The sequence below is a fragment of the Paraburkholderia sp. XV genome (genome assembly GCF_020177535.1).
In the GTDB taxonomy this organism is placed as follows: Bacteria; Pseudomonadota; Gammaproteobacteria; order Burkholderiales; family Burkholderiaceae; genus Paraburkholderia; species Paraburkholderia caribensis.
Map to the genome: position 1 here is coordinate 57,672 of NZ_JAGUUD010000009.1, position 81,375 is coordinate 139,046.

The 81,375-nt window shown below is 62.3% G+C and carries 112 protein-coding genes and 1 tRNA gene (1 of these 113 cut by a window edge); 73 read left to right on the plus strand and 40 right to left on the minus strand.

The annotated features are described in order from the left end of the window. Positions 1-491, plus strand: partial view of a TetR/AcrR family transcriptional regulator gene (locus KFO72_RS07355; RefSeq protein ID WP_225031751.1) — the 3' portion only. Its footprint begins 277 nt before the window's first position; 491 of the gene's 768 nt are visible here — the last part of the coding sequence; its start codon lies off the left edge, out of view; the stop codon is at positions 489-491. Between the two features lie 102 nt (positions 492-593). After that, a complete protein-coding gene (locus tag KFO72_RS07360; RefSeq protein WP_225031752.1) occupies positions 594-1,724 on the plus strand; it encodes an enoyl-CoA hydratase/isomerase family protein in 1,131 nt (376 codons plus the stop codon). Positions 1,725-1,751: 27 nt separating this feature from the next. Here the strand turns inward: KFO72_RS07360 and KFO72_RS07365 are convergent, their stop codons facing one another. Next, on the minus strand, positions 1,752-2,171 hold the full coding sequence (locus KFO72_RS07365) for a hypothetical protein (protein ID WP_054930342.1): 420 nt from the start codon (positions 2,169-2,171) through the stop codon (positions 1,752-1,754). Between the two features lie 604 nt (positions 2,172-2,775). Between KFO72_RS07365 and ssuD the strand changes: the two genes are divergently transcribed. From ssuD to KFO72_RS07385, 4 genes are read left to right on the plus strand one after another with little or no spacing between them, the layout of a single operon-like run. After that, positions 2,776-3,939: an FMNH2-dependent alkanesulfonate monooxygenase gene (gene ssuD, locus KFO72_RS07370; protein WP_054930343.1), complete on the plus strand. Its 1,164-nt coding sequence runs from the start codon at positions 2,776-2,778 to the stop codon at positions 3,937-3,939. 57 nt (positions 3,940-3,996) lie between these two features. Next, on the plus strand, positions 3,997-4,827 hold the full coding sequence (gene ssuC / locus KFO72_RS07375) for an aliphatic sulfonate ABC transporter permease SsuC (RefSeq protein WP_107202773.1): 831 nt from the start codon (positions 3,997-3,999) through the stop codon (positions 4,825-4,827). Beyond that, entirely contained in the window at positions 4,824-5,735 is a 912-nt protein-coding gene (locus KFO72_RS07380; protein ID WP_225031753.1) for an ATP-binding cassette domain-containing protein, read from the plus strand. The genes ssuC and KFO72_RS07380 overlap by 4 nt, the downstream gene beginning before the upstream one ends. A gap of 45 nt (positions 5,736-5,780) precedes the next feature. After that, positions 5,781-5,996 carry a TOBE domain-containing protein gene (locus KFO72_RS07385; protein WP_012401038.1) on the plus strand — a complete coding sequence of 72 codons (216 nt, stop codon included), beginning with the start codon at positions 5,781-5,783 and terminating at the stop codon, positions 5,994-5,996. A gap of 76 nt (positions 5,997-6,072) precedes the next feature. On the opposite strand, the gene KFO72_RS07390 is transcribed toward KFO72_RS07385, so the two are convergent. After that, on the minus strand, positions 6,073-6,348 hold the full coding sequence (locus tag KFO72_RS07390; protein ID WP_060600505.1) for a hypothetical protein: 276 nt from the start codon (positions 6,346-6,348) through the stop codon (positions 6,073-6,075). A gap of 196 nt (positions 6,349-6,544) precedes the next feature. On the opposite strand from KFO72_RS07390, the gene KFO72_RS07395 reads away from it, so the two are divergent. Both KFO72_RS07395 and KFO72_RS07400 read left to right on the plus strand, forming a co-directional pair. Beyond that, positions 6,545-6,745: a hypothetical protein gene (locus KFO72_RS07395; protein WP_054930346.1), complete on the plus strand. Its 201-nt coding sequence runs from the start codon at positions 6,545-6,547 to the stop codon at positions 6,743-6,745. Positions 6,746-6,793: 48 nt separating this feature from the next. Then, positions 6,794-7,045, plus strand: a complete 252-nt coding sequence (locus KFO72_RS07400; RefSeq protein ID WP_225031754.1) for a hypothetical protein — start codon at positions 6,794-6,796, stop codon at positions 7,043-7,045. A 334-nt stretch (positions 7,046-7,379) separates the two neighbouring features. Here KFO72_RS07400 and KFO72_RS07405 read toward each other — a convergent pair whose 3' ends face one another. Then, complete coding sequence (locus KFO72_RS07405) at positions 7,380-7,646, minus strand: hypothetical protein (protein ID WP_007588017.1); 267 nt, start codon at positions 7,644-7,646, stop codon at positions 7,380-7,382. A 341-nt stretch (positions 7,647-7,987) separates the two neighbouring features. Here KFO72_RS07405 and dusA point away from each other — a divergent pair, with 341 nt between their 5' ends. From dusA to KFO72_RS07420, 3 genes are all read left to right on the plus strand, one after another. After that, the gene (gene dusA, locus KFO72_RS07410) at positions 7,988-8,989 is read left to right on the plus strand and encodes a tRNA dihydrouridine(20/20a) synthase DusA (protein ID WP_225031755.1); all 1,002 of its coding nucleotides are present in this window, start codon (positions 7,988-7,990) and stop codon (positions 8,987-8,989) included. A 92-nt stretch (positions 8,990-9,081) separates the two neighbouring features. After that, positions 9,082-9,157, plus strand: a tRNA-His gene (locus KFO72_RS07415). A gap of 121 nt (positions 9,158-9,278) precedes the next feature. Next, positions 9,279-10,085, plus strand: coding sequence for a hypothetical protein (locus tag KFO72_RS07420; RefSeq protein ID WP_225031756.1), 807 nt, complete (start codon positions 9,279-9,281; stop codon positions 10,083-10,085). 9 nt (positions 10,086-10,094) lie between these two features. Here the strand turns inward: KFO72_RS07420 and KFO72_RS07425 are convergent, their stop codons facing one another. The 4 genes from KFO72_RS07425 to KFO72_RS07440 are packed head-to-tail and all read right to left on the minus strand — an operon-like array spanning position 10,095 to position 12,562. Further along, entirely contained in the window at positions 10,095-11,312 is a 1,218-nt protein-coding gene (locus KFO72_RS07425; RefSeq protein WP_225031757.1) for a tyrosine-type recombinase/integrase, read from the minus strand. Beyond that, complete coding sequence (locus tag KFO72_RS07430; protein ID WP_225031758.1) at positions 11,281-11,508, minus strand: DUF4224 domain-containing protein; 228 nt, start codon at positions 11,506-11,508, stop codon at positions 11,281-11,283. Before KFO72_RS07430 ends, KFO72_RS07425 begins: the two co-directional genes overlap by 32 nt. After that, positions 11,505-12,092 (minus strand): hypothetical protein, encoded by a 588-nt coding sequence (locus KFO72_RS07435; protein ID WP_225031759.1) that lies wholly within the window; start codon positions 12,090-12,092, stop codon positions 11,505-11,507. Before KFO72_RS07435 ends, KFO72_RS07430 begins: the two co-directional genes overlap by 4 nt. Continuing rightward, positions 12,089-12,562: an ASCH domain-containing protein gene (locus KFO72_RS07440; RefSeq protein WP_225031760.1), complete on the minus strand. Its 474-nt coding sequence runs from the start codon at positions 12,560-12,562 to the stop codon at positions 12,089-12,091. The genes KFO72_RS07435 and KFO72_RS07440 overlap by 4 nt, the downstream gene beginning before the upstream one ends. 37 nt (positions 12,563-12,599) lie before the next feature. Here KFO72_RS07440 and KFO72_RS07445 point away from each other — a divergent pair, with 37 nt between their 5' ends. Next, the gene (locus KFO72_RS07445) at positions 12,600-13,067 is read left to right on the plus strand and encodes a hypothetical protein (RefSeq protein ID WP_225031761.1); all 468 of its coding nucleotides are present in this window, start codon (positions 12,600-12,602) and stop codon (positions 13,065-13,067) included. Here KFO72_RS07445 and KFO72_RS07450 read toward each other — a convergent pair. The 15 genes from KFO72_RS07450 to KFO72_RS07520 all read right to left on the minus strand — a co-directional run bounded on the left by KFO72_RS07450 (position 13,064) and on the right by KFO72_RS07520 (position 21,085). After that, a complete protein-coding gene (locus KFO72_RS07450) occupies positions 13,064-13,240 on the minus strand; it encodes a Lar family restriction alleviation protein (protein ID WP_225031762.1) in 177 nt (58 codons plus the stop codon). The genes KFO72_RS07445 and KFO72_RS07450 overlap by 4 nt on opposite strands. Before the next feature lie 100 nt (positions 13,241-13,340). Next, positions 13,341-14,081: a hypothetical protein gene (locus KFO72_RS07455; RefSeq protein ID WP_225031763.1), complete on the minus strand. Its 741-nt coding sequence runs from the start codon at positions 14,079-14,081 to the stop codon at positions 13,341-13,343. A 195-nt stretch (positions 14,082-14,276) separates the two neighbouring features. Beyond that, entirely contained in the window at positions 14,277-14,714 is a 438-nt protein-coding gene (locus KFO72_RS07460; protein ID WP_225031764.1) for a hypothetical protein, read from the minus strand. A gap of 19 nt (positions 14,715-14,733) precedes the next feature. Further along, positions 14,734-15,105: a hypothetical protein gene (locus tag KFO72_RS07465; protein WP_225031765.1), complete on the minus strand. Its 372-nt coding sequence runs from the start codon at positions 15,103-15,105 to the stop codon at positions 14,734-14,736. Further along, positions 15,102-15,314, minus strand: coding sequence for a hypothetical protein (locus tag KFO72_RS07470; RefSeq protein ID WP_225031766.1), 213 nt, complete (start codon positions 15,312-15,314; stop codon positions 15,102-15,104). Before KFO72_RS07470 ends, KFO72_RS07465 begins: the two co-directional genes overlap by 4 nt. 60 nt (positions 15,315-15,374) lie before the next feature. Continuing rightward, positions 15,375-15,587, minus strand: a complete 213-nt coding sequence (locus tag KFO72_RS07475; RefSeq protein WP_225031767.1) for a hypothetical protein — start codon at positions 15,585-15,587, stop codon at positions 15,375-15,377. Beyond that, the gene (locus KFO72_RS07480; RefSeq protein WP_225031768.1) at positions 15,587-16,120 is read right to left on the minus strand and encodes a hypothetical protein; all 534 of its coding nucleotides are present in this window, start codon (positions 16,118-16,120) and stop codon (positions 15,587-15,589) included. The genes KFO72_RS07475 and KFO72_RS07480 overlap by 1 nt, the downstream gene beginning before the upstream one ends. A gap of 66 nt (positions 16,121-16,186) precedes the next feature. Continuing rightward, the gene (locus tag KFO72_RS07485; RefSeq protein WP_225031769.1) at positions 16,187-16,624 is read right to left on the minus strand and encodes a hypothetical protein; all 438 of its coding nucleotides are present in this window, start codon (positions 16,622-16,624) and stop codon (positions 16,187-16,189) included. A gap of 58 nt (positions 16,625-16,682) precedes the next feature. Then, on the minus strand, positions 16,683-16,940 hold the full coding sequence (locus KFO72_RS07490) for a hypothetical protein (RefSeq protein ID WP_225031770.1): 258 nt from the start codon (positions 16,938-16,940) through the stop codon (positions 16,683-16,685). Continuing rightward, on the minus strand, positions 16,937-18,694 hold the full coding sequence (locus KFO72_RS07495) for a ParB/RepB/Spo0J family partition protein (protein WP_318248430.1): 1,758 nt from the start codon (positions 18,692-18,694) through the stop codon (positions 16,937-16,939). Before KFO72_RS07495 ends, KFO72_RS07490 begins: the two co-directional genes overlap by 4 nt. 13 nt (positions 18,695-18,707) lie before the next feature. Continuing rightward, complete coding sequence (locus tag KFO72_RS07500; protein ID WP_225031772.1) at positions 18,708-19,142, minus strand: hypothetical protein; 435 nt, start codon at positions 19,140-19,142, stop codon at positions 18,708-18,710. A gap of 150 nt (positions 19,143-19,292) precedes the next feature. Beyond that, positions 19,293-19,661: a hypothetical protein gene (locus KFO72_RS07505; protein WP_225031773.1), complete on the minus strand. Its 369-nt coding sequence runs from the start codon at positions 19,659-19,661 to the stop codon at positions 19,293-19,295. 90 nt (positions 19,662-19,751) lie between these two features. Continuing rightward, the gene (locus tag KFO72_RS07510) at positions 19,752-20,411 is read right to left on the minus strand and encodes a hypothetical protein (protein ID WP_225031774.1); all 660 of its coding nucleotides are present in this window, start codon (positions 20,409-20,411) and stop codon (positions 19,752-19,754) included. 184 nt (positions 20,412-20,595) lie between these two features. Continuing rightward, positions 20,596-20,868 carry a hypothetical protein gene (locus tag KFO72_RS07515; RefSeq protein ID WP_225031775.1) on the minus strand — a complete coding sequence of 91 codons (273 nt, stop codon included), beginning with the start codon at positions 20,866-20,868 and terminating at the stop codon, positions 20,596-20,598. 7 nt (positions 20,869-20,875) lie between these two features. Beyond that, on the minus strand, positions 20,876-21,085 hold the full coding sequence (locus tag KFO72_RS07520) for a hypothetical protein (RefSeq protein ID WP_225031776.1): 210 nt from the start codon (positions 21,083-21,085) through the stop codon (positions 20,876-20,878). 193 nt (positions 21,086-21,278) lie between these two features. Here KFO72_RS07520 and KFO72_RS07525 point away from each other — a divergent pair, with 193 nt between their 5' ends. Then, positions 21,279-21,755 (plus strand): hypothetical protein, encoded by a 477-nt coding sequence (locus tag KFO72_RS07525; protein WP_225031777.1) that lies wholly within the window; start codon positions 21,279-21,281, stop codon positions 21,753-21,755. A gap of 273 nt (positions 21,756-22,028) precedes the next feature. On the opposite strand, the gene KFO72_RS07530 is transcribed toward KFO72_RS07525, so the two are convergent. The 5 genes from KFO72_RS07530 to KFO72_RS07550 all read right to left on the minus strand — a co-directional run bounded on the left by KFO72_RS07530 (position 22,029) and on the right by KFO72_RS07550 (position 24,470). Then, complete coding sequence (locus KFO72_RS07530) at positions 22,029-22,484, minus strand: hypothetical protein (RefSeq protein ID WP_225031778.1); 456 nt, start codon at positions 22,482-22,484, stop codon at positions 22,029-22,031. Further along, the gene (locus KFO72_RS07535) at positions 22,481-22,894 is read right to left on the minus strand and encodes a helix-turn-helix domain-containing protein (RefSeq protein WP_225031779.1); all 414 of its coding nucleotides are present in this window, start codon (positions 22,892-22,894) and stop codon (positions 22,481-22,483) included. The genes KFO72_RS07530 and KFO72_RS07535 overlap by 4 nt, the downstream gene beginning before the upstream one ends. Before the next feature lie 55 nt (positions 22,895-22,949). Further along, complete coding sequence (locus KFO72_RS07540; protein ID WP_225031780.1) at positions 22,950-23,402, minus strand: hypothetical protein; 453 nt, start codon at positions 23,400-23,402, stop codon at positions 22,950-22,952. Positions 23,403-23,488: 86 nt separating this feature from the next. After that, entirely contained in the window at positions 23,489-23,728 is a 240-nt protein-coding gene (locus KFO72_RS07545) for a hypothetical protein (RefSeq protein ID WP_225031781.1), read from the minus strand. Further along, positions 23,703-24,470 carry a helix-turn-helix domain-containing protein gene (locus KFO72_RS07550; RefSeq protein ID WP_225031782.1) on the minus strand — a complete coding sequence of 256 codons (768 nt, stop codon included), beginning with the start codon at positions 24,468-24,470 and terminating at the stop codon, positions 23,703-23,705. Before KFO72_RS07550 ends, KFO72_RS07545 begins: the two co-directional genes overlap by 26 nt. Before the next feature lie 31 nt (positions 24,471-24,501). On the opposite strand from KFO72_RS07550, the gene KFO72_RS07555 reads away from it, so the two are divergent. Continuing rightward, positions 24,502-24,765 (plus strand): helix-turn-helix domain-containing protein, encoded by a 264-nt coding sequence (locus tag KFO72_RS07555; protein ID WP_225031783.1) that lies wholly within the window; start codon positions 24,502-24,504, stop codon positions 24,763-24,765. Positions 24,766-25,388: 623 nt separating this feature from the next. On the opposite strand, the gene KFO72_RS07560 is transcribed toward KFO72_RS07555, so the two are convergent. Then, complete coding sequence (locus tag KFO72_RS07560; protein ID WP_225031784.1) at positions 25,389-25,772, minus strand: hypothetical protein; 384 nt, start codon at positions 25,770-25,772, stop codon at positions 25,389-25,391. A gap of 153 nt (positions 25,773-25,925) precedes the next feature. On the opposite strand from KFO72_RS07560, the gene KFO72_RS07565 reads away from it, so the two are divergent. Both KFO72_RS07565 and KFO72_RS07570 read left to right on the plus strand, forming a co-directional pair. Next, positions 25,926-26,147 carry a hypothetical protein gene (locus KFO72_RS07565; protein WP_225031785.1) on the plus strand — a complete coding sequence of 74 codons (222 nt, stop codon included), beginning with the start codon at positions 25,926-25,928 and terminating at the stop codon, positions 26,145-26,147. Beyond that, a complete protein-coding gene (locus KFO72_RS07570; RefSeq protein WP_225031786.1) occupies positions 26,147-26,347 on the plus strand; it encodes a hypothetical protein in 201 nt (66 codons plus the stop codon). Before KFO72_RS07565 ends, KFO72_RS07570 begins: the two co-directional genes overlap by 1 nt. A 115-nt stretch (positions 26,348-26,462) precedes the next feature. On the opposite strand, the gene KFO72_RS07575 is transcribed toward KFO72_RS07570, so the two are convergent. Continuing rightward, the gene (locus tag KFO72_RS07575) at positions 26,463-26,993 is read right to left on the minus strand and encodes a DUF4145 domain-containing protein (protein WP_225031787.1); all 531 of its coding nucleotides are present in this window, start codon (positions 26,991-26,993) and stop codon (positions 26,463-26,465) included. Positions 26,994-27,039: 46 nt separating this feature from the next. Here KFO72_RS07575 and KFO72_RS07580 point away from each other — a divergent pair, with 46 nt between their 5' ends. The 12 genes from KFO72_RS07580 (at position 27,040) to KFO72_RS07635 (ending at position 33,428) form a co-directional block, all read left to right on the plus strand. Then, positions 27,040-27,279: a hypothetical protein gene (locus KFO72_RS07580; RefSeq protein WP_225031788.1), complete on the plus strand. Its 240-nt coding sequence runs from the start codon at positions 27,040-27,042 to the stop codon at positions 27,277-27,279. Beyond that, positions 27,279-27,548, plus strand: a complete 270-nt coding sequence (locus KFO72_RS07585) for a MarR family transcriptional regulator (RefSeq protein ID WP_225031789.1) — start codon at positions 27,279-27,281, stop codon at positions 27,546-27,548. The genes KFO72_RS07580 and KFO72_RS07585 overlap by 1 nt, the downstream gene beginning before the upstream one ends. Next, the gene (locus tag KFO72_RS07590) at positions 27,535-28,077 is read left to right on the plus strand and encodes an MmcB family DNA repair protein (protein WP_225031790.1); all 543 of its coding nucleotides are present in this window, start codon (positions 27,535-27,537) and stop codon (positions 28,075-28,077) included. Before KFO72_RS07585 ends, KFO72_RS07590 begins: the two co-directional genes overlap by 14 nt. Then, on the plus strand, positions 28,074-29,264 hold the full coding sequence (locus KFO72_RS07595; RefSeq protein ID WP_225031791.1) for a hypothetical protein: 1,191 nt from the start codon (positions 28,074-28,076) through the stop codon (positions 29,262-29,264). Before KFO72_RS07590 ends, KFO72_RS07595 begins: the two co-directional genes overlap by 4 nt. Positions 29,265-29,522: 258 nt before the next feature. Further along, complete coding sequence (locus tag KFO72_RS07600; RefSeq protein ID WP_225031792.1) at positions 29,523-29,771, plus strand: hypothetical protein; 249 nt, start codon at positions 29,523-29,525, stop codon at positions 29,769-29,771. 32 nt (positions 29,772-29,803) lie between these two features. Continuing rightward, complete coding sequence (locus KFO72_RS07605) at positions 29,804-30,286, plus strand: hypothetical protein (RefSeq protein ID WP_225031793.1); 483 nt, start codon at positions 29,804-29,806, stop codon at positions 30,284-30,286. Positions 30,287-30,311: 25 nt separating this feature from the next. Further along, positions 30,312-30,761, plus strand: coding sequence for a hypothetical protein (locus KFO72_RS07610; protein ID WP_225031794.1), 450 nt, complete (start codon positions 30,312-30,314; stop codon positions 30,759-30,761). A gap of 14 nt (positions 30,762-30,775) precedes the next feature. Continuing rightward, positions 30,776-31,129: a hypothetical protein gene (locus tag KFO72_RS07615; protein ID WP_225031795.1), complete on the plus strand. Its 354-nt coding sequence runs from the start codon at positions 30,776-30,778 to the stop codon at positions 31,127-31,129. Then, positions 31,123-31,572 carry a hypothetical protein gene (locus tag KFO72_RS07620; RefSeq protein WP_225031796.1) on the plus strand — a complete coding sequence of 150 codons (450 nt, stop codon included), beginning with the start codon at positions 31,123-31,125 and terminating at the stop codon, positions 31,570-31,572. The genes KFO72_RS07615 and KFO72_RS07620 overlap by 7 nt, the downstream gene beginning before the upstream one ends. A 58-nt stretch (positions 31,573-31,630) precedes the next feature. Then, positions 31,631-32,164 (plus strand): hypothetical protein, encoded by a 534-nt coding sequence (locus KFO72_RS07625; RefSeq protein ID WP_225031797.1) that lies wholly within the window; start codon positions 31,631-31,633, stop codon positions 32,162-32,164. Positions 32,165-32,347: 183 nt separating this feature from the next. Beyond that, entirely contained in the window at positions 32,348-33,052 is a 705-nt protein-coding gene (locus KFO72_RS07630) for a hypothetical protein (RefSeq protein WP_224099630.1), read from the plus strand. Between the two features lie 19 nt (positions 33,053-33,071). Beyond that, positions 33,072-33,428: a hypothetical protein gene (locus tag KFO72_RS07635; RefSeq protein ID WP_225031798.1), complete on the plus strand. Its 357-nt coding sequence runs from the start codon at positions 33,072-33,074 to the stop codon at positions 33,426-33,428. Between the two features lie 105 nt (positions 33,429-33,533). Here KFO72_RS07635 and KFO72_RS07640 read toward each other — a convergent pair whose 3' ends face one another. After that, positions 33,534-33,728, minus strand: coding sequence for a hypothetical protein (locus tag KFO72_RS07640; protein WP_225031799.1), 195 nt, complete (start codon positions 33,726-33,728; stop codon positions 33,534-33,536). Positions 33,729-33,795: 67 nt separating this feature from the next. On the opposite strand from KFO72_RS07640, the gene KFO72_RS07645 reads away from it, so the two are divergent. The 26 genes from KFO72_RS07645 to KFO72_RS07770 all read left to right on the plus strand — a co-directional run bounded on the left by KFO72_RS07645 (position 33,796) and on the right by KFO72_RS07770 (position 58,046). Then, positions 33,796-34,047, plus strand: coding sequence for a hypothetical protein (locus KFO72_RS07645; protein WP_225031800.1), 252 nt, complete (start codon positions 33,796-33,798; stop codon positions 34,045-34,047). A 22-nt stretch (positions 34,048-34,069) separates the two neighbouring features. Next, positions 34,070-34,759, plus strand: a complete 690-nt coding sequence (locus KFO72_RS07650; RefSeq protein WP_225031801.1) for a hypothetical protein — start codon at positions 34,070-34,072, stop codon at positions 34,757-34,759. 313 nt (positions 34,760-35,072) lie between these two features. Further along, positions 35,073-35,660, plus strand: a complete 588-nt coding sequence (locus KFO72_RS07655) for a hypothetical protein (RefSeq protein WP_225031802.1) — start codon at positions 35,073-35,075, stop codon at positions 35,658-35,660. A 91-nt stretch (positions 35,661-35,751) separates the two neighbouring features. Then, the gene (locus KFO72_RS07660) at positions 35,752-37,746 is read left to right on the plus strand and encodes a terminase gpA endonuclease subunit (RefSeq protein ID WP_225031803.1); all 1,995 of its coding nucleotides are present in this window, start codon (positions 35,752-35,754) and stop codon (positions 37,744-37,746) included. Positions 37,747-37,751: 5 nt separating this feature from the next. Beyond that, entirely contained in the window at positions 37,752-38,021 is a 270-nt protein-coding gene (gene gpW, locus KFO72_RS07665) for a gpW family head-tail joining protein (protein ID WP_180719673.1), read from the plus strand. Continuing rightward, positions 38,021-39,673, plus strand: a complete 1,653-nt coding sequence (locus tag KFO72_RS07670) for a phage portal protein (protein ID WP_225031804.1) — start codon at positions 38,021-38,023, stop codon at positions 39,671-39,673. Before gpW ends, KFO72_RS07670 begins: the two co-directional genes overlap by 1 nt. After that, entirely contained in the window at positions 39,670-40,554 is an 885-nt protein-coding gene (locus KFO72_RS07675) for a S49 family peptidase (protein ID WP_225031805.1), read from the plus strand. Before KFO72_RS07670 ends, KFO72_RS07675 begins: the two co-directional genes overlap by 4 nt. A gap of 26 nt (positions 40,555-40,580) precedes the next feature. Beyond that, complete coding sequence (locus tag KFO72_RS07680) at positions 40,581-41,234, plus strand: hypothetical protein (RefSeq protein WP_225031806.1); 654 nt, start codon at positions 40,581-40,583, stop codon at positions 41,232-41,234. A 42-nt stretch (positions 41,235-41,276) separates the two neighbouring features. Beyond that, positions 41,277-41,933 (plus strand): head decoration protein, encoded by a 657-nt coding sequence (locus KFO72_RS07685; protein ID WP_225031807.1) that lies wholly within the window; start codon positions 41,277-41,279, stop codon positions 41,931-41,933. 73 nt (positions 41,934-42,006) lie between these two features. Then, on the plus strand, positions 42,007-43,044 hold the full coding sequence (locus KFO72_RS07690; RefSeq protein ID WP_225031808.1) for a major capsid protein: 1,038 nt from the start codon (positions 42,007-42,009) through the stop codon (positions 43,042-43,044). A gap of 4 nt (positions 43,045-43,048) precedes the next feature. Then, complete coding sequence (locus KFO72_RS07695) at positions 43,049-43,399, plus strand: hypothetical protein (protein WP_225031809.1); 351 nt, start codon at positions 43,049-43,051, stop codon at positions 43,397-43,399. Beyond that, positions 43,392-44,000, plus strand: coding sequence for a hypothetical protein (locus KFO72_RS07700; protein ID WP_225031810.1), 609 nt, complete (start codon positions 43,392-43,394; stop codon positions 43,998-44,000). The genes KFO72_RS07695 and KFO72_RS07700 overlap by 8 nt, the downstream gene beginning before the upstream one ends. A gap of 9 nt (positions 44,001-44,009) precedes the next feature. Continuing rightward, complete coding sequence (locus KFO72_RS07705) at positions 44,010-44,264, plus strand: DUF2635 domain-containing protein (RefSeq protein WP_225031811.1); 255 nt, start codon at positions 44,010-44,012, stop codon at positions 44,262-44,264. Between the two features lie 2 nt (positions 44,265-44,266). Further along, positions 44,267-45,763 carry a phage tail sheath subtilisin-like domain-containing protein gene (locus KFO72_RS07710; protein ID WP_225031812.1) on the plus strand — a complete coding sequence of 499 codons (1,497 nt, stop codon included), beginning with the start codon at positions 44,267-44,269 and terminating at the stop codon, positions 45,761-45,763. 667 nt (positions 45,764-46,430) lie between these two features. Continuing rightward, positions 46,431-46,799 carry a phage tail tube protein gene (locus KFO72_RS07715; protein WP_180719663.1) on the plus strand — a complete coding sequence of 123 codons (369 nt, stop codon included), beginning with the start codon at positions 46,431-46,433 and terminating at the stop codon, positions 46,797-46,799. 15 nt (positions 46,800-46,814) lie between these two features. Continuing rightward, entirely contained in the window at positions 46,815-47,357 is a 543-nt protein-coding gene (locus KFO72_RS07720) for a phage tail assembly protein (protein ID WP_224030326.1), read from the plus strand. A 2-nt stretch (positions 47,358-47,359) separates the two neighbouring features. Next, the gene (locus KFO72_RS07725) at positions 47,360-47,533 is read left to right on the plus strand and encodes a hypothetical protein (RefSeq protein WP_224030327.1); all 174 of its coding nucleotides are present in this window, start codon (positions 47,360-47,362) and stop codon (positions 47,531-47,533) included. After that, entirely contained in the window at positions 47,526-49,253 is a 1,728-nt protein-coding gene (locus KFO72_RS07730) for a phage tail tip lysozyme (RefSeq protein ID WP_225031813.1), read from the plus strand. Before KFO72_RS07725 ends, KFO72_RS07730 begins: the two co-directional genes overlap by 8 nt. 23 nt (positions 49,254-49,276) lie before the next feature. Beyond that, positions 49,277-50,674 (plus strand): DNA circularization protein, encoded by a 1,398-nt coding sequence (locus tag KFO72_RS07735; protein ID WP_225031814.1) that lies wholly within the window; start codon positions 49,277-49,279, stop codon positions 50,672-50,674. 2 nt (positions 50,675-50,676) lie between these two features. Further along, positions 50,677-51,753 carry a phage baseplate assembly protein gene (locus tag KFO72_RS07740; RefSeq protein WP_225031815.1) on the plus strand — a complete coding sequence of 359 codons (1,077 nt, stop codon included), beginning with the start codon at positions 50,677-50,679 and terminating at the stop codon, positions 51,751-51,753. Next, complete coding sequence (locus KFO72_RS07745) at positions 51,750-52,310, plus strand: phage baseplate assembly protein (RefSeq protein ID WP_225031816.1); 561 nt, start codon at positions 51,750-51,752, stop codon at positions 52,308-52,310. The genes KFO72_RS07740 and KFO72_RS07745 overlap by 4 nt, the downstream gene beginning before the upstream one ends. A 3-nt stretch (positions 52,311-52,313) precedes the next feature. Continuing rightward, the gene (locus tag KFO72_RS07750) at positions 52,314-52,763 is read left to right on the plus strand and encodes a phage GP46 family protein (RefSeq protein WP_224099650.1); all 450 of its coding nucleotides are present in this window, start codon (positions 52,314-52,316) and stop codon (positions 52,761-52,763) included. A gap of 46 nt (positions 52,764-52,809) precedes the next feature. Then, complete coding sequence (locus KFO72_RS07755) at positions 52,810-53,928, plus strand: baseplate J/gp47 family protein (RefSeq protein WP_225031817.1); 1,119 nt, start codon at positions 52,810-52,812, stop codon at positions 53,926-53,928. Positions 53,929-53,931: 3 nt separating this feature from the next. Further along, a complete protein-coding gene (locus tag KFO72_RS07760) occupies positions 53,932-54,528 on the plus strand; it encodes a YmfQ family protein (protein ID WP_225031818.1) in 597 nt (198 codons plus the stop codon). 8 nt (positions 54,529-54,536) lie between these two features. Continuing rightward, positions 54,537-55,727: a hypothetical protein gene (locus KFO72_RS07765; RefSeq protein ID WP_225031819.1), complete on the plus strand. Its 1,191-nt coding sequence runs from the start codon at positions 54,537-54,539 to the stop codon at positions 55,725-55,727. Positions 55,728-55,985: 258 nt separating this feature from the next. Then, entirely contained in the window at positions 55,986-58,046 is a 2,061-nt protein-coding gene (locus KFO72_RS07770; RefSeq protein WP_225031820.1) for a hypothetical protein, read from the plus strand. A gap of 42 nt (positions 58,047-58,088) precedes the next feature. On the opposite strand, the gene KFO72_RS07775 is transcribed toward KFO72_RS07770, so the two are convergent. Both KFO72_RS07775 and KFO72_RS07780 read right to left on the minus strand, forming a co-directional pair. Continuing rightward, positions 58,089-58,781: a hypothetical protein gene (locus tag KFO72_RS07775; protein ID WP_225031821.1), complete on the minus strand. Its 693-nt coding sequence runs from the start codon at positions 58,779-58,781 to the stop codon at positions 58,089-58,091. Positions 58,782-58,783: 2 nt separating this feature from the next. Beyond that, the gene (locus KFO72_RS07780) at positions 58,784-59,083 is read right to left on the minus strand and encodes an XRE family transcriptional regulator (protein WP_225031822.1); all 300 of its coding nucleotides are present in this window, start codon (positions 59,081-59,083) and stop codon (positions 58,784-58,786) included. A 186-nt stretch (positions 59,084-59,269) separates the two neighbouring features. Between KFO72_RS07780 and KFO72_RS07785 the strand changes: the two genes are divergently transcribed. The 7 genes from KFO72_RS07785 to KFO72_RS42245 are packed head-to-tail and all read left to right on the plus strand — an operon-like array spanning position 59,270 to position 62,845. Then, positions 59,270-59,707, plus strand: coding sequence for a hypothetical protein (locus KFO72_RS07785; RefSeq protein ID WP_225031823.1), 438 nt, complete (start codon positions 59,270-59,272; stop codon positions 59,705-59,707). A 56-nt stretch (positions 59,708-59,763) separates the two neighbouring features. Continuing rightward, positions 59,764-60,270, plus strand: a complete 507-nt coding sequence (locus KFO72_RS07790; RefSeq protein WP_225031824.1) for a hypothetical protein — start codon at positions 59,764-59,766, stop codon at positions 60,268-60,270. A gap of 48 nt (positions 60,271-60,318) precedes the next feature. Continuing rightward, a complete protein-coding gene (locus KFO72_RS07795; RefSeq protein WP_225031825.1) occupies positions 60,319-60,870 on the plus strand; it encodes a glycoside hydrolase family 19 protein in 552 nt (183 codons plus the stop codon). Positions 60,871-60,914: 44 nt separating this feature from the next. Continuing rightward, positions 60,915-61,232, plus strand: coding sequence for a hypothetical protein (locus KFO72_RS07800; protein WP_225031826.1), 318 nt, complete (start codon positions 60,915-60,917; stop codon positions 61,230-61,232). Next, positions 61,229-61,561: a hypothetical protein gene (locus tag KFO72_RS07805; RefSeq protein WP_225031827.1), complete on the plus strand. Its 333-nt coding sequence runs from the start codon at positions 61,229-61,231 to the stop codon at positions 61,559-61,561. Before KFO72_RS07800 ends, KFO72_RS07805 begins: the two co-directional genes overlap by 4 nt. Positions 61,562-61,619: 58 nt before the next feature. Further along, complete coding sequence (locus tag KFO72_RS07810; RefSeq protein ID WP_225031828.1) at positions 61,620-62,045, plus strand: hypothetical protein; 426 nt, start codon at positions 61,620-61,622, stop codon at positions 62,043-62,045. After that, positions 62,042-62,845: a patatin-like phospholipase family protein gene (locus KFO72_RS42245; protein WP_318248431.1), complete on the plus strand. Its 804-nt coding sequence runs from the start codon at positions 62,042-62,044 to the stop codon at positions 62,843-62,845. Before KFO72_RS07810 ends, KFO72_RS42245 begins: the two co-directional genes overlap by 4 nt. Here the strand turns inward: KFO72_RS42245 and KFO72_RS07820 are convergent. The 3 genes from KFO72_RS07820 to KFO72_RS07830 form a co-directional block, all read right to left on the minus strand. Next, positions 62,842-63,120 carry a hypothetical protein gene (locus KFO72_RS07820; RefSeq protein WP_224099663.1) on the minus strand — a complete coding sequence of 93 codons (279 nt, stop codon included), beginning with the start codon at positions 63,118-63,120 and terminating at the stop codon, positions 62,842-62,844. The two genes, KFO72_RS42245 and KFO72_RS07820, sit on opposite strands and share 4 nt — an antisense overlap. 340 nt (positions 63,121-63,460) lie before the next feature. Further along, positions 63,461-63,673, minus strand: coding sequence for a DUF3820 family protein (locus KFO72_RS07825; protein WP_007588014.1), 213 nt, complete (start codon positions 63,671-63,673; stop codon positions 63,461-63,463). A 30-nt stretch (positions 63,674-63,703) separates the two neighbouring features. Next, the gene (locus tag KFO72_RS07830; protein WP_225031829.1) at positions 63,704-65,143 is read right to left on the minus strand and encodes an MFS transporter; all 1,440 of its coding nucleotides are present in this window, start codon (positions 65,141-65,143) and stop codon (positions 63,704-63,706) included. Positions 65,144-65,309: 166 nt separating this feature from the next. On the opposite strand from KFO72_RS07830, the gene KFO72_RS07835 reads away from it, so the two are divergent. The 3 genes from KFO72_RS07835 (at position 65,310) to KFO72_RS07845 (ending at position 68,355) form a co-directional block, all read left to right on the plus strand. Next, entirely contained in the window at positions 65,310-66,362 is a 1,053-nt protein-coding gene (locus KFO72_RS07835; RefSeq protein WP_054930363.1) for an NADP(H)-dependent aldo-keto reductase, read from the plus strand. 264 nt (positions 66,363-66,626) lie between these two features. Continuing rightward, positions 66,627-67,685: a permease gene (locus KFO72_RS07840; RefSeq protein ID WP_225031830.1), complete on the plus strand. Its 1,059-nt coding sequence runs from the start codon at positions 66,627-66,629 to the stop codon at positions 67,683-67,685. 247 nt (positions 67,686-67,932) lie between these two features. Beyond that, positions 67,933-68,355 carry a hypothetical protein gene (locus tag KFO72_RS07845; RefSeq protein WP_054930351.1) on the plus strand — a complete coding sequence of 141 codons (423 nt, stop codon included), beginning with the start codon at positions 67,933-67,935 and terminating at the stop codon, positions 68,353-68,355. 54 nt (positions 68,356-68,409) lie between these two features. On the opposite strand, the gene KFO72_RS07850 is transcribed toward KFO72_RS07845, so the two are convergent. After that, positions 68,410-69,246, minus strand: a complete 837-nt coding sequence (locus KFO72_RS07850) for an ABC transporter permease (RefSeq protein WP_060600658.1) — start codon at positions 69,244-69,246, stop codon at positions 68,410-68,412. 44 nt (positions 69,247-69,290) lie between these two features. Continuing rightward, on the minus strand, positions 69,291-70,205 hold the full coding sequence (gene nodI, locus KFO72_RS07855) for a nodulation factor ABC transporter ATP-binding protein NodI (RefSeq protein ID WP_060600659.1): 915 nt from the start codon (positions 70,203-70,205) through the stop codon (positions 69,291-69,293). Between the two features lie 253 nt (positions 70,206-70,458). On the opposite strand from nodI, the gene KFO72_RS07860 reads away from it, so the two are divergent. After that, positions 70,459-70,923, plus strand: coding sequence for a universal stress protein (locus KFO72_RS07860; RefSeq protein WP_036004912.1), 465 nt, complete (start codon positions 70,459-70,461; stop codon positions 70,921-70,923). A 38-nt stretch (positions 70,924-70,961) separates the two neighbouring features. Here the strand turns inward: KFO72_RS07860 and KFO72_RS07865 are convergent, their stop codons facing one another. From KFO72_RS07865 to lexA, 3 genes are all read right to left on the minus strand, one after another. Beyond that, complete coding sequence (locus KFO72_RS07865) at positions 70,962-71,591, minus strand: DUF2939 domain-containing protein (RefSeq protein ID WP_225031831.1); 630 nt, start codon at positions 71,589-71,591, stop codon at positions 70,962-70,964. 118 nt (positions 71,592-71,709) lie between these two features. Then, positions 71,710-72,054 (minus strand): hypothetical protein, encoded by a 345-nt coding sequence (locus KFO72_RS07870; RefSeq protein WP_054930355.1) that lies wholly within the window; start codon positions 72,052-72,054, stop codon positions 71,710-71,712. A 27-nt stretch (positions 72,055-72,081) separates the two neighbouring features. Continuing rightward, positions 72,082-72,732 carry a transcriptional repressor LexA gene (lexA, locus tag KFO72_RS07875; protein WP_007587989.1) on the minus strand — a complete coding sequence of 217 codons (651 nt, stop codon included), beginning with the start codon at positions 72,730-72,732 and terminating at the stop codon, positions 72,082-72,084. 345 nt (positions 72,733-73,077) lie between these two features. Here lexA and KFO72_RS07880 point away from each other — a divergent pair, with 345 nt between their 5' ends. The 8 genes from KFO72_RS07880 to KFO72_RS07915 all read left to right on the plus strand — a co-directional run bounded on the left by KFO72_RS07880 (position 73,078) and on the right by KFO72_RS07915 (position 81,214). Then, on the plus strand, positions 73,078-74,136 hold the full coding sequence (locus KFO72_RS07880) for a sulfate ABC transporter substrate-binding protein (protein WP_062915418.1): 1,059 nt from the start codon (positions 73,078-73,080) through the stop codon (positions 74,134-74,136). Positions 74,137-74,241: 105 nt separating this feature from the next. Continuing rightward, positions 74,242-75,138: a sulfate ABC transporter permease subunit CysT gene (gene cysT, locus KFO72_RS07885; protein ID WP_060600668.1), complete on the plus strand. Its 897-nt coding sequence runs from the start codon at positions 74,242-74,244 to the stop codon at positions 75,136-75,138. Then, positions 75,135-76,103 (plus strand): sulfate ABC transporter permease subunit CysW, encoded by a 969-nt coding sequence (gene cysW, locus KFO72_RS07890; protein WP_054930358.1) that lies wholly within the window; start codon positions 75,135-75,137, stop codon positions 76,101-76,103. The genes cysT and cysW overlap by 4 nt, the downstream gene beginning before the upstream one ends. A gap of 15 nt (positions 76,104-76,118) precedes the next feature. Continuing rightward, positions 76,119-77,177, plus strand: coding sequence for a sulfate/molybdate ABC transporter ATP-binding protein (locus KFO72_RS07895; RefSeq protein WP_225031832.1), 1,059 nt, complete (start codon positions 76,119-76,121; stop codon positions 77,175-77,177). A gap of 76 nt (positions 77,178-77,253) precedes the next feature. Next, positions 77,254-78,180 carry a CysB family HTH-type transcriptional regulator gene (locus KFO72_RS07900; RefSeq protein WP_054930359.1) on the plus strand — a complete coding sequence of 309 codons (927 nt, stop codon included), beginning with the start codon at positions 77,254-77,256 and terminating at the stop codon, positions 78,178-78,180. A gap of 88 nt (positions 78,181-78,268) precedes the next feature. Further along, positions 78,269-79,330: an asparaginase gene (locus KFO72_RS07905; protein ID WP_225031833.1), complete on the plus strand. Its 1,062-nt coding sequence runs from the start codon at positions 78,269-78,271 to the stop codon at positions 79,328-79,330. A gap of 313 nt (positions 79,331-79,643) precedes the next feature. Then, on the plus strand, positions 79,644-80,906 hold the full coding sequence (locus tag KFO72_RS07910; RefSeq protein WP_176052708.1) for a PQQ-dependent sugar dehydrogenase: 1,263 nt from the start codon (positions 79,644-79,646) through the stop codon (positions 80,904-80,906). After that, a complete protein-coding gene (locus KFO72_RS07915) occupies positions 80,903-81,214 on the plus strand; it encodes a c-type cytochrome (protein ID WP_060600674.1) in 312 nt (103 codons plus the stop codon). Before KFO72_RS07910 ends, KFO72_RS07915 begins: the two co-directional genes overlap by 4 nt. The last annotated feature ends 161 nt before the right edge of the window (positions 81,215-81,375 follow it).

An 81,375-nucleotide genomic window follows, 5' to 3' on the forward strand; every position in this document is an offset into this window, starting at 1 on the left:
GCCGGGCATATGTCGCGTTCGGTGTCGCGCATCCCGAAACGTACCGGCTGATCTTCATGGAAGACCCGTCGTACACGGGCGCGGCGCTCGGCGGCGATGCGGGTGCGGATGAGGGCGACAGCGCGGACCCCGCAGACCACGCTGACGACAAGGCGTTTCGCCTGATAATCGAATCGATCGATGCGCTCAAGGCAGACGGCCGTCTGCCGGACGCGCCCGAGGCGCCCGACAGCCAGGTGTGCGCCGAGGCGTTCTGGGCGACGATGCACGGCATCGTTGCCTTGCATCTGACCTGCCCTGTGTTTCCGCGCGCGCCGCTCGATGCCGTGGTGAACGCAGCGCTCGTGGCATGGTTCGGAGCGGGCAACGCGCAAACAGCGGCACACAAGGACGAAGCGTCAGGCGAGGGCGCAACGCCTGCGCAGGCGCAGCAGGCCGACAAGCCGTCGAAGTCGCACCGTGCCGCGTCAACGAAAGCGAAAAGCGCATAAGGCTTGACGGGTGCATCCACGCCCGCTGGTTTCACTGAAGAAGTCCGGTCCGCGTGCTACCGTTTGCGTCGCATGCTCATTCAACCGCTTTACGCCCACACCATGCCGATACCCGAATCGTCCCGCGCCACCGACGAGTTGATGACGTATGTCGCCAATCGCATTGGCTTCATCGAACTGAACCGGCCGAAGGCGCTCAACGCGCTGTCGCTGGACATGATGCGCGCGATGCATGCGGCGCTCGACCAGTGGCGCGACGATCCCGACGTGCTGGCCGTCGTCGTGCGCAGCATGAGCGAGCGCGCGTTCTGCGCGGGCGGCGATATCCGCTATCTCTATGAGTCGTTTCGCCGTGGCGACGGCGATGCCGTGGACACGTTCTTCATCGACGAATACCGGCTCGACCACGCCATCTTCACGTACACGAAGCCGTATATCGCGTTCATGAACGGCATCGTGATGGGCGGCGGCATGGGTATTTCGCAAGGCGCGCATCGCACGGGCGGTTTGCGCGTCGTGACGTCGACGACGCGCATGGCGATGCCGGAAACGCGCATCGGCCTGTTTCCCGATGTCGGCGCGGGTTGGTTTCTCGCGCGCACGCCGGGCGCGGTCGGCCGCTATCTTGCCGTGACGGGCGAGACGATCGGCCCGGCCGACGCCCTTTACGCAGGTCTCGCCGACGCGTGGCTGCCCGACCAGGCGATTCCCGCGTTGATCGACCGCCTGAAAACGCAGTCGTTCGAACTGGGCGCCGACGTCGTCGCGGCCGTGCTGCACGAAACGCAATCGCACAAGATCGTGCCGACGCCCGACACGTCGCCGCTCGCCGACGCGCGCACGTCGATCGACCGGCACTTCGCGTTGCCCGATATCGTGCAGATCATCCAGTCGCTCGATCGCGAAGGCGATTGCAACTACGCCGACTGGGCCGAGCAGACGGGCGCGGTGCTGCGCGAGCGTTCGCCGCTGTCGATGGCCGTTGCGCTGGAAGTGGTGACGCGCGCCGAAGGCACGATGGCCGAATGCCTGCGCCGCGATCTGGACTTGACGCGCTCGTCGTTCGAACGCGGCGACGCGCCGGAGGGCATCCGTGCGCGCATCATCGATAAAGACAACAAGCCGCAGTGGCGCTTTGCGCGTATCGAGGACGTGACGCGCGCGGACGTCGAAAAGATGTTCGACAGCCCGTGGCCCGCGAACGAGCATCCGCTGCGCGACCTGCAGGGCTGAAGCACACAAAAGAACGGGCGGGCGGCCTCAGTCCTCGCGCGTCATGAAGGCGCGCATGAATACGAGCGCGCCCCAGCCCCACATCGCGTTCGACGCGAAGCCGAGCGCGAGGCGCGGCAACATGTTGCCCGTCGGCCAGATGCCGCGCAGGGGATCGACGACGAACACGCCCGCCGCCGTCAGCACGATGCCGCCGAACACGAAGGCCTGAACCCACGGCGCGGGCCGCTCGGGCGATACGCGCAACAGCCACGCCATCAGCACGCCCCACACGGAACTCCAGATCGCGTTGGCGATGAACTCCGGCAGCCCGACAGGCACGAACGGCGCGGTCGAGAACCCTGTCGGGTCGATGAGGCCGGCGGCGTGCAGGAGCGCGAGCGTCGACTCATGAAAGAACAGCGACGCCAGAAAGCCGGACACGAACGGCAGGATGATTTTTTGCATGCTTGACAGCGACAGTCGCCGGGCGTCATTGACTTTGCGCAACGCCCGCGCAGGTTGATCGGAACGAGCGCCATTATATGGGTTGTGCGGCGCGGATCAGGTGCGCTGGCGGACGGTGCGCGTGCGCGACGTATGCTGCAGCGTCAGGTAAAGCACGAAAGTGGAAAACCTAAGCTCAAAAAAATCGTTCAAAAGAAACAGCGCCGTCCATAGACTGTTTTCCCATGCAGGCGGCGCAGCGTGTATGAAGCACGCATGAAGCGTGTGCGATAAGCACTTGCGGGGCGCGCCGCTTCCCGACACGCAGCGCGCACCTTGGATGCCGCGCGCCGCGTGCGCCGATTACATCGATTCACTTGAGAGAACCCGTCGCGATGTCCCATCCGATGCCCATCCGCGCTTGCCCGGCTGCGCCGTCCGTGGCGCGCGGTCCCGGCCTGCCGGGCAGGCCGCCTCGCTGTCGCCGCTGACGCGATCTTCTTCAACCATCCGTTTCCGATGCGCTGCGCGTGCGCGGCAGGACGTGTCACGCCTTACGCAGGCGCCCGCACGCAACGCATCCCGTCATCCCCAAGACATCAGACGAACAAGGCAGGAACTGCAGATGAATGTTTTCTGGTTCATTCCGACTCACGGCGACAGCCGCTATCTCGGCACCTCGCAAGGCGCGCGTGCAGCCGACTATGACTACTTCCGGCAGATCGCCGTCGCCGCCGACACGCTCGGCTACGAGGGCGTGCTGCTGCCGACGGGCCGCTCGTGCGAAGACGCATGGGTCGTCGCCTCGAGCCTGATTCCCGCCACGAAGCGCCTGAAGTTTCTCGTCGCGATTCGTCCGGGGATCTCGTCGCCGGGACTGTCGGCGCGCATGGCGTCGACCTTCGACCGCCTGTCGGGCGGACGTCTGCTGATCAACGTCGTGACGGGCGGCGACGCGGCCGAACTCGAAGGCGACGGGCTGTTCGTCGATCACGACACGCGCTACGAAATCACCGACGAGTTCCTGCGTATCTGGCGCGGCCTGCTGTCGAGCGCGCATCAGGGCGAGAGCTTCGATTTCGTCGGCAAGCATCTGACCTCGAAGGGCGGCAAGGTGCTGTATCCGCCCGTGCAGGACCCGCATCCGCCGCTGTGGTTCGGCGGCTCGTCGCCGGCGGCGCATGAGATGGCGGGCGAGCACATCGACACGTATCTGACGTGGGGCGAGCCGCCCGAGGCGGTGGCGAAGAAGATCGCCGACATCCGCGCGCGCGCCGCACAGCACGGCCGCCAGATCAGGTTCGGGATTCGCCTGCATGTGATCGTGCGCGAGACGGAAGACGAAGCGTGGGCAGCCGCCGACAAGCTCATCAGCAAGCTCGACGACGAAACGGTCGCACGCGCGCAGGCGTCGTTCTCGAAGATGGATTCCGAAGGCCAGCGGCGCATGGCCGCGCTGCACGGCGGCAAGCGCGGCACGCGCGAGGACCTGGAGGTGTATCCGAACCTGTGGGCGGGCGTCGGGCTCGTGCGCGGCGGCGCGGGCACGGCGCTCGTCGGCAGCCCGGAGCAGGTTGCGGCGCGCATGCAGGAATACGCGGACCTCGGCATCGAGACGTTCATTCTGTCCGGCTATCCGCACCTCGAGGAATCGTACCGCTTCGCAGAACTCGTGTTCCCGCTGCTGCCGGGGCGGCAGCGCTCGAGCGTGAGCGGGAACCTTCCGCTGTCGGGGCCGTTCGGCGAAATCGTCGGCAACAACTATGCGCCGAAGGCGTCGCAAAGCTGATTCGTTGTCCAGAGGCGATGCGCAACGACGCATCGTTCAGCAAAGGAGTGCTCGTTTATGTCGACTGTTTCCGGCAACCGTGCTGCGAGTGTCAGTTTCGCGCGCCTGAATCTCGGGCCGCTCGCACTTAGAGTCGCGCCGTGGATCGTGCCGCTCGTCATTCTGCTCGCGTGGGAAATCGCCGCGCGCAGCGGCGTGCTGTCCACGCGCGTGCTGCCCGAGCCGCTCGCCGTCGTGAAGGCGGCGTGGTCGTTGATCCAATCGGGTGAAATGTGGGCGGACGTGAAGGTCAGCACGTGGCGCGCGGTGTCGGGGTTCGCGATCGGCGGCGGCATTGGTTTCGTGCTCGGGCTCGCGACGGGACTGTTCCGGCCCGTCGATATCGCGCTCGACACGACCGTGCAGATGATCCGCAACATCCCCGCGCTCGCGATGATTCCGCTCGTGATCCTCTGGTTCGGTATCGAGGAAGAGGCGAAGGTGTTTCTGGTGTCGCTGGGCGTGTTCTTTCCGATCTACGTGAACACGTATCACGGCATCCGTTCCGTCGACGCCAATCTGATCGAAATGGCGCGCAGCTACGGCGTGAAGGGTTTTGCGCTGTATCGCGACGTGATCCTGCCAGGCGCGTTGCCGTCGATCCTCGTCGGCGTGCGTTTCGCGTTCGGACTGATGTGGGTCACGCTGATCGTCGCGGAGACGATCTCCGCGCAATCGGGCATCGGCTACATGACGATGAACGCTCGCGAGTTTCTGCAAACGGATGTGGTGGTGGTCGGGATTCTGCTGTATGCGGCGCTCGGCAAGCTCGCCGACATGCTCGCGAAAGGGCTCGAGCGCGTGTCCCTGCGCTGGCATCCCGCCTATCAACGAGGAAACAAAGCATGAGTGCAAGCACCTTGTCCGCATCGTTTGGCGGCATTGCGGGCGCGGATCTCGAAGCCGAGCTGCGGCAACTGGGCACGCATGAGCTTGCGTCGACGCAAGCTCCCGCGCTGCGCGAGATCGCGCGTGAAAAGCAGGATATTTCGGTCGAGTTGCGCGGCGTCGGCAAGCGCTACGGCGAGCGCGCGGTGCTCGCGGATTTCGATCTGGCGATCGAGCGCGGCAGCTTCGTGTCGATCGTCGGGCGCAGCGGCTGCGGAAAGTCGACGCTGCTGCGGCTGATCGCGGGTCTCGAAGCGCCGACCTCGGGCACGCTCGACAAGCACGCCGACGGCTCGCAGCCCTTCGACACGCGGATCATGTTTCAGGACGCGCGTCTGCTGCCGTGGAAGACCGTGCTGCAGAACGTGATGCTGGGCCTTGGGCGCGCATCGCGGGACAAAGCCCGCGCGGTGCTCGACGAAGTCGGCCTGCTCGAACGCGCCAACGACTGGCCCGCGCAGTTGTCGGGCGGCCAGCGGCAGCGCGTCGCGCTGGCGCGCGCGCTCGTGCATCGGCCGCAATTGCTGTTGCTCGACGAGCCGCTCGGCGCGCTCGACGCGTTGACGCGCATCGAAATGCACGCGCTGATCGAGCGCCTGTGGCGCGAGCACCGTTTCACCGCGCTGCTCGTCACGCACGACGTGCAGGAAGCCGTTGCGCTCGCCGATCGCATTTTGCTGATCGAGGAGGGCAGGATCGCGCTCGATCAGCCCGTGCCGCTCGCGCGGCCGCGCGAACGGGCGACAGCGGCGTTCGCGCAGATCGAGGAGCGCGTGTTGCAGCGTGTGATGAAGACACGCGCAACCGGCGAACCCGCGCCTCAGGAAGGCCGCACCGTGCATGCACGCGATATCCGCTGGGCAGTTTGAACGCTGGCTGGATACCTTTTCATCGACCCACCGGAGCTATCCGATATGAGCATTTCCGCGATTAACGTACGCAACCAGTTCAAAGGCAAAGTGAAGGAAATCATCCGCGGACCCGTCGTGTCCGAAGTCGACGTCGATACGCCGTTCGGCATCGTCACGTCGGTCATCACGACGCGCTCGATCGACGAACTCGAACTGAAGGTCGGCGCGGAAGTGGTCGCGCTCGTCAAGTCGACGGAGGTCTCGATTGCGCGCCTGTGACGCGTGCGTGTGCTTTTGCCTTTGACGTGCGGCGGTTGTGGTAGCCGCCGCGCGTCGCCGGTTCACGCGCCGCCTGCTATTTCGCGTTGGTCGCGCTGGCGGGCGGATGAACCGACATGTCGTCGTCGGGCGGCTTGCGTGGCTTCTTGACGGGCATGTTGTCGGGATTGGTCGCGCTCGCCGCGCCCGAGGCCGCCGCGGGCGGCGGTTTCACCATCGGCGTGCCGCCTGGCTGCGGCGCCACGGTCTGGCCCCACGCCACCTGCGCGACACCCGCCGATGCCGCCAGCACGGCGGCGCTTCCTATCGACGCCCATGCATGACGTCTGAATTTCACCATCGTCGCAATCATCGGATTCTCCCTGCGGTTTTTTTCATTGTCGCTAGGCGCGTGCCAGCCCCTGCGGGCCGTGCGTTTCCGCGCTGACAGGCGGGTGCGCGGGCGCATCGCGCCCCGGCAATGGCGGCTGGAAGTGCTAGCATGAATTCAGCATCGACTGGCGCGTTGCCGTACAGGGGACGCGCCGCCAACGAACGCGGAGGCTGCGATGACGAAGTCCTTGAGTGCGGATGCAATCGATACCTTGCGACAACTGAACGACATCGGAACGGGGGAGGCGCCGCCTGCCGTCCAGCCCGTCGTCGAAAAAGAGTTGCTGGGCGCGGGTCTGGTGGCGAAATCGGGGAAGGGGGCGGGCGTCGAAATCACGTGCGACGGCAGGAAATACCTGTCCGGCGATTGTGATTAACCCGTTGGGAGACCCTGGCGAGCAAAGCTGAAACGGGAGGGGCGCGCGATGGAGCCGAAAGGCGTCGACATGGGCGACTACCAGGAGCGCTACAAGGAGTTCGAGATGGAAGTCTGCGTCGAGCAGGTGCTGACGGGCGTCAAGGCGCACTTCCGCATACTGAAGGACGACGCGGTGATGCTGGACTGGCGGCTGTTGCCGATCGACGGCTTCTGGCCGACCGAGCACGCGGCGGCCGAAGCGGGCTTTCGGGCGGCGCGCGAAGCCATCGATATTGAACTGCTCGCGGCGGGCGGATAGCCGTATTGCGCGGCGAAAAAAACAAAGCCGGATGCTCTGAGAAGAACATCCGGCTGAACTACACCTGCAACAACAGACTGCGTGGTACTGCCAGGGTACGGCAACTTCCAACTGCTGGTACTTCCAGATACTGCTACTTCGCCATCAACGGTACGGCTTTACTACGGTCAAGCTTTGATTGCGGCACTGCTACATCTGGACTGCAACTTCACGATTACCTGCTGCCACTTCTACGACGACTGCAACTGCAAGTACTGCGTGCTACCAGTGCTGCTCGATACTGCTGGGTACTGCCTGCTACGAAACTGCTGTCTGCTTGCGATCCGGTTTCGGCTTAGTGGCCGAAGAACACCGAACCCGGGCCCGTCACGGGCTCATGCTTGCCAGCTTGCGACGAACCGTTTTGCACGCCGCCGTAGGCGTTTGCGTTGGCTTGCTGCGCTTCAGCTGCGAGCGTTTCCGCGTTCTGGCCTTGTTGCGATGCCGGAGCGCCAACCGTCGGGTTGTAGTGCGGAGCCGGGCCGTAGCCGCTTGCGAAAGCGGGAGCAGCCAGGGTAGCGGAAGCGGCGATCAGAACTGCGGCGATAAGCTTGGTCTTCATGATGAACTCTCCGTAATGTTTTGATTCAGTAAGACGTTGCGGTCCTTGCTTTGCAGCGGTCTGTTCGCAACGTCGATGGAAGGCAGTGTATACCCCTACTATCGATTTTTTGTGCCGATAATTTGAAATTACTATTCTGAGATTAGAAACAATGCTGGGAGGCAGGCTGGGCGGGGTTTTGCCGCGTATGCACCCTTATAAACGGAGCGCCAAGGCTTGAAAAACCTTATGTAAATCATGGGCTTCCGGGGTTGTTGCGGCGCAAAACGAGGGGTTCGGGGCGCGCTTGCGGTAAAATTGCGGGCTGAATTCACGTTGTTTTCTTTCTGGTCCACCGCCTCATGTCTTCGAAGCCTGTTCCCAGTCCCCGCCGCGTATCCGTGGCGCCCATGATGGATTGGACTGATCGCCACTGCCGCTCGTTTCACCGCACGCTGTCGCGGCACACCTGGTTGTATACGGAGATGGTGACGACGGGTGCGCTGATTCATGGCGACGTCGAACGCCACCTCGCGTTTACCACCGACGAAGCTCCCGTCGCGTTGCAACTCGGCGGCAGCGAGCCGGACGATCTGGCGCGCTCGGCGAAACTCGGCGAGCAGTGGGGCTACGACGAGATCAATCTGAATTGCGGCTGCCCGTCCGAGCGTGTGCAGCGCGGCGCATTCGGTGCGTGTCTGATGAAGGAGCCGCAACTCGTCGCCGATTGCGTGAAAGCGATGCGCGACGCGGTGTCGGTGCCCGTGACGGTCAAGCACCGGATCGGTGTCGACGACGTCGAGGACTACGCTTTCGTGCGCGACTTCGTCGGCACGATCGCCGAGGCCGGTTGCGAGGTCTTCATCGTGCACGCGCGCAATGCGATCCTCAAAGGCCTCAGCCCAAAAGAGAACCGCGAGATTCCGCCGCTCAAGTACGACTACGCATACCGGCTGAAGCGCGACTTTCCGCAGCTCGAGATCATCATCAACGGCGGGATCAAGACGCTCGACGAAGTCGAAGCCCACTTGCAGCACGTCGATGGCGTGATGCTGGGCCGCGAGGCGTATCACAACCCCTATGTGCTCGCCGATGTCGACGCGCGTTTCTACGGCTCGACGGATGCCGCGCCGACCCGCGAAGAAGCGGAAGCGAAGCTGATCGAATACTGCCGCGCTGAACTCGCGCGCGGCACCTATCCGGGCGCGATCGTGCGTCATGCGCTGGGGCTGTATCGCGGCGTGGCGGGTGCGCGCGGATGGCGGCGTGTGCTGTCGGACAGCAAGAAGCTCCAGGCACGCGATCTCGCGATTTTCGACGAAGCGCGACAGCATTTGCGCGAGCCCAGCGAAATCTTTGAATAAAGGGCTTTGCAAATACGGTTCGTGTTTGTATAATCTCGCTTCTTCGTTGCTGAGCACCGCTCTGCGGCAGGCAGTGAAGGTGTAGTGCAGTGGTGGCTGTAGCTCAGTTGGTAGAGTCCAGGATTGTGATTCCTGTCGTCGTGGGTTCGAGTCCCATCAGCCACCCCAAAGAATTCAGCAGTATCAAGCATTTGAACAATGAAGGCCGTTCCGGAATATGAAATTCGGAACGGCTTTTTCATTTTCGGAACGGGGATCTCCGATGGGCGGCAAGCGGACGAGACGCGCGGTGGAAAAAACCATTCGAATGGCGTCGACGGCTCGTCAATCTCCAGTGGCGCATGTAGATCCAAAAGCGGCGGCCGCTGGTCTGGGGACGACTCTCCTTTTTCGACCGTCGGCCGACTCTGAAGAAGTTCGCCGCGAGCTGCGAGTTGTTGAGTCAATGGAGAGCGCCACAACGCTCTACAAGTACCTCGCGAGGCGACATGCGGAAGGGTTGATCACCGAAGGATCGACACGCGTAGGAACGTTATTCGATTTCAGGCGCGAGGAATTAGGGCGGGGCGTCGCCGATCCCGACGAGGGCAAGTTGCGGGTCGATCGATCCATCGTAGGCGAACTGAAGATTGATCGCGGAACTCCAAGCGCGGAGATGATGCGTTTCTTCGGCGTCGACGTCGTTGGCAGCGCATCGATCGAGAACATTCATTTTCGTCGGGAAATCGAACATCCCGACGTCTTTGTCTGGTGCTGCTCAACAGTGCATTCAAAAGAGACAATGTCGTCTCTTGAAGGGGCAGATACTTGCGTCGAGATTCGGAACGCGGGCGCTTTCTTCGATGAACTCACGGCAGCGCTAAACGCAGTCCGTCCTGTTGAGTTCTTGGGATTTCGAGAAGTGACGTATGTGCCGCGTGATCAGACGTGGGAGTCGTACTCTCCGTTAATGTCGGCTGCATTCGTGAAGGAACCGGCCGCTTATGGGGCTCAAAATGAAGTTAGGGCGGTCTGGCGTGCCCTTGATGAAAATCGCTTGGAGCCGGCGTTTCCGCAAAGTCGTCGGCTCGCCGAGTTCTGCAGCATAAAGGACTGACGTCTCGGCTCATTCGGTTGCCTTTGCGACCTTGACCTTGCGCCTGTCGTAGTGACGATGCGTCGTGCTCGGGTTCGCGTGCGCGGCGAAATCGTACGCGTCGTCGTCGCGATTCGAGAGCTTCGCGGTGATCGCCGTCGGCCGGATATCGGAGAGCGCGAAGTACTCCGGGTGGTCGGTGAGCATGAGCTCCATGCCACCGCGAATCGGTCGGTTGATGCGATTGGCGATTCGCTGCGCGGCCTCGCGCATCTTCTTCGCCTCGAACTCGGTCGCGATGTCCGGATCGAACGCGCCGATATAGGCGTACATCGCGTCCTGCCATACCGATGACCAGCCGCTCTTCGAATAGGGCTGGCCAGTGCGGTTAGGGAAGAGAAAGAGGCTGGCAACCTTGCGATCGCGCTTGGCGCGCTCGACGACAACGCGCAGACGCAACGACCATTCGCGCAACTTCACGACGACGTTCTCGCCTTTCTTGCGCTTGGCATTCACCACGCGCACGCCGGCGTCGACGAGGCCAGACATGTGGAACGGGCGGATCTCGGCGGCACGGAAGCCGGTGAGATAGCAGAACATCGCCGCGAGCCCCATCGTCCGATATGACTGCTCCTGCTTGAGCGCCCACAGATAGAAGCGCACGACCTGACCGCGCTCGATTGCGCGCACATCCTTTTCGGTTTTGTTCTGCATCATCCCGACGAACGGGTTCGCCTTCACGAGACCCCATCGGATCGCGTAATTGCAGATCGTCGTCATGAGCGCCATATCCTTGTTGGCGCCGGCCGGCGCGCCAGCCTTCGCGCGCTGGTCGAGATATTGATAGCCGTGGATTGTCTCGAGACTGAGCGGTGCCATACGGCCGAAGAAGCGCGTGAGGCGCTCATACTGACCTTTGCGGACCTGCTTGCCTTCGCGCGACTGATCGCGGTAATGCATCGGGTCGACCTCATCGCGAAAGCGCTCGATCATCTCGGCCACGGATCCGGAGATGATCTGCCCGGCCTGAATGTCGAGCGCCTGGCGCTTTGCAGTGCGCTCGGCGACCGCGATCATGTGGCGATCGCCGAGCGGCGCCGTGGCCAGTGTCTGGCTGCGGCCGTCCGGGAACTTGTACCAATACGAGATGCGGCGAGCCCCCGTGCGCTTATACAGTCGGTCGACGCCGGTGGTTTCGTTCTTTGCGGTGCGTTGCTCAGTTGAACGCTTGGAGGTTTGGCGATGCATCGTAGCGTGATGTCTTCTTGTCAGTTGATACGCCGAGCTTCATGTCGCGATAAGCGCGCGCGACCTTCGGCAGGCCGTTGCGGTCGACGACGTAGCGCCAATGGTTCTGATCGAGCCACTTGATCATGGCGGCGCGCTGGTTCGGTCTGCAGTCGACGAGTTCGGCCAGTTCTGTCGAGGTGAGATAGTCGCTCATCGGTTCAGCTCCTTTTCGGCGGCCGCCAAGGCAAGGTTGAGTTCGGTCATGACGTCATGCGAGCCGCCTTTGTCCGGATGCGCGACGCTCGCGCGGCGCCGAAAGGCGAGCCGCACTTCGACGAGGCTCGTTTCATGCGGAGACAACCCGAGCACCTCCCGCCACGGGCGTACCGCGCCCGGAGCCGGGAGAGCCGCGAAGCCCGTAAAAGCGGCCGCCATCATATCGCCAGTGCCCCAGCGCGCGATGCCACGTAGCGCGTCGATCGTTTTGACGATCGCCAGCATGTTGTGCTCGACCTTGTCCCAGCGGTCGCACGCGAAACACATCTGCTTGCCGTCGTATGTGAAATAGACGGCGACGCCTTCGTCATCGGGCTTGCGAAAGTTCGCGTAGGGCAGGCCGTCCTGTCGCAATGGGACATTCGTCGAAACTACGAGGTTGCGGCCGCCGAGCCTGCGAACCTCTGCGACGACCGCGTCGCGCGCAACGGCAAATGTGGTGCTGAACTTCGCGCGCGATCGCCGATACGATTCAGTTCGCTTGCGACCAGTCGGCCATTGAAGCGGATAGGCCGTCGTCATGCGATCGCTCCGAGTTCGTGCATCTGGCGCAACTGCGCGGCGACGTCGGGCGGCACATCGAAGAACTGAAGGGCGCCTTTGCATTCGACGAACGGAACGGGGCGCGCGTCGACGAGACGGAATCCGTAGGCGCCGTCGACATGCCACTTCGAGATGCGATCCGCTGGCGCAATGCACGCCGTAATCGTGACGGCTCCGACGATGCCGCCCCGCTGCAACTGCTCAAATGGCGGCAGCTCGATCGTCGGGCCCCCGCGCGACCAAAGCGGATCCTGAGCGCCTTCGTATTCGGCACGGGTCATACTCTTCGACGCATGCACCAGCACGCGGCCGCGGAATTTCGTCGGCCAGGTGCGGTTCTCGATGTCTTTGATCTCGCCGGACGCGATTGCGGCGGCGCGCGCGGCACCGACGAGATCAGGACGCACGATCAGCCACGCCCATGGTTGGCGAACAGATAGTGCTTTCATGCTAGGATTCCTCCCCTTGCAAATTGGCGTCCGTGATATGTCGAGCTACTTTCATTTGTGTTCCGTCCAGTTGTCCCCCGGAAGCGTCATTGAACCTGGCAACTGGGGGCGCATCATCGAGCTGTATCCGCAAGATGCCAATGTGCATAACGCGTGGCGCGTCGCTGCTGAGCAGGTCTTCGAAATGACGCGCCTGCAACTGGCACCAAACGCCCCCAGTAGGTTGACGAGCGCCTTTGCATTTTTCTCGCAGGCGGATGCCGAGCAGCAACGAGCCCAAATGGGCTGGATCAATATGTTGTATGAGGTCGAGCTCGTGGATCCGAACGCCGCGCAACACATTGGCGTATTCGCCCTACTGACTGCCACATATGCGCTCGACAACACGCGCTTTCTTCCGAAAGCACGAACCTTGGCGGTCCAATACTGGACAGGCTCAACTCCGGCTGGTACTAAAGAGCTCGTAACAGCTTCGCCTCTGCGGGTTGTCAAACGCATCAATTAACAACCTCCCAGGAATTCGTCGTGCGTACGGCCGTCGAGATGCATAAGTGCGCCTTGCATGCCTTGGCACTTCCAATCAGCGCAGCTCGCGCCGTAGTGGCGACCCAGATGTTTCAGTTCCGGCTCGCCGCCGCAAAACGGGCATGGCAGCAGGTTCTGGCTGTTCTCGCTCATCGCTGCCCCTTCGCTTTGAGCACTTTTCCTATCGATATACCGATCGCGAGCGCGAAGACCATGTAGACGGCACCAATCAATGCGCCGAGGGTGATCGTGTTCACTGGTCCTCCTTGTCGCTGGCTGTGGCGCTAGCCGCGCGGAGCAATCGCTCACTGCAAGATTGATCGGCCATCCAGTCTTTGTCGCCGCACTTCTCGCAACGCTCGCCGTCCTCGTCCCATTTGTGCGATACAGGGTGTGGACATCCGGAACCGTCGCGTTCCCGCTCGTCCAGCGCTCCTATGGCTACCGATTCGCTGGCAAAGTGTTTCAAAAACTCATCGACGATGATCTTGGTTTTGTCGTCACCGGCCATCGCGCCGAATTGCTCCTGATGCGTTTGGATGTAATTCCACGCGGGCTCAAGCGTCTTTGTCATGCCATCAAATACCCACTTTGGAACCGTCTCCCGCTCGCTTGGAGCATCGACGGTCGGAGCGGCGGCGAGTGCGGCTTTCACGTACGCAGCAAGTTGAAGCGCTGCGACGTAGCTCTGGCCGTCCACACTCGTGCCGCGCTGTCGAATCCATGCATCGACGAACGGCTTCACTTCGTCGAGACCTTTGATGTCCCGTACATGCACGCTCGGCACCGTGCTCGACGTCTCGCTCTCCACAGGGTTATCCACTTTTTCTGTGGATAACTTTTCGGCCGCTTGGAATACGTCCCATGCGAGGACGGTGCCATATTCAGCATAGCCGTCGCCTTCCGTGCTTAGCACGTCATCGATGTAATCTGGCGCGACGACCTGACGCAAGATCTGCTCGAAGCGTTCGCGTTGACTGTTCATATCGGTCACGATCGTTTCTTCCTAGGTGTCCATATCCAATGAAACTGACGCCCGAGAACTGGAGCATCTGGCGGCAGCACGATGCAGTGGAGATGACGTAGGCGGTTGTCGCGCATTCGTACCTCGAGGATTCGATACCGACGCCCGCGCACCGTCACAATCTCGTCGTCCATCGCCGGTATTGGGAGGCTCGGATGCCAGCCATCAACCCGCAGACGAACTGGATCCCACGCCTTCTTCACGATTCAAATCGTCGAGGGTCTGCGGATCGAAGAGCTGCAGCACGAATTCGCGCAGCACGAACTTCTCTTCATCGGACGGCTCGCGTGATACGTTGTTGTCGCCGACGATCTCGAATTGTTCGATAAAGGCGATCGCGCGTTTTTCATCCATCATTGCTGGCGGCTGCGGCCCGTAGGGACCGTGCAGCGTTAGGCTGGGAAGAAAGCGCGAGGGATCGAGTTCTGTATCGACTTTCAGGCAGAAGACACGACCGCCCTGCGACACAAGGGCCACCATCAGCCGCGCTTGTTTCGTATCGCCGCCGATATAGAAACCTTCGTTGTTCAGCATCGCGCGGACTTGCGGCTGCACGAGGTCAATCTCTTCAGGCTGTCCGATGAGAATAGGGTTGCGGGCCATTATTTCGATTTCCTGAGCTTTACTTGACGGAGATGTCCGACACGATCACGGACGGCTTAAAGATGACCTTGTAGTGATATGTGCTGACGTCTGCGGCATCAATCTGCTCCGCGAAGTACGTCACATTGTCCGAAAGGCCAAGGAAGTGCTTTTTGTAGCTGTTCGGACCTGTCTTGCATGTGATCGATACTTCGCGCGACCTGTCGTTATTGCCGATGCTGCAAAGGCCCTCGACGCTAAGAATGTATTCGCCTGTGATGCCGTTGTAGAAAACGACCCGACGTTCGATCTGGAAGTTGTCCGCGGCCTTCGATAGGTTGCTCGATGCGACGTCAGCGTCATTGCACCCGGCGAGTGCGGCAATCGCGATCAGCAAGAGAAGTCTGTTCACGAGTTCTTCCCCGTGTCGACAGCGATCTCCGGGACATAGTTGATGCCGTCGATCGGGTGATAGTTATTCGAGTGCTTCTGGCCATCGAGGCGGATGCGCAGGTATTGACCGTCGGCGCCGGTGATGACACCCGGTTTGCCGTAGGCTTCGACGCGCTGTCCGCGCTTAACGTCGACGCCGTAATAGCTCTTGATGTAATCGAAGCTCATCTGATGATCCTTAAAAAAGTCCGGGCCGAAGCCCGGACAAACCACGCCGCGCTCCGAGGGTTAGCGCGTCGTACTACCCAGTTGTGCGGCTCCGCGCGCAATGACCGTCTTGCCGACAGTGAGCGTCACGAGTTCACCGCGATCGCACGCGAGCATTTCGACGAACGCGCTGCACAGTCCGTGCGCTGCGTTGTCGGTGGGCCGGTGCGATGTTGCATAGGTGCGCGCGCGTTCGAGGAACTGCGCCCGGCGGCGCGCGGCTTCGTTTCGCATCACTTGCCCGCGATGCGGTAGTTCGCCGGCTGCGTATCGGTACGCGACTCGAGCTCGGCGGGTTTCAACGAACAATCGAAACCGGCGGCGCGATATGCGTCATAGACTTCCTTGCTGACCTGACAGCGGATCAGCACGGCAGCCTTCTGCAGATTCGTCTTCACGATCTGGTCTTCTGTGACAGTCGATTGGCGAACTGTCTCTGCGGCCGCGACTTCGAGCTTGCAGTCCTGCAGGCTGTGCGACGCGCCCCCGACGAGCGAGACGCCGGCGATCGCGCCGCCGAACTGGACCGTCTGGCCGCAGTTCATCTGGGAGAAAGAAGAGGCATAGGCACCCAGCACCGGCGCGCTAACGTTGCGAACGGTCTCCGTCGTATGTTCCGGCGTCTGAGAGAACTGGATAGTGCCTTGCGCGGTGGATGTGGCCGCAGACTGCTGAGTAGCGGTCGCAGTAGTACTCGTTTGCGCATGTGCGTGGCCAGCAATACCGAGTGCTAGAATCAACAGCACGACGGTGGATTTCGTGTTCATCGTGGTCACCCCCTAAGGTGTGGTTGCTCGGGCCTTCGGTATTTCCGGTACCGAAGGCCTTCTTCGTTAGTGGCCGTACGAATAGCTGCCGGCGAGGTTCGTGTAACCGTATGCGCTCACGTCCGTGCCGACGCCCGACTTGCTCGAGCCATAGCCATCGCCGGACGTGTAGCCGCCGGCATTCGCGTTCGACGTGCTGCCCGTATAGCTGCCGGACGCCGAGACGCCACCGCCGATACCCGAGAACCCGTACGACGCGACGCCGGCGCCGATGACAGTGCCGCCGATCGCATAGCCGCCGCCAGCCGAGTTGCTCCACTGCGACGAATAGCCATTGCCGTTCTGTCCGGCCGAGGCCTGGGAGCCGCCCGACGTGCTCGACGACGAGCCGAAGCCGCCGCTGAACGACGAGGATTGATTGTTCGAATAGCCGCCCGCGAACGCGGCCGGTGCCGCGGCGAGTGCGAGAGCTGCTGCAACTGCGAGGGTGATGCGCTTCTTCATGGTCTGCCCCAAAGGTTGGTTGATTGCGCGGTGGTCCGGCCGCGCCCGGTGCTGCAATTCAAATTTCCCTGCTGCGATACATCTCGACTTCTTTCTCCAGCTCGCGCACGCGTGCCTGCGATGCCATCAACAACATCGCGGCGCCGGGCGACGTGCGCGGCGTCGACGGAGCCGGCGACTTCACACATGCGGCGGCAAACCGCTCGAGCGCGTCGATGGAGCCCGTCACGCTGTGGTAGTGCTGCGTTCCGATCGTGCCGTCGAGAACGACAGTCAGACCGGCGTCGCGCGCGAGTTTGATGAGCTGCTCGTTCATGGCCGGTTGTCAGTCGGGAAGGGCCACGCGACGCCCGGGTTAGCCTTGTTGAACTGTTCCGCCGGCGAGGCGCTCTTCGCTGTTTTCTTGACACCAGCGCTCTTCTTCGCCGCCGGCACTTTCTTTGCGGCGGGAACCTTCTTCACCGCGAATCGCTTCTTGGCGTCTGCCTTCGCTGGCGGTTTCGGTGCGCTGGCGGGTGTCTTCTTCGCGGGCGTGGGCGTCGGCCGCTTCGGCTTCATGTCGCCCTCGATCTGCTTGCGTACGGCGCCGGGGTCGATGCCGCGGACGCGCGCCGTCGCTTCGAGCAGCTCGGGTTTTGCAGTCGAATAGTTGTCGGCCACCGATTCGCCAATCAGCGCGATGTCCATCACCAGACGGCCCAGCGCCTCCGAGTCGTTCTGCTCAAACTCGTCGACCTTCTTTGCGAAATCAGCTTCGCTGATCGCCTTCGAGCCCCAGTCGTACAGTTTCGCGAGACGGCGCTGGTTCTCGTTCCAGAGACGCCGATAGAACGTAACGGCGACGATCTTCAAATCAAAATCGTCGAGCCCAGTGCCCTCGTGTTTCGCGCGCACCCGTCGGAAAAGCTCGCCGCGATATGCATCGGCCGCTTTCTTCTTAGCGTTCTCCGCGGATTGCGACGGATTGGATGCGCCGGTGCTGCGCGCCTGGATGCCCTTATCGGCCAGCGCCTTCTTCAGGTCTGACTTCTGCATGACGTCGATCATTTCGCCGCCGTGCGGACTCTCAAGCAGTGCGGCCGACTTCACACCCTTAGCGCCGATGATCTGACGGTAGGTGCGTTGCTTCGGATCGTCGTAGCAGCGCTCGTCGAGCTTGACCCAGCCACCGACCAACGCACCGTGCTGATACGGTTGCGTGACTTTCGCGTCTTTGCCCGCGATGACCTTGCGTCCAGTTGCCTCAGCTTCGACGCGTTTCTGCGCGGCTGCAGCGTCGCGCTTCTTCGCATAGCACGCCGGATCGGTGCAAACGTCTTTGCTCTTCACGTCGCCGAACAGATCGGACTGATTGCCGGTGCGCTTCGGGCACGGACCGCATGCGCCAGCTGCGGGCACCAGTTGCTCGTCAGCCGTTTTGAACGGTGCCTGATCGAGCCGGAGCATGTAATTGGTCTGGACATGGTCCGAGGCCTCACGCAGCGACATGGGTTCGCCTGTCCAACGCGACGCCGTGATCTCTTTTGCGGCTTTGTCCTGCAGATCTGTCGGCATGCGCGCGATGACGAGCGCGGTTTTCGCGTTCAGTTTCCCGTCGAAGAAGAGCTTGCGCGTCGACGCATTGAGCGCGCACAGCTTCAGCCGCTGCGCGACGTATGTCTTCGTCTGGCTGACCTCGTCGGAGATCTGCTCGAGCGTGTGGCCGCGATCCGACAGTACCTTGTAGCCGTCGGCTTCTTCGAGCGGATGCAGGTCCTTGCGCTGCAGGTTCTCGACGATCTGGATGTGCAGCACCTCGTCGTCCGATAGATCGCGCACGAGCACTGGCACATCCTTCAAGCCTGCAGCAGTGGCGGCGCGATGACGGCGCTCGCCGGCGACGAGTTCGAAGAGTCCCGGCTCGTCCGGCCACGGGCGCACGAGCATCGGCTGAAGTAGGCCATGCTTGCGCACGCTCGCGATCATCTCGGCTTGCTCTGCTTCGGAGAAGCGCTTGCGCGGATTGGTCGGCGACGGTCGGATTGAGTCGAGCGGCATGAAGTCGACGGATGCGTCTTGTGTTGTTTGCACGGTCGTTGGCCTCTTAATGTTTCGTGACGCCATGTGCCGAGGCCTCCGATGCCAGAACGTCGCGCAGGATCCCAGCCAGCGCACGATCAGTGAAAGTTGCCGCGGCCTGCCGCCGCGCGGCGGCGCGTTGCCGGGCGATCGAGAGCGCGATGTGCCACTCGTCAATCTCGCGCGGACGCATGAGGTAGAGTGGGATCCAGTTGCCGACGCCATACACTTCGTCATAGCGACGAAGCAACGTCTTGCGCGCGAACTCAACTGCCTCCGCGACGAGAGCCACGTCACACGCAGTGAACGTGTGCTCGACGCCCATCGCGTAGAGGAAATGCGGCGCGGTGTGCTCATCGAATACGACAGGCTTGATGAGCTGGCCGTCCTCGCCGAGTGCGACAAAAACGCGTTGGACGTCGGTGGCGCGCGAGTCGTCGAAGATAAAGATTGATTTCATGGTCGTGATCCCTTCACGGTTCGCGCCATACGCCGACGCTGGGCGGCGCGCAGATGCGCGCGAATGAGTCGATGTGCTTCGCGCAGTTCGATGCTTCGGTCGTGGAGTGAGGCGAGGATCTGCCACGGCGTCGGCACCGGCGCGGAGCGCCTAATACGCCTGTTCGTCTTCAAGGAATGAGGACTGTGAGCTATTCGTTCCGATGGCGCGGCTACCGACTGGAAGGTTCTCGATCGCTCGACGGACAGACCATTCGTCGATCGGCTGGACGCGGATTTGGCTTCCGACGAGTCGCGCAGCGTCCTCGTCGACAAAATTGACGGCGTAGATCGCGCCTTGGCCGAAAAGCTTAGTGAAGGCCTGCGTGGCAGCTATCGATCCGACTGCTTCAAACGCTGGCACGTCGACGCGCACGAAGGAGCAACCGCCGATCGTCTGTTCAGTGACACGCCCTGCGATGCGTTGGTGGCCGAACAGTTCGATGATTGCCCACTGATCGAATTTTTCTGAGGTCGTCATTTCAAGTCCTTGAAAAAGCGGGGCGCTGAACAAGCCGCCCACCAAAGCTCGCTACACGGGGATAGGCAGCGAGAGACCACCGAGAAACCATTAAGGAAGTGCGGCGTGCCGCGGGAAATGACGCGTGGCGCGTGCAACTGCCGTATCGAGTTCCATCACCGCGGCATTGCCTTGGAGATGCGCGAGTTCATACAGTCGCGGCAGACCGGACTGGACCGACTCCATCACCTCTTCGCGTGTGGCGGCGCGTCCCTCCGCATACCAGAAGGTCTGCTCGGGCTCGCCGATCTCGAACAGCACGCCGCCGGGCGCCTTGAACGGCTTATACGAACGGGTGACCCACACCAGCGCGACGCCCGGGTTACGCGAGAGGCCGAGGCCTGCCGGATCGACGCGGTCTTCGGGAAGGCCGCTTTCGCGCCGAACAGCTTTCGGACGCGCGAGGAACGGGCAGGCCGATGCCGCGAACTTCGCGCAGTCGGTGTGCGACGGCGGCTCGCTCGAAGTACGGTTGACGGCGCACATCGGGCCAATGACGAATGCCATGTACTTACCGAGCGGCTCGCCGCAAAGCCAGCAGCAATGCCGGTTGTGGCAGATCGCCAACTTCTTCTGGTCAGCGACACGGAAGTCAGGCTTACCGTCAATCCACGCGACGAAGTACGGCACTGGATAGCCGCGCTCGTCGAGCGGCAGAGCGCGCATACGCGCAGGGAGTTCGGGAAGGCCTTCGCGCAGCTGCTGGCTCATCGGTAATCCATCACGGAGAACGCGCCGCGACCACGCCTCCGTAAGAGCCCGGTCATCGTTCGCGGGGGCGGGGAGATTGAAATCGAACGCAGCGTCGAAACGCTTCGAGACCGTGGTCGCTGTCCAGGCGATTGCGCCAGACGATGCGAGTGCGAGGCCGATATAACCAAGCGCGTCCATGGCTTCAGTCCTCGTCGGTGTCATTGGCGGCGCGGCGCTTGATGTCGACGACGTCGTCGTCGAAACCCAGCGTCGTCTGGATCACTGCGGCGCGCGGCGCGATCGGGCGACCGGCGCGGCGCTGCGGGCGGCCGACGATCTGTGCGCGAACTGCGGCCTGCACGGCGGCGCGCACAGCGGGATTGAGCAGCGCTTCATCGGGCGATCCCTCGACGCCGAGCGTGCGGCACGCTGGCGCGAGAAGATCGTCTGGAAGGCGGGTAGGAGTCGGGCGCATCGCCGTCTCACATGCAGCGCGCAGACTTCACGCACGCAACGTCCTGCGAGCTGGCGGCCATCTCGGCCTCATAGGCCGAATAGCCATGCCAGAGCAGGTACACGAAGAACACGCCGAGGAGCGCGAGAACGTTGCGCGCAAAACGGAGCGCCGATTTCACGGTGCGAACGCCACGCCTCGGCCGGATCGCAGGTTCGGATTGACGGATGTCGCTCATCTCAAACCTCACCAATGCCGCGAAAGGGGGTGGTGGCGTCCTCGAATAGAATGGGGGCCGCGAACCAACCCATCCCAACCACAACGAGGAGCCACCGTGAACTTGCACAGGGAACACGCAAACGTGCCGCCAAGGCGAAACCCACCACCCCAGCCGGCACCGCCGTCACCGCAACGAATATCGGGAGATCACGATGAATCAGAGCTACGAGCGCACAAAGTACGAAGCAAAGCTGGACGTTAGTTATGGCCAGTGCTGGAACGCGTTGAACGAACGGTTCTTCGGTCGCATCGACTGGATATTCGGCGCGATCACGTTGCTCGGCGGTAGCGCGATCGTGTACACCGTAACCGCTGACCACAAGGTCGCAGCCGCGTGGGTTGCCGGCGTCGTGGCAGCGGGCGCTATTCTTGAACGCACAATCGGTGCGACCGAGAAGAAGCTGGAGCATCGGGCAATGAAAGCCAGATTCGCCGACCTGAAGGCTCGAAGCGATTCGATGAGTCTCGACGAACTCGACGCCGAACTCGTTCGCCTGCAGGCCGAGGGCCCGTCGGGCATGAAGGGACTTGACGACGTCGCTTACAACGCGAACGTCAGAACTGCCGGCCGCGAGGACTGGGTAGCTCCGTTGAATTTGTGGAGCAAATTTCTTCGCGCGATGGCATGAATTGAGGTCGCCGTAAAGACGCGCGCTCCGCACTGCGGTTGCGCGCGTTCTACTTTTTGCGCCGCAGGCAACAGCGCGCAGGCCGCGCTGGCTTGGCATTGTTTGCTGTTGCTGGGACATCGTTCGCTCCTGTGTTGCGATCTGTTGGAGCGAAGCATAGAACCTGTGGTTCTTATTGTAAAGAACCTAAGGTAACTTTTTTTGTAACCGAGGTTCTGATGGGCGAAAAAAAGCCCGCGCAAGGCGGGCTTTTCGGTAGGCGGGAATGCCCGATTACGTCTGGGGCGGAACTGCCGATTGCACAGTCTGCGGCGTTATGTACAGTCTGCCGGCGGGCAACTGTTCTCCGTCTACGATTGCATGTGCCTTGATGACGTGTGCATTTGCAATAAGGTACGGACTGAGTACCAGCGTCATTGAAGAGGAGTAGCGAGTCACTGGATCGGGTCCTTCAGCGCGAATCTTCACGTTCTGAAGGGTCATTTCCAATTGCTCTTTGGGGATCTCGCCATAAGCGATCACGTTGCCATCTACCGTCAGGGAAAAGCCGAGCGACGTGAAGGGCTTCTCGGTTGGAGTCATGCAACCCAGCACGCAGCACAGCTTCGATAAGACAAACGGCGCGACTGGAACGAACAATTCGCCCGAATATATGCCCATTACTGACAACTTGTTTCCAAGCTCTGGGCGAACGTCATCGCAAAAATGACTGTAGGCTACACGCGTCATTTGTTCTCCACGATAACCGTGTCGTTTCGTGCGGAAGTTGGCGGGCTCAGAAGGGTATCAGCCTCCAGAGGCAGAACCAGCTCCGCTAGCTGATCGATTGAGGTGTTCAGTGCCAAGGCCATCTTGCGTGCCGTAACCAGTTGAATGCCGAGCTTCCTGGCCTCGATCTTCGCAATGTGCGGCTGGGTCATTCCGGTTTTGGAGGCCAGGTCACTTTGGGACAAACCCTTCGCCATTCTCAGTTCCGCCAAGGATGAAGGAGGCCGTCCCCCGGCAATCTCGGCGGCGAGCGCCGCGCGAGCGGTCCTTTTTCGCTCGCGATAAGCCGGGTCGGCTGCCTCCCTTGCCGCGGACTCGGCACTGCGCCGGCGCGGGCGTTGCTGCGGCGCGACCTCGCTGGCGGCGCTCACAGTCACCACTTGGCGCGTCGCAGGGATGCCCCCGGACTGCACTACGGTGATGCCTTCAGTGATATTTGGGGAGCCCGAGCCTGTCATACTCGTCGCGGATCCGCTGTGAAATTGGGTGATCAAATTCATATCCATAATATGTGTCGTCTCCCTCGAACTCTGCGCCTTCCGGACGCTTGCGGACAACGGCCAGAAGATGGATCTCTTCTTTGGTGCCGTCATATGCATAGAGGATCCTGAACTGCCCCAAAGCTCTCAACGGTCTCAATCGGTACACGAAATAGCCGGCGTCGCGGAAGCATCCAACGAGCTGGCAGTTGAAGATGGGATCAGGATAGTTCTGCTCCTCGCGATCGCGCGTCAGCTTCCACACCGCTTCTTCGCTTTCATCGACCTGATCAAGAAATGCATCAATCTTGTCGGCCGTAAGGGTAGAACCCTCGCGGGCAGAAATTACTTCCAGATCAGCTCGCAGATACGCGCCGTTGACAAGTTCTGGGGCCGCCACTATATCACGCAGTATATAAATTCGGTTATCGGAAACTCAAGGGCGAACTTGAGTCCTCCGTTCGCCTGCGCTTGTTGGCCGCACGCTTAGTGCGAACCTAAATATCCATCGAGCATGCCTACCGACATTTCGAGGCACCACCCCAGCACCGCCAGCCGATGAAGTTCGGCCACCCGTATAGCTGTCGGGACAATGTTTCCGCCGCGTGTGATCGCAAAGCGCACGTCAGTGACTACTTCAGCATCCGATTGCTTTTCCTGGTAAGCGCGGGCTGCCTTATAGCTGGCCAGGTCTACGACATCAGGTTCCGTGTTTTCGTGGGTCATGTGGTTTGCCGTCCTCGGAGTGCGCTGCCGATCGGACGTCGGCTCGCGTGCGCCTGGCGAAGTCAGCCGCGGATGTTGACCCAGACGGGATATCGCCAGAATCTGAGTTTTGAGCATCCGCAGAATTAACATTTCCTTGATCAGAAGGCGCTTTCTGCTCCTGACCTACGGTTTGGGAACTCAACATCAAGAGTATTGCGGCTCGGATCGCAGGATCCATCTTGCCTCGCGCTGCCATCACTGCCGCGCCAAGGAGAGTTGCATCATCGGCAGTTAGGCGAGCGGCTCGCGTTTGCTCGTCAACTGCCGACAGGATCTTCGCGAACGCAAAGTCTCGCGGCGACTGGTTGCGCGGCGGCGCGTCCACGTGTCCCTCGGGAATCGGCGTAATTGTTCCGCCTACTACATATGTCTCGTAGTGCAGCCCAGTGTGGGGATTGAAAAGCGATGAGCGCTTGTCGCCGGTACCTTTGGCCAGCCACTCGAAATTGACGCGAAGCCAATCGGCCATCGCTTCCATCCGAATCTGCTCGGGCATTGCTTCGCCTTCGAGCCACTTCCTCGCGCCCTTCTGCGAAACCTGCATCTGATCGGCGAGCGCCTGCTGCCGACCGCGTCCCTTAGCCGGAAATTTGATGTCGTCGAGCGCCTCGTTCAGGCGTGCCGCGAAAGCCTGTCGTCTTTCTTCAATAACCATAGGTTCTATTGTCCACGCCGGCGGCTCAGAAATCAGTTCTTGCATTTTGGTAACCGTAGGTTCTAAAATTCCCGCCATGAACCTCATCGAACAAGCGATCCAGCACGCCGGCGGAGTCACTGCCTTTACCAAGGCTTTGAATGAGCTGATTGAGCGACCGGTTACGTACCAGGCCGTAAAGAAGTGGGCGGCGCGCGGTCGCCTGCCGAGGACGGAATGGACCGGCGAGTCTCATTACGCATCCGCGATCGAGCGTGTGACCGGCGGCCAGGTGTCGCGAGAGAGCTTGCTGAACCCCGTCGCCGCGCCGGCTGCCGTGCAACACGAGGAGGGCGTTTGAAATGCGCCAGTTCAAATCGAAGTTTGCGCGTCGCGGCGGCCGACTGACCCGGAGCACGAAGACCTTCCCTGGCAGCGACTGGAGGGAAGCGCTTAACCAACGGGCGAGAGAGATCAACGCGTTCCGTCGCGCTTCACTCCCGCTTCCCAATTTCGAAACGGGTATGCGCGGGCCGGCACTCAAGAAAGGCGAGGTTATCCGGCTGGAGCGTCCGGTGGAGTTGACGTGGCCCCCGGGGACTCGACTATCGTCCAGTCCGCCAATGACGCAGGAAAGACAACAGGCGGCAACGAATCCCATAGGTCCCATCCGGTCCGTTGCAAGAGCACTGCATCGGCGACTGCTCCGGCTGATTCCCAGCGTTTGGGGACCACGGTGAGCCGCTTGACGATCCTTCCATTCGACGCAAGTTCCGGCGTTTCGAAGATGAGCAACCAATCTTCTGGTCGACGTATGTCCGGTCGTATCGTCAGCGTCCCGAATGGCGAACGGTACACATACACGTACAACGCGCTGTCGGTCATGAGGGTTCCTTTTAGTGAGGAAACGGTACGTGTAGGAGCCACCCATTCTAAACGGGGTGTGAATCCCCACCCGCACGAGGAGGGCGTCCGAGATGAGAGTCAGTTCGGCATTTGAGGCTCTTGCCCCTGTGACAAGAATGCGGCGAGTGCTTGGAGAAGCGACGGCAGTGAGTTTTGCGGCACCTGAACCGGAAAGCGTCCCAAGGCAAGCAGATCGAACACGAGTACCGGATCCCCAGTCAGCGCTTCTTGCTGAATGGTTATCGACTTCGGGTGTACGACAGATAACGGTGCGGGCTGTGCCGGGGGCGCCGGTGATTCCTTGCTTTGCAACGCGATGATTTCTTCCTGGATCTTTCGCGTCGCGATCATGAAGTCCGGCATTGGTAGCCGGAAGCTGCGGTCGGCTCCATCGTCCGTGCGAGCTTCGATCTCGACGGCGTCGTTCGCGAAGTTGCAGCTCAGAAGTCTGATGGTTTCCATGAGGGTTCCTTTCTGTGAAGAAGCGGTGCGTGTGGGAGCCACCGATTCTAAACGGGCTGTGAACCCTCACCAATTTCATGCGTGCGCTCGAATGGGCGCCGCGTAACGCTTTTTCGGTTTTCATTTTTAACCCATCTAGCCATGGAGGTCGTAATGCGACGCCGCGTGCAGTACCGAAATGAAGTTAAGACCCGCCTGCCGGACCGCGTGTATTGCGGCCTGCAGGCATTCAAGCGCCTGCAGGGTATCGAGAGCGATTCCGCGGCGCTGTGTCGTCTCGCCGAGCTGCAGCTGTTCGGCACGGTTGGGAATTTGCCTGTGAACCTGATGGACGTCAGTGCCGAAACGGCCCGCGGCGGGATGGTGTTGGCCTGATGAGCGAAGACAAGGCCAGCGTGCTGGTTACGCTGCCAGCGCCCGAAGCGGCGGAACTGGCGGTGAGGGCGGCGAGGGAAGGGGTCTCGACACCAGTCTTGCTGGGCTATCACGTGCTGCGAAGCGCATACGGCGCATTGCATCCGTTAGTCCACGAATTCGAATCGCGGCCCAAGCCGGGACGCGGTGGGAGCGATTAGGCAGTGCTCGTCTGTTCAACCAGGTCTCCGCACAAGTGCATTGGCGAGTGCCAGTTCACTTATGCGGGGGTTGGGTCTTGCGTGAGTGCGTGTACGAAGGCGATGAGCCGCCAAATCATTCTGCAGCGCGTGGAGGCAGCATTCCGGGGAGTGTGAATTGATACATCAGAAACAGCTTAGTGAAGATGGCGAGGTTATCGATCTCGTCATCTTCTACCACGGGCGTTTCGTGACTGGCCTCATTGCCGAGTGTGCGAACTCGATGTGCAAAATCTTTCATGTTGCTTGTCAGGCGGCCCGTCTCGGCGAGTTTCTCTATGCGCGCATAGAGCGTCCCTTTCAGATCCGGGTCGACCTCGCGAAGGCCGGCTTCGAGAGCTCTCCTGTAGGCGTTTCCTGCTGGACCGCGAAAGCCTGCTATGCGCAACTGCTCGGCCTCTGTAAAGGCGCGGGCCGCTGCAGCCGGCAAGTGATCGGGAACGTCTGGCGCAGGAGGCTTTGGGAACCAGCCGCTGATTGCGATTTGAGGGTTGCTGTCGATAGCAATCTGAAGTGTCTCTAGCGCAACGCTCACCGCTGGATAGATAACGAATGCGGATCCCGTCACTCCTCGTTTGCACGCGTTGCAAATGCCGAAGATCTCCACGGCGTTCGTTCCGTTGTTCACTTTTCCGGAATGAAGGTGAGTAGCGATGACAGAGAACGATGTGTTGTCACGCAAGCAGTGCGGACATTTGATAGCGAAGGTTGCCATGGATAAGAGAGCTGAACTCAGTCGCATTGACAAGGAAATAGGCGTCGCCCTCGCGATGCCTGCCGCCGACACCACTCGTCGGCTCGCGGAACTATACCGTATCGCCGAACCGAAGGAGCCGTTCGTAATTGCGCTTATCGGCCGCCTTGTCGCGACGGTTCATGGGGGCAATCCCTGATGTCTTTCCATCTTTCCAATCTGACGTGGGACATCGAGCTGCGCGCGATGCCGAAGATCGTGCTGCTGTGCCTGTCGCACCTGAGCCTGCAGAGTACGTGCGAATGCGAAGTCACGGTGCGCCGGCTGTCGTTCATGTGCGGCATGTCGCCTAGCGCCGTGCGCACGCACGTCGAAGCGCTCGTGAGCCGAGGCTTCGTCGACGAGATCGGCGCCGACGGCCGGACGTTTTACCGCGTGAAAGTGGCGGCGCGCGATGAGCAGCAATGACATCCAGCCCGCGCGGCCGATTAATGCTGGTCTCGTCGAGGCCGCGATCCGCCGACACGTCGATCATCGCGCGAACGTCCTGATCCCCGAGGCGACCGTTCGCAGCACGACCGGTGCCGAGTATCGGGCGGATTTCATCATGGTTTCAAAAGCAAGCTTTGCGACTGAGCTCGAGGTGAAGATCTCGATCGGCGACTGGCGCAAGGATCTGTCGAAACCGAAGTGGGTGAGCATGCCCGACTGGATCACTCGCTTCATCTATGTCGTGCCCGAGCAGCTCGGCATGCCCGCTTGGGTGCCAGCGCAGGCTGGCATCTGGCATGTGAAGGCCGCACGCATCGACCATTTCAGCACGCAGCCTGACGGTTACGAGATTGTGGTCGCGCGCGCACCGCACGTTCTCGGCCGTCAGAAGGTTTCCGAGGCGGTTGTCGCTCGCTGGCACCGCAATCTCTACTACCGCTACTGGGAACAGCGCATCGATGCGCAGCGCCGTATCCCTCGTCATATCCGCGAAGGTGTCGCATGAGAGCCGCAGACGTATTGCGCGAGTTGGGACGCCCGATCGCCTATTACCCGTATCTCTCCCGCTATCTCGGCGGCGTCAATGCCGCTGTGCTGTTCTGCCAGATCTTCTATTGGCAGGACAAGACCACGAGCGAACTCGGCGTGCACAAGACGTCGGCCGAGCTGGAGAACGAGACAGGCCTGTCCTATGAGGAACAGCGGTCAGCGCGCGCCGCGCTGCGCGATTCAGGCGTGCTGATCGAGACCGAGAAGCGCATCGAGCACAAGATCTATTTCCGCATCGACGAGGACGCGCTCGAGCAAATCCTCGCCGCTGGGCCCGCAGCTAAAAAGCCTCGCAAAGCGCGCGCGCCGAAGTCCAAAAAGCCCGCTCCACCGCTTGGTAAAAGTCCACTTCCCGAAATGGGAAAAGTCCATTCCGGGGAATTGGAAAAGTCCAGTTCGGGAAATGGGGAAAGTCCACCTCGCGAAGTGGACAAAGACCAGCCCCCCAACTTGGAAAACCCTTCTCCGCCGACCGGGCAAAACCTTGTTCGCGGAGCGGGCGAAGTCCAGGTCGTTAACGTTGGGGTGACTACTGCAGAGACTACAGCAGCAGCAACGCGCGCGAGCGACGCTGTGGATAACTCTGCTGCCGCTGCTGCTGATTCGAAAAACGAAAAGCCGGACACCGAACTCCAGCTCGCTGGCTTGCTGATCGAACTGGAGCGCGCTCGGGGCAAAGAGCTGACGATCGATCGGAGCCGCGATCGCGTCCACGTGCTGCGCTGGGTCGCCGACGGCTTGACGCTCGAGCAGCTGCGCGAGGCGCACGCATCTGCGGTGGCGGCGCGCAAGCGCGATACCGATGACCGCCCGACATACGTCGGCTTCGTGGCCACGTTCGTCGACGCGCTGCTCGCCGCCGAAAACGCGCCGCCGGGCAGTACGGCTGGCGCTGATCCCGCCGAATGGCACCTCACGCCCGAGGGCGTCGATGCACGCGCCGCCGAGCTCAGCGTGCGGCCGCGCAAGGCCGAAGAGGATTGGCGCTACTACCGCGTGCTCGTCGTCAAGGCTTCGAAAGACCGCCGCGCCGCCGAATTCGTCCTGGCCGACGCCACGCGTTTCAACGCCCTCGACCTCTACCAATTCGCTCGCCGGGCGTTCGGCGATGCGCTTATGCCGATTGACGACTATGCGTCCTGAGTTCGAACCCAGCGCGCCGCCGCGCACGTGCGTGACCAGCCGCCATGGAGGCCTGAACCCGCCGGCGAATCTACCCATGGCGTGCCGCCACCCGATTTCGCCGCTCGATCCGATCAACGGCTGGGTGAGCACATGCGCATCCATGCGCAGCCTCGCGGGCTCGTGCGGACCGCATGCCGACCTGTGGGAAGCGCGACCGGTGCCCGAGCGCACGTCGTTCTTGCGATCGCTCTGGACGGTTCTCACCGGGAGGCTGTTTTGAAGACCGCGATCAACGCCGACGGCACGTCGTTCATTGGCAATGGCTCGCTGACGCAGAAGCTGGCGCGTTGCCGCTTCTGCGGCTCCGCCGCTGGCGACGTCCGTGACGATCAGATCGAGTTTGATTCGTGGGTGGCAAGCATTGATTGCAGCTCGTGCGACGCCACGCTGACGATTCAATACTGCCTGCCGTCCTCCGAAGAGGCGATCGCGCACGTTGTCGCTATCTGGAACGGTGGTCTATGAGCAAGGGAGCCGTTCGCCTTCCGCAAAGTGCCGTGCGCGGCGGCATGGTCGGTACCGCACGCATCGTTAGCGAGATAGCTGGTGCGGCGGCGCGCATGCAGTCGACCGCGCTCGTTCCGCTCGACCCTTCGATATCACGGATGGTGGGCGGCGCGCTGACGCCTGTCGAGCGCATGCAGCAGCTCGGCCGAGGCGCGCGCGGCAAGCAGAACAAGACCGAAACCGCGTACGAGACGGAAGTACTCAAGCCGCAGCTGCACGCCGGCGAGATCCTTTGGTACCGCTTTGAGGCAATCAAGCTGCGCCTCGCGGACAACACGTTCATCACCATCGATTTTCCCGTCATCACGGCAGCTGGCCAGCTCGAATTCCGAGAGGTGAAAGGCCGCTGGACAGACGACGCGCGCGCAAAGACGAAGGTCGCGGCCGCGCAATACCCGTTTCGATTTCTCGCCATTCAACGTGACGGCCGCCATGGCTGGCGCGTGGAAGACCTCACCAGTCGCAGTTGGTGATAACCATCGACCCCGGAGCATCCCCATGAGCTACTCGATTAGTTTCACCGTACCCACGAAAGCGGAAGCGAAGGCGCGCGTCGCCTCCGAAATGGACGCGATCGTCGCATCGCAGCCGCTCCACCGCATTGACCGCGATCCGGTTGTCGCAATCGCCGGATCTTTCATCGACCTGCTTCGCGACGACGATTCGAAAGACGTTCAGGTCATCCTTTCCGGCTACCTGTCATACGACGGCCATTCGTTCGACGACGTGAAACCGAATCTGAACACGTTGTCCGTGAGCGCGGTCGCATACAGCGTTCCGCGCGCCGCTATCGCAACCGATGCCGACGTCGGCGATGCCGCCGAAGCCGAAGATCGTGCAGCTGAGGATCGCGCGGCCGACGCTGAAGCGCTCGACGACGATACGTCCGACGAGGATCGCAAGGCTGATCCGGACGACGGCGACGCTGTGCGCGCAACGGAAGGCTGACAGCGGAGCCACGCATGCGCATGACGTTCATCATCCCGGCCGCGTTCACTGTATACGACGTGCCACAGCGCGACAGGCCGCCTTGCGTGCTCGAGCTGGAGGTGATCGAGCTCGTGCGCATGCGAAGTAATCCCGGCTGGAAGTTCCGCAACTCGCTGCGCCGCGGCGTGCGCACGACCTATCTCGCGTACGTGCGCCTGCCCGGTTGGATCACTGCGCCGGAGAGCTGGCCACGGCTCGATAGTGGCGAGGTTCAGCTTGGCGTGCCATTGCACTTCAATCAGCGAGTGCCGATTCCGGAATTCCCGCCGAACAGTGATCGCATCCGCGTCGATGACGTAGTGCAACTGCGGGGCGAACCGTGCTGACACGCAAGAAACCGCTGCAGCGCACAGAGTTCAGGCGCAAGCCGCATTCGCCGTTCAGCAGCCTTACGCCGCGCAAGCAATGGCTGCGCAACAGCGAGATCAAGCGCCGCACGCGCAAAAAGCGCGAATGGCACGACGCGAAGATGCGCGATGCCTGCCGCGACCAGATCTGCTATCTGCGCGTCCCATTGCTTTGTCCGCTGCGCGATCCGGAGGAAACGATCGTGCCCGCGCACAGCAACGAGAGCGAGCACGGGAAGGGCGGCGCGCGTAAGGCAGATGACAGATACACGGTGCCTGCGTGCTTCTGGTGCCACGCGTGGCTCGATCAGGGTGATGCGCCGCGTGCGCTCAAGTTTTCGACATGGCGGCGCGGTTACCGCGAGTGGTCGCGCGTGCGCGATGGCGTCGTAGATGAATCAGTGGAGGAAATCGATGGATAAGCGGCGTGTCGATGCCGCTCAGGCGCCTGACTGGACGCCCGAGGAGGATGCGACGCTCGTGCGCATGTGGAAGGAGGGCAAGACGGCTAAGCAGATCCTGAAGGAGTTGCCCGGCCGCACGGAGCCCGCGCTCCGGAAGCGCCGCCCGCGCCTCGGTTTGGCGCGCCGCCGAAATATCGGGTCTGGCGTTCCGGTGCGTGTATCCGAAGTACTGATCTGGAAAGCGCTGAGACACCGCCGCGGCACGCGTAGCGAAGTGGCGGCGCGCGCGGGCGTCGGTCGTACGGCCATGTCCAACTTCATCAAAGAGAATCGCGCGCGCATCCACATTGTCGACTGGAAGCGCTCCGCGGACGGACCATATGTCGAAGTATTTGCCGCAGGCGCTGGCCAGGATGCCCCAAGGCCTGCAGCGATGTCGCGATCCGAAATTTACGCCCGCTATTGGGAACGATTGAAACGCGAGCGGCCTGCTGACGCCGCATTCCGCGTGAGTCGGGACAACATGCGGCGGCTGGAGCGCGAAGGCAAGTTGATCCGGCGCGATCCCGCTGCGGAAGCGCTATTCGGATCGGCGGCGCGCGCCGCATGACGGCAGAACTTGAGCAATGGGAATTCGGCAACCCGGCCGACGTGCTCGAGGAGAAAAGAGGTGAGCGGTGCGTTGGGTGCGATCACGCGGTATTGCGCAGAGATCCACTCGGCGCGCCGAAGCGGGTATGCAGGAAGGGCCACAAATACGGGAAGCGCTGTGCGCAATACAAGGAAACCAGCAATGACAGAAACGGTTGAAACACTATTCCGCACGCCGCAGGATGCACTGATATTCGCGTTCAACTATTCGATGCAACGCGCGGACCGCACGCTCGTCGATCGAATGGCGGCGCCAGCGGCGCGCACGGGCAAGGGGCTGAGCGGCAACGACGGCGCCGGTCAGGCGGGCATGATCAGGCGTGAGCTCGAGCAGCTCTCCGATATCGAGCGCGCCGTGCTGGTCGCACGCTTTGCACCGCGGTCGTGGCCGTGCGCGTGCGGCCGCGCATGCTGTTCCGGATACACGCCCAATCCGGAGTATCAGGAAGCGATCAGTCTGCTTACCCATGCGGCCATGAGCGTTCTCGCCGGCCGGATCGTGCATTACCAGCTTCGCCGTGGGCTGGTGGAGAAGGCGGCCGGCATGAAGGTTGAGATCAAGGCTCTCGCACTGAAATGCGAAGTGTCCGAGAAAACCGCAGAAGCGCATTGGCAGATCATAAAACTTTGGTTTCAGGGACGGTCGAAACCGAAAGTCAGACCGTCGAAGCGCAGGCGAGCCGCAGCTGGGGACGCCACGGCCGATGTCGTAGACGAGGCGCATCTGCACGATGAGGCAATCGAACTGCCTGAGGTGGCGAGTTCTGTGGATGGCCTTGAGTCCAAGGCCCGGAAACGTGCAGATGATATGCTTTCCACGCTGCCGTTCGTGGGATCAGCATACTAATCCAGCCAAGGACGTTGCCATGCAAGAAGTGATTAAGTGCCACGTAAGGGGGAATGAAGAGGTCTGGAGCGTCTTGCTGCTTGACGGTGATCGCGTAGTTGCGAGCGCCGCCGGGTTTCCGGACGCTGCGCGCGCCCGCGACGCGGCAGAGTACTTGCGATCCGGCGTGATGGCGGACTGGAAACTATCGAACCTTTATCAACCAGAGGACATCGAGGCCGCTATCGAGCCGCTAAAGGCGTCGGACGAAGAGTTGATGGACGACGATCCCACCGTCCAAGATGTCGCGCGCGTTCGAATCGGCGCGATCTTCGACGCAGCATGGCAGTCGATGCTTCGACGGCTTTACGCCATCCGATTTGACGGAAGCTCTTGACGATTTCCGTTTTCGACCGTAAATTACGCGTCAATCTGACACTGTGAATAAGTGTCCCCAAAGCCCCGAGTCGCTATCACGACCGGGGCTTTTTCATTGCTAACCCTACCTGAGATCTGGGTTCTTGATCTTCTCGACGATCTCATTAATAAGCGTCGAAAGATACACGGCGTCGTCCTTGGCGCCTTGCTCTGGAGTTCCGAGCGAGCCGTTTAGTTTGATTGCGCCGCTTTGCAGCCCGGCTTTGACGATTTCAACTGCGGCGTTTGAAGCGTCGCCCCGCGTATAGCTTGTTGGCATCTTTCTCTCCATGTGGTTAGAGAGAATCATCCTAGCAGAACGACGCTGACCTTTTGTTTGGTGCGCAATGAACAGACCGAAGTCCAAGGGCGCCGCGCCCAAGCTGGCGCGCCCGCGCCTCGGCGAGAGCGTTGTCGTGCGGGCGCCGTTCTTCGCGCAGCCGACAGTTGCGCTCGTGATCGGTCTGTACGAGGAAGACACGACCGACATCGCGGTGCAGGCCTTCCCCATTGGCCGCGACTCGCTGCAGATCCCGGCCATTCCGTATTTCGACAGCGAGCCGCCGTCGGACGTCCGTTCTGCAGCGTGGGCGGCTTGATTGCCTCCTGAATGTTCTCACCATGTCATCGCCGTTCACGATATCTGTCGCATCGAACGTGGCGGCTGTTGCACGGGGACTGTCGGACATTGAGCGTAAGCAACTGCCGTTCGCGATAGCACAGACGATCACGGCGGTCGCGCGCCTCGCGGCGAAGGCAGAGAAAGACGCAATGCCGAAGATCTTTGATCGGCCAACGCCGTTCACGGTCAACTCGGTCGCGGTGAAGGGTGCGACGAAGTCCAACCCTGAGGCCGTCGTCTACATCAAGGACATCGCGGCAGCCTACCTTGCGCCGTATGAGTTCGGCGGCACACACAAGCTCATCGGCTCTGGCAAGACGTGGCTGAATCCGAAGGATCTGACGCTGCTGAACAAGTACGGCAACTTGTCGACGACAACGCTCAACAGGCTAAAGGGCAGGCCAGACATCTTCGTTGGGACGATCAAGACGCGCAGCGGTGAAAGCATCGGCGGCGTATGGCAACGGCCCGCGCCCACGAAGGTGGTGCGTACGCCAGGTGGGAAGACGAAGGCACTGCGCGGCCAGAATCAGAGTGGACATTTGAAGCTGCTGATCAGGTTCGGTGATGCCAAGCCTGTCAGGCAGCACCTTGAGTTCGGTAGCCGTGCACAGGCGGTCGTGCAGCGCGCGTTCGCTGTCGAGTTCGGCAAGGCATTGGCGAGGGCTGTGGCGACACGGCGCCGGTGAGGCTAGCGGCGACGTGGACCGCCCGGAGAGCCCCGCCCAGCAAGGCTTCGCGCGATCTGCTTATTTTTTGAGCAGGGGGGAGGGGCGCGCACCAAGGTGGGGCGGGTCCTTCCACCGCCCTACCGGTACGCGGGCACTGCGCGCGCCCGTTTCTCCCGTTCTGTTGAGTAAAAAAATCCCGTTACACGTTACACCTATGGCGGCATCAAACGCAGCGCAAAGCCACGCGGCGTCTGGGAAGCGTGGTGTAACGGACGGTGGCGGCAAAACTCGGGGGAAGACGAAAACCGTTACACCGGCGGGCAGCGACGGAATGATCGGCAAGGCCGCGCTTTGCGAGGCGCTCGGCTGGACGCGGCCGAAGCTTGACCGTCGGCTCGAGAGCGATGCGAACTTCCCGATCGCGCAGCGCGGCACCCGTGCCGGCGGCTGGGCGTTCGATCTCGCCGCGGTCCGCGCCTATCTGGAAAGCGGATCGCGCGCGCCGTCGCCGGCACCGACGGCGGCCGCCGATGTTCACTTCGATCAGCGCAGCGATCCGAAGGCCTCGGGTAATCCGTACCCGGGCGCGAAGTACTCGGTCGTTCCGCCGGCGGGTGTCGAGCCCGTCGTTCACGCCGGTGAACAGAGCGCGCGGCAACGGCGCGACGCGGTGCAGGCTGAGATCCTTGAGGACAAGCTGCGGCGCGATCGCGGGGAACTGGTGCAGGCCGAGGTGATGCGCCAAGTGATCACGAAGATGCTCGTGCACCTCGGCAAGGGTCTTGACCGGCTCGCCGACCAGGTGGTCGACAAGCTCGGTCTCCCGCAGGAAAACGCCGACGACATCCGGGATCTGACCGACGACCTGCGTGCGACGATGGTCGACGAGCTGAATGTGCTGTTAGGTCCCGATGCTTGAGCATGCTTACGCCGACGCGTACCAGATCGGTCGCGAAGCTCTAGCGGCATTCATACCGCCGAAGCGCGAGACAGTGGCGCAGTACGCGGCGATGAATCGAAGGCTGTCCAATCAGGGCGGTGGTTTCGTTGGCCGCTGGCACCACGAGAAAGCGCCGTATCTCGTCGCGCCGATGGAGACGCTCACACGGCTCGACTATCTGACGACGGTGGTGGTCGGGCCCGGACAGTCGGGAAAAACGGAGATTGCTCAAAACTGGCTGCTGAAGTCGGTTGCCAATGACCCTGGCGACATGCTCTGGTACATGCAAACGGATCCGGGCCTCGAGGCGTTCGTCAAGAGCCGGATCAACACGCAGATCAGAAGCCACGCCGAGATGGCGATGAAACTCGGATCGAAGCCGGTTGACGATTCGCTTCACTTCAAGATGTTCGACGCGATGCGCGTTGAGTTTCTTTCGGCGAACGACAACAACCTGATCAACAAGTCGGCACCGCGAATCGTGGCCGACGAGGTCGACGCATATCCAGAGTCGCTCGGCGACATCAAGGCCGTGCTCGACGTGCGGCGCCAGACCTTTGGACGGCAGTCCATGCTGCTCGCGATGAGTCACCCGGACCGCGCTCGAGGGATGGTTCCGGAACGTGACTGGACCGCCGGCATCATGGCGCTGTACGGCGATAGCGATCGGCGCGTGTGGTACTGGCCGTGCCCGCACTGCGGTGCGTGGTCGAGTCCGGTCCCGATCGCAGCTCGATACATGACGCTGCACTATCAGGACGACTGGAGCCTCGACGAGATCCAGGAGAAGGCGCGGCTGGTCTGCCCCGTGAATGGCTGTCTGATCGAGGACCGCGAGCGGCGCGCCATGAACCTCGCTGCGTACCGCTCGCCATTCGGCGGGTGGGTCGGCGATGGGCAGGAGATCTCGCAGGACGGCATCGTGACCGGCGAGCTCGCGGCGCGCGACAGTGCCGGGTTCTGGATCGTCGGCGCCATGTCGCCGTTCATCCTGGGCGGCATCGGTGGCCTCGCACGTGCGAAAGCGAAAGCCGAGCGCGAGTATGAGGTCGACGGCGATGACAAGACTCTTCGTCAGGTCGTCGCGAAGCAGTGGGGCTTTCTGTATTCGCCCAAGCGGGGCACGGGATCGATCGACGCGAACGTGCTTGCCGAGCGCGCCGAGGCGGCGCTCAAGCTCGCGGAGATCCCCGAGGGCGTTCGGTTCCTCACTGCGGGTGTCGACGCGAACGGCGGGCGCTTCGAATGGCTGGTGCGAGGCTGGGGCGTCGACGGCGAAAGCTGGGTGATCGAGAAGGGGCGCCTGCTCGGCGATCCGGCGACGAACGCCGACGACTGGGACCAGCTGCTCGAGATCATCACACGCACGTATCCGCTGGCCGACGGCACGCGGCGCCGTATGCCGATTCGCGCGTTCGGTTTCGATAGCGGCGGCGAAGCGGGCGTGACGCAGCAGGCGTATTCCGCATGGCGACGCTGGCGAAAGATGGACGGCGTTGTCCGCCTTATCGGCAGGATCGCAGGGCGCGACGCGTGGACCGTACTTCCCACGAAGGGCGCCAGTGCGTTGCTTGCGCAGCGGCTTGTCGTGACGTATCCGGACACCGCGCGCAAATCAAACCGCGCGGCCGCCGGCGGCACCGTCCCCGTTGCGCAGTTCAACCCGAACAGCTTCAAGGATGATCTGTCGGGGCAGCTCCAGTCGGCCGAGGTCGGCGAGTGGTACGTGCATTTTCCATATGCGCTGCGCTCTCCCGAAGAACCTCACGTCTGGTTCGAGCAGCTGACCGCCGAGACGCGCGCGAAGAACGGGCGATGGGAGAAGGCCATCAAGAGCCGCCGGAACGAGGCGCTCGATCTGATGGTGCTCACGCACGTGATGGCGCATCTCCACGGCCTGTCGCAGATCGACTGGAACAAGCCGCCGTCGTGGGCGGCACCGTGGGACACGAACACATCCCTGATCGCGGGATCGGCCACACCGGCGCCGAGCGCGCCGCAATCGACGTCGGGCTCCGGCACCGCGCAGCAGAAGTCGAAATCCGCTGTTCACCGTTTTCGCTAAATCCTATGGCCACTACAGATCTCAGCTCGCCGTACTACGGCATGAGCGATGCGCAGCTGCAGGCCGCGCTCGCGCAGGCGCAGCAGGCCCTGATCGATCTGCGCACGGGTGAGAAGGCCGTCACGGTGTCGTACGCGCAGGGCGACGGTTCGAGGAGCGTGACGTTTCAGCAGACAAGCATGGCCAACCTGCGCATGTTGATCGCCGAGCTCCAACAGGCGCTCAACCCGGGCGTCTGTATCAATCGCCGCCGCTACATCACGCCGGTGTTCTGATGGGTAAAGACATCACGCTCGTCGACGTGCGCGGTAATCCCATTCGTCGTGCGCGCGGCGAGTATCCGAACGGTATGCCTCTCGGCAGCCAGATTGGCGCCGCGTATTTCCCGTACCAGGCCGCGGAATGGCAGACGCAGGAGATGGGCGCGTGGCTGCCGTGGATCCGTTCGCCCGATGCGGAGATCACGCAATTCCGCGATCGGATGGTCGCGCGCTCGCGCGATCAGGTTCGCAACGACGGGCGGTCGAGCGGTGGTATCACCAGGATACTCGACAACGCGATCGGCGCTTCGCTGCGGCTGTCCGCAGCGCCCGACTATCGCGCGCTGCGTCTGATCAGCGGGGCGAACTTCGATATCCAGTGGGCGAAGGAATTCGCGAGCGCTGCCGAGGCGCGCTGGCGCCTGTTCTCGAACGACCTTGGCCGTTACAACGACGTGTCGCGGCAGCTCACCGTCTCGCAGCAGCTGCGTCTTGCGCTGCGTCACAAGCTGATCGACGGCGAAGATCTGATCGTCAACTACTGGAAGCCCGAGCGCGTCGGCCGCGGCGCCGCACATTACGCGACGTGCTATCTCGTCGTGGACCCGGACCGCCTGTCGAACCCCATGCAAATGGTCGATACGAGGCACTTGCGCGGAGGCGTCGAGGTCGACGATGACGGCGTGCCGATCGCGTATCACATTCGCCGCGCGCACCAGAACGACTGGTACAACGCCGTCGAGAGCATGGAGTGGGAGCGTGTCGAGCGCGAAGATGACGACGGCTGGCGGCGCGTGATTCACGACTATGACCGCGATCGCGCTGGCCAGAACCGTGGTATTGGCGTGTTCATTCCGGTGCTGGCGCACGCGAAGATGCTCGCGCGCTACTACGGGATCGAGCTGCAGGCCGCAGCGCTCGCTGCGTCGATCGGCACGTATGTCACGAGCCCATACGATCCGGCCGAAGTGCAGGATGCGCTCGGGGGCGATCAGGAACTCAAGTTCTATCAGAGCCTGCGAAAGGAGTGGAACGATGAGCGCCCGGCCATGTTCAACGGTGTGCGTGTGCCGGCTCTCGCGCCGGGCGAAGAAATCAAGGCACTGACGTCCGATCACCCGCACAACGGCTTTACGGAGTTCGTGCACGAGATGCAGGGCTGCGTCGCCTCGGCGCTCGGCGTACCGATCGAGCAGGTCACGCAGGACTGGTCGAGAAGCAATTACTCGAACATGCGCGGCTCGATGCTCGAGGGCTGGAAGACGCTGATCCGCCGTCGGCTGGATTTTTCGGCCGGCACCGCGACGCCCATGTATGCAGTGTGGCTGCGCGAATCGATGGAGAACGACGAGCTGCCGCTGCCGAAGGGCGCGCCCGACTTCATTGAGGCAGCGACAGCCTACGCGGCGTGCTCGTGGCTCGGGCCCGCGCGTGGCTGGGTTGATCCCGTCAAGGAACCGCAGGGGTCCATTCTCAAGATGGATGCCGCACTCACCACGCTCAAGCAGGAAGCGGCCGAGCAGGGCCTGGACTGGGAAGAAGTCATCGATCAGCGGCAGATCGAGATCCAGGCATTCAGGGAGCGTGGCATGTCCCTGCCCGAATGGGGCGGCGCCGAACTCGCCTCGCGTACCGATGAACCTCCCGAAGAGCCAAAGGCAGCATGATCAACTATCCCCACCTGGCCACGCGGCTTTTCAATGTGCCTATCGCGATCCTGCCGCATAAGGCGGAAGTTGTGATGGCCGCGCTCGCGGACCGCTTCGGCATCTCGCATCTCTTTCGCGACGACGGCACGACGCTCGAGCTGGCGAACGGTGGCGCGCGCATGTTTCTCGATGCCGAGGACGATAGCGAAGAAGCGCAGTACAAGCCCTACGACGTCGCGCAGGGCGTCGCACGCATTCCGATCGAGGGCACCCTTGTGCACAAGCTCGGCATGCTGGAGCCATATTCCGGCATGACCGGCTATGACGGGATTCGAGCGCTGCTCAGCATGGCGCTCGGCGATCCGGATGTGCGCGCGATCATGCTCGATATCGACTCGCCGGGCGGCGAAGTGTCGGGATGCTTCGATCTGGTCGATGCGATCTACGAGGCACGCGGCCGCAAGCCAATCTGGGCAGTCCTCACTGAGAGCGCCTATTCGGCCGCCTACGCGATCGCGAGCGCCGCCGACAGGATCATCGTCCCGCGCACGGGCGGCACCGGCAGCGTGGGTGTGATCTGCATGCATGTCGACATGTCGCAGGCACTTTCGAAAGCCGGCATCGACGTCACGCTTATTCACTACGGCGCGAAAAAAGCCGACGGAAACGAGTTCAATCCACTGTCGAAAGAGGCGCTGGCGCGCTTCCAATCCGACGTCGACAAGATGGGCGAGATCTTCGTCAAGACCGTCGCCCGTAATCGCGATCTCAAAACGGCCGTCGTGCGCGACACGGAGGCCGGCACCTTTCTCGGCGCCGCCGGCGTCGAAATCGGCTTCGCCGATGCCGTCATGGCACCCGACGAAGCCTTCGCTTCCCTGCTCGACGAGCTGGGCTGACTCATCCCACCATCAGGGTAAATCCAATGAGCAATACGTTACGCAACCTCATGTCACGAGGTGGGTTGAGCTTCGCCCATCTCGGCCGCGGCTCTCGTGCATCAGACGAGAACGACAATTCGAACGACGACAGCGGCAAGGGCAAGAAAGGCAAGCGCGCGTCCGACGAGGACGATGGCCAGAATCGCGAGAATGGCGACGCCCGCGGAAGCCGCGCCGAAGGTGATGGTGACGGCGACGGCGATGGCGATGGCGACGGCGATGAAGACGGCGACCAGAACAACGGCAGCGGCAACGGCAAGAAGAGCAAGCGTGCGGCTGACGATGATAACAACAGCGATCCGGACGCCGAAGACGACGACGACGAGGAAGAGATGCGCGGAAACAGCGCGGCAGCTCGCGCGCGTCGTCGTGAACGCGCGCGCTGTGCCGCGATCTTCGCGAGCAAGGGCGCCGGTCGCAACCCGGTTCTGGCGTGCAAGCTCGCTTTCACGACGTCCATGACGCGCAGTGAGGCGATTGAGGTTCTCGATGGCTCGCCGGCACCGGAAGGCAGTCGGGGACGTCGCCAGAATCCGAACCTCGGAATCGACGGCGATCGCAGCGCGAGCAGCGAGCAGTCGATCGCGGCGAGCTGGGACGTCGCGTTCCAGAAAGCTGGCGCGAAGCGCCGCCGCTAAGCGCAGGCACCGTAGTCCAATCCCTCACTCTGGAATCCGATCATGGCTCAGACTCCTTTGCTCGAAAACCGGCACGATGGTGGCTTCATCGTGTCCGAAGCGCGCGGCCACCGCTCGCGCGACCCGATGACGTTCAGCGGTGCGGTGAAACACCTTCCCGGCGAGGTCGTCGCGAAGAAGGCGGGCGGCACTGCGGCGGCCGCGGCGAAGGCCGGCAACACCGGTAACGGTGCATTCACCCTCGATGCCACGACGCCGGTACTGCCCAACGCGCAGGCAGGCATCTACGTCGTGCGCTGCACGGCGGCCGCGGCGAACAGCGGCACGTTCCGCGTGTTCGATCCGACGGGCGACGTCATTGGCGACGTCGTCGTCGGGCAGACATTTTCCGATGGCATCAAGTTCGCGATCGCCGACGGCGCAACGGATTTCGTTGTCGGCGACGAGTTCGACGTCACGGTGTCACTCCTCTCCGCGTCGCTGGTGCCGCTGAATCCGACGGCCACCGACGGCACGCAGATCGCAGCTGGTATCGGGTTCGGCACCTACGATGCGACGTTGGCGGACGTGCCGGGTCTCGCGGTGGTCCGCGACGCCGAAGTGAACGGTGGCGAACTGATCTGGCCGGCGGGTATCACGACGGCACAGCTGAATGCCGCAAAGGGGCAACTCGCCGCGCTCGGGATCATCACCCGCTGACACCTGTCTCCGCAGATCTTCCTCGTTTGTCCCGTGGCCGCGTTCGCGGCCATTATTATTTTTGGAGCCGATAATGGCCAGTTTGGACGTTTTCCATCAGGATGCCTTCTCGACCATCCAGCTCACCGCTGCGGTCGACAAATATCCGTATCAGCCGCAGGGGCTCGGCGATCTCGATATCTTCGATGACGAGCCGATCCGTAATACGACGCTCGCTGTCGAACAGCGTCAGGGCCAGCTGATCCTCATTCCGACGTCGCCGCGCGGCGCCGAAGGCACGCAGCGTGTTACCGAACAGCGTCAGGCACGGTACTTCCGGGTGCCGCGTCTCATGCACAGCGACACGATCTACGCGAACGAAATCCAGGACATCCGCGCGTTCGGTACCGAATCCGAACTCATGCAGGTGCAGGCGGAAGTCGCGCGACGACTCAGCGGCCCCACGGGCATCCTGAAAAACATCGAGTACACGTGGGAATTTCACCGCGTGGGCGCAGTGCAAGGGCTGCTTCTCGATGCGTCGGGATCTGTGATCTACAACTTCTTCGACGAGTTCGGCATCACGCCCGCGGCGGAAGTACCTTTCGATCTCACTGCACAGGAGGCGAACAGCATCCGCCCGATCTGCAATGCCATCCGGCGCGCGATGATGCGCAAGGCACAGGGCGCATGGTTGCCGACGACGCGTGTGTATGCGATGTGCGGCGATGCGTTCTACGACGATTTCGTCAACCACGTCGACGTCATCCGCACGTACATCAACTGGTCGGCGGCCGCAGATCTTCGCGATGACAGCCAGGGCGCCGCGTTCGACACGTTCAAGTTCGCGGGCATCTACTGGATGAACTACCGCGGTTCGGACGACAACACGACGATCAAGATTCCGGACGACAAGGTCAAGTTCTTCCCGGTCGGCGCTCCCGGTGTCTTCCAGCGCGCGCTTGCTCCGGGCGAATCGTTCGAATGGGTCAACACGCCTGGCAAGCCGATGTACGTCATTCCCATCCCCGACCGCGATCGCAATTCGTTCTGGAAGATGGAAGGCTATTCCTACCCGCTGCATATCTGCACGCGGCCGGAAATGCTCCAGACCGGCCGCGCCGGCGCATAAGCCAATGCCGTTCGATTGGCGAGCCGCCACCGACAAGGTGAACGGCGTCGCGATGAAGGTGTTCGGTGAGCGCGAACGGGTGCTGTATATGCCCGTTTCTGGCACCGAGCCCTACGAGATCGACGGCATCTTCGACGAAGCCTTCCTCGAGCTCTCAATCGTCGACGGCGCACAGGTTGCGACGGTTCAGCCGCGTCTGGGGATCCAGCAATCGCAGTTCGCTTCGGCGCCGGCGCAGGACGACCAGCTGCAGATCATCCGCACAGGCCTCGTCTATGTCGTGCGCGAAGCGCGGCTCGATGGATGGGGCGGTGGCGGTCTCATGCTCAATCTGGTGAGTAACGTCAATGGCTGATCCCACCGGACGCGCTGCGATGCGGCAGTTGGTCGTGGCCGCATTGCAGGCAGCAGCTGCCGCTCCAACGATCCAGTCACCGGGGGACTGGAGCGTGCCACCGTCGAAGCTGCCCGCGATCCTCGTGCGAAATGGTGCCGAGCGTAAGGCGTCGTTAGGGACGAACGGGCAGACGCAGTTCAACACGGACTTCGTCATCGAGATCCGGGGGATCGTTTCCGGGTCGACTGCGGAGGTAGCGCAGGACGCCCTCGATACGCTCGGCGCGACCATCGAGGACATCCTGCTGCGCGACGTCGGCATTCGAGGCGAGACGCAGGACTTCCCGGCCATCGATACAACGACGGAATACAGCTCGGACGGTCGCGTGCATTTCGCGGCCGTCAGTATCGCGTTGCACTTCCAGATCTATGAGGCCTTCGAGCCCGATGTGAATAACACACTCGAGCGCATGCAGCTCACCGTCGACCTCGCGAGCCCGTTTGACCCGAACGGGACGTATCCCGATCCGCCATTCCCCGACGCAATTCCACCGGCACCTCGTTCCACGGGGCCCGACGGGCGTGCAGAGGGTGTCATCGACCTCGATTTTTCTGATTAGGAGTGACGCATGTTCGTCAAACCCGCAGCGGGTATGAAGATCCGCGACCCGGATATGAAGGACTTCCTGCCCGACGAGGGGCGCGACGTGCCGGACGATCACCTCTATTGGGTGAAGCGTTTGAGCGACAAGGATGTCGAGCTCGCCGAGCGGCCCGAGCCGAAGGAAGCTTCGCCGCAAACCGAGGTCGAAGTGCGTGATCAGGATCACGCCGAAACCAATGCCGTTGACGATACGTCGACTCATCGTGAAGGGAGCGTCTGATCATGACGGTACCGTTCAAGAACATTCCGGCCGGTGACCAGATCCGGGTTCCGCTTTTCTACGCGGAAGTCGACAACAGTCAGGCCAATAGCGCCACCCAGACACAGCGCGCGCTCATCATCGGTCAGATCACGTCGGCCGGCGCCGCAACGCCCAACATTCCCGTAATTTCCCAAGGCGCCGCGGACGCGAAATCGGCGGGCGGTCAGGGGTCGATGCTCGCGCTTATGACCGCCGCTTATCGCAATAGCGATAGCTTTGGTGAAGTCTGGTATCTGCCGCTCGCCGACGATCCGAGCGCCGTCGCCGCGGCGGGTTCGATCAACTTCACTGCGGGCGCAACCGCAGCCGGCGTTCTGTTTCTGTACCTGGCCGGACAACTTGTCACGCAAAACGTGACTTCGTCGCTAACGGCGGCGCAACTTGCGACCGCACTCACGGCGACGGTTAACGCGAACACCGATTTGCCTGTGACGGCTGCCGTCGACGGCACCACCACCTCGAAGGTGAACTTCACGGCGAAGAACAAGGGGCTCGCCGGCAACGACATCGACATTCGCGTCAATTACCGCGGCGCAGCCAACGGAGAGGTTACGCCGACGGGGCTGGCGTTCACGATCACGGCGATGACTGGCGGGTCCGTGAACCCGTCATTGACCACCGCGCTGGCGAATCTCGCCGATGCACCGTTCGACTTCATCGTGATGCCGTACACGGACGCGACGTCACTCGATGCGCTGAAGTCTTTCCTCAACGATACGAACGGCCGCTGGAGCTGGTCGAAGCAGATCTACGGGCACTTCTTCGCAGCCTACCGCGGCACCGTAGGCGCGCTCACGACGTTCGGCGTCACACGGAACGACCAGCATGGGACGGTGATGGGTTTCAACGACTCGCCGACCCCCGCATGGTTGCTGGCAGCGGATTACAGCGGCGCGGTTGCGGCAGCGCTCCGGGCGGATCCCGGTCTGCCGCTGCAGACGGTTGCATTGTCGAGTTTCCTGCCGCCGCCGGTCGCGTCGCGCTTCGCGCTCACGGACCGCAACACGTTGCTGTTCGACGGCATCTCCACGTTCACGGTCGCCGACGATGGCACGGTCGCGGTTGAGAACCTGATCACGACCTACCAGAAGAACCCGTTTGGCCAGCCGGACAACAGCTACCTGCAGGTCGAGACCCTGTTCCTGCTGATGTATGTTCTCCGACGCCTGAAGGGCGTCGTCACGTCGAAATACGGCCGGAAGAAGCTGGCAGCGAATGGCACGCGCTTCGCGCCCGGCGCAAACATCGTGACGCCGAACACCATCCGCGCTGATCAGATCGCCGAATACAAGGCGATGGAGTTCGAGGGCTACGTCCAGAACAGCGACGCGTTTGCGGCCGGCCTCATTGTCGAAATCGATTCGCAGAATCCGAGCCGCGTCAACGAGCTGTGGGACGGCACGCTGATCGGCGGCCTGCGGATCTTCGCGCTGCTCGCTCAGTTCAGGCTCAACTGAGATGTTGTTGAAGCGATGTCCGACGTGTAAGGCCGAAAAGCCTTGCACGCCGGATTTTTTCAGTCGCAACCGTCGAACTCACGATGGCTTCGCTGCATATTGCAAGAGCTGTGCGTCTGCGCGTTACCGTGAGTTCTATGAAAAGAATCGCGCGGCGTTGATCGAGCGATCGACAGAGCAGTCGCGTAGGCGACGTCTGGAACGGCCTGAATACGACCGAAATTGGTCGCGAGAATACAAGCGCCGGATCCTGTCGGACCCCGTTGCTTATGCGGCCCACCTGGAACGGAATACCCGATGGCGTGAAGCCAATCCCGATAGGGTCGCTCTCTTCAAGCATTCGCAAAAACCATATCGGGCGGCGCGCACCGCGGCGCGTTATGCCCGGAGGCGTCTTGCTACGCCGAAATGGGTGGATTTATCTGCGATCCGATCGATATACGAGGAAGCAGCGCGGATAACGCGTGAGACGGGCATTCCCCACGAGGTTGATCACATAGTCCCGCTCATGGGACGGATGGTATGTGGACTACATGTCCCATGGAACCTCCGCATCATCACTGGCAAAGCAAATCGAAAGAAGTCCAATAGATTTGCCGAAGAGCACACGCATCTAGGTTCAACCGACATATCGCCGATTACCGGCGATTTTTTTTGCGAGTTCTAAATGTCGAACACGAAAAATCGCATTGCCGGCACAGCGTACCTGTCGGTCGATGGCGTGTCGTACCCGGTAGCTGGCGATTTCGAATACGACCCGAGCGAGCGCGCTCGCGAATCGCTGACCGGGCAGGACACCGTCCACGGCTTCAGCGAAAAGCCGAAGGTCGGCTCTATCAAAGCCACGTTGCGCGATATGGGCGGCCTGTCGCTCAAGCAGATCAACCAGATGGACGACGTGACGGTCACCGTTGAGCTGGCGAACGGCAAAACCGTCATCGGCCGCAACATGTGGACCGTCAATCCTCAGGGGGCGAAGGCGGAAGACGCCACGTTCCCCGTGGAATGGGAAGGTCCGGACGTGTCGGAGAACTGATCCGTGCAAGAAACCATGACCCTTACGTTTCGCCGTCCGATTACCGTCGGGAAGGGCGAAAACGCAAAGACGTACACCGAGCTGCAGCTGCGTGAGCCTCTCGCCGGAGATTATGAGCAGGCCGAGAAATCGGGCGGCAAATATGGGTTCGTCGTTGCGCTGGTCGCTATCGTCAGCGGCGTGCCCATCGATGTCGTCGACGAGCTTTTCTCCAGCGAGATCGACGAAGCGGAGGACTTCTTTAGCGGCTTCGCCGATGAAGCGGTCCTCATGCCGGATGTTCGCAGCCCGGATGAGTTCTCGCTCGAGCTGCAGGCGCCCGTGAAGCTAACGGACGACGCGACCGCGCTCAATGCGACGAAGCTCGATCTGTGCGAGCCGACGAACCTGCAGCGCCGCAAGGCACGGCAGGCCGGCGGTCCGTTCGCGTCGTCGATCGAACTGATTTCGATCGTCGCGCGCGTGCCGCGCAAAACGGTCCGCGCGCTGAGCGCACGCGATTTTCACTCGGCCACCGGCTACTTCAACGGTTTTCAGATTCGCCGGCGGCCCGACTGAGCATGCTGGTCGCCGGCGCGAACGCTCTCCCCGACGGCTGGGAACAGATGCTCGCTGACGCCGCGCACTTCTGGGACATCGCGCCGGCGTCACTCTGGAATGCCACATGGAGTGACGTCGAGTGGCACCTGATCGAAGCGAAGCGAATCCTTTCCGCAAAGCCCAAGCATGGCTAACAAGATCCAGTTCGTCATCACCGCGGTTGACCGCGCGACGTCGACTGTGCGCAAGGTCAAGGGTTCGATAGCGAGCACCTTCGCGCCGGTCACGGCCTTGGGCAAGTCGCTGGCCTCGCTGAGCCGGGAAACGGGATTGAGCCGTCTGGTGCGCGGCCTCACATCGGCGACGCGCGCGGCCGGCGGGCTACTCGCCAAGATCACGATGATTGCGACGCCGCTCGGTTTGTTGGGCGGACTCGGATCGATCGCGGGTCTGGCGTCGATCGTGACGAGCTGGGGGCGTGCGGGACAGGAGATCGACCGGACGTCGACGTTGCTCGGCATCAACACGCAGCAGCTGCAGCAATATCGCGGCGTCGCTCGCCTGGCAGGCCTCTCGACCGACAGCATGGACGCATCGCTGCAGGCGCTTGGCGACACCATGCAGGGCGCCGTGAATGGCCGAGCGCCGGAGACACTGGCGCTGATGAGCGCGTGGCAGATCGGACTGCACCGTACTGCCGACGGCGCCGTCGACGTTTCTCGCGCGATGCTGGACGTGTCCCGCGCGATCCGTTCGAACCTGAGCGCTGGCGGCAACATCCAGTCGGCGCGTCAGATCGCACAGGCGTTCGGCGTGGAGTCGCTGTTGCCTCTGCTGATCAAAGGGCCGAGCGCGATTCAGGACCTGGTGCGGCAATTCGACAATCTGCACGCGACCATGGACCCGAGTGCGATCCGGCAGGCCGAGGAGTATGCGCAGAATATTGCGAAGCTCGAGCTGTCGGTCGTCTCGTTGAAGGACGCACTGGGCAATGCGCTTATTCCGGTGTTGCAGCCGGCAATCGAGCTGATGAGCCAGTGGCTCGCCGTGCCGGAGAACAAGCAGAAGCTTATCGACGGCGTCGCGGGTGCGGTGCGGTTCCTGTCCGATGAGATCAAGAGCTTCGATTGGGAGAAGGCGAAGCGCGGCGCGAGCGATTTCTTCGATCTGGTATCGCGTTCATACGAGATCCTGATGCACGTCGCGCACCTAGGATCACGCGTAAGCACGGGCTTCGAGCGGTTCGGCAATGCGTGGCGCGGTAACGGTCTCAGCACGAACGACGAGCTGGCCGCCGGCGTCAATGGCAACACGACGACTGCAATCGAGTATTTCCAGTCGCGCGGCTGGTCGCGATCCCAGGCGATCGGCATCGTGGCGAACCTGCAGCGCGAGAGTCAGGTTGATCCCACAGCGGTCGGCGATAACGGTCAGGCATACGGGATCGCGCAGTGGCACAAGGATCGGCAAGACGCATTTCAGAAATGGGCGGGTAACTGGATCGGAAACTCGACGCTCGAGCAGCAGCTCGGTTTCGTCGACTACGAACTGCGCAACGGCAACGAGCGTGCAGCAGGATCCGCGCTGGCCGGCGCATCGACGCCTGAACAGGCTGCCGACATTGTCTCCCGGCTCTACGAGCGGCCTGCCGCCGCCGATAGTGAGGCGGCGGCGCGTTCGCAGTTCGCCAATCAGCTTTCCGGCCTATACGGCGGGAGCCCGGCTGTCGCTTCCGCCAATCAGCCTACTGGAGACTCGACGCAGGCGTCTCTGGGCCCGGGCGAGCAGCTCGTGAAGGTCGATATCAACCTGCAGGGCGCACCGCGAGGCACGCGCACGTCCGTCAGTTCATCCAGGAACGTAGATACGAACGTGCGCACCGGTAAAACAATGGATCTCGGAGCTGCTCTATGAATGTAGGCGGCGGCTCGGGTGCCGTGCTCGGCACGACATCCGGCATTACCAATCTCGCGAGCTCACTTGCCGCGCGGCTCGGCGGGACGATGGGATCGTACTTCGACCGGTTGCGCCCGGCGTCTTTTCGCGGGATGCCGTTTGTCTCGCTCTCGGCGGAAGGCTCATTTGGTCGACGGAATGTGCTGCACCAGTATCCAAAGCGCGATACGCCATGGGCAGAAGACATGGGGCGCGCTGCGCGGCGATTCCAGGTGCTGGGGTTTCTCGTCGGCGATGACGTCGTCGATCAGCGCGAGGTCCTGATCAAACTGGTTGAGACGGAGGACTCGGGGGAGCTGATTCACCCGACGTATGGCCGGCGATCGGTCAACGTGATGGACTTCCGCGTCATTGAGCGCTGGGACAAGGGCCGGTACTTTGAGCTGCAGTTTGATTTCGTCGAGAGCGGCAATCGTGTATTTCCGACCGCCGCAAACGGAACGACCAGCCTCATTGCATCCGCTGCAGCTGCACTCGGGCTGTCCGCGGCCGCCGACTTCGCTGCTCGCGCATTAGGCACGCTCGCCTATGGCGCGTCGGTCGTCAACATGGCAGTCGGAACGGCTCTTAGCTGGTACACGACCGCGAAGAATCTGGTGGGCGATGCGCGAAACCTCGTTCATCTCGTGTTTAACCTCCCGGGCGCTTTCGGTCGTTTCGCCGGTAGTGCGACCGTGCCTACGTTCAGCAAGTATCCCGGCTCGTCGGCATCCACGGTCACGACGGTCGATCAGGCCATCGTTCAAGCGGTTCAATCGCGCACCGCAGTGTCGACGGCGTCAGATGTGCTGGCAACAGCTGCGGCCGGCCTCGATGCGAGCTCGACCGACGCATATGCGAACGCCGCTCAGGGCGTAGCCAGTTCGCTGCTGGGGGCCGCACCGAGTCCCGCCGATGGCATGCGGCTTCTGACGTCATTGGCCGACTTCTATCCGGACGCTCCGACGACGTCGTCGACGATCGGCGGCGCGATGGCAACGATGCAATCTGCGTCCGGAGATCTGTTCCGTCGCGCGGCGATCGCATCGGTCGCGATCGCCGCGTCGAAGTATCAACCGACTTCCTCGGATGACGCCGCAGCTGTTCGCGAAGCCGTTACGACGCTGATTGATGCGGAGATCGAGGTGGCCGGCAATCAGGGCGAGGATTCGACTTACGGCGCATTGCGCACGCTGCGTGCCGCTGTCGTGCAGGATCTGAATAAACGGGGCGCAGGCCTGGCATCGATCGCCACATTCAATTTCAAGGCCAATCTTCCCGCGCTCGTGATCGCGCAACGTCTCTATCGCGATGCCAGCCGCGCAGACGAGCTCGTAGCTCAAGCCAACCCGGCACATCCCGCCTTCATGCCTCAGACATTCAAGGCGCTTTCTTCCTGACGATGACAGACGATCTGACTTTGATGCTCGACGGGTCCAACGTCTCGGGCTGGGAGCGTATTCGCGTGACGCGTGGCATCGAGCGGCTGCCGAGCGAATTCGAGATCGAGATGACGGACCTGTTCCCGGGCCAGCTCGACTCGATCAGCGCAATACCCGGGCAGAAGTGTCAGGTGGCGCTCGGCGAGGATGTCGTGATCACCGGATATGTGGATCGCGTCATTCCGGGTGTCGCGCCAGAGCGTCACTACATCAGGGTGATCGGCCGAGGCAAATGCCAGGATCTTGTCGACTGCAGCGCAGTATGGCCGGGCGGTCAGATCAGTGGCTCAAATGCGCTGCAGATCGCGCAGAAGCTTGCGAAGAGCTACGGCATCACCGCAACGAGCGACGGCAACGATGGACCTAGCATCCCGCAGATCAACCTGATGATCGGCGAATCGGCGTTCGAGGTCATCGAGCGTGTTTCGCGATATGCGGGGCTGCTCGCGTATGACTTGCCCGACGGCAATCTGAGACTCGCCCGCGCGGGCGTCGAAGCGCATACATCGGGTTTCGTCTATGGCGAGAACGTTGAGGAAGCGGAATTCGAGTGGGGCGCCGACCTGCGTTATTCGGCGATCGATGTGTACCTCCTCACGATGCAGACGATGGGGGACGCGGGCGTGAATCTGGTGCCCGTCGCAACGGCCACCGACGCGACAGTCGATCGATTTCGCAACTTGTATGTCGTCTCCGAGCAGGTTCAGGCCGGCCGCAACATTGCGCAGGAGCGGGCGAACTGGGAGGCGGCACGCAGGGCGGGCCGATCGCAGGCTGTTCGAGTGCTGACTGACAGCTGGCGAGACGGCAGCGGGGCGCTTTGGACGCCCAACACGCTCGTTCCGGTCACGATACCGCCGCTCAAGATTCCGGAAGAGACCTTCATGTTGATTTCCGAAGTCACCTACACGCTCGACGAAGAGGGCGGCACCCACGCGTCCCTTCTGCTGATGCCGCCGGCGGCATTCACGCCCGAGCCGACCATCTTGCAGCCGCTCTCACCCGACGTCGTGCGCGGCGCACCCAACGCACCATGAGCGACTATCTGACGCGCACGGCACGGCGGGTATTGAACGGGTTGGCACGCGGCATCGTGCAGCTGGTCGCTGATGCGGGCGACGTGCAACGGATGCAGGTCAAGTTCGGCCCGCTCGAGACCATCGATAACATTCCGCGCTGCGCGGAATACGGTTTCGTCTCGAACCCTCCCGACGGATCGGATGCCGTCGTGATCTTCGGCGGCGGCGATCGCTCGAACGGCGTGGTGATCGGGACGGGAAACGCCACCTATCGGATGAAGCAGCTCGCGAGCGGCGAGGTAGCGATTCACGATAGTCGTGGGCAGTCCGTCTATCTGACGGAGTCAGGCATCAAGATCGACGGCGGGGGTAACCCGGTCCTGTTCACGAACCTGACGAAGCTGCGGGTCGAGGCGCCCATCGAGAGCACGGGAGACATCACCGACAACGTCGACACGACAGGACGCAGCATGGAAGCCGATCGTGCGATCTATGACGGCCACACGCACGATGTCGTGAACATCCAGACCGGCGGAAGCACGCGCACGTCTAACGCCCCGAATCAGCCGGAGTAACCGATGCCCGACATCACGATCGTTTGGGACGTCGACAACAGCCGGGGCGACTGGCAGCTCGTTGGGCCCGCGCTCACCACTGGCAACGATCTCGACAACGGCATTCTTATCAGCCTGTTCACCGATCGCACGGCGAACCCCGATGACCCGATCCCGGATGGGACAAATGATCCACGGGGATGGTGGGGTGACCTCGGCGAGGATGTGCCGATCGGATCTCGCCTATGGCTTCTCAGCCGCGCAAAGCAGACGCAGGAAACGCTCAATAACGCGGTCGACTACGCGCGCGAAGCGCTCGAATGGATGATCGACGACGGCGTGGCTGCGCGCATCGACGTGCTTGCGCAATGGGTCCGATCTTCGTTCCTCGGGCTGCAGGTCATTCTCTATAAACAGGACGGCACCACCGTGGCCTCGAAGAGCTACGCGTGGGCCTGGAACCAGATCTCCTGATATGCCATACGCACGCAAGACACTCGCGCAGATCCGGTCTGACGCGATGGCCGATATCGCGGCCGCGCTCGAGGGATCGGACCCGCTACTGCGCTTCGCAGCATTGAAGATCATTGGCGTCGTGCTCGCGGGCATGACGAATGAGGAGTACGGGTATCTCGACTGGATCGCGAAGCAGACGAACCCATTCACGGCCGAGGGCGAGTACCTGCAGGCATGGGGCGCTTTGAAGAAGGTCTATCAGAAGGACGCGAGTGCAGCGCAACTGTCGGCCACGTTCCAGGGAGCCAACGGCAAGCCGCTCAGTGCCGGTACGGCGATCGTTCGTGGTGATGGAGCGACGTATACCGTCCTGGCGACCCAGACAGTATCCGGTGGATCGGTAACCGTCACGATCGTCGCCGACGTTGCCGGCGCAGCTGGTAATGCCGATGCGGGAACCGTCGTATCGCTTGATGTGGCTGTTGATGGAATCCAGTCTACGGGTTCCGTCTCAGGTACTGTGGCGTCGGGCGCAGACATCGAGGATCAGGAAGAGTTTCGCGATCGCGTGCTCGAGGCGTATCAGCAAACGCCGCAGGGCGGCGCAGCGCCGGACTATGTTCAATGGGCGCTCGCCGTTGCGGGGGTCACACGCGCCTGGTGCGCGCCGAACGGATTCGGCGCTGGCACCGTGGTCGTGTATGTGATGCTTGATGACGCGCAGGCGGCGCATGGAGGATTCCCTCAAGGCACGAATGGCGTGTCACAAAATGACAAGGGGCCCGGCGGCCTTCCGAGAGCCACAGTTGCAACAGGCGATCAACTGGTTGTTGCCGACGCGATCGTATCGAAGGAGCCCGCGACAGCGCTCGTTTGGATCTGTGCGCCGATACAGAATGTGCTTTCGTTCGTACTTTCTGGCACCTCGAGCTGGTCGACGGCGACGAGAAATGCGGTCGAGGCAGCAATTGCGGACGTGTTCTTCCGGAATGGTGACCCGCGCGGCGGCACGATTGATCGGTCGGACATCGAGATCGCAATAGGTTCTGTCGCTGGCACGTCGGGATTTGTGATCACTTCTGTAACGGGTGTAATTAGCGGCGTCACCACGCCATACCCAGGGAATATCACAGGCAGCTTCGGTTCTCTCCCGGTTCTTGGCGGCGTCACATTCAACGCGTAATCCATGCTCGCACCGAATCTCACTGCAGCGGACTTCCTGTCTGCATTGCAGGCGCTTATGCCGCGCGGCCGCGTCTGGCCGCGCGACGGAGACGCCGTTCAGACGAAGACTCTGGCGGGCTGTGCGCCGACGTTCGCGCGTCTGACAGTCCGTTCCAACCAGCTGCTGGTCGACGGGTTCCCCGCATCGGCATATGAACTTCTGCCGGAGTGGGAGGCATCTCTTGGCCTTCCTGATCCATGTGCAGGCGCTGCACCGACGATCCGGCAACGTCAGCAGCAGGTTGATGCGCGATTCGCGAATAGCGGTGGTCAGTCGATCGAATACTTCATCGATTTTGCCGCTGCGCTCGGTTACACGATCACGGTCGTGCAATACACGCAGGCTCGCGCCGGCCTGCTTAGGGCTGGAGATCCAGTCAATGGGTACGACTGGAACTTTGCCTGGAAGATAACGGCGCCCCTCAATACTGTCGTGCGAGCAGTAGCAGGGGCGATGGCCGCCGGCGACCCACTTGCCGCGTGGGGAAACAACGTTCTCGAATGCGAAATCAACGCCGTCAAACCGGCGCACACCATTCCCATTTTCGCTTATGCATAAGAGGTCATATGTATCGCATTGATGACGCAACTGCAGCAGCAACACTGCCGCCGCCAGAAGCAGCTGGTACCGAGGGATATTTCACAGAGGGCAACCCCGCGACCGGCACGCCAGCGACCAACGTGCGCGGTTCCTGGCTGAACATGCTTCAGGAGGAGTTGCGTGCAATCGTCGTTGCCGGCGGCCAGACGCCCAGCAAGACAACTTATAATCAGGTGCTCCAGGCGATCCTGACGCTGATAGGGCAACCGACGACAAACCGGGTGTCGGGAGTCGTCGGACAGGCGAGGAACCTCGCAATGTCGGTTGCGGCCGCTTCAACTACGGCGACGCTCACGGCCGATGAGATCATTGTCGAGTCGGCGCTCGGCGGTTACCGATACTGCATTCCGAGCTTCAGCAAGACCATCAATCTGGCGACGACCGGCGCGGGTGGGATGGATACCGGATCCGCCCCCGTGTCGGGCTATGTCGCTCTCTATGCGATCTACAATCCGCAAGCTGCTGTTTTCACGGGTTCGATCAGCGGAACGACGCTGACGGTATCGAGTGTCGCGTCGGGCGTGCTCGCCGTCGGGCAATATGTGCAAGGCGCGGCACCAGGCACGACCATTACAGCGCTCGGAACTGGAACGGGCGGAGCGGGTACCTACACCGTTTCTATCTCGCAGACGCTCGCCGCGAGCGGGCTCTCTGCAGGCTCAGCAGCTCTGCTCGCAGCGAACGCGACGAGCGCCGCTGCGCCAAACGTATATGGCGGTGCGAACATGCCCGCCGGATATACGGCTTCGGCGCTCGTTTCGGTCTGGCCTACTAATGCTAGCTCTCAGTTCGTGACGGGACTCCAGAAGGAGCGCCACATCGGAATCAATGGGCTGAGCACCGCGTTCACAACGTCGACGGTAGCAGCGACGCCGACGTCGTTTTCGTTGGCAGGAAAGGTGCCTCGTAATGCCACAAAAATCTACGGTTCCATTGGGTGTGCATCGACGGCCGCAGCGAGTGGTATGGTCCTCCAAGTGATGTCCGATGCGAACGCCAGTGACTTGCAGCAAATAACGGGGTCGATAAACAACAACGTTACCTCTTACATCAATTTCGCGCTGTTGGTGAGTACGCTGCAGACCTTGTTCTATCAGGCGTCGAATGGCGCGGGTACGCCGACATATTCGGTCGTTGTTTCAGGCTACGACTTTTAACGGACTTTGACATGAGCCAGATTTACGTTCAATTTTCGGATAACTCAGAGGCAGAAATCATCTCTTATTTCACTTGCCCTCAGGACCCGGTGGTGTGGCCAAATCAAGGGACCGTGGATGCCAATGACACGCGATGGATCACATATTGCGCCTCGTTGCCCGCGCTGATTCGAAACACCATCCAGCCATCAGAAAGCTAACCTGAGCGGGCTATTTCCTGCTGCTACAATCTGGTCTCAAAAAAGCGGAGATAGATGGATGTTCAACGAGCGGCAGGGAGCGCTAGAGTCGACAAAACGGGGCTCTGTTGCGGCAGAGGTCTGGGTGTTGGGTGCGTTCATGCTGATCGGCGGATTCATTTCTGTTCGCCTCGGCAAGGACATGAACTGGGACCTGCTCAACTATCATCTCTACGACGGTTGGGCGCTTTTCAACAGACCGTGGGGCATTGATCTATTTCCAGCCGGGCTACAAACGTTCTTTAACCCGTTGCTGGATGGGTTGTTCTATCTAACCCAAAAGCACTTGCCTGATGGCGTTACAGTATTTTTCATGGGGTTTCCGATTGGCATATCGGCATATTTCTCATGGAAGATTTTCCCGTTGCTCATCGGGAACATGCAAACGGGTTCGCCGATCATCCTAGTGAGAATCGGCGCAGTCGTGTTAGCTCTGACCGGAGCGGCTGGGTTGTCGCAGGCCGGTACGACAACGAACGAATGGGCAACGTTCGCTCTTCTGCTTGGCGCCATGTGGATGATGCTCACAGCGTTTCGCCGAGAGTTGGTGTGCGCATTTTTCCTCGCCGGCGTTCTAATAGGGGCAGCTGCCGCGTTGAAGTTGACAGCGGCCATTCCAGCCGTCGCATTCTCGGCGTCCTTTGTATGGCTACTGCGCTATGACGATCGTAAGTTCGTCAGCCGCGTGTCGTTCTTTGTCTTCGGTGCTGTGCTCTCGTTTGCAATACTTGCTGGTCCGTGGATGTGGTCTCTTTACAAGAACTTCCACAATCCAATTTTCCCATTCTTCAATTTTGCATTCCACTCTCCACTGTTAGACGATGCGTCGATGCGCGACGAACGCTTCCTGCCAAAGTCAGCAGTGGAAGTATTGACCTTTCCATTTGTCTCGGCGTTCTATAAAACGAACGTTCACAACGACATCGCCGTCAGAGATCCCCGGCTGTTTATCGGCGTAGTGATATTGATCGCGTGGATTGTGGCATGCGTTCTTCGCATCAGAAAAGGATTCGATAGTGGCAACGATTGCCGAGTGAGAATGTTTCTGGCGAGTGCGTTCGTACTTACCTATGTGATGTGGATTGTGCTGTTTGGTATCTATCGATATGTCATCGTTCTGGAGTTTTTAGCCATATGCATGGCGTACGTGACCGTCGCATCAAAGCTGTATTCCGGAAAGATTCGGGACGCGTCGGTCATATCCGCAGTTGTTTGCGTTGCCGGTTTTGCTCTGACAGTTCCAGGGCCATTTGCTCGTGCTGAAATCGTCAACGGGCCGTATTTCGCGGAACGTATTCCTGCGTTACCGAAAAATTCGGTTGTAGTGAACCTCACGACGGATGCGGTCGGATACCTTATCCCACAGTGGGAAGGTCATCCGCCCGTCATTTCACCAAACTCAAGCCTGACGGTTCCGGGAATCAACGGTCCGGTGCAAAGGCTGATGACGGAAGCGGTTCTGAAGCATGATGGACCGGTGTTTTTGATTATTAGGTCGTCGGTTCTCGACAACCCGGCAAAGTACCTTTTGCAGCAGTATCAACTCGGTGTCGATAGACCGAGTTGCCATGATCTGGATGGATATGGAGACGGTCTATTGCTGTGCAAATCTAAACCTGACCGCTACGAAAATAGCGTGGGGTTTGATGTACGTACGGGCGGCCAGACGGGTGACCTGATCGGAGCATACGAGCCGGTCGAAGTCGGCGCGGGAGGTACATGGACAGACTACGTCGCAATGATCTCGTTCTCCAAGAATGCTTCGACATCAGATCGCGATCTTGTAATTCAGGGACAACTGCCTCTCGATCTGTACAAAAAGATGTATGGCAAGATCGCCGGGAAGAACCTCACCGTCTCAGTGAACGGGAAAATCGTGCATAGCACTGCCGTTGAGTCCTCTGAGCGCTTCAATTATCGGATTTCCGCATCGGAGATAGCGGATGCATCGAAAGGATTTCCGATGATCGGCATCGAGGTGCATACACCATTTGCGGCAGTGCCAGCCGAGGTCGGCGCAGGTCCGGACATTCGCCGATTGGGCATGCGTATCCTCCGCATCTCATTTGAACGCCAGTAGAAGACCATTTTGCCCCCGTCAGAGAGGACGGGGCCGCAATCGTCAGAACTTCACCTTCAGTTCCAGCGTGGTCACGTCGTTCCAGAGCGGAGGAACATTACGGTTGCGCGAGTTCAGGCCCGTGAAGTAGTGGCGCGCGGCCACGCTTACGCGTCCATAGCCGATCGATACTCCGACTACGGGTGCGACGGACCAATACGCGTCCGACAGGTGGAAGTTCTTCGGCGGCACCCCTCCCACCTGCCATCCCGCCACATCCTCAGACCATGAGTCGCGGTGGATATATGCGCCGGCCTCGGCGGCGAGCCGGACGCCATAGAGCCAGTAATAGGCTTCTGCGGTCAGTGCGGCCCCTTGTGACCGTCCCTCTCCGGTGAAGAAGGCGGTGGGGACGCCAGTCTTGTTGTTGTATGCGTGAGACTTCGGGTCGTAGTTCTCATCCTGTGGCGTGCACGAGCACGACGCAGCGAAACGCCCAAGGTTGACGTAGTCGAGATGCCAGTCGACGCCCCACGCGCCGCGCGTGAGCAGCGGTCCGGTGATCCCCAGCGAGAAAGTGGGCGGTTTGGCCGTGACATGCGAGCCACCTGGAATTCCAGCCTGTTGCCAGCGACCGTCGGGCGTATCAGCTTTGGATAGGCCGATGCCGGCCTGGACGTGGATGCCGAAAGGATGTGCGACGTAGTCGTCAATAACGTCGGCACGCGCAGTCGCTGCCGCGCAGCCAAGCGACATTGCTACGGCTGCGGCTCTCCATCGGGATCCGGGGAACCTGACGCCGAGTCGAGATCTATCGTCGCGCCGATCTGGCGCATCTTTTCGAGCACGCGCTGGATATCCGCTTCGTTGAGGGTAAGCCGTGCCGCGCCAAGGAACAGAGATGCCGGCGTGATGCCCTGCGGATTGCTCTCGTTGACCAGATCGCGCCATCGACGGCTGCTCGATAGTCCGAGCAGCTGCGCCATCTGGGCACCTGTAAAGCCGAGTTCTTCCTTGAGCTGCTTGAGCTGCTGAACCGTCGGCGGTTGATAGAGCATGTCTGGATCGTCCGGCGCGCGCGTACACGCGAAAGCTGAGTTTCATGATGGGATTCCTTTCGGAGTGACGCCGCGCGGGATGCGCTTCATCTGGTTGCGAGATTAGGCGGATTCCGCCTAATCGTCAAGAGCAAAACGACACAGGCCGCCATTGAGCGGCCATTTTTCTTTGGGGGCATTCAGTCGATGGCGACTACCGAGGATTTCTCGCTGGTGAAGCTGCTGTCCGGCATATCGGCATCGCTCGTCGTCTGTTCTTCGATTCTGTCGGCTGGCTACATGCGCATGCGCAAGCAGCTGTCCGACCTGAAGAAAGACGAATCAAGCAACCAGCTCGACATCCGGCGCGACGAGATCGAGGCAAAGAGTCTGGAGAGCCTGGACCGGGCGTCGAAGGAATGGGAGTCCCAGTATCACAAGGCGATCGCGCGCGAAACCCGATATCGAAGGCTGCTCGCCGTCTCCGAGGCGCGATATCGAAAGATGGTGCAGCAGGCGGCCGAAGATCGGCTGCAGGACCGTTTGAAGATCGAGGCGCTCGTCGCCAGCCTCGCGGAGAAAGACCGCTTTATCGCGCAGCTGCAATCGCAACTCGGAGGCCGTCGACCGGCGGACACCCAATGACGAAAGGCGAACACATAAAGGCAGTCTGGCACCGCGTCGATCTGTACATCATCAACGTGCTCGTCGTGCTGCTCGCTGGCGCCGTCGGCGCGGCGATCATGAACTGGATGAATTCCGGCGAGCGCACGTTGCTCGTTGCGCGGTTCCCCGTCGTGCGCGCGGAAGAGCGGGCGGCGTGCACGCGTGAATTCTCGTCGCAGATCAACGGCCTCAAGTCGACGCTGGCGGCGCGGGAAGAGATGGACAAACGCACGGCCGCCGACGTCGCCGACATGAAAACGCTTATGCAGACGACGAACGAGCTGGCGGCATACACGCTTCGCTTCCTGGGCGATCGCGCGCGAGTGAACGATCAACGTACGGCCGCGATGCTCAAGCAGACGAAGGAAGCCGCCGCGGCCGCCGCCGCCGCGCAAAAGACCACGGCGACGGTCGAGCAGAAGGTCACCGACGTCGCAGTGAAGACCGACGAGGCGGCCAGCACCGTGCAGGCCGTGAGCAAGAAACTGGACACCGCTGTACGTCCGGCGCTGCCGGCGAAACCCTGGGCCGGCGCCCGCTGAATCCGGCGCCATTCTGGCGCCTTGGAGCAATCCCTCATGACACCAGAAATGCTCGCCGCGGCGCTGCAGATTTCGCTCGCCCGTGCGAACCAATGGGCCGACCCGCTTAGTGCGGCGATGGCCCTCTATGACATCGATTCCCCACTGCGTCAGGCTGCCTTTCTAGCCGAATGCGGCCACGAGTGCGGGCGCTTCGTCTGGCTGCGCGAGATATGGGGGCCGACGGCCAAGCAGCGCCTGTACGAACCATTCACGCCGAAGTCGAAGGCCTTAGGCAATACACAGCCCGGAGACGGGTTCCGGTACCGCGGCGGCGGCCTGATCCAGATCACAGGCCGATACAACTATCGCGTGACCGGACAGAAGATCGGCGTCGACCTCGAGGGCAACCCGGACCTGATCGCCGAGCCGTCGACGGCGGCGCTCGCGGCCGCGCAATTCTGGAGCGACCGGAACTTCAACGCGTATGCCGATGCCGGCGCATTCCTGACGCTCTCGCGCGCGATCAACCTCGGCAATCCGAACAGCACGGCGCAGCCGGAAGGCATGGACGACCGCGACCTTCTTTACACGAGCTGCAAGCAGGCGCTCGCCACTTGATCCAAACCGCCGCATTCACGCGGCTTTATACCAGGAGATTGACCTTGAACTCATCGCTGTGGGCGAAGTTTCTCGCCGCTGTTTTGCTGTTTGCCATGTGGCTGGCGCTCGTGATCATGAAGATGGTGCCGGCCGAGCCGCTCGTCTTTGCGATCAGTCAGGCGCTCGTTGGCCTGGGCGTCTACCACGCATCCACCGGCGGCTTCTCTTCCAAAACGACGGTAACCCCGTTGATCGAAGGGACGCAGCTGGCAACGATCGCCACCGCGTCGAAAGACAAGGAACCACAGGTGACTGTGTCCGTGTCGCCGCCGGCGGCACCGACACCGGCACCGGCCCCCGCTGCGACGACGCTGCAATGATCCGGGCCATCTGTATCGCCGTCGCTGCCGTGAGCCTGTCGGGCTGCGCGTCGCTCTGGTATGCGGGCGTCGCCCGCTACGAGGTCGAGCCAATTGCCGACGCGTCCGGACATCCGAGCGGCTGCTGTGCCCTGCGCGTGTGGAACGGCAAACAGATGGCCACCGTCGACGCGACCTTCACCCGCACCCCAACCGGGGACTTCTCAATCTCGCTCCGGGAAACCGACGTCGAAGCATTCCAGGGGCAGGCAACCGCCGCAGCTGCGGCATCAGACGTCGCCGCGGCCGCCGCCAGCGCGGCCGTGACGGCAATCAAAACCCTCAAGTAAGAGAAACCACATGAAACGACTACCTATGCTGCTTGCGGCAGGCCTCGCCGCGTCCGTCATGCTGCTCGCCGGTTGCGCGGCCACGGCCCCCACGCTTTCCTTCCAGCAGGCGACGGCGCTCGTCTGCGCCGACGCCAACACGGCCGTCCAGATCATGACGGATGACGGCGTGTTCACCGGCGGCGCGCTGAACACACTCAACAACGACTTCAAACCCGCGCTTGCCAAGGTCTGCGCGGCGGGCGTCACGGTCACCAAGCCAAATCTGCAGGCGCTCGTCGACGTGGGCTTCCCGCTGCTTAAAACGCTGGTGGCTGCCTCGAACCTGCAGCAGCAGATGAAGAACAGCGCGAACGCAGCTATCGACGTGGCGACGCTTGCGGTCAATACCGCGATTGCATTGCAGCCGGCGACGTCGACCACAACGCCGGCGCCGGATCCAGCGTCGGCACCGGCGGCCGCAAGCGCGGTGATCGCATCATGAGCAAACCGATCCGCGTTGCATTGAGTGGATCGGGCTTTCGCCTCGGCGCGCACCTCGGCGCGCTGCAGGCGATCGTCGACGCCGGCTATGAAATCGTCGAGCTCGCAGGCACCTCGGGCGGATCGATTGTCGCAGCGATGTATGCCGGCGGCATGCGCCTCGACGACATGCGCCAGCTCTGCATGCGCATGGACTGGTCGCCGATGATGCGCTTCTCGCCGTGGGCGGTGCTGCGCCACCAGGCGCTCTGCACGGGGAAGGCCCTCGAGGCGTTCCTGAAAGACGGAAGCGGAGGCAAGACGTTCGCGGACCTGCAGCTGGACCTGAAGATCGTTGCGGCGGATCTGCTGACGGAAAAGGAGTTCCAGTTTTCACGTCGGACGACGCCGAGAGTGCCGATCGCGGTGGCGGCGCGCGCGAGCGCCTCGATTCCGATCGTCTTTCCGCCGGTGGACGTCGCCGGCGCGCTGCTCGTCGATGGTGGCACCGCCGACAACGTGCCGGTGAGTGATCTGACGGTCGACGAGGTGCCGCGGCTGGGTATTTATCTCGTATCAGACGACACCGCGCTCAAACCGGGTAGATATGGCCTGAGCACCCTCGCGCCGCGGATCATTGACCTGATGCTGGCGGCCAACGAGACCGCGCACGTCGATCTGGACCAACGGAGCGGGGCGACGATCGTGCGTGTGCCGACCGGTTACGCGAGCTCGTTCGACCGCAACATGCCGTACGCCACGCGCCAGAGGCTGTACGAAGACGGCTACAGGAACACGCAGCTCGCGCTCTCCTCGATCTAACCCTTCGGCAGGCTTCCGCCCATCGCACCAAGCCTGATTTTCTCCGCGAGCATCGCGTCGATGACGGCCTGCAGCTGTGCCTTCAGGTCGCCGTCCCGCTTGTTCCACATTGCCAGCTGGGCGTCCAATGCGTCGGCGTGAGCCTGCCGGATGATGGCGCGGGCGCGATGCACTTCCAGGATCAAACGGCGCACGTCGGGGTCTTGGTGTCGACGCCACAGCTCCCGCAGCTCGCTGTCGCTGACGGTCGGAAAGTCGGTCGGGGTAAGGCGCATAAGTCGTCGAAAACACTGTACGTTTATACAGTATAGTGGATGCGTTTCCCGGCCCCGAATTTCGGAACGGGTCTCTTGAAACCCGCATGAAATCGTGGGGCGATCTGTTATATTTGTTCCGACGACCGGTTAGCCATGTCCAACAATGGCGGGGCGGCGAGCGAAATCGACGGCTGGATTGTGATTCCTGTCGTCGTGGGTTCGAGTCCCATCAGCCACCCCAGAGAATTCAGAAACGGCATTGCGAGAAATCGCAATGCCGTTTTTGTTTTGGCGACGCGCGGCATGCGACGCGCGGTCGTTCAAAAGAGAACGCACGCGCATCAGATCAATCGCAGACTCACCCCTTCCGCAAAGGCTTCAGCAACTCCTTCAAGCCGTTGTGATCGATTTCGTGCATCAACGCGAGCAGCCTGCCAATCTCGCCAGGCGGAAATCCTTCGCGCGCAAACCAGTTCAGATAATGTCCCGGCAGATCCGCGATTACGCGCCCCTTGTATTTGCCGTAAGGCATCGTACGCGTCACGAGCAATTCAAACTGTTCGACATTCATCTCAAGTCCACCTGTTCAGCGCCGCGCATCTCACACCCGTTTCCGCCGATGATGTCCGCTCACATGCGCGCCCGCATCGCGTTCGAGCCCGAACACATCGACGATCGCTACCAGTCCGACAACGGCCACCAGCAGAAACGCAATGCTGAAATCAGCCGGCGTCACCGACTGCGCTTCATGTCCATGCAGCCACGCAGCCACCCGCAGTGCGATCGCGCCGAGCGCGACGCCCATGCCCATCGTCATTTGCGACAGTGTGCTCGACAACGTCGACGCGCCGCTCATCTGCGGCTTCGGCACATCGGCGAACGCGAGCGTATTGACGGCTGTGAATTGCAGCGAGCGCGACAGGCCGCTCGCAAACAGCACGATAGCCATCGGCACGAGCGGCGTCGAAGCCGTCAGCAGACTCATCGCCGCAATGCTGATTGCCGCGAGCGCGCCATTTACGAGCAATACCGGACGAAAACCGAAGCGCCGCATCACCGGCGTCGTGACAAGTTTCATCGACAGGTTGCCGGCGAACACGATGAGCGTCAGCAGTCCCGAATGGAACGCGTTCATGCCGAAGCCGAGTTGAAACATCAGCGGCAGAAGAAACGGCACGGCGCTGATCGACACGCGAAACAGCGAGCCGCCGCCCATCGCGACCGCGAACGTCTTCACGCGAAACGCCGACAGATCGACCACAGGATGCGCGCTGCGGCGCAGATGGAAGAGGGCGCCGATGCCCGCGGCGAGGCCTGCCGCGAGAAACGCGAGCGCTTCGCGCCACGGCGCGTCCGAACGGCCGAGCAGTTCCATCGCATACATGATGGCCGTGCCCGCGACGCCGCACAACGCGAAGCCGATGCCGTCGAACGGACGCTTCTGCGACTCGCCTTCCGGGGCAATGAAGCGCCACGCGAGCACGATGCCGAGCAGCCCGAGCGGCACATTCAGATAGAAGATCCAGCGCCACGACGAGTAGGTCGTGATGAAGCCGCCGAGCGGCGGCCCGATCACGGGCGCGACGAGCCCGGGCCACGTGATGATGGAGATCGCGCGCATCAGGCCGTCCTTGGGCGTCGCGCGCAGGACGGCGAGCCGCCCGACGGGCACCATCATCGCGCCGCCGATGCCCTGCACGATACGCGCCGCCGTGAACTCGACGAGGCCGTTCGTCATCCCGCATGCGACCGACGATGCCGTGAACACCGCGAGCGCCGCTGTGAACACGTTGCGTACGCCGAAGCGGTCGGCGGCCCAGCCGCTGATCGGGATGAAGACGGCGAGCGTCAGCAGATACGACGTGATGCCGATGGAGAGATCGACGGCATGCACGTTGAACGACTGCGCCATCTGCGGCAGCGCGGTCGCGATGATCGTGCCGTCGAGGTTCTCCATGAAAAACGCCGCGGCCACGAGCGTCACGATCAGTGACTGCCGTCCGTTCGACGGGACGGATGACGTGGACGGCGTATCTGACATCGAGATGATTCTCCGAACGTTGTAAGCGCATCGAAACCGGCCATATGCCCGACCCTGTGCCGACGCGGCCAGCCGCTATTCTAGCCACGCACGCAGTTTGCGCGGACATGGTAATTTCGCCTTTTCCCGATTGATCACCCGCAAGAACACGAACAGGAACCAGGCGATGGAATACCGCAGACTCGGCGATACGGATGTGAAGGTCAGCCTGATCGGTCTCGGCACGATGACGTGGGGCGAGCAGAACACGGAGCGCGACGCGCACGAGCAGATCGACTACGCGCTCGATCAGGGCGTCACGCTGATCGACGCCGCCGAGATGTACCCGGTGCCGCCGCGTCCGGAAACACAAGGCTTGACGGAGCGCTACATCGGCACGTGGATCGCGCAGCATCGCGGCATGCGTGACAAGATCGTGCTCGCGACGAAGATCGCGGGCCCGGCGCGTCAGCCGCACAACCCGCGTCACATTCGCGGCGAGGGCAACCAGTACGACCGCAAGAATCTCACCGAGGCGCTGCACGACAGTCTCAAGCGCCTGCAAACCGACCACGTCGATCTGTACCAGCTGCACTGGCCCGACCGCAGCACGATGACGTTCGGCCGCCCAGCGTATCCGTGGATCGACGATGCCTACACGGTCCCCATCGAAGAGACGCTCGGCGTGCTCGCGGAGTTCGTGAAGGAAGGGAAAGTGCGTCATATCGGCGTGTCGAACGAGACGCCCTGGGGTGTCGCGCAATTTCTGCGTGCGTCGGAGAAGCTCGGCTTGCCGCGCATCGTGTCGATCCAGAATCCGTACAGCCTGCTGAACCGCACGTTCGAAGCGGGGCTGTCGGAGTTCTCGCATCGCGAGCATGTCGGGCTGCTCGCGTATTCGCCGCTCGCGTTCGGCTGGCTATCGGGCAAATACGAAGGCGGCGCGCGTCCGGCGGGCGCGCGCATCACGCTGTTCGAGCGCTTCCAGCGCTACAGCAAGCCGCAAGCCGTGCGGGCAACGACGCGTTACGTCGAGCTGGCGAAGCGCCACGGCCTGTCGCCCGCGCAGTTCGCGCTCGCGTTCGTCAACAGCCGGCCGTTCCTGACGAGCAACCTGATCGGCGCGACCTCGCTGGATCAGCTGAAAGAGAACATCGCGAGCGCCAATGTGAAGCTGCCGCCGGAAGCGCTGGCCGAAATCGACGCGCTGCACGAATTGCAGCCGAACCCCGCGCCCTGAGCGGCTCGCCGCGCGCCGCGACGCAAGGGTAGCGGTGCGCAGGCGGCAAATGCACGAACGTACCTGATGCCGCGCTCGACAGCATGCGGGCGCGGATATTAGCCGCCCGTCACGCGGCTTTCGCCCCCACTTTTTGCGATCCCGTTCGATCCGTGTACAGTGACCGGTGCCGCGTGCCGAGGCGCAAGCCGGACGGTACGCGAACCCGCGCATGCCGTACAAGCTGCAACGTAGTCAACAACACAACGACCGACCCCCACGACGATGAACGCCACGCGTCCCACCTCTTCGTCCGCTGCCCCGACCTGGCCGATTTTCGTGCTGCTCGCCATCGCAGGACTTTTCTATGTCAAATGGTTTCCGTATTACAACCGCGCCTTCACGGCGGCGTCGACGCATTCGATCGGCGCGTCGATCCTGATGGGCAAGGCGGCGAGTCCGCCCGCGCCGTCGTGGAACGCGGCGCTGGCCTACGCGCTCGCGTACGGCAAGGCGATCTGGCAGGCGATGGTGCTCGGCCTGCTGCTCGGCTCGGCCGTGCAGGCGCTGCTGCCCGCGCACTGGGTCGCGCGGCTGCTCGGCAAGACGGGCTTCGGCAGCGTCGCGGCGGGTGGCCTGCTCGCGGTGCCGGGCATGATGTGCACGTGCTGCGCGGCGCCCGTCGTGGCGGGACTGCGTGCGCGTCAGGCCTCGCCGGGCGGCGCGATCGCGTTCTGGCTCGGCAACTCGGTCCTCAATCCGGCGACGCTCGTGTTCATGGGCTTCGTGCTTGGTTGGCACTGGGCCGGGCTGCGGCTCGTGCTCGGCATCGCGATGGTGTTCGGCCTCGGCTATCTGGCGAACCGGCTCGTGACACCGACGGAAGCGCAAGCGGCCGACGCGCGCCTCGTCGAACTGATCGGCGAGCAGCGTGACGGCAATCCGTTCGCGCGCTGGCTGTCGATCTTCGCGCGCATGGCCGTGCGTCTCGTGCCGGAATACATCGTGCTGGTGCTGCTGCTCGGGGCGGCGCGCGCGTGGCTCTTTCCGCAAGTCGGGCCGGAGATCGGCAACGACATCGTATGGATCGTCGCGCTGGCCGTCGCGGGCATGCTGTTCGTGATTCCGACGGCAGGCGAGGTACCCATCGTTCAGGCGATGCTGTCGCTCGGCATGGGCGTCGGCCCCGCGGGCGCGCTGCTGATGACGCTGCCGCCCATCAGCGTGCCGTCGCTGGCGATGCTCGCGCGCTCGTTCCGGCCGCGCGTGCTGACCGTCGTCGCTGTCGGCGTGGTCGCGTTCGGCGTGCTGGCGGGCCTGCTCGCCGTGGCGCTCGGCTTCTGAGCAAGCGCGCATAATCAAAACGCGGCGTCGCGGCGGCGAATCTCGTCCTACACTGGGAGGCAAGCGCGCGGTTGCGTCTGTCGCCCGGTTGCGCGGCGTTGCCTTGTTGCATTGCAAGACGCAGGCGGACGGACGCAAATGCTACGATGGCGCCCGTTCATGCTGCCAACGCGGCGCAAGACAGGACGAATCATTCAGCTGCACAAAACGGCGTGCAAGCGCCAACCAGTTAAATTCAGGACATCGCATGGCCCAACAAAAGACCAATCCGAAACTCGAGCAGGCGCTGACGCGCGGGGATCTCGCCATCCGTCAGGCCAATTCGGCGCGCGCAACGGCCGTGCTGCGTGCGTTGGGCAAGATGATCGTCGACGCATCGGCGACGATCGGCGTCGAAGCGCATACGTCGATTCCCGATGGCGACCGCATTTACGATCCCGTCGACGGCATGTGGCCGCAGGCGCTGCTCGTTTCGCTCGATGGCCCCGTCGAGGAAGCCGACCCGGAAGAGTTGCGCACGATCCGTTTGCGCTCCGACGATCCGGGCACGATGTTCCGCGTCGAATGGCATCGCGCGGATGGCAAGATCGGCCGCCAGGAAGGCGGGCCGTTCGCGACAGTCGAGTTCATCTCGGACGTCGACGTGCCGTGGTCGGACGACGAAGAGTGATCTGATTCGATTATCGTGGGGGCGCCGCCGCGCAGGAAGCTGCGCGCGGCGCCCTCAGCGCATCATGCGGCGGCGGAACAGCACCGCCGACAGACAGAACGGCACCACCACATACGCGGCCAGCACGGCCACGTGCAGCGCCGCGTCGTTCATCGGACGGTCCAACAGCGCCGGACGGATCAGGTCCACCGTGTGCGCCAGCGGCAGCAATTGCGCGGCGAACTGCGCAGCGGGCGGCAATTGCGACAGCGGAAAGAATACGCCCGAGAGCAGCAGCATCGGCGTGAGCACCAGCGTCTGATAGAACATGAAGAAATCGTACGAGGGCGCGAGCGCCGTCACGATCATCGCCGTGCTCGCAAACGCAAGGCCCGCCAGCACGATGACGGGCAGCGCGATGAGCATCGACGGAAAGCTCGCATAGCCGAGTGCGCCCGCCACGATCATGATGGCGGCGCCCGACAGCACGGCCTTGCTGCCTGCCCACACGACTTCGCCGAGGACGATGTCGCCGAGTGTGAGCGGCGTGTGCATGATGGCCTCCCAGGTGCGCTGCACGTGCATCCGCGAAAAGCCCGAATACATCGACTCGAAGCTCGCCGACATCATCACGCTCGACGCCACCGTGCCCGCCGCGAGGAACGAGATATACGAGACGCCGTCGACATGTCCGACCATCAGCCCGAGGCCGAAGCCGAGCCCGAACAGATAGATCATCGGATCGGCGAGATTGCCGAACATCGACGCGAGCGCGAGTTTGCGCCATACCAGATAGTTGCGCCGCCAGACGGCAATCCAGTTGACGGCGTTCGCGGGCAACGCGGCGAAGCGCTTGCCGAAGCGCCCGTGTGACGCGGCGTGCTCGGGGGTGTCGTAGGTGCGTAAGTCCATGTGTGCTGTGCGCCCGGTATCGTTGGCGAATGTGTGCGTGCCCGTCAGTCCTGCATTTCGCGGCCGGTCAGGCGAAGGAATACGTCTTCGAGATTCGCCGGCCGGTGCAGGTAGCGCAGCCCCGCGCGCTGCTTCAAGCGCGCGTGAACCGGTTGCGGGTCGTCGACATAACAGAAGAGCGTCTCGCCGCTGATCTCGGTGCGTACCGACAGCGGCGCCAGTTCGTCGCGCAGCCTGACGGGATCGGGGCCGTACACTTCGATCACGTCGCAGCCTATTTCCGAAGCGATCAATTCATTCGGCGCGCCTTCCGCGATCTTGCGTCCTTCCTCGATCACGCACAGCCGGTGACACAGACGTTCGGCTTCTTCCATGAAGTGCGTGGTCAGCAGAATCGTCTTGCCCCGCGCGAGCAGCGAGCGCAGGCGCTCCCAGATCAGATGGCGCGCCTGTGGATCGAGGCCGGTGGTCGGCTCGTCCATGATGAGCACGTCGGGGTCGTTGATGAGCGCGCGAGCGAGCGTGAGCCGCCGCTTCATTCCGCCCGACAACTCGCCCACGCGCGCATCAGCCTTGCTTTCGAGGCGCGCGAATTCGAGCAGCGTGGGCACCATTGCGCGGCACTGCGCGGCGGACAGGCCGAAGTAGCGGCCGAACACCAGCAGGTTTTCGCGGACCGTGAAATCGGGATCGAGATTGTCGAACTGCGGCACGACGCCGACGCGCGCCCGCGCAAAGCGCGAGCGCAATGGAATCGGTTCGCCGCACAGCCGGATGCTGCCTGCATCGGGTGCCGCAATGCCGAGCAGCATGCGCAGCGTCGTGGTCTTGCCCGCGCCATTGGGACCGAGCAGTCCGAAGCATTCGCCCGGGCGCACATGGAACGACAAGCCGTCGACGACAGTTTTCTCGCCGTAGCGCTTTTCGACCTGATGAAATTCGATTGCAGCTTCAGACATACGAAGAAGGATGCTCCCTGAATAGGTGCCTGTCGGGTGCAAAGCGGAGGCGGCTGCCTATTCTAGGGCATCGTGCGCACCGCGTTTGGCGCATGAATGCGCATCGCTGGCGATTGCATGCACGATCTTGCACCGCGTCATGGCTGAGTGCGCGGCCCACCGCACTTAGCGTTTTCCATCCCTTGCATGTCGAATTGCGGCGCACCATGATTCAGATGAGACCGCGATAGTCGCGGGCAAGGGGGGAAGCGAAATGGCGAGCTACAACAAGATTCTGCTTTGCTATGACGGCTCGCGTGAAGGCCGCAAGGCATTGCGTTGCGGCGCGAATCTGGCGCTCGATCTGGGCGCGGAGACGCATTTGCTGTCGGTGGTCGACATGCGTTCGAGCATCGCGCAAAGCGCAGGCCTGCTGACGGACGTCGCATGCGGCAGCTTCGAAAAAACCGCGCGTGAAATCCTGCAGGAGGGTGTCGACTGGCTCACGGAACGTGGCGTGAAGGCGACGGGGCATTTCGCGTTCGGGCATCCCATCGACGAAATTGCGTCGCTAGCGAACGAGTTGCACGCCGATCTCGTGGTGGTCGGGCATCGCTGCCGCACGGGACTGTCGCGCTGGTGGATGGGCGCGGGTAATACGCCGCTGCTGGACCGCGTGTCGTGCAGCATTCTGGTCGCGTGTTCGTCGGCGGCTGAAGAGGAGCAGGCGGCTGCCTGACACAGCCGCCTGATGGCGAGCAGCGATGTGATGGCGCGTCAGCCGTTCAGATCGACGGCTGACAGCTTCCACGTGAACAGTCCCTGGCGACGGAAGATCGCCGCATAGCGCGTGTCGCCGACACCGTGCTGATAGCTCACGACGAATTCGTTGACGCCGCGATATCCCGCCGTGGTTTGCGGCGGCTGCGGCGGCGTCTTGCTGTTGGCGTTAGCCTGGCCCGATGCGGGCGGCGGGGTTTGCGGCGGGTTGTCTGTCTGCGCGGCCGGCGGCGGAGGCGGGCGCTCGCCCGGTTCGCCGCGCGGCGGCATACCGTTGAGCAACGCGGCGACACCGTCCGGCGTCGCATAGGCATCGACAAGCGGACCAATCAATGCAACACCGATCATCGCGCCAATCGCCGCGAGCGGATTGCCGTTGTGCTGCACGTCGAGCCGCCGCGTCAGCAACCCTGTGACCTGTAGCTTGAGACTGTCGCGTAGCGCCGGGTAGTCGACGTACGCGTTGACCGTTTCGACATCGCGGGAATCGGCGGCGCGTTTGAGCCGGTCGAGCGCGATATACGGCGATGCGTACGCATAACCCAGCGCAGCCACGACGACGATCGCGATCAACGCGATCAGAATTGGCCGACCCACGCGGCCTTGCATCCGTACCAGACCTGCCATTGTGCGGAACGCTCCGTTTTCAGTATCGATCAGGTGTGGACCCGATCGGCACCGAAACGATCCCGCGAGTTTGCAAGCAAGCGTTTCACCGCTTCGATATCAGACGCAAGCGGCGCGCTCACGCGGCCTGCTGGGTCAGTTGATCGCCTTGCTCGGCAATGGCGCGATCGATCATGTTGCAGACAGCGTCTACGGTGCCGACCATGATGAGCCGCGACGGCCCGTGGTAGACCCGGACGGGTGCGCGCCGTGCCGGTTCCGCATTGAGGCCCGAGTTCAGCGACACGCGAGCGAACGCCGGTTGCGCGGACGGCAACGACTGAGGTTCGTCATCGAACAGCGATGCCGTGCGGCCCGCGACATTCGACGCAAGCGCCGTCAGCGAACCACAAGGGACAAGCTCGCGCAGATGGCGCAGACGACCGAACTGGCGAAAGGGCAGCAAGCGGGCAAGGCGTTCCATGAGTCTCTCCAGACAGTGTTCAGCTAATTAGAATTCCGTCGGCCGGATCAACCCGACCGCGATGCCTTCCAGCGCGAACTCCGCGCTGCCGGCCTGAACAAAAATGTTTTCGTAATCGGGGTTCTCGGCGATCAGCTCGATGCCGTTGGGCCGGCGCTTCAGGCGCTTCACGGTCACGTCGTCACCCAGCCGCGCGATGATGATCTGGCCGTCTTTTGCTTCGCTCTTTTTCTGCACGGCGAGCAGGTCGCCGTCGAAGATGCCCGCGTCGCGCATCGACAGCCCGCGCACCTTCAGCAGGTAGTCGGGCTTGCTCGAGAACAGCGACGGGTCGCACGTGTAAGTCTGCGAGATGTGTTCTTGCGCGAGGATCGGGCTACCGGCTGCCACGCGGCCCACGAGCGGCAGCGACAACTGCATGATGCTCGCGTGCGGCAGCGTGAACTGGTGCGGGGAATCGTCCTGGCCCGCGAGCAGGCGGATACCGCGCGACGCGCCCGCCGCCAGTTCGATCACGCCCTTGCGCGCCAGCGCTCTCAGGTGTTCTTCCGCCGAGTTCGCCGAGCTGAAGCCGAGTTCGGCGGCGATCTCGGCCCGCGTGGGCGGGAAGCCCGTGCGCTCGATGGCGCGGCGGATCAGTTCGAAAACCTGTTGCTGACGTGCGGTGAGTTTGGTCATGGCGCCACTGTATGGATAGACAGGTGACTGTATTTTTATACAGTATCCGGCGCATTTCAAGCTTTACTTTAAGTTCGTCGCTGCGGGTGTCGTGTGAACGTCGAAAGACGGCGCTGAAGCGGCGCAATGGACGTGCTCGCGGAGGCAAACCATTCCTTTACCACTATTGCGTATTAAAAAATGAAGAAACATTATTTTTAATGATGAAGCCGCCTGGATAGACTGGCCTCCATTGATGCAGCAGCAACGCCCGCGCAGCGGCAGAGGCGCTTGCCGCTTGCGCAGCAGCGAATCGCGGCAATCAGCGGAAAACAGGCAGTCACACCAACAAGACGGAGAAGGTCGATGGGCATTCGGATCACGGGGTTGGCAGGAGCACGGAAGTCAACGCGCGGCAGCGCGAAGCGGTTGGTCGCAGCGCTCGCACTGGGCGCCGCGTCGGCGGTCGGGATGATCGCGCAGGCGCACGCGGACACGACGCTGCTGAACGTTTCCTACGATCCGACCCGCGAGCTCTATCAGGACGTCAATCAGGCGTTCGGCAAGGAATGGAAGGCGAAGACGGGTGAATCGGTTACCTTCAAGCAGTCGCATGGCGGCTCCGGCGCGCAGGCGCGTTCGGTGCTGGATGGCCTGCAGGCCGACGTCGTGACGCTCGCGCTCGCTTACGACATCGACGCACTCGCCAACAAGGGCCTCGTCAACAAGGATTGGCAGAAGCGCCTGCCCGACAACGCGTCGCCGTACACGTCGACGATCGTGTTCCTCGTGCGCAAGGGCAACCCGAAGCACATCAAGGATTGGGACGATCTGGTGAAGCCGGGCGTGTCGATCGTGACGCCGAACCCGAAGACGTCGGGCGGCGCGCGCTGGAACTATCTGGCGGCATGGGCGTACGCGGCGCATCTGCCGGGCGGCAACGACCAGAAGGCCAAGGAATTCGTGTCGAAGCTCTATAAGAACGCGGGCGTGCTCGACTCCGGCGCGCGTGGCGCGACCACGAGCTTCGTGCAGCGCGGCATCGGCGACGTGCTGATCGCATGGGAAAACGAGGCGTTCCTGTCGGTGAAGGAATTCGGCACCGACAAGTTCGAGATCGTCGTGCCGTCGGCGAGCATTCTGGCCGAGCCGCCCGTCGCCGTGGTGGACAAGGTGGTCGACAAGCACGGCTCGCGCAAGCTCGCCGACGCGTATCTGAACTTCCTGTACAGCGAGGAAGGTCAGGAGATCGCCGCGAAGAACTTCTACCGTCCGCGTTCGAACAAGGTACCGGCAGCGCTGACCGAGAAGTTTCCGAAGCTGAAGCTGTACACGGTCGACGATTCGTTCGGCGGCTGGACGAATGCGCAGAAGACGCACTTTGCCGATGGCGGCGTGTTCGATTCGATCTATCAGCCGCAGTGAAACCACACAGCGGCCATGTTTGAACAAAGGCGCGCCTTCGGGCGCGCTTTCGGCAATGGTGCGACGGCACGCGTTGCAACGCATAACACCTGAAAGAGCTTTCGCATGACGACGTTGACCTTTCGCAAGCCGAGCGCGATACCGGGCTTCGGCCTGACGCTCGGCATCACGCTGGCGTATCTGAGCCTCGTGGTGCTGATCCCGCTCGCGGCCACTTTTCTCAAGACGGCCACGCTCGACTGGAGCCAGTTCGTGCGCGCCGTCACGTCGCCACGGGTGCTCGCGTCGTACCGGCTGACGTTCTTCTCGGCGCTCGGCGGCGCGCTGATCAACGCGGTGTTCGGCTTTCTGGTCGCCTGGGTGCTGGTGCGCTACAAGTTTCCGTTCAAGCGCCTCGTCGACGCGGTCGTCGATCTGCCGTTTGCGCTGCCTACCTCGGTGGCCGGCATCTCGCTCGCGGCGATCTATTCCGGCAATGGCTGGGTCGGCCAGTTTCTCGAACCGCTCGGCATCAAGATCGCGTTCACGCCGGCGGGCGTGCTGGTTGCGCTGACCTTCATCGGCTTGCCGTTCGTCGTGCGGACCGTGCAGCCCGTGCTCGAAGAGTTCGAGCGCGAGCAGGAAGAGGCGGCTGCGTGCCTGGGCGCGTCGCGCTGGCTGACGTTCCGGCGCGTCGTGTTTCCCAGCGTGTTTCCCGCGCTGCTGACGGGTTTTGCGTTGGCGTTCGCGCGCGCCCTGGGCGAATACGGCTCGGTGATCTTCATCGCGGGCAACGTGCCGATGAAGTCGGAGATCACGTCGCTGCTCATCATCACCAAGCTCGAACAATACGATTACGCGGGTGCGACGGCGCTGGCTGTCGTGATGCTGGTGGTGTCGTTCCTGATGCTGCTGCTGATCAACACGCTGCAGTGGTATCTGCAGCGGCGCACGACGCGCGGCCGCACGGCGCCTGCCGTGCCCGCGGTGTCGTCGGCTGCGCTGACGGGAGGTGCGCAATGAGCCAGGATACCGTCGTGCTTTCCGGCTCGGGCGCAGGCAACGCCAACGCCGTGCGCCGCCCCGACCCGGTGACCGAACCGCGCGCCGTGCGCTGGATACTGACGGGCATCGCGCTGCTGTTTCTCGCGCTGTTCCTCGCGCTGCCGCTCGTTGCCGTGTTTTATCAGGCGCTCAGCAAGGGCGTGGCGTTCTACTTCGAGTCGCTCGCCGATCCCGACGCCGTTTCCGCGATCAAGCTGACGCTGCTGACGGCCGCGATCGCGGTGCCGCTGAATCTCGTGTTCGGTCTTGCCGCATCGTGGTGTATCGCCAAGTTCGAGTTCCGCGGCAAGGCGCTGCTGACAACATTGATCGACTTGCCGTTCTCGGTGTCGCCCGTGATCTCGGGTCTGATCTACGTGCTGATGTTCGGCGCGCAGGGCTGGTTCGGACCGTGGCTCGCCGATCACAACGTGCAGATCATCTTCGCGGTGCCGGGCATCGTGCTCGCGACGATCTTCGTCACGTTCCCGTTCGTCGCACGCGAGCTGATTCCGCTGATGCAGGCGCAAGGTAACGACGAGGAAGAAGCCGCGCACGTGCTCGGCGCGTCGGGCTGGCAGATTTTCCGGCGCGTCACGCTGCCGAACGTCAAATGGGGTCTGCTGTATGGCGTGATTCTGTGCAACGCGCGGGCGATGGGCGAGTTCGGCGCGGTGTCGGTGGTGTCGGGCCACATCCGGGGACAGACGGACACGATGCCGCTGCACGTCGAGATTCTCTACAACGAATATAACTTTTCGGCGGCCTTCGCCGTGGCGTCGGTGCTCGCGTTGCTCGCGCTCGTCACGCTCGGCCTGAAGCTGCTCGCCGAGCGCCACATGTCGGCGGAACTGGCGAGCGCGCGCGACGTGCCTGCGCATGCCGGTCCCGTCAGCAAGCCGTCCACGCAGTCGACCAATACCGCCGCACAATCGGTCCAGTAAGGAGAGTTGTCAAAGATGGGCATCACCGTACGCAATCTGCAAAAGCGCTTTGGCGACTTCACCGCGCTCGACAACGTCTCGCTCGATTTTCCGCCGGGCGAGCTCGTCGCGCTGCTTGGACCCTCGGGCTGTGGCAAGACCACCTTGCTGCGCGTGATCGCGGGCCTCGAATACGCGGACGCCGGCCAGGTCGTGCTGCAAGGCCAGGATGTCGCGGAAGTGGGCGCGCGCGAGCGCAACGTCGGCTTCGTGTTCCAGCATTACGCGCTGTTCCGTCACATGACGGTGTTCGAGAACGTTGCGTTCGGCTTGCGCGTGAAGCCGCGTAAAGAGCGCCCGTCCGAAGCGGTGATCCGCGAGAAGGTGCACGAACTGCTGAAGCTCGTGCAGCTCGACTGGCTCGCGCAACGCTATCCGTCGGAACTGTCGGGCGGCCAGCGGCAGCGTATCGCGCTGGCGCGCGCATTGGCCGTCGAGCCCAAAGTGCTGCTGCTCGACGAGCCGTTCGGCGCGCTGGACGCGAAGGTGCGCAAGGAACTGCGCAGCTGGCTGCGCCGCCTGCACGACGACCTGCATATTTCGACGATCTTCGTCACGCATGACCAGGAAGAAGCGCTCGAAGTCGCGGACCGCATCGTCGTGCTGAATCACGGGCACGTCGAGCAGGTGGGCAGCCCGCAGGACGTCTACGATCATCCGCAGACCTCGTTCGTCTACGAGTTTCTCGGCGCGGCGAACCGGCTGCATGGCAGCGTCGACCGCAAGGGTTTTGTCGTCGATGGCGCCGCGCAGCCGATCGCGATCGAAGCGAACTTCCAGGGCCCGGCGTTCGCCTATGTGCGCCCGCACGATCTCGTGCTGTACCCGCAGGCGTCGGGGCATCGCGACGGCATCGTCGTCGGCGTGCGGCGCGTGGTGCCGCTCGGCGGCTCGGTGCGTGTCGAGCTGGAAGGGCGCGCGGGTCACGTGCTCGAAGCGGAACTGGATCGCGAGGCATGGCGTGAGTTGCAGCTCGCCGTCGGTGACGGCGTGACGGCCGTGCCGCGCGCGTTGCGTGTCTTCCCTGCGCATTGAAAGGCGCGCCAGGCAGCGTCGTTTCAAACCAGGCATTGAACAACAAACCTACTCTGGCCGAACCGGAGACATCGATATGAATTTCCAGCAGTTGCGCTTCGTGCGCGAAGCCGTGCGGCAGAACATGAACCTGACGGAAGTCGCGAACGTGCTGTACACGTCGCAGTCGGGCGTCTCGAAGCAGATCAAGGATCTCGAGGACGAACTGGGCGTCGACATTTTCATCCGGCGCGGCAAGCGCCTGACGGGGCTGACGGAGCCGGGCAAGGCCGTGCATCAGCTGATCGAGCGGATGCTGCTCGACGCGGAGAACCTGCGCCGCGTCGCGCGCCAGTATGCGGATCAGGACAACGGCCACCTCGTCGTCGCGACGACGCACACGCAGGCGCGGTACGCACTGCCGAAGGTGGTGCGCCAGTTCACCTCGGTGTATCCGAAGGTGCATCTCGCGCTGCGCCAGGGCAACCCGCAGCAGATCGCGCAGATGATCATCAACGGCGAGGCCGACATCGGCATCTCGACGGAAGCGCTCGACCGCTATCCCGACATCGTGACGTTCCCGTGCTATTCGTGGCATCACGTCGTGGTCGTGCCGAAGGGGCATCCGCTGGTGGGCCGCGAAAATATCACGCTGGAAGAGATCGCCGAGTATCCGATCGTCACGTACGACCAGGATTTCACGGGCCGCTCGCACATCGACCAGGCGTTCGCGAAGGCGGGCGCGCTGCCCGACGTCGTGTTGACGGCTATCGACGCCGACGTGATCAAGACGTACGTCGAACTCGGCATGGGCATCGGCATCGTCGCGGCGATGGCCTTCGATCCGAAGCGCGACACCGAACTGGTCGCGCTCGACACGCAGCATCTGTTCGAAGCGAGCACGACGCGCGTGGGCTTGCGCAAGGGCGCGTTCCTGCGTGCCTATGCGTACCGGCTGATCGAGATGTTCGCGCCGCAACTGCACGAAGCGGATATCGCGAGCCAGTTGCGCGAAGCGGCCTGAGATAGCGGGGCGTTTGCACGCGAGCAATATGGCGAGCCGTACGGCGAGCCCTATGGCGCGCTTCATATAGAGGCTCGCGTTTTCATCGATGGCGGCGGCGTGCGCATCGCTTACAATCGCCGCCATGAATACTTCTACTTCTTCATCGCGCGCGCTGCCGCGCATCGCCGTGCTCGCAACGGGCGGCACGATCGCGGGCGCCGCGCCCGACGCGACCAATACATCGGGTTATCAGGCGGGCGTCGTCGGCGTCGGGCAGTTGCTGGCCGCTGTGCCGTCGCTGGCCGGCGTCGCGAACGTGCAGGCCGAGCAGGTCGCGAGCGTCGACAGCAAGGACATGGCCCTCGCGCTGTGGCGCACGCTTGCGCAGCGCATCAATACGCTGCTGGCTTCCGATGAAGTCGACGGCGTGGTTGTCACGCATGGCACCGATACGCTCGAAGAAACCGCTTACCTGTTGCATCTGAGCGTCAAGAGCGACAAGCCCGTCGTGCTGACGGCGGCGATGCGGCCGTCGTCGGCGCTGTCGGCCGACGGCCCGCTGAATCTGCTCAACGCCGCGATCGTCGCGGGAAGCGCCAAGGCGCGCGGGCAGGGCGTGCTGGTCGCGTTCAACAACCGCATTCACAGCGCGCGCGACGTCGTGAAGACGAGCACGTATGCCGTCGATGCGTTCCAGTCACCGGAAATCGGCGCGCTCGGCTGGGTGCAGGACGGGCGCGTCGAGTTTCAGCGCAGCGTCGTGCGGCCGCATACGGGCGCGACGCCATTCGTGGTCGATTCGAACAGCGCGGCATGGCCGTTGGTCGAGGTCGTGACGAGCTATGCCGGCGTGTCGCGCGTGGCCGTTGATGCGCTCGTTTCGGCGGGCGTGAAGGGCATCGTGGTCGCAGGCACGGGCAACGGCTCGATTCACGCGACGGTGCAGACGGCGCTCGCCGAGGCGGCGGCCAGCGGCGTTGCAATCGTGCGGTCGTCGCGTGTCGGTTCGGGGCACGTGATGCGCAACGGTGCAGCCGCCGACGAGGCGCTCGGCTTCGTCACTGCAGGCGCGCTCAATCCGTACAAGGCGCGCGTGCTGCTGATGCTGGCGCTTGCGGCGGGCCATACGACGCCCGCTGCATTGCAGCAAGTCTTCGATACGTACTGATTTCTTCCGCATCACAAGACGACGCGATCGTTCCTTGCGGATATCACGCGTCGCGCGCTCACATTCCCTCGCCTGAAAGCCTGCTTCGCGGATGCCGCGCGGCAGGCATTCGTTCAGACGTTTGCCTGAAGATCGTCTATAACAGTCAGTAGCCCGACGCACAGCAAGCTTTCAGACGGCATGGCAAACGGGTTCCGTTGCACTTGCAACGGCTTGCGATGCCGTCCCACGTTGCACCAATTCCGTTCATGTCTTTCGAGTACCCGTCGTTGCAGGTTCAACGAACCGCATCAGAATGACAGGAGACAGTCCGATGAACGCATCCCTGAAGCTTTTGCCGCTCGCCGTCGGCGCAGCCTTCGCGATCCTGCCCGCTGCTTACGCCGCACAGGACAACGTGGAGACGCTGTCGAACTTCAAGACCACGGGCAACACGAAACCAGCCGAAACGGTGCCGCAGACGGGTTCGCGCGCCGACGCGCTGCGCGAGAACCTGAAGGCGATCAAGCTGCCGCCCGGCTTCAAGATCGAACTGTATGCCGTCGTGCCCGAGGCGCGCGCGATGACGATCGAGCCGTCGACGGGCGTGGTGTTCGTCGGCACGCGCAAGGATCGCGTGTGGCAGGTGACGGACCGGACCAAGCGGCGCGTTGCTGACGACGTGGTCCAGTTCGCGAGTTCGGTTACGTTCAAGGTGCCGAACGGGGTGTGTTTCTCGCCGGATGGCGTGCTGTACATCGTCGAGCAGAACCGCGTGCTGGCGTTCCCTGCCGCGCAGTTCTTCGGCGAGGGCGGTCCGGACGTGGCCGCCGCTGTCGTCGTGCCGCAGGGCAAGCTGATTCCGCCGCAGTTCGAGAGCTTCAACCATGGGGCGCGCTATTGCCGCGTCGGGCCTGACAAGAAGCTGTACATCGCGCTTGGCCAGCCGTGGAACGTGCCGCCCAAGGACAAGCTCGCCGAGCTCGACAGGAATGGACTCGCGGGCATCATCCGCCTTGATCAGAACGGCAAGAATCGCGAAGTGTATGCCCATGGGGTGCGTAATTCGGTGGGCCTCGATTTCAATCCGAAGGACAAGTCGTTGTGGTTCACCGACAACCAGGTGGACGGCATGGGCGACGACATCCCGCCTGGCGAACTGAATCACGCGACGAAGGCGGGCGCGAACTACGGATTCCCATGGTATGGCGGCGGCCATGTGCGCACGGAGGAATACAAGGACCAGACGCCGCCTGCGGGCGTGGTCTTCCCGGTGGTCGAATACGCGGCGCACGCGGCGGATCTCGGCATGTCGTTCTATACGGGCAAGATGTTTCCGGAGAAGTATCGGGGCGGCATCTTCGATGCGGAGCATGGTTCGTGGAATCGCACGAAGCCGGTTGGTGCGCGCATCATGTTCACGGCTGTCAAGGATGACGGCTCGGTCGGGGAGACCGAAGTTTTCGCGGAAGGTTGGTTGACGCCGAATGGTGAGTACATGGGACGTCCCGCCGATGTGCAGCAGTTGCAGGATGGGTCGTTGCTCGTATCCGATGATTACGCTGGCGCGATTTACCGGATTTCGTACGCGAAATGAAGCGTTCTTTTTTGCTACCGCTGGCGGTTGCGCTCGCTGTTTCAGGGTTCGCCTGTGCAGCGAATGCAGCCGATATCGCGAAGGGGCGCGCCAAGGCTGTGCAGTGCCAGGCGTGTCATGGGATGGATGGCATCGCCAAGATTCCTGAAGCGCCAAATCTGGCCGGGCAGAATGAGGACTATCTGATCAAGGCGCTGAAGGACTTCAAGTCGGGCGCGAGGCAGAATGACATGATGTCGCTGGTCGCGAAGCCGCTGTCGGATGATGATATCGCTAATCTGGCGGCGTTTTATCATAGCCTTCGGTGAGGTTTTTTTTTGTCTGCGACGCTGTGGGGCCTATGCGGTGGTGCTGTGTGGGCGCCTTTGCGGCGCGGGCGGTTTTGGGTTTGGTTTTCGCTGGCATCCGCGATTCGTTAGCTCGCTTCAGGCGTCGCCCCTGTGCGGGGCGGCACCTACTTTTCTTTGCC

Coding starts and splice junctions, on each gene's coding strand:
- KFO72_RS07360 (WP_225031752.1), top strand. CDS start 594: ATGCCGATACCCGAATCGTCCCGCGCCACCGACGAGTTGATGACGTAT.
- KFO72_RS07365 (WP_054930342.1), bottom strand. CDS start 2,171: ATGCAAAAAATCATCCTGCCGTTCGTGTCCGGCTTTCTGGCGTCGCTG.
- ssuD (WP_054930343.1), top strand. CDS start 2,776: ATGAATGTTTTCTGGTTCATTCCGACTCACGGCGACAGCCGCTATCTC.
- ssuC (WP_107202773.1), top strand. CDS start 3,997: ATGTCGACTGTTTCCGGCAACCGTGCTGCGAGTGTCAGTTTCGCGCGC.
- KFO72_RS07380 (WP_225031753.1), top strand. CDS start 4,824: ATGAGTGCAAGCACCTTGTCCGCATCGTTTGGCGGCATTGCGGGCGCG.
- KFO72_RS07385 (WP_012401038.1), top strand. CDS start 5,781: ATGAGCATTTCCGCGATTAACGTACGCAACCAGTTCAAAGGCAAAGTG.
- KFO72_RS07390 (WP_060600505.1), bottom strand. CDS start 6,348: ATGATTGCGACGATGGTGAAATTCAGACGTCATGCATGGGCGTCGATA.
- KFO72_RS07395 (WP_054930346.1), top strand. CDS start 6,545: ATGACGAAGTCCTTGAGTGCGGATGCAATCGATACCTTGCGACAACTG.
- KFO72_RS07400 (WP_225031754.1), top strand. CDS start 6,794: ATGGAGCCGAAAGGCGTCGACATGGGCGACTACCAGGAGCGCTACAAG.
- KFO72_RS07405 (WP_007588017.1), bottom strand. CDS start 7,646: ATGAAGACCAAGCTTATCGCCGCAGTTCTGATCGCCGCTTCCGCTACC.
- dusA (WP_225031755.1), top strand. CDS start 7,988: ATGTCTTCGAAGCCTGTTCCCAGTCCCCGCCGCGTATCCGTGGCGCCC.
- KFO72_RS07425 (WP_225031757.1), bottom strand. CDS start 11,312: ATGCATCGCCAAACCTCCAAGCGTTCAACTGAGCAACGCACCGCAAAG.
- KFO72_RS07430 (WP_225031758.1), bottom strand. CDS start 11,508: ATGAGCGACTATCTCACCTCGACAGAACTGGCCGAACTCGTCGACTGC.
- KFO72_RS07435 (WP_225031759.1), bottom strand. CDS start 12,092: ATGACGACGGCCTATCCGCTTCAATGGCCGACTGGTCGCAAGCGAACT.
- KFO72_RS07440 (WP_225031760.1), bottom strand. CDS start 12,562: ATGAAAGCACTATCTGTTCGCCAACCATGGGCGTGGCTGATCGTGCGT.
- KFO72_RS07445 (WP_225031761.1), top strand. CDS start 12,600: ATGTCGAGCTACTTTCATTTGTGTTCCGTCCAGTTGTCCCCCGGAAGC.
- KFO72_RS07450 (WP_225031762.1), bottom strand. CDS start 13,240: ATGAGCGAGAACAGCCAGAACCTGCTGCCATGCCCGTTTTGCGGCGGC.
- KFO72_RS07460 (WP_225031764.1), bottom strand. CDS start 14,714: ATGGCCCGCAACCCTATTCTCATCGGACAGCCTGAAGAGATTGACCTC.
- KFO72_RS07470 (WP_225031766.1), bottom strand. CDS start 15,314: ATGAGCTTCGATTACATCAAGAGCTATTACGGCGTCGACGTTAAGCGC.
- KFO72_RS07475 (WP_225031767.1), bottom strand. CDS start 15,587: ATGCGAAACGAAGCCGCGCGCCGCCGGGCGCAGTTCCTCGAACGCGCG.
- KFO72_RS07480 (WP_225031768.1), bottom strand. CDS start 16,120: ATGAACACGAAATCCACCGTCGTGCTGTTGATTCTAGCACTCGGTATT.
- KFO72_RS07485 (WP_225031769.1), bottom strand. CDS start 16,624: ATGAAGAAGCGCATCACCCTCGCAGTTGCAGCAGCTCTCGCACTCGCC.
- KFO72_RS07490 (WP_225031770.1), bottom strand. CDS start 16,940: ATGAACGAGCAGCTCATCAAACTCGCGCGCGACGCCGGTCTGACTGTC.
- KFO72_RS07500 (WP_225031772.1), bottom strand. CDS start 19,142: ATGAAATCAATCTTTATCTTCGACGACTCGCGCGCCACCGACGTCCAA.
- KFO72_RS07505 (WP_225031773.1), bottom strand. CDS start 19,661: ATGACGACCTCAGAAAAATTCGATCAGTGGGCAATCATCGAACTGTTC.
- KFO72_RS07510 (WP_225031774.1), bottom strand. CDS start 20,411: ATGAGCCAGCAGCTGCGCGAAGGCCTTCCCGAACTCCCTGCGCGTATG.
- KFO72_RS07515 (WP_225031775.1), bottom strand. CDS start 20,868: ATGCGCCCGACTCCTACCCGCCTTCCAGACGATCTTCTCGCGCCAGCG.
- KFO72_RS07520 (WP_225031776.1), bottom strand. CDS start 21,085: ATGAGCGACATCCGTCAATCCGAACCTGCGATCCGGCCGAGGCGTGGC.
- KFO72_RS07525 (WP_225031777.1), top strand. CDS start 21,279: ATGAATCAGAGCTACGAGCGCACAAAGTACGAAGCAAAGCTGGACGTT.
- KFO72_RS07530 (WP_225031778.1), bottom strand. CDS start 22,484: ATGACGCGTGTAGCCTACAGTCATTTTTGCGATGACGTTCGCCCAGAG.
- KFO72_RS07545 (WP_225031781.1), bottom strand. CDS start 23,728: ATGACCCACGAAAACACGGAACCTGATGTCGTAGACCTGGCCAGCTAT.
- KFO72_RS07550 (WP_225031782.1), bottom strand. CDS start 24,470: ATGCAAGAACTGATTTCTGAGCCGCCGGCGTGGACAATAGAACCTATG.
- KFO72_RS07555 (WP_225031783.1), top strand. CDS start 24,502: ATGAACCTCATCGAACAAGCGATCCAGCACGCCGGCGGAGTCACTGCC.
- KFO72_RS07560 (WP_225031784.1), bottom strand. CDS start 25,772: ATGGAAACCATCAGACTTCTGAGCTGCAACTTCGCGAACGACGCCGTC.
- KFO72_RS07565 (WP_225031785.1), top strand. CDS start 25,926: ATGCGACGCCGCGTGCAGTACCGAAATGAAGTTAAGACCCGCCTGCCG.
- KFO72_RS07570 (WP_225031786.1), top strand. CDS start 26,147: ATGAGCGAAGACAAGGCCAGCGTGCTGGTTACGCTGCCAGCGCCCGAA.
- KFO72_RS07580 (WP_225031788.1), top strand. CDS start 27,040: ATGACAGAGAACGATGTGTTGTCACGCAAGCAGTGCGGACATTTGATA.
- KFO72_RS07585 (WP_225031789.1), top strand. CDS start 27,279: ATGTCTTTCCATCTTTCCAATCTGACGTGGGACATCGAGCTGCGCGCG.
- KFO72_RS07590 (WP_225031790.1), top strand. CDS start 27,535: ATGAGCAGCAATGACATCCAGCCCGCGCGGCCGATTAATGCTGGTCTC.
- KFO72_RS07595 (WP_225031791.1), top strand. CDS start 28,074: ATGAGAGCCGCAGACGTATTGCGCGAGTTGGGACGCCCGATCGCCTAT.
- KFO72_RS07610 (WP_225031794.1), top strand. CDS start 30,312: ATGAGCTACTCGATTAGTTTCACCGTACCCACGAAAGCGGAAGCGAAG.
- KFO72_RS07615 (WP_225031795.1), top strand. CDS start 30,776: ATGCGCATGACGTTCATCATCCCGGCCGCGTTCACTGTATACGACGTG.
- KFO72_RS07630 (WP_224099630.1), top strand. CDS start 32,348: ATGACAGAAACGGTTGAAACACTATTCCGCACGCCGCAGGATGCACTG.
- KFO72_RS07635 (WP_225031798.1), top strand. CDS start 33,072: ATGCAAGAAGTGATTAAGTGCCACGTAAGGGGGAATGAAGAGGTCTGG.
- KFO72_RS07640 (WP_225031799.1), bottom strand. CDS start 33,728: ATGCCAACAAGCTATACGCGGGGCGACGCTTCAAACGCCGCAGTTGAA.
- KFO72_RS07645 (WP_225031800.1), top strand. CDS start 33,796: ATGAACAGACCGAAGTCCAAGGGCGCCGCGCCCAAGCTGGCGCGCCCG.
- KFO72_RS07650 (WP_225031801.1), top strand. CDS start 34,070: ATGTCATCGCCGTTCACGATATCTGTCGCATCGAACGTGGCGGCTGTT.
- KFO72_RS07655 (WP_225031802.1), top strand. CDS start 35,073: ATGATCGGCAAGGCCGCGCTTTGCGAGGCGCTCGGCTGGACGCGGCCG.
- KFO72_RS07660 (WP_225031803.1), top strand. CDS start 35,752: ATGAATCGAAGGCTGTCCAATCAGGGCGGTGGTTTCGTTGGCCGCTGG.
- gpW (WP_180719673.1), top strand. CDS start 37,752: ATGGCCACTACAGATCTCAGCTCGCCGTACTACGGCATGAGCGATGCG.
- KFO72_RS07670 (WP_225031804.1), top strand. CDS start 38,021: ATGGGTAAAGACATCACGCTCGTCGACGTGCGCGGTAATCCCATTCGT.
- KFO72_RS07675 (WP_225031805.1), top strand. CDS start 39,670: ATGATCAACTATCCCCACCTGGCCACGCGGCTTTTCAATGTGCCTATC.
- KFO72_RS07680 (WP_225031806.1), top strand. CDS start 40,581: ATGAGCAATACGTTACGCAACCTCATGTCACGAGGTGGGTTGAGCTTC.
- KFO72_RS07685 (WP_225031807.1), top strand. CDS start 41,277: ATGGCTCAGACTCCTTTGCTCGAAAACCGGCACGATGGTGGCTTCATC.
- KFO72_RS07690 (WP_225031808.1), top strand. CDS start 42,007: ATGGCCAGTTTGGACGTTTTCCATCAGGATGCCTTCTCGACCATCCAG.
- KFO72_RS07695 (WP_225031809.1), top strand. CDS start 43,049: ATGCCGTTCGATTGGCGAGCCGCCACCGACAAGGTGAACGGCGTCGCG.
- KFO72_RS07700 (WP_225031810.1), top strand. CDS start 43,392: ATGGCTGATCCCACCGGACGCGCTGCGATGCGGCAGTTGGTCGTGGCC.
- KFO72_RS07705 (WP_225031811.1), top strand. CDS start 44,010: ATGTTCGTCAAACCCGCAGCGGGTATGAAGATCCGCGACCCGGATATG.
- KFO72_RS07710 (WP_225031812.1), top strand. CDS start 44,267: ATGACGGTACCGTTCAAGAACATTCCGGCCGGTGACCAGATCCGGGTT.
- KFO72_RS07715 (WP_180719663.1), top strand. CDS start 46,431: ATGTCGAACACGAAAAATCGCATTGCCGGCACAGCGTACCTGTCGGTC.
- KFO72_RS07720 (WP_224030326.1), top strand. CDS start 46,815: ATGACCCTTACGTTTCGCCGTCCGATTACCGTCGGGAAGGGCGAAAAC.
- KFO72_RS07725 (WP_224030327.1), top strand. CDS start 47,360: ATGCTGGTCGCCGGCGCGAACGCTCTCCCCGACGGCTGGGAACAGATG.
- KFO72_RS07730 (WP_225031813.1), top strand. CDS start 47,526: ATGGCTAACAAGATCCAGTTCGTCATCACCGCGGTTGACCGCGCGACG.
- KFO72_RS07740 (WP_225031815.1), top strand. CDS start 50,677: ATGACAGACGATCTGACTTTGATGCTCGACGGGTCCAACGTCTCGGGC.
- KFO72_RS07745 (WP_225031816.1), top strand. CDS start 51,750: ATGAGCGACTATCTGACGCGCACGGCACGGCGGGTATTGAACGGGTTG.
- KFO72_RS07750 (WP_224099650.1), top strand. CDS start 52,314: ATGCCCGACATCACGATCGTTTGGGACGTCGACAACAGCCGGGGCGAC.
- KFO72_RS07755 (WP_225031817.1), top strand. CDS start 52,810: ATGGCCGATATCGCGGCCGCGCTCGAGGGATCGGACCCGCTACTGCGC.
- KFO72_RS07760 (WP_225031818.1), top strand. CDS start 53,932: ATGCTCGCACCGAATCTCACTGCAGCGGACTTCCTGTCTGCATTGCAG.
- KFO72_RS07765 (WP_225031819.1), top strand. CDS start 54,537: ATGTATCGCATTGATGACGCAACTGCAGCAGCAACACTGCCGCCGCCA.
- KFO72_RS07770 (WP_225031820.1), top strand. CDS start 55,986: ATGTTCAACGAGCGGCAGGGAGCGCTAGAGTCGACAAAACGGGGCTCT.
- KFO72_RS07775 (WP_225031821.1), bottom strand. CDS start 58,781: ATGTCGCTTGGCTGCGCGGCAGCGACTGCGCGTGCCGACGTTATTGAC.
- KFO72_RS07780 (WP_225031822.1), bottom strand. CDS start 59,083: ATGCTCTATCAACCGCCGACGGTTCAGCAGCTCAAGCAGCTCAAGGAA.
- KFO72_RS07785 (WP_225031823.1), top strand. CDS start 59,270: ATGGCGACTACCGAGGATTTCTCGCTGGTGAAGCTGCTGTCCGGCATA.
- KFO72_RS07795 (WP_225031825.1), top strand. CDS start 60,319: ATGCTCGCCGCGGCGCTGCAGATTTCGCTCGCCCGTGCGAACCAATGG.
- KFO72_RS07805 (WP_225031827.1), top strand. CDS start 61,229: ATGATCCGGGCCATCTGTATCGCCGTCGCTGCCGTGAGCCTGTCGGGC.
- KFO72_RS07810 (WP_225031828.1), top strand. CDS start 61,620: ATGCTGCTCGCCGGTTGCGCGGCCACGGCCCCCACGCTTTCCTTCCAG.
- KFO72_RS42245 (WP_318248431.1), top strand. CDS start 62,042: ATGAGCAAACCGATCCGCGTTGCATTGAGTGGATCGGGCTTTCGCCTC.
- KFO72_RS07820 (WP_224099663.1), bottom strand. CDS start 63,120: ATGCGCCTTACCCCGACCGACTTTCCGACCGTCAGCGACAGCGAGCTG.
- KFO72_RS07825 (WP_007588014.1), bottom strand. CDS start 63,673: ATGAATGTCGAACAGTTTGAATTGCTCGTGACGCGTACGATGCCTTAC.
- KFO72_RS07830 (WP_225031829.1), bottom strand. CDS start 65,143: ATGTCAGATACGCCGTCCACGTCATCCGTCCCGTCGAACGGACGGCAG.
- KFO72_RS07835 (WP_054930363.1), top strand. CDS start 65,310: ATGGAATACCGCAGACTCGGCGATACGGATGTGAAGGTCAGCCTGATC.
- KFO72_RS07840 (WP_225031830.1), top strand. CDS start 66,627: ATGAACGCCACGCGTCCCACCTCTTCGTCCGCTGCCCCGACCTGGCCG.
- KFO72_RS07845 (WP_054930351.1), top strand. CDS start 67,933: ATGGCCCAACAAAAGACCAATCCGAAACTCGAGCAGGCGCTGACGCGC.
- KFO72_RS07850 (WP_060600658.1), bottom strand. CDS start 69,246: ATGGACTTACGCACCTACGACACCCCCGAGCACGCCGCGTCACACGGG.
- nodI (WP_060600659.1), bottom strand. CDS start 70,205: ATGTCTGAAGCTGCAATCGAATTTCATCAGGTCGAAAAGCGCTACGGC.
- KFO72_RS07860 (WP_036004912.1), top strand. CDS start 70,459: ATGGCGAGCTACAACAAGATTCTGCTTTGCTATGACGGCTCGCGTGAA.
- KFO72_RS07865 (WP_225031831.1), bottom strand. CDS start 71,591: ATGGCAGGTCTGGTACGGATGCAAGGCCGCGTGGGTCGGCCAATTCTG.
- KFO72_RS07870 (WP_054930355.1), bottom strand. CDS start 72,054: ATGGAACGCCTTGCCCGCTTGCTGCCCTTTCGCCAGTTCGGTCGTCTG.
- lexA (WP_007587989.1), bottom strand. CDS start 72,732: ATGACCAAACTCACCGCACGTCAGCAACAGGTTTTCGAACTGATCCGC.
- KFO72_RS07880 (WP_062915418.1), top strand. CDS start 73,078: ATGGGCATTCGGATCACGGGGTTGGCAGGAGCACGGAAGTCAACGCGC.
- cysT (WP_060600668.1), top strand. CDS start 74,242: ATGACGACGTTGACCTTTCGCAAGCCGAGCGCGATACCGGGCTTCGGC.
- cysW (WP_054930358.1), top strand. CDS start 75,135: ATGAGCCAGGATACCGTCGTGCTTTCCGGCTCGGGCGCAGGCAACGCC.
- KFO72_RS07895 (WP_225031832.1), top strand. CDS start 76,119: ATGGGCATCACCGTACGCAATCTGCAAAAGCGCTTTGGCGACTTCACC.
- KFO72_RS07900 (WP_054930359.1), top strand. CDS start 77,254: ATGAATTTCCAGCAGTTGCGCTTCGTGCGCGAAGCCGTGCGGCAGAAC.
- KFO72_RS07905 (WP_225031833.1), top strand. CDS start 78,269: ATGGCGGCGGCGTGCGCATCGCTTACAATCGCCGCCATGAATACTTCT.
- KFO72_RS07910 (WP_176052708.1), top strand. CDS start 79,644: ATGAACGCATCCCTGAAGCTTTTGCCGCTCGCCGTCGGCGCAGCCTTC.
- KFO72_RS07915 (WP_060600674.1), top strand. CDS start 80,903: ATGAAGCGTTCTTTTTTGCTACCGCTGGCGGTTGCGCTCGCTGTTTCA.